Origin of the sequence: Hymenobacter sp. AT01-02 (genome assembly GCF_000961955.2) — a bacterium.
In the GTDB taxonomy this organism is placed as follows: Bacteria; Bacteroidota; Bacteroidia; order Cytophagales; family Hymenobacteraceae; genus Hymenobacter; species Hymenobacter mucosus.
Window position 1 is genome coordinate 1 of sequence record NZ_JZIR02000030.1, and the last position, 113355, is coordinate 113355.

The following is a 113355-nucleotide window of genomic DNA, read 5'->3' on the forward strand; positions in this document are numbered from 1 at the left end:
ATTGCTTATGGGTTCTACTCTTGCTACGCCTGACGACCACCCTGGCGGTAAGGCACCCCGAACAGCCAGGAGGTGAGTAGTGGTACGGCAAACACAGCTACGGTAAGCACAGTAAGGCCTGCATCGGCGGCTTCGCTGCTAAGGAAGTGGCTGAAGGGGTGGTGGGGCTGGAAATGCTCAAAGAGGGAAAGTAGCAGCTTCAGGCCTAGAATACCAATAACCACGAAGGCAGCCGTTTCCAAAAACGGGTACTTGCCCATCAGCAGCACGAAGGCTTGCGCCACCAGGCGCATGGCCAGAATGCCAATGAATACGCCCCCACAAATCAGGATCAGGTTGTCGGTGAAGGCCACCACGGCAAACACATTGTCGATGGAAAAGGCCAGGTCCATCAGCTCAATCAGCGCCACCGTGGCCCAAAACGGACCGAGCAGCCCGAGGGTACTGCGGTAGAGCCAGCTTTTCTGCTTGTCTACGTCTTCCTCTCCGTCGCTGCTGCGGTTAGCAAACTGGCTGTACGCTAGGTAAAGCAAATACAGGCCGCCCAGGGGCTTCAAAAACCAGAACTGAATAAGGTAGGAAGCAAATAGGATGCAGAGCCCCCGAAATACGTAGGCTCCAATGATGCCGTAGCGCAGGGCTTTGTGGCGTTGCTCCTTAGGGAGGTCCGATACCATCGTTGCCAGCACGGCCGCATTGTCTACGGAGAGCAGGCTTTCAATGATGATGAGGTTGCCCACAATGGCCAGCGCGGCCAGGGGGTTGTCGAGGATTTGCTGTAGGTGAACGTTCATGCGTGGGGCGCAAGATACTCTTTGCAGCAAATACACGCACAGCCGTTGGCTTTGGTTCAGCACCTGGAAAATAGCTGGGGCTGGAGGCACCTTGCCCCCTGTAGGCAGTAGGATGACGGGCAGTCGGGCCAGCGGCCATATTTTTTCGGGCGGCATCTGGCTGGGCTTTCTACCTTTGTAGCAGCGACGGCCTAGTCTGGCTACCGTGTCAACTCCCGATGAAGACAATTCTGCGGCTACCCAACCAACGACGAATCTAGCGTAAGCTAAGGCGCAGAGCGCGGCTACTGGCACTCCGTAGTGAGGGTAGATGCCGCCGCTGGCTGGCCCATAGTTTACGCAGTGCCCCGTGGTTGTCAGTCCAAGAATGTATCTTCCAGAAGCCTAGTATACCGCTTCTCTTAAGCGTTTCGCTTTCCGTGCAACAACTCGAACAAACCCTCAAAGCGGCCCTCGGGGCTGCCATCAAGAACGTATTCGACGCCGAGGTAGCCTCGCCTCAACTCACCTTGCAGCCTACGCGCAAGGAGTTTGCGGGCTCGTTTACCCTCGTTACGTTCCCTTTTACGAAAACTCTAGGCAAAGGCCCCGAGCAAATTGGGCAAGGCATTGGCGACTGGCTGGTAGCCAATGAGCCGCTGGTAAGCGGCTACAACGTGGTGAAAGGCTTTCTGAACTTAGAAATTGCCGACTCGGCGTGGCTCGATGTCTTTGCCCAGTTGCGGCAGCAGCCTGCCACTACACCGGTAGAAACGGGTGGCCCGCAAAATGTGGTGGTGGAATATTCCTCCCCTAATACCAACAAGCCCCTGCACTTAGGGCACCTGCGCAACAACTTCCTCGGCTACTCAGTGGCCGAGATTCTGAAAGCTACTGGCGCTACCGTTACCAAAGCCAACCTCGTCAACGACCGGGGTATTCACATCTGCAAGTCCATGCTGGCCTACCAGCAGTACGGCCAAGGCGAAACACCCGAGCAGGCGGGCATCAAGGGCGACCACCTGGCCGGAAAGTACTATGTGCTGTTTGAGAAGCACTACCGCGAGCAGGTAAAGCAGCTGGAAGCCGAAGGCGTAGCCGCCGACGTAGCCAAGCGCCAAGCCCCCATGATGCTGGAAGCCCAGGACATGCTGCGCGCCTGGGAAGCCGGCGACGAAGCGGTGGTAAGCCTCTGGAAGCAAATGAATGGCTGGGTGTACGAAGGCTTCAACGAAACCTACCAGACCATCGGTGTCGATTTTGATAAGTACTATTACGAGTCGGGAACGTACCTGCTAGGTAAGGAGCGGGTAGAAGAGGGCCTGCAAAAGGGCGTCTTCTTTAAGAAGGACGACGGCTCGGTGTGGGTAGATCTGCAGGAAGAGGGCCTCGATGAGAAGCTCCTACTCCGTGCCGACGGTACCTCCGTGTACATCACCCAGGACTTGGGTACGGCCGAGTTAAAGTACCAGGACTTCCACTATGATCTGTCGGTGTACGTTATTGCCGACGAGCAGAACTACCACATGCAGGTGCTGAAGGCCGTGCTGAAGAAGCTGGGCAAGCCCTACGCCGATGCCATTTACCACCTCAGCTACGGTATGGTAGACCTGCCCTCGGGCAAGATGAAAAGCCGGGAGGGCACCGTGGTTGATGCCGACGAGTTGGTACGCGAAGTGGTGGAAGCTGCAAAGGCTGCTACCCTCGAGAAAGGCAAAACCGAAGGCTTGTCGGATGCCGAAGCTGAGCAGCTCTACCACATGCTGGGCTTGGGAGCCCTCAAATACTACCTGCTGAAAGTGGACCCTAAGAAGCGGATGCTCTTCAACCCCGAAGAGTCCGTGAGCTTGGAAGGTCACACTGGCCCGTTCATTCAGTACTCGCACGCCCGTATCTCCAGCATCCTGCGCAAGGCGGCCGAGCAAGGCGTAGCAGCCAACGCAAGCTTGGCTGGCCTCACAGAAATTCAGGCTACCGAGCGGGAAATGATTCAGGAGCTTGGCCGCTATGCGGCCGTGGTAACGGAAGCGGCGCGCACGCAGTCGCCGGCCGTTGTAGCTCAGTACGCCTACGACCTGGCCAAGGCCTACAACCGGTTCTACACCGAAGTTCCCATCTTTATTGAGCCCAATGCTGCCAAGAAGGCGTTCCGGGTAGCGCTGTCGGCCCAAACGGCTAAGGCCTTAAAAGTTAGCATGGGCCTGCTTGGTATTCAGGTGCCCGAGCGGATGTAATTTTCACGTATGGCCGAGCGCGCGGGCGCAGGAGGTAGCCAAAGCAGGTTAAGGGCCTGAGGCATCTAACTCAGCAACGCGAGTAAAAACTGCAAACGTGTTGCGGCTCTCCGTCTGCCGCTCTTTATCATCTCAGTAGCAATGCCAAAGCCTGGCGTTGCTACTGTTTTCTTTTTCAACCAATAATAGGCGAGGCCGTGCTTCGCCCTACAGTTTTATGAAAAGCGTAGCCGTGTATTGCGGTTCCAGTGCCGGAACCAACGAAATGTATACCCAACGAGCCCAGGAGATGGGCCGTGTGCTAGCCGAACGTGGCATGACGCTGGTGTACGGCGGGGGCCGCGTAGGCCTGATGGGAGCCGTAGCCGATAGTGTATTAGCGCATGGCGGCAAAGTTATCGGGGTCATTCCCGATTTTCTGGTGGCCAAGGAGGTGGAGCACCGGGGCGTAACGGAGCTCCATATCGTGAAAAGCATGCACGAGCGTAAGCTCCTGATGGCCGATTTAGCCGAAGGCTTCGTGCGATGCCGGGGGGGTATGGTACGTTGGAAGAGCTGTTTGAAGTGCTGACCTGGGGGCAGCTTGGCTTGCACAAAAAGCCCGTGGCGCTGCTCAACGTAGAGGGCTTCTACGACCATCTGTTGCGCGCCCTAGACCACATGGCCGATGAAGGCCTGTTGCGCCGTGAAAACCGCGACCAGTTGCTCAGCAACCCCGACCCCAATGGTATAATTGAAGAAATGCTGGCTTACCAGCCCGTGCTTCTGGAAAAGTGGCTGACGCCCCGCACTACCTAAGCCCGCTTATCACTACACAGACTGAGCCCTGGTGCTAGTAGCACGTCAAACACAAGCGCCCCGCCGGACACTGTCTGGCGGGGCGCTTGCGCGTTGGGGGGGCTGCTTAGCCTGGCATCCGGTACACTACGGCGTTGCAGTTCATACCGGCGCCTACAGAGGCAAACACGATGTTAGTACCTGGCTGAATATCATTGCCGGGCAGCTTATCTTTCAGTAGAAGGTCCAGCAGGGTAGGTAGGGTAGCCACCGAAGAGTTACCCAACCAGGAAATCGTCATCGGCATGACGCCTTCGGGCACGGTAGCTTCGTCGTACAAGCCGTACAGTCGCTTCAGAATGGCATCGTCCATTTTGCCATTGGCCTGGTGTAGCAGTAGTTTGTGCATGTCGGCCAGGGGCAGCTTGGCTTTTTCTAAGCAGTCTTTGATGGCTTGCGGTACGGTTTTGAGCGCGTACTCGTAGAGCTTGCGGCCTTCCATTTTCAAAAACAGGTCGCTCCCTGGGTAGTTGGGGTTGTAGGAGGCGCCCATGCGCAGCAAGTGAGCTGCCTGAACGGTATCGGAGCGAGTACCGTGGGCCAAGATACCCACGGGTACGTTGCTTTCCTGCGCTTCCAGTAGCACCGCCCCGGCGCCATCAGCATACAGCATACTGTCCCGGTCGTGCGGGTCGCACACGCGCGAGAGTACCTCCGCCCCAATCACCAGAACGCGCTTGGCGTCGCCCGAGCGCAAGTAGTAGTCGGCCTGAATCAGGCCCTGGAGCCAGCCCGGGCAGCCGAAGGGTAAGTCGTAGGCAATGGTCTGCGGATTTTCGATGCCCAGTTTGTGCTTGACGCGCGCTGCCAGGCTCGGCACAAAATCCGACCGCCGGTTATCGGCCTGTACATCCCCAAAGTTGTGAGCCACCAGAATATAATCTAGCGACTCGGGGTCCGTACCGCTGGATTGCAGGGCGTCTTGCGCCGCCAGAAAGGCAATGTCGGAGGTTACTTGGTCATCCGTAACGTAACGACGTTCGTGGATGTCCGTGATTTGCGCAAAGCGCGCAACGATTTCCGCACTCGGTTTGGTGAGAAGGTTACTATCAGCGTCATAAAAGGTAGATGCTGTGAAATCCTCATTCCTAACAATACGAGCGGGAAGGTAACTGCCCGTACCGGTAATGACAGAATAGAGAGTCGTACGCATGAGCAGATTAACCAGGGAAGAAATGTGCAAAAGGCAAAAGTACGGCTTTTTAATAGCCCGCTCGGATTCCCTTCAGCAAATGCCGCACAGTAAGCCTTGAGTTATGCTAAGATAGCACGGTGCCGTTGCCCTTTGCTGAGCCGCAAGAGCTGATACGGATAGTTTCGTGCGGAAGAGTTTCTTTACTTTGAGCTAACTGGTCATCGGCACCGAACAATGTGCCCGGCGGCTGGTTGGTCACTGACTTTTTCTCTCTCGTATGAAAGCTTTTGTACTACTAGGCACGCTGCTCGCTAGCGGCCTGTCTTTCTCCCACTCCCAGCCTGCCCCAACCATGACCACTACCACCGAAAGCACCGCCACCGGCACCGTCTACGACTTCACCGTGAAAAGCATTGATGGCAAGGACGTAAAGCTGAGCCAGTACAAAGGGAAAAAGCTGCTGATCGTGAATACCGCATCGGAATGCGGGTACACGCCTCAGTACAAAGAGCTGGAAGAACTCTACAAGAAGCACGGCGATAAAGTGGTAGTTCTAGCTTTCCGGCCAACAATTTCGGCGGCCAGGAGCCCGGTACTGAGGCGCAGATTGCTACTTTCTGCGAGAAAAACTTTGGCGTCACGTTCCCCCTGTTCAGCAAGGTTTCGGTAAAAGGCGACGATACGGCTCCGCTTTACAAGTTCTTGGCCGATAAGTCGAAGAACGGGGCCGTAGGAGATGCCCCTACCTGGAATTTCTGCAAGTATCTGGTAGACGAAACCGGCCACGTAGTAGCCTTCTATCCCTCCAAGGTAAAGCCCATGAGCGACGAGCTAGTAGCTGCCGTTCTGAAGTAACATTCTCCCTGTGAAATACGCGGCCTGCTTTGCTTGCGCTTTTCTGGCGCGGCAGGGCAGGCCGCCACTTGTTAGTCAAGAGCCCTGGGTTTCTCTACCTTCGCGCTCATAACCACTAGTTGCTGCATGATACGCACTGTTATTTTCGATATGGACGGCGTCATCGTCGATACGGAGCCGGTTCACCGCTACGCGTACTTCCGGCATTTCGACGAGCTCGGTATTGATGTAGCCGACGAGGAATACGCTCAGTTTACGGGCCGCTCCACGAAGAACACCTACCAGTACCTGAAAGAAAAGCACCAACTGTCGCAACCAGTGTTGGAACTGGTGCAGGCCAAGCGCGACTTTTTTAACCGGGCTTTCGATGAGAAACCCGATCTGGAACTGCTCGATGGCGTGCGCTCCCTTATCGAGGACCTGCATCAGCATAATATTGAGCTTATTCTGGCCTCGTCAGCATCGCACTCCACCATCGACCGGGTAATGGAGCGGTTTAAGCTGGCGCCTTATTTTTCCCACCTCATCAGCGGCGAAGATTTTCCGCGCTCCAAGCCCGATCCGGCCATCTTCGAGCACGCGGCCTCCCTTTCTCAGGCTCCTGCCTCCGAGTGCCTAGTAATTGAGGACTCAGCCAATGGTGTTACGGCAGCCAAAGCGGCCGGTTTGTACTGCATTGGCTACAACAGTGAGCATTCGCCCCTGCAAGACCTCCACCACGCCGACCTGGTAATAGGGCACTTTTCGGAGCTTTCGGCGGAAAAGATTGCCGCCATTGAAACGGCAGGGTAAGTACACTAGTCACAGGATGGCATTTTTCAACGTTTCCAGTCATGGTCTCTTCTTCCAGCAGCCCTACTGCTCCCACTAGCCTGCCAAAGCCTGGGTTTCCGCTTTTCGCCCTCGCACCTTGCCGCTCGCGCTGGCCAGTATTATGGCCGGCGGATTTCTGGCCGCCAGCCAGGGGCAGTTTCGGGCTGCGGTAGTGGGACTGGCGGCTCTCACTACCATTCTGCTACAGATCCTGAGTAACCTCGCCAATGACTATGGCGATTCCCAGAACGGCGCCGATAGTGTGCACCGCGAAGGACCCCAACGGGCCGTACAGAGCGGTGCCATCACACCCCAGCAAATGAAGAAGGGGATGCTGGTGTTCGGGGTGCTGTCCCTGCTAAGTGGCTTGCTGCTGCTGTGGGTGGCCCTGGGTACTGCCGGCGCCTGGATCTTTCTATCCTTCTTTGTGTTGGGCCTCTCGGCTATCTGGGCGGCCGTTAATTATACGGCCGGTTCCAAGCCGTATGGCTATGCCGGCCTGGGCGACGCGTCCGTGTTTATTTTTTTTGGGATGGTGGGGGTGTGCGGCACGTACTTTCTGCAAACGCGCACCTTGCCGCTACCCATACTACTGCCCGCGGCAGCCTTGGGCTGCTTTGCTACGGCAGTCCTCAACGTCAATAACATCCGGGACATCCGCTCCGACAAGTTGGCTGGCAAAATCACCATTCCAGTGCGGCTTGGCCCCGTGCACGCCCGCCGCTACCACTGGCTGCTGCTGCTAGTGGCTTTGCCTGCGCCATAGTATACGTGACCCTAACGTACCGCTCACCTTGGCAGTGGTTGTTTGTGCTTTCGGCCCCGTTGCTGTTTCGCAACGCCTTGATGGTTTGGCAGCGCAAGAGTCTATGCAACTTGACCCGCTACTCAAGCAAATGGCATTGACTACTCTCGTATTTACGCTTTTGTTTGGCTTAGGCCAAGTGCTGTAAAGCGTGGTTTCAAGCCCTTTTAAATCCCAGCTCCGGCTGGGTTTTCTTTTGGGTATTTGGTTTTAGCAACTATGTTGCATGTACTTAAGAGCTTAATTGTAATTAGGTCTACACAATAATGCATCATTGATGCATTATTGTGTAATTACCTATTAGTTAGTAAGTTGTGTTGAGTAAGATCAACCTGCTTATGTCATGTGCGAAGCCAAATCTACCGCGCCTGGCCACAAAGGCCACTGCTAGCGCATGAAAAAAGTATCGTGTGTCAATCAGCCATAGGAGCATGGAGGCTATGAAAAGGTAGTTCTACCTGTGGGTAGTAATAAGGTGTATGGGACGGTAGCGGCGCACCTATGAACCGAGACGGATATGGACACAAAAAAGCCCCGCTAGTAGTAGCGGGGCTTTTTTATTTATTCGGCGCTTGGTACGGCTGCGGTGGATTCAGCAGTGGGGGTGCTACCCTCGGGGCGAGGACTGCGGCCACTACGATTGCGGCCGCCCCGCTTCCTACGACGCTTAGCCTCTTCCCCCTCGGCGCGTGGCTCCGTGCGTGCTGGTTCGCCCTCTTGGCGCGGGGCCCGTGGCTCACGAGGCGGTCGAGCCTCTCCTTCTGGGCGCGGAGGCCGAGCTTCGCGCGCCGGACGCTGGTAGGGCTGGGCCGGTGCCTGGCCTGCATCGAGAGCTGCTAAAGCCGCTTGTGCTTTTGCAATACGTTCTTGCTGCTGAGCATCGGGTTTGCCGTTGGCATCGGGGCGTGAGCCGCGTCCGCTACCGTTGCGGCTACCTTCGCCCCGCGGGCCCCGTTCTCCTTCTGGGCGGGGGCCCCGGTCGCGGTTGCCACTGCCCGCGCGGTCCCCACGTTCAGGCCGTCCGCCTACTTTGCCCCGCAAGCCACTGAACCGCTTGGGGTCAAACTCAGGCGCCTCACCTAAGCCAAGTTCTTCGGTGATGTTCCTCTTCTCAATGTCCCGCTCAATCAGCTTCTCAATCTTCACTACGCGGTCCTGGTCTTGGTCGGAAATGAAGGTGATGGCCGTGCCTTTGGTGGCAGCGCGGGCCGTGCGGCCAATGCGATGCACGTAATCCTCAGCGGCACGCGGAATGTCGTAGTTTACTACGTGGCTGAGCGAGTCGATATCAATGCCCCGGCTGAGCACGTCAGTAGCCACCAGAATGGGAAACTGCTTGTTTTTAAACTCGCGCATGATCTGCTCGCGCTCCTCCTGCGTCCGGTCGGAGCTGATACCTTTCGCCTCGTAGCCCAGCTTGTTAATCGCCCGCACAATGCCCCCAACGGCGGCTTTCTGCGACGTGAACAATACCATGCTTTGCACTTCCTGGGTTTTGAGCAGGTGCTCCAACAAGTAGATCTTCTGACGGTCGAAGGCCATGTAAAACTGCTGGTCGATGCCCGCGGCAGGCTTCGACACGGCCAAACGGATTTCGTCGGGGTTGTGCAGAATCTGCTGCGAAAACTCCCGGATTTTATTGGGCATGGTTGCCGAGAACAAAAGCGTTTGGCGCTCCTTGGGCAGCTGCCGCACGATGTTCAAGATGTCATCGGAGAAGCCCATATCCATCATCTTATCGGCCTCGTCCAGCACCAGATATTTCAGGTGCTCAAACTTGACGTAGCCCATTTGCATGTGGGCAATGAGGCGGCCCGGCGTAGCAATGATAATGTCGGCGCCGGAGGTGAGGGCGCGCTTTTGCTGCTCCCAGCCTTCACTTTTGCCGCCCCCATAAATGGCAATGGAGCTGGCTTCTACGAAGTAACCGAATCCGGTCACTTGCTCGTCAATCTGAGTAGCTAGCTCCCGGGTGGGCACCAGCACCAGGGTGGAAGTAGTGCCGTGCTTGGCGTGCGAAATCTTATCGAGGAGGGGAAGCAGGTAGGCCGCTGTTTTGCCGGTGCCGGTTTGGGCGCAGGCTATCAGGTCTTTGCCTTCGATGATTTTAGGAATAGCCTGCTCTTGAATAGGCGTGGCATTCTGGTAATTCATGGCATCCACGCCGGCCAATAGGTCGTCGTGGAGATTAAAATCGTGAAACTTCAAGGTTCAGCGAATTAGGATGATGAAATGGCTGACCTCGTTGTCCGGTCAGCAAACCGCTTGTGTAATGATAACAAAGATAGGCGGATTTCGTGCCGTATAGTTGGGTTGCTATATGGCTGGCGCGGCGTAGTAGTCACAAACAGAGCCGCATGAGGCGTAGCGCCGCGCTAAGGGCTTTTCCTAGCCTTCTAAAACTGCTAACTGCCAGTGAAGTTCTGCCTCACGCACGGGGTAGGGCTGCCCGTGAACGAGCGTTTGGTACACGGCCTCAAACAAGTCCGGGTAATCACCGCGCGGCGAAGGCACCGTGCTAGTCTGCTTCTGACCATTGGGCAGCACCAGGGTGAGGATGCCCTCCTGACCGGCTGGCTCCAAGCCGTAGGCCGCATCTGTAGGCAGCATGCCCTGGTCGAGCTCAGACTCTTGCACGTCGGTGCGCTGCTTGCGGAACGACCCTTGGGTGCCGTGCAGCACGTAGGCCGGGCCGGCATCGGCCACCAGCAAGCTACCACTCACGAACACCTGGAGCCCGCCGGGGTAGGCGAGGTGGAAATGGAAGTAGTCGTTGACCTGGGAGCCCGGACGGTTGGTTGCTAAGGTCTTGTGGAACCGCTCGGGCTGCCCGAATAAGCTCAGCGCCTGGTCGAGCACGTGCGGGCCCAAGTCGTAGCTAAGGCCGCTGCCGGGAGTAGTTGGCTCTTCCTTGAATGCTTTCACGTTGAGGGCTGCTTTGTAGCGGTCGAAGCGGAAGTGCACTTCCGTAAGCTGACCCAACTGCCCACTTTCCACTACCTGGCGTACCGTTTGAAAGTCACTGTCCCAGCGCCGGTTCTGGTAGCCGAACACCTGCCGGCTGTGGCGGCGCGCCACGGCAAATAGCTCGGTAAGTTCGGCCGTGGTTGTAGTAACAGGTTTTTCAATGAGCACGTGTTTGCCGGCCTCCAGTGCCTGCTTTGCCAACTCGAAGTGCGTGTTGTTGGGCGTATTTACTACCACCAGCTCCAGCACGGGGTCGGCAAGCAATTCGCTTACACTGTCGTAACTAATGATGCCCGGGTAAAGCTCGGCGGCCTGCTTGCGACTGCGCTCCGCCACGGCCCGTAGGTGAAAGCCAGGATGTGCCGCTAGGAAGGGAGCGTGGAAAATGCGGCCCGACATGCCGTAAGCCAGTAGGCCGGTTTGGATGGGAGTAGGCATTGGTTTTGGTGAAGAGTTTTTCGTTTTCGCGGTGGCAATGGCCGTATACAAGCTGGGCGGCCGTGGCTGATAGCCTGCTAGCAGTTGCCAATAACCACAAATCAACCAGTAAACGCCAACTAATGCTCGACCGTTTCTCTTCCCAAGCCGACCTCTACGCCCAGTACCGCATCGACTACCCCGCCGAACTCTACGACTGGCTGCTACCCCAAGTGGACCACCACAACCAGGCCTGGGACTGCGCAACCGGCAACGGGCAAGTGGCGGCTGTGTTGGCCCAGCACTTCCGCCAGGTAGAGGCCACCGACATCAGCCAGGCCCAGCTAGACAAAGCCGCCGCCCACCCCAACATTCACTACCACATTACCCCAGCCGAACACACGCCCTTTGCACCAGCCAGCTTCGATCTGATTACGGTGGCGCAGGCGGTACACTGGTTTGAGCCCGATGCCTTCGTAGACGAGGTGCGTCGTGTAGCGCGGCCGGGGGGTACAGTGGCAGAGTGGGGGTATGGCCTGGTGCAGGTGAGCCCCGAAATAGACCCATTGATTCGGAAGTTTCACGACGAAACCATGGGCCCCTACTGGGACCCTAACCGCCAGCACATCACCAACGAGTACGCGCACTTGCCTTTCCCTTTTGCCAAGGTGCAGCACAAGCGGTTTGCAGTGCGGCGGCAGTGGTCTGCCGAGTGGATGCTGAACTACCTGCGTACTTGGTCGAGCGTAGCAAAGTATCAGAAGCAACACGACCAGGACCCCGTGGCTAAACTGGCCGCAGAGCTGTCGCAGCGGTGGGGCAGCGCAGAGCGGCCAGTGGTGTTTCCGGTGTTTTTACGGTTAGGGGTGGTAGAATAATCTGGTTATCGGGGCGTTGTGTGGCTAGCTCAATGCGCACTCCATGACGATACCTACGTACCTGCGGGCCCTAGGCCTGTTCTACCGCACCGTGGCCCCCTTTACCGTAGTGTTTTCGTTGCTGATCTTTGCGGCCGCCGCCGTCGGGCCATTTCCTACCTGGCCTCTCCCGCTCACAGCAGGGCTACTGCTGACGAAGCTGGGCACCTTTCTGGTTATCTGGTATCTGTCGGCGCAGTTGCGGCCCCACCAGTATTGGTTTTACCTAAACCTGCACATTGCGCCCTGGCAGCTGTGGGCGGGCGTACTAGTGGCTGATACGCTACTGTTCAGCGCCGCCGTTGGGCTGCTTCATGCTGTGCTGCAATGAGCAAGTCTTTCTCCTACGTATTAGAAGCGGATGGTATGCAGCTCGCGTTTGGGGAGCGGCGCATTCTCTCCGATGTGTACCTGCGGGTGGAGACCGGGCAAGTGGTAGGCCTGTTGGGGCGCAACGGCTGCGGTAAATCTACCTGCTGCAAACTGTCTTTGGTGGCCGCCACGTCGCCGACGCCTCCGTGCGGGTGAATGGGCAGCGTGTAGTGCCCGCCTATCGAAAGCCAGGCCTGCTGAACTACCTTCCCCAGGTGCCACTGCTGCCAGAGCACCTCACGCTGATGGAAGCAGCACGCATGCTTGGGGTTGATGCTGAACAGGCACTGGCTAACTTTCCAGATATACGGGCTCAGGTTTCCTGCCGCATCGGTGAGCTTTCGGGGGGTACTACCCGGCTAGTGCAGGTGCTACTGCTGCTACATGCCAAAACGCGGTTTTCGTTGTTTGATGAGCCTTTTTCGGGGGTGATGCCACTGCACGTAGAAACTTTGGGCGAGATGTTTCGGCAAGCTAAAGCACAGAAAGGCATCCTGCTCACCGACCACCGCTACACCGAAGTGCTACCCCTGTGCGACGTTGTGTACCTGCTGCACGGAGGGCGCTTGGAGCAACTTCCCGCTGACCCCGTGCTCGCACTCCGCGACCGGGGCTATCTTGCCAGCTGATGCCAACCCTCGCTCCATGCCCAGTACTGCTTCTAACCTCTCACTTCCCTTCACCGGACTAACAGTTATCGAGCTGGCTTCTGTGCTGGCTGGCCCGCAGGTAGGGCAGTTTTTTGCGGAACTGGGCGCACAGGTGCTGAAGATTGAAGCCCCCGGCGGCGACGTAACCCGCACCTGGCGCACTCCCGGCGAAGCCCCCGGTACCGACGTTACGGCTTACTTCGCCTGCGCCAACTGGGGCAAGCAGTCCATTGTGCTTGACCTTACTACTGCTACTGGCCGCGCGGCTGTGCACCGCTTAGCCACCCACGCCGACGTAGTACTAGCTAGTTACAAACCCGGTGACGCCACCAAGCTAGGAGTAGATTACGACACCCTGGCAGCGCTCAATCCGCGGCTGCTGTATGGCCTCATCACGGGCTACGGGGCCGCCGTTCCGCGGGCGGGCTACGATGCCGTGCTGCAAGCAGAAACGGGCTTCATGCATCTTAATGCGGCTGGTCCTGGCCAGGAACCCCTCAAAATGCCCGTAGCCCTGATTGACCTGTTGGCCGCGCACCAACTGAAAGAGGGCTTGCTTGCGGCCCTCTACCGGCGCACGCAAACGGGCCAGGGGGCAGTGGTGCACGTATCGTTGCAGGATAGTGCTTTGGCTTCCCTGGCGAATCAAGCCTCTACCTACCTGGTAACGGGGCAAGAGCCCCGCCCTATGGGGTCGGGCCACCCTAGTATTGTGCCCTACGGCACTGTGTACGAAGCCTCTGATGGGGTGCGCCTCTTGCTGGCAGTAGGTACCAACCGGCAGTTTGAACACCTATGTGCTGTGCTGGAGCGGCCCATCTGGGCGCAGGAGGCCCGATTTGCTTCCAATGCTGCTCGCGTAGCGCACCGTGCCGAGCTAGAGCAGCTCTTGCGCGAGCGGATACTACAACTCCCAAGCTCGCTTCTGCTAGCGGCTCTGGAAAGGCTTGCTGTACCCGCCGGGGCGGTGCGCACAGTAGGACAAGCCCTGGCGCAGGAGGCCGCGCACTCGATGCTGCTACCCGCTTCCCCGGAGTTTCCGCACCCGGGCTTGCGCACTGTGGCCTTCCATAGTTCAGCGTGGCCCCGGGCTACTCACTTGCCGCCGCCACCTCACCTAGGCGCCCACCTGCAGGCACTGGATGCATCCTCAGAAAATGAGATAGGAACGAATGTATAAGTAGTTGATGGACATATGTATATAGGTGTTTCCGAAACTGTTGGCGCCCTCCTTTGCGTAGATGAAGTAGGATTCTACCGCATTGCTGGTAATATTTCTCATTGCGCACTACCTACTCACGCGCCTTTGCTTCTGTTTGTATGGACGAATTACCTCAATCGGCACCAACGCCAGCTACGCTTGCGCATGTAAACGACGGAACGCCCGGTGCCCCGGCACCCACCACCGTTGCGGGCGTGCCCAATTCTGATAACACGGCTACCAACGCCCCCGGTGAGCCAGGCGCTACCCCCGCCGACCGCCTCAACCTAATTTTTGATGGACTCCGGCAGAAGTCCACGGCTAAGCAGGCCATCTACCGCAACACGCTGGCTACTTTCGATTTATTGCGGAAGGTGTCGCAGGAGTTGGTAGTAGAATTGAGCCGCCGCATTACGCCCGTCGATTCCACGGTTATTATCGAATACCGGCCCGTGAACGATATGGAGTTTCATATCCGCTTCTCCGGCGACCTGCTGGTCTTTGTGATGCACTCCAACATTGTCACCTTCCCCGACGACTACGGCCCCATGCCTACCAAATACGTGGAAGAAGACTTCCGGCGGCGGTTTTTCGGCCACATCATGGCCTACAACTTCATGGCCGACAGCATCAAGTACCAGCGCATGAGTGACCCCGGCTACCTAGTGGGCCGTTTGCTTATCAACATTGATAACCACTTTTTCCTGGAAGGGGTGCAGCAGCTAGAACTGCCCGACAATGACATGTCGGACAACGTAGTGACGCCCGATGGGCTTAAGCTGTTCGTGGAAAGCGCCATGATTGCCGCCGTAAACAACGACTTAATTGCCCCACCGCTGGATGATATCCAGAAAATATCGGTCAAGCAAAAGCTCGAAAATCAGCAGGTCAGCCGCGGGAGTAAAGTAGGGTTCAGCTTTTCTCACGAGCAACGACACTTCAACGTTGATGGCCTGCCATACTAGGCAGCTTGTATAAATAACGGGGCTACTGCGGTGCTCAGAAAAGCTACCTGCTGCATACTAAAATACCCGGTTCTCAACGCGGAGAACCGGGTATTTTTATGGCTGCGTTTCTGTGAACCTGTAGCGCGAATGAACCTCAGCGGCGCTGATAGCCCACTTTCTCGCGTACTTTATTTAGGACCTCTGAGCCATAGGCCTGGGCTTTGCGGGCCCCTTCGGCTAGCTTACGGTCTACTTCGGGTAGGTTGTTGATGTAGAAATTGAACTGTTCGCGCTCCGTTGCAAAGCGCCGCAGCACCAGCTCGTAGAGGGCCTGCTTGGCGTGGCCGTAGCCGTAGCCGCCGGCCAGGTAGCGGGCGCGCATGTCGGCCGTTTCCTCGGGCGTAGCCAGTAGCGAGAAAAGCTTGAAGGTGGTATCCGTGTCCGGGTTCTTAGGCGCTTCCAGCGGGGTGCTATCTGATACAATGCTCTTGATGGTTTTGAGCAGCGCCTTATCGTCAGCAAAGATGTCGATGATGTTGCCGTAGCTTTTGCTCATTTTCTGCCCATCGAGGCCCGGAATAGTCATGAGCTGTTCATCGGCGCGGGCTTGCGGCAACACAAAGGTGTCGCCATAGCGGTTGTTGAAGGCCGAGGCAATGTCGCGCGTGATTTCCAGGTGCTGAATCTGGTCTTTGCCCACGGGCACCACGTCAGCGTCGTAGAGCAGAATGTCCGCCGCCATCAGCACTGGGTAGGTAAACAGCCCAGCATTCACGTCCGACAAACGGTCCGACTTGTCCTTGAACGAGTGGGCGTTGGCCAGCATGGGGTAGGGGGTGAAGCACGACAGGTACCAAGCCAACTCCGCCACTTGCGGCACATCGGACTGGCGGTAGAACAGGTTTTTTTCCGTGTCGAACCCACAGGCCAGCCACGAGGCGGCCACGGCGTACGTGTTCTGGCGCAGTAGCTCCGCGTCGCGCACGGTCGTGAGTGAGTGCAAATCAGCAATGAAGTACAGCGACTCATTGGCCGCATTCTTGGACAGCTCAACGGCGGGCAGAATAGCCCCTAACAAGTTGCCTAAGTGGGGGCGCCCGGTGCTTTGGATGCCGGTAAGGATTCGGGACATGGAGAGAAAAACTAGTAAACAGTAGGCACAAGAGCGGGCGTAGCCCTCCTCGTGTGAAGAGCGTGAATCAGGGCCGCTAAGTTATTCGTTGGAATCCGCTTCTCCATTACTGGCCCTGCGAGGCTGGTGCCGGCCGCAACGTAGCCCAGTAGTGCTATGTGAAATTTCTAGTCCGCAAGGCTATTCACAAGCTAAGGAGTGGATACCCTTTAGTAGACTTAAGGTGTAGTAAGTACTACTTGCAGAAGCCCAAGCTATACGCTGATGTCTGCACTGGCTTCTTGTTGTAGCTCCCTGGTTTCTTCCGTGCCGAGGTAGCGGTCAATCAGAAAGTGCGCTAGGTAGAGTACCGGAGTAAGCAGAATAGCCGCGGCAAACTTGTACCAGTAGTTGGTATTTGCTACGTCTAGTACCTGGTCCAGCGTCCAGTTGCCGAACAGGTAGAACGCCACGTAGAGCACCACGAAGCTGTCTACGAGTTGGGATACCAACGTGGAGCCCGTAGCGCGCAGCCATACGTAGCGCCCCTTGGTGGCCCGACGCAGCAGTTGAAATACCGTAGCATCCAGCACCTGCCCAATGGCAAACGCCGTGAGGGACCCCGCAATAATGCCCATGCCCTGCCGAAAGATCATTTGGTAGGCAAAGTCTATGTTGATGGGGTGGCCCTGCGGATCTTGGTTGTTCACATCAAGCCAGAAGGCCGCCGGAGGCAGCTTGGTAGTGGCATAGATTACCAAGAAGGCAAACAAAATAAGGCCGGCCGTAAGGTAGCTCACACGTAGTACGCCTTGCTTGCCGAAGTATTCATTGATGATGTCCGTTGTCACGAATACCACCGGCCAAATGAGCACGCCTGCTGTCAGATTATCGGGGCGGCCAATTAGGGGCTCCAGGGAGAAAATCTTAACCCCAATAATTTCGGCCAGCAAGGCATTGACGATGAATATGCCGCTCAGAACTAGGTAAAGCTGCTGTTTTTTGTGCCCCATGGGGTATAAGCATTGGGCTGCACCTCCTACCGGCTACCCGGTGGGGCAAGCATCAAGGATGAAAGTAACGGAGCGCTAGAGGGCCGGAAGCGGATAATTACTCAGCCAGGCTCACCGTGAGGCCTTCTACTGCCAGTTCCGTCCACTCAAACATGGTTTTGGCTTCGGTTAGTAGGGGCTGTAAGTCGCGGTAGCGGCTGGAGAAGTGGCCGATGAGTAGGCGGTGTACCTCGGCGCGCCGGGCTAGCAGTCCCGCTTGGCGAGCCGTGGAGTGGTGGGTGGTAGCGGCCCGTTCGCGCATATCGTCCAGGAAAGTAGCTTCGTGGTAAAGCAAGTCTACCCCGTGCACTAGGTCAGCCAGGCTCTCCGTGTACATGGTATCGGAGCAGTAGGCGTAGCTGCGGCTGCGCTTGGGCGCGGCTGTCACATCGGCGTTGCGAACTAGCAGTTCGCCGTTGTCTGCTACTACGTCTTCGCCTGAAGTGAGGGCGGTAAGTTGGGTTGGCGTGAGGCCGTGGGGTAGGCGCTCGGCCAGCAGTCGGCGGCGCTTGGGTTTTTCCCGAAACAAGTACCCGCAACACGGTATGCGGTGGCGCATGGGCAAGGTGTGCACCGTGAGCTGCTTGTCTTCAAATATCAGCCGTGCTGGGTAGTGTCTACGGGCGTGAAATCAAGCTCGAAGCTTAATTGGGTGTGCGAATGCCGGAACTGGGTAGTCAGTACTTCATCTAACCCTGCCGGACCAAACAGCCGCAACGGCTCAGTGCGGCCGTTGAGGTGCATGGTGCCAAGCAGGCCGAAAAGCCCAAAAAAATGGTCGCCGTGAAGGTGGCTGATGAAAATGTTCTGGATGCGCTGGTGACGAATCTTATGCTCCAGCAGCCGGCGCTGCGTACCCTCACCGCAGTCAATAAGATACTGCGAATTGGCCACCGTGAGAACCTGCGCCGTGTGGTGGCGGTCCATGAACGGGGTGGCGGAGGCACTGCCCAGAATTTTCAGCTCAAACTCCAACGGAAGCTGCGCGCCAACGACGATGAGCCGTTAGCATTTTGTAAGATGAGACAATGAGAACACACTAGCGAGTATACGCCGCCGCTGGAAAAAGAAAAAACTGCTGGCTGGTAGCTGTCAGTACGAAACATAACAGCTAACAGCCAACAGCCAACGGCGTACTCAACGCTATTCTTTGCTGGTCAGGTCCCGCTCAATGGCGTGCAGGAAAATACGGTCGATGCCTTCCTCTACGGTGGGCAGAATGTGCAGTACCGACTCCAGCTTGGAAATGGTGATGAGCTTCATCACATGATCTTGCAGGCCAGTAAGCACGAGCAAGCCGCCGGTAGAATTGCACAAACGGTTTGCAATGAGGATAGAGCTCAACCCCGACGAATCGGTGTACTTGACGTTGCCAAGGTCCAAAATCAGGTTATTGATGCCCTCAGCATTCAACTTCACGAATTCCGACTTCAGATCCGGCGCGACGGTAGTGTCGAGCTTTTTCTCATCAATCGTGATAATCGTGTAGGTCTCTTTTTTATCTATCGAGTACTTCATACCGCAGGTCGTTCGGTGGTTATGGGAGTTGCGAAGGTAACAAAAAAACTGTTTGATCGAAGCGTGTTCGCTAAGGACCAGACAAGGAAGAAAAACTGCGCTACGGACTCATCTGTCGGGCTTGAAACCGAAACTAAGGGTAGACCAAGTACTTTGCCACTCAGCTTGCGGGTGGTTGAGGGCGGGCGTCATACGCACGGTGCTTACTAAGTAATCACCAGGCCCGGATAAGCGAAACAACACACGGCCATTTTGGTTACTGCGAAGTTGCAAAGGCGGGGCCGCCGGGAGAGAAGTGCGCTGCCACACCTGCACTACTTGGCCGGGTACGGGACGCCCGGCAGCCAACACTCTAAGAGTGAGGGACGCGCCAGCACGGAGTGCGTAAGGGTTTTGTTCGGGCACCAATTCGAGGGGCAAGCCTGTTGCCCGGCTCCAGGCCCGCGCCGTGTCGGCGGCTGAAACGGGGCCCGCTTGCACAAGGGTCTTGGCGCACCGCCGGTACGCTTCCCGGCCAGGCTTCTGCATTTCTTCCCGCTGCTGGCGCAGGGCTACTATATAGTCCAGCTTGGCCTCACGCAAGTAGTCGTTAAACTCGTTGGCCGCTAGGGTACTATAGGCATCGTTGGTAGCCAGTGCCAGCAGATGGGTACCAGGCTGGGCAATGGTAAGGGTGCTCTGCAAGGTGTCCGCGGCAGCCATGGTAGGTAGAAGATCAACGGGCAATTGGCCCGGCGCATAGTGCCGAAAAGTAGTTAGGCGGCTACTCCGGCCAGCCCACCGCTGCGGCTGCTGAAAGCCCCGCCCCATAAGCCGCCGCAGGTGCACGACCGCGCCGGGCGCTACTATAAAACGCACTGGCTCTAGCCAAAATTCTTGCGCTATTGCCGTGCCCCCGAGCAGCAGTAAAGAAACCAGCAGGTGGAGGCGGCGCGTCATTGGGCGAAGAAAAGAAGGCTAGTATTAAGATTTAGTGAAGCCTTGCAATAGACTACAACTACAGAGGACAACATAACAAAAGAGCCTAGCCAGGTACATCTCCTAACTAGGCTCTTTTTCCGCAAGGAAAATAGAGGCTTAGCTACGCTCCAGGGCTAAGGCATAGGCACGGTCGTAGTAAATACGCAGGTTTTTCCAGTCGAACATTTCTGAGGAGCTTTCTACGTTATTACGCTGCATGATTCGCTCGCGGCGGTTGAGCTGCACGAAATTCCAGAGCATATCCGTGAGTTCCTCAGCCGACTCCTCAAAGCTCTTTTCCTGGCGGCGCACCACAAAGATTCCTTTGTCTTCGTGGGCTGGCACGTGCTGCAAGGCGTAGTCGCCGAAGCCAGAAAGGTCGGAGGTAATAGCTGGTACGCCGCGGGCTACGCACTCCAGCGGGGTATACCCCCAGGGTTCGTAGTAGCTCGGGAACACCCCTAAGTGGCAGCCGCGCACAAACTGGCCGTACTCCATGCCAAACAGGGGCGAGGTAGGCGATACAAAATCAGGGTGATACACGATCTTCACTCGGTCGTGCTGGTTATTTACCAAGTTGGCCCGGCGCACAAAGTTTAGGATGTCGTCGTTCTGGTCGTCTACCAGGTTGTGGGTGATGACGGAGGGGAGGTGCTGGGTTTTCCAAGTTTGGAGCAGGCGGCGGTAGCGCAACTTCCAGTAGTCATCTACCATGCTGCTCAGGTCGGGTAGGCGGTGGTCGGTGCTGGCAGCAGCGGCGTAGAATAGCCGCTCGCCCACTTGGCGCTCAATTGCCTCGCAGGTGGCCTGCACTTCTTCCAGCACGGCCCGGTTTTGCAGCACCTGGGGGTTGATGCTATGAACGGGCCGCTTGGTGATGAAAAACATGACTACATCGCCCTCCAGGCCGCTCTGCTGCAGGCGGTAGTTGAGGCGGGCCAACGCCTCCAGGGTCAAGTCGAAGCCTTTGTTGTGGTACTCGTAGCGCCCACTCGTAAACAGGTACAAGGTCTTATCCAGATCGAAAGAGTACGACTGGAAGAAGTGTGCCATCACGAACTCGTGAATTTTGGACTTGTACTGCTGGTGCAGGTTTTGAAATTCGTGCAAGGCCACAAACCGCTCAATGTTCAAGCCATTGGGCAGCACCGCGTCCGGAATCCGGTCGAGCAAATAAATACATTCCCGTACCGTCAGTTCGCTCACGGTGGTGAAGACGTGGGAACCGTGGGCCGCTGCTCGTTCAATGGTTACGGCCGTTTCAATGTTGAAGTGCCGGGCCTCCGCCTGCCAATCCACCTGCATGAGGTGGTCGTAGAAATTGGGGTCGTTCATGGCCAGGTAGCGGCCTAGCAGGGTGGCGTGCGTGGTGAATACGATGTGCACGGGCACTTGCTCCCGCCGCAGATCGGGAATGGCAACGCCCGTCATCCACTCGTGGAAGTGGGCCAGTACGCGCTGCGGAGGAACTACCTCGGCCGTTAAGATCTGCAGGAACACCTTCGTTAGATAGCCAAAAGCTTCTACCTGGTGCAGCAGATCGTCGCTGTCGGGGGTAGGAATGTGGTGGTGGTGCCAGAGGTCAGACTTGATCTGGCCGAGCCGGTCGTACACCTGGTAGGGGTTGATGAGCACCACGCGTGGGCGGCCCGTCACAAGCCAAATCCCCAAATGCACATCATACCCCTGGCGCCGCATTTCGCGCACGGCACCCGCAAAAGGGTCGGAAAGCTTGGCTAGCTGGTAGTCGTCGTAGGGCTCAAACTCGCCCTGGGCCTGGTGGGCAAAGTAGGGGCCGAGCAGGCAGTACCGCTCATCCCAGGCCTGCACCGTGGCAGGTACTTTCGAGCGGATAACGGTGTAGATACCGCCCACCTGGTTGCAGACTTCCCAGGCTACTTCCACGAGCAGGGCATCCGGAGCAATGGGTTCGGGGGCGGGGAGGGGTACTTGCATAGAAAAGATGATTCGGTGGGAGCAGCGGCAAGATATGGTTCTCGACGTGTTTCGCAGTATAAAAACCAGATGGTTTTGGGTAAATCACGTCGTAGGTCCCTACGGCCCTAGCTGGGCTCAGTTTTATTAGGAGCGTTTGCTCAGGACAATTCACGCCTAGTAGCCCCGCACCAGGCAAGGCTACCACCTAGCGGCAGGTGCTCATAGTCAGGCCGTAGCCTAACTAGTACAACGCAAAACGCGGCGGGCAAGGACGGTACTGCTACCATCCCTACCCACCGCGTTTTGCGTTGGTAATTACCTACTAGCCTTATGCCGGCTCCTGCGAAATAATCAGGACGGAGTAAGGGGCCAGGCCGAAAGCGGCATGGAAGGGCTGGTCGTCGTACTCACCTTCTTCCGCTTGAGAATCTAGCTCACGAAGTTGCCAAACTCTTGGTCGTAGCCAGCCCAGTCGGAGTTGAATCGGACGCGCCAGTGGCCTCCTGCGGGTACGCCAATGGAATAGGCTTCATGAGCACGGTCGGCGAAGTTGCACACCACCAAGGTCATGTCGCCGGGGCCACCCTGGTCCCAGCGGGCGAAGGCAATTACCTTTTCCTCGTTGTTGACGTGCAGAATCTGCACCTGCTGACCCAGGAGGCCGCGGGTGTGGCCGGCCGTGTTGCGGCGCAGCTGAATCAAATCGTGGTAGAGACGAACAAGCCCGGCGTGCTGCTCGGCGCGGCTCCAGTCCAGGGGTTGGTCGTCGGAGAAAGAGCCGTCGGCCAGCATTGTCTGCCCCTGGAAAATCATGGGAATGCCGGGGGACGTGAATACCAGCGCCGCACCTAAGGTAGAGCGCTTTTTAGGAAACCAGGAAGTGGCGTTGCCCGGCATGATTTCCTCGGTCACGCGGGCTTTGCCGTTGGCTACCTCATCGTGCGACTCCGTGTAGATGACGCGCTGGAAGGCGTCGCCGTTGTACACCTTGCTGATGGCCGCGGCCACCTGCTCCATGTCACGGTCGGCATCCTCAGGGGTAGTCAGGGCGTCGCGGATGGGGTACACGAAAGCGGAATCCCATTGCGAGGAAAAGCCTTGGCCGCCATCTTCGGGAGCCTTAGTGATGTACTCATTGCCCAGCAAATCTTCCGCAATGGTGATTTTCCAAGGCATGTGAGCCCGCACTTCTTCGTTAATCCAAGTCATCAAGCTCCATCCCTCGGGCAGGTCGCGGGCTGGGTCACTGGAGCCGTCCACGTTGCGGATGTGCGAAATAGAGTCGCAACGTAGGCCGTCCACGCGGTAGTCTTCCAGCCACATCAGGGCGTTGTCGCGGATGTAGCGCGCACGGCGTCGCGGCCGTAGTCGGGGCGGTTGTGGCCCCAGGGGGTTTCGGCGCGCCAGTCGTTGTAGAAGTAGATGCCGCCGCCGTCATTTTCGCTCCAGCCGTCAAACTGCCACAGGTCCAAGTCGCCGGGCCCAAAGTGGTTGTACACTACGTCCAGAATAACGGCAATGCCGAGGCGGTGAGCCGCCTTTACAAGCTCACGGAAGGCTTTCGGTCCGCCATAATCCGTTTCGAGGGCGAAGGGGTGAGCTGGGTTGTAGCCCCAGCTGCGGCCACCCGGAAACTCCGTGGGCGGCATAATTTCAATGGCATTGATACCCAAATCCTGCAGGTAATCAAGCTTGTCAATAACGTCGAGAAAGGTGCCGGGCTTCTCCGGGTCGGGGGCGTTGAAGGTACCCACGTGCAGCTCGTAAATCACCAGCTCGTTCCAGGGGGGCATCTGGAAGTGGTCGTCTTCCCAGTCGAAGGTATGATCTGGAACAATGGAGTTGCCCGCTGAATGGGTTACCTCCCGAGCGTACGGGTCGTTGCGCGTTAGCTCACCCGAGGGTGTTTTCAGCCAAAACTTGTATTCAGTGCCGGGGCCAAGCGCATCGAAATCGGCCGACCAGTAGCCGTCGGTTTCGTGGGTTAGGGGGTGCGTCTTGGGGCTCCACTCGTTGAAAGGACCAACAAGAGAAACCGCCGTGGCGGCCGGGGCCCACACGCGGAACGTAGTGCCGTGTTCGTGCGGAAGAGCGCCCATGCCAGCTTGTAGCACGGGAGCAGTGGGGGAGTCAATTTCAGGCATTAGGTATAGGTGTAGTGCAGCGCAAAAGCTCAACAGATGTTGCTACATACTGCCTATCCCAAAAATTAGTTATAATCCTAGAAAATGCTCTCCTAAGGCTCTTCTGATAAAATTCTGCCTATGTTTTTAAGTAAATAGCGTTGAGGTAGAGGGTAAACTGCTGATGATGAGCTTGCAATGAAATAATGCTACGTTAGCCGACTACTGCTGGAAGCCATTGCTGGTGCTGGCAGTGGGGGCAGACTTGGTTGCTCGCCTGTTTGCTCGGGAGCACGTTGCCGCAGTGGGCGCAAGCCAGGGTATCCGGTGCTTTCTCCTGATCTGCCAAGAATTCCTCGTCCCAGTTGGGTAGCACCGTAAGGCCGGGCTGGGGGGGCTCCTGAGGCAGAATGGTGAAGTTGCCGTTGGCTTCCATATATACCCGCTTCACCTGGCCTAAGTGCGTAATACCTTCACTCCGCAACTTGGCAAACAGGCGCTCTTTGGGCAGCACCGAGCTTTCCATGGCGCTATACTGCAGGCAGCCATCTTCCAGCAGAATAGCAATGTCATCTTGCGAAGCTTGCTCAAATTTCTTGCTGCGCAGCGTCCAGGCCGCTATCAGGCGCTGGCCCACCACAATGATAACCGCAATGCACAAAGGAGGCATAAGGCCCCGGTCGGGAGCTTGCATGGGTACCCCCACGGCAGCAGCCATGGCTACCATGGCGGCCGTATCGTTGCGGCTGAGCTGGCCGCCCATGCGCTTGCCCATGAGCCGCATGGCCACCACGAGCAACACGTACAGAAAGGTAACGCGAATAACAGCCTCTATCAGAAAGCTCCACGGCACGTCGCCGAGTATGACACGCATGGTGTCGAACAGTTTGAATTCTTCTTGCTGCATACCTGCGAAAATGGGTGTGAAAGCCCACAGTGGCACCTCGTAGTGCCCGTTTGAGCACTAGGCCAGAAACCCGTGGTTGATAGTAAGTAAATTAGCGCACGGCTGGAGTCCAGTCGTCGTGGTGGCAGTTGGGGCACTGCGTGCCGGTGTGGCTTTGGGGTGTTGCTACGGTTCCGCAGTAGCGACAGGCCTTGGTGCTGTCCACGGTTTCCTGGCTACGCCGCAGGCGCTGGTCGAGGTCGGGTAGCACGCTAAGCCCAGGCACGGGAGGCTCTTGCTGGAAAATACTGAAGGTGCCGTCGGCTTCCATATAAGCCCGTTTCACTTGGCCTAGCTGGGTGATTTTCTGGTCGCGAAGCTGGGCGTAGAGTTGCTCGTGCGACACTCGCTCCTCCTTCAACTTATCCAGCAGCAACACGCCGTTTTTGGCAAGCAAAGTCACATTGCCTTGCAGTACCGCCTCCACTTTGCGTTGCTTAAAAGCCCACCAGTTGCTACCCCGCTGGAAAAACAGCACGCACAGCAGAAGCAGCACGGCCGGAATCATACCCCGGTTGGGCGTTTGCATCGGCACCGACACAATTGCCCCCAACGTGAGCATCACAGCCAGCTCCGTAATGGTGAGCTGAGCATTCATGCGCTTGCCGAGCAGGCGCATTACTACCAGAAAGATCAGGTAGATCAAAACTGTGCGAACAAGCACTTCCCAGGTGAACTCACCGGGCGTATCGCCAAACAGGATGCGCTGCCAGTCGCCTAAATAAATCTCTTCCTTCTTCATGGTACCCTGTTGTAAGGCAAGCAAAAGGCCGCACTCGCGAGCGGCCTCCCCCTGATGAACGAAGCCTAGCGGGGGTAGTTATACTGAAAAGCCGGAAATTGCGTCCGTAAAAATCACCATTCCGGCTTGCTGACCTGCGGCGCTGCTGTTACAAAGCAGGGCTGTCATTTTGCTGACTATCAAAGCTTTTTATCGTGCCTCGACCGAAACCTGTTATCTACGGCCTGTATTCCTGGACGCCTGACTACGGCTTCCGCTACATTCACCCCGCCAACCGCCGCAGCTTTGAATGGCTGGAGCCGTTGGGCAAAGTCTTTGAGAAAATAGATGAAACCGACGACTGGATTTTGCTGCGCTACGATGAGCAGCAGTTTAAAGTCAGCGGGGAGCTGTTCAAAGAACTCTACGACAAGCCCCCTTTCAGCTTTGGCGACTTAGTGGAAGAAACCAGCCCCGAGGATGGGCGGACGGCCCACCGGGGCCTCATCTCCGACGTGTATTGGGACGAAGCTACTAGCACCGCTACGTTTCAGATGGTGGAAAAAAAGCGCAAAGTGAAGCGCGTTTTTGAAGCCGAAGAACTGCGGTTCGCTTAGTGGGTTTTGTCTTTGAACCAAAAGCGGCCGCTCCGTTCGTCTGGCCAGATGAACGGAGCGGCCGCTCTTAGCGTGGGTAGGGGCCGCATCAGAACTGGCCAAACTGCAGCCCCAGGCGCACCCCAAAGCGTTGTGGTACTACCAGCGGGCTGTGCAGGGGCTCGTTGTTTAGCTGTACCCGCAACTCGGGGCTTGACAATGACACCGTGGCATTGCTGCGAAAGAAGCCTCTTTTTTCCTCCAGCAGTAATTCCTGCCGGGTGCGAGGCCGCACCCAATAGCTGGCTTCCAGCAATAGTTGGTACCGCGCATTAAGCTCTAGCTCGGCCCCCAAGTGAGGCTGAAAGCCAGTCGTAACGGTTTGCAGGCCCAGGGCAAGGCGGCTGGCATTCAGGCGGGTGCCGTCCACACGCAGGTTGGCGTCGGGGTTGGGCAGGCGACCCAAGCGCTGCCGTAGCTTGAGGGTGCTGTAGTCGAGGCCGGCGCGCACGTAGAACGGCCGGTGGCGCTGTGAAAGGTTGTAGCGGTAGAATAGTCCCCAACTGTTGAGCCCGCCGCGCACCTCGCCCCGTACCGTACCAAACCCATAGCGGGCTACCCACCGCTGGGCAAACCGGTACTGGTAGCTGCCCCCAGGCATGGCGCTAAGCTGGCGGGGGCGCACGGTGGCGGCTATAACGGGAGCAAATGACGAACCCGTCGGAGCATAGGAAACCAGTAAGCTTCCTGGCGTAACTAGCAAGGGCACAGCATTAATGCTGAGGTAGTAGCGAAGCTGCCCATACGTACGCTTGCCAGGCTTACGTGAAACAGAAATTGTATCGGGTGGGGACGTGCTGGCAGTGGTAAGAGCGACGGAATCCAGGGCCGGGAGGCGGGCGCCATGGCAGCCGAGTCGGAGAATAGCTGCTCGGCTTTGCGCTGGCGTTCTTCGTCTAGTAACTGCTGGGCTACCTGCTTGGGCAGCACCAAGGTGGTATAGTGCTGCCAGAATGTAGAGTCGTAGCGCACGGAGTTGCGCAAAAATACGTCCTCAAACTGTAGGCGGTCGGCGTAGGCTGGGCGCGCAGTGTGGGCCGTATCAATAGCCGTGGTGATGAACTCACTGGTATGCTGGTAGGGCGGGCTCGGCGTGGTGCGCACGGCCTGGTCCCACACGCGCTTCAGGTGCCAGCGGCCGGCGTAGCGTTGGTAGCTTACGTGGCGGGTGCGTGCAGTATAGGCCGAGGAAAACTGCACCCCAAACTGAGCCTGGTAGCGCCGCACTCCACCGGGCGTCAGGTGGTAGTCGGCCCCCAAAAAGGCGTACGTATCCAGGTCAATGTAAAGGCGTCCCTGGTAGTTGGCTTTGGTAGCGCCGCGCCGCGGAGTGAAGATGATAACGTACACTGGCCGGCCATTGAAGGTAGTAGGGTCGCCCATCTGGTAGTCGTACTCACTGAAATGCGCCTTATTGATGAAATCGGCGCGGCTATGCACAAAGTCGAACCGGTGCGGAATAAAGGGGCCGGCCTGCCACAGCATTTGAATGCGGCTAGAGTCGGCGGCTTCGTACTTGCGGGTTTGGGAGAGTTGCACATCGCCGGTTTCGCGGGGCGTGCGGTACGATACTTTGCGCACTTTCAGAATGCCCTCCGCCAAGTACTGGTAGCGCCCCCCCGGCACGTTGCTGGACTCGCGGTAGAAGCCCGTCAGCATGGCCGGGCGGGAGGGGTAGTTGCGCGGAATGCGGGCTACCGCGGCCCGCACAATGCCCAGCGCCGAGCCCGACACGGTGACGTTGGCCAGCTGGGTAGGCGCAGGCGCTAGCAATACTTGCACCTCCTGGCCGGCTGGCACAGGCAGCTGCACCGTGGCGCGACGGTAACCAATAAAGGTGATTTCTAGGGTCAGCTGCTGATACTCGGGGGGGATGCTTAAAGAGAAGCGGCCTTCTTCGTTGGCACTGGTGCCCAGCTGGTTGCCGCCTACCCCAATTTGGGCGTAGGATACCGGCTGGCGCGTTTGCGCGTCCAGCACCCGCCCTTTAATGGTAACGGGCCCCTGAGCCCCGGCAGTGAACGTGAGCAGCCCCAGCAGCCCCAGAAGCAGAAAACGTAGCATAAGCGCAAAGAAAAGAGAATCAGGGGTGTTGCAATCAGTACACCATAGCAAGCCCGCGCCTGACACTACCATGTGTAGTGCCCGCAAAGCCTATACTTGCTCAGATGGCAGCAACCGCACCGAGTAAATTCTTGGAAGCACCCTAAGCCGGGTTTACCTGTCAAACGACAAAAACGGCTGTGCCAACTCATTATAGCTCCGCTTTTGTTTAGCCCTGGCAGTACTACAGTCCGTCTCACGGGCACTATAGCACTGTCAGGGCTAAACAAAGGCCCCCGGGCGTGAGCGGTTTCAGGAGTGCTGCCTGCCCGATATGCGGTAGCCGTGGCACCAGCCTCGCGCGCACAAGAGAGAGCCTCACTGTTGGGCGCATTCCGTTGGGGAAGAGCCGCGGTGCTAGGAGTATTTTGCACGGTCAGGCAGCCCGCTACCCTGCTACTTTGCACTGGTAGGCAAGGGTTTTGGAGGTTGAGGACCTGGGGCTTCTGTATTAGTTGCCCCCAGGTTTATATTCCCAGTGCAATGCCTACTACCACGGCCACAATGCCTAGCAGCACCAGCAGCGCGTAGAGCGGCAGTACGAACTTCCACCACGCGTCAAATCGCACGCCGCACGCCGCCACAATGGCCATTAGGGCGCCGTTGGTGGGCGTAATTAGCTCACAAAGGCCGGCCCCGTACTGGTAAGCCAGCACCGTAACCTGGCGCGAAAGGCCAATGAGGTCGGAGAGCGGAACGAGCAGAGGCATGGTCAGCACGGCCTGCCCGCTCACGCTGGGTACTGGTAGGTGCAGGGCCGTGTGCACGCCCATCATACCCAAGGCCGAGAGCCAGGCGGGCAACCCTGCCAGCGGCGCCGACAGGGCATTGACCACAGTATCTACTATGTGGCCCTGCTCCAGCACAACGAAGATGGCGCGGGCAAACCCAATGAGAATAGCCGAGAAGGCAATGTCGCGGAAGCCGGCCAGAAAGCCTTCGGCCGTACCCGTTAGGCCTAGGCCGCCCACCAAGCCCGCCACAATGCCGAGCCCGAGAAACAAAGCCGCCATCTGCTCAAACTCCCAGCCTAGTTGCAGAACGCCATAGGCGAAAAAGCCAAAGGTGACAAACAGCAGTAGCAAAACGAAGCCGTGGTTTTGCCCAGTGTGAAGGGCGGCTGGGTCGGCTTCTTCGGTGGCAGCCGGGGCTACTCGGTGGCGCAGGGCGTAGCGCACGGTACCACTGATCCAGATAACCAAGGCCAAGCCCAGAAAGACCATCCGAAACCCACCGCCCGAAAGCAGGGGTAGCTGGGCCAGCTTCTGCGCCAACCCTACCTGAAACGGGTTCAGAGGCTAAACGCCGCCCCCACGGCCGCCGAGCCCAGGCTCACGGCGGCAGCGGTGAGGGGCGGGTAGCCAATGCGCCGCATCAAAATCAGGAGCACGGGCACCAAGGTACAATTTCCTCCTGCATGTTCTCCAGGGCACCCATAGTCGCAAACAGCACCGAGATAATGGGAATAACGATGGCCTCGCGCCCCCGAAACCGCGCCAACAGCCAGTCTACCCCCTGGCGGAGCGCCCCGGTCTGGTCCACCACGGTAAAGGCGCCGCCGGCTAGAAACACCAGGAAAATCACGGAAGCAGAATCAACCAGTCCTTTCGGAATGCTCACCAGGGCCTGCAAGGGGGTAACCGGAGTAGCCGGTACGCGGTGGTAAGAGCCCGCCACTACCACGTCGCGGCCGGTGGCAGCATCGGCTTGGCGTTCAAATACCCCAGCGGGCAGCACGTAACTCAACAGGCAAGCCAGCAACACAAACCCCGTCAGCAGCACCAGCGGGTGCGGAAAGCGAATCGTCTTCATTCCGCGAAGATGGTGAAATAGTGCGCGTGCCGTTTCCCCTGTTGCGGCTTAAGAAGCCAAGCAAGGAGGACGGGGGCGCATTTTCGCGGGGGCGCTACCTCCCTACTGGAACCCAGCAGCAGTATCTTTGGGTTTTCAAGCGCTATGAAGTTCGCTGAGTTTAAACAACTGCACATGTACCGCCAAGCCGAGCACCTGCGCGGCCACGGCCATTTGTTGGCCGAGCGGCGGCAGGATAGTTTCCGTCTGCGCTTGTTTGCCGTGGGCGACTTTTACGCGGAAGAGTGGTGCCAGTGGGGAGAAGAGCGAATTTTGTTTATCCACCTCTTTCAGCACTCGGCCGGCCTGCACGATTATCTGGAAGGCATCCGCCTGCCGAAGGAGCTGTAGCCGGCCTACTAATTCAGCGGCAGCAACAGGCTGCATGAGCGTAGCGAGAAGAACAAGCGAGTAGCTCTCGTGTATTAGGTGGGTGCTATATTGTTGGCATGAAGCTTCCCGCCTGCTCCCGTTGCTCTTGGCTGTCCTCAAGTTTGCGTCTGGCTTTTTGCTCGCTAGTCGGGCCTACGAACTGCACCGCGACGAATATCTCTACCTCAATTACGGACAGCACCTAGCCTGGGGCTACATTGAGGTGCCTCCGCTGACGGCCCTGCAAAGCTGGGTTACCCTGCAGCTCGGGGGCGGCTACTTCTGGGTGAAGTTCTGGCCCTTCCTGTGGGGTAGCCTCACGGTGTACTTGGTGGCGCGAGCTGCCCAGCGCCTGGGCGGTAGCGGGTGGGCGGTAGGGCTAGCGGGCCTGTGCTACCTCCTGGGTGGTTTTGCGCGGCTCAACTTCCTGTTTCAACCCAATTCCTTCGAGGTACTTGCCTTTACTCTAGTCAGCTACTTACTAATCTGCTACCGGCAAAAGGAGCGGGCTGGCCTATTGTTAGGCATGGGGGCCGTGCTGGGGCTAGGGTTACTGAACAAGTACTCGGCCCTATTCTTTATCGGAGCCCTGATGGTTAGCTTGCTGCTCACAGACCTGCGTCGGCTGCTGCTGACGCGAGCTTTGTGGATGGGAGCAGGCGTAGCGGCGCTAGTGTGGCTGCCCAATGTGCTGTGGCAATTGCAGCATGGTATTCCTTTTTTGCATCACATGCAGGAGCTGCATGATACTCAGCTCGTGAACGTGTCGGGGGCCGATTTCTGGAAGGACCAGCTGCTCATGTGCTTGCCAGCGCTGTGGGTGTGGGTGCCGGGATTGGTGGCGTTGCTAGTGTACCGGCCGCTGCTGCCTACCGGGTACTAGGCCTCATCTACTGCCTGGGCCTACTGCTGCTAACGGTGCTGCACGGCAAGAGCTACTACGCGCTGGGCTATTATCCTGTGTTGTTTGCGGCCGGAGCAGTGTGGTGGGAGCGACAGTTGGAGGGGTGGCCACGGGGCCAGCAGTGGCTGCGGCCGGCTCTGCTGCTGCTGCCCGTGCTGCTGCTAGTGCCCCTGTTACCAATGACTTTCACGCTGTTTGCGCCCGCCCGTATGCAGCAGGTGGGCGAGGCCTACCGAGGTAGCGGGGCCTTGCGCTGGGAAGATGGCCGCGACCATTCCCTGCCCCAAGACTTTGCCGATATGCTGGGCTGGCAGGAACTGGCCGGCAAAACTTGGTGGGTGTATCAGCAGCTACCTCCCGAAACCAGAAACCAAACCCTCATTTTAACTGCCAACTACGGGCAGGCGGGCGCCATCAATTATTATAACCGAAGCCGCCCCATGCCGTCGGCGCATAGCTTCAATGGGAGCTACCTGTTGTGGTTTCCGAAGCGACCCGCCCGGCCCTGGTCCTACCTCCTGATCATTGATGATGAGGTTCCTGACGCCGACTTGTTCCCGCACTTTCGTACGCTTCGGCAGGTAGCCCAGGTGCAAAATGCTTACGCCCGGGAGCAGGGCGCGGCTATCTACCTCGGTACTGCCCCCGATGCGGCAATCCTGGCCCGCATTTACCGGGAGCACGCGGCCGCAAAAGCCCTGTGGGAGAGCAAGCGGCCTTAAACCCAACTGCCCACCCGTAGCAGCGTGTGCGCTTGCTAGGGTGGGCAGCGGCGTAAGGCGGCAATAGTGCTATGGGCGCTCTACCGCTACTATTTCCTTTTTTGCCAGCATAATATTGAGGTCGTAGCGGGTTAGCTCAACGGGCTCGGAGGCGTAGTTTTCGGGTTTGTTGAGTTCCGCTACTTTGGTTTCCTGGTCAATTTCGTAGCTATTGGCCAGCAGCTTCACACTGTTGCCCGCCACGGCCGCCACTTTCAGTAAGGAGTAGTGACCATTGTCGGTCTTGATGTGGTACATATCGCCTTTGTGAGGCGCCGCAATAAAGACTTGGTTGGCTTTCTGATTGGTGCTGTACACTACCGTACTCCACGCCAGCCCCAGCACCACAAGCAGCAACCCAGCGAAGTGCCAGGCGGGTACTCGCACGTTTTTGCGCAAGGTGATAAATGCCTGTTTAAGGACGGGCTCCATGTGCTTAGCCGGTATCACCCGCTGACATTGCTGACATTCGGCGGCGCCTGATTTGCCGATGGAGAACAATGGAAGCCAATACACGTGCGCGTAATGCCCAACAATATGCAACTGCTGGCTGTCTACGGCAGCGCAGGCCGAGCACGAGCCCGGTAGAGGAGCCGTGTGCAGGGGAGAAGAAAGGTGGCCGTAGATAAACATGCAGTGAGCTGACAAAGCGGAAACTAACGGCTTGCCAGCATCAGTCGTACCTGAATCGTACTGTATTGCTCCTTGCCTCAGATGGCTAATAATCGGAATTATATTCCAGATTTACTTCACATTTTTCGTGGAATAATTCAGAAGCGCACACCGGTCTCTTACTGAGCCTGTCCGAATTGCCGCCCAAAGAAGTCGCCGGTATTCCAGGTGGGGCGCTTGGTTTCCTGCGCTATCAGGTAGCCAATGAGAAAGTTGAGTTGCACGTATTTGCGGCCCGCCTCGAAATCGAATACTCCGTTTGTGCCATCCTGCGGTTTGTGGTAGGTAGTAGCCCGCCACTTTTTCACCGTTTCGTCGAGGTTGTTCCGGCCATCGGCGGTGCGGTTGCCATACTTAATGTGCAGGGCTGGGATGCCTTGTAGCACAAAGCTGTACTGGTCGGAGCGAATAAAGCGGTTCTGGTCCGGCTCCGGGTCGTTTTCCACGCTAAGCCCGAGGTAGTGCGCCGCTTGGTTTACCGGCTGGCTGAGGCTAGAGTGCTGGGCTCCCAGTGGCACCACCGACAGTAGCGGCGCAATGATAGTGGGCATATCGGTGTTTACGTCGGCCACCAAGCTAGCCTTCGGTACCGTAGGGAAGGCTGCAAAGTAGCCCGAGCCCAGCAGGCCCAACTCCTCACCCGTTTGCAGCACAAAGAGCACCGAGCGGCGCGGCTTCTGCTTGATACGGGAATAGATGCGAGCAATTTCCAACACCGAAGCCACGCCCGAAGCGTTGTCGTGGGCTCCGTTATAAATCGAGTCGCCCTGCACGGATGTTCCCACGCCTAGGTGGTCGAGGTGGGCCGAGTGAACCACGTACTCATTGCGCAGGGTAGGGTCGGAGCCTTCCACTTTGCCCACCACGTTGTAGCTGTCGAAGTCGTGGTAGCTCGACTGGTAGCTGGCCCGCAGGGTGGTGGCTAGTGGCGCCGAGGCCGGCGTGCCCCGCCGTAAGGAGGGCAGCACCCGGCCAGTATCCAGCGACGCCGTGCGCAGCAAGTCGTTGAAGGCCGCGGCACCTACGTTGCCCACCACCTGCAAGGAGCTACCTGGGGCGTAGGTGCGCGAAGCCGCTACCCGCCCATCGGGACCCAGTACGCTATTAGTACTACGCCGAGCAGTAGCTGAGGGAGGTGTAGCGGGAGCTGCCGTAGCGGCCACCAGTACGCCTACCGCGCCGTGGCGCACTGCGTTTTGCAGGGTCATGCCTAGGTCTTGGCTGGCCGCGGCTACGGTGCTTGGAAAACGAGCCGGCGCACCGCGCACCACCACCACTAGCTTGCCTTTCGCGTCCAAGCCCGCGTAGTCATCATAGCCCAGCTCGGGGGCGCTAATGCCGTAGCCCGCAAACACCACGGGCGCTTCTACCGTTACGGCAGCTTGCTCGGGGTGGGGGTTTAGCAGAAAATCGGTGGCATAGGTGAAGGGCCGGGCCGTAGTGCTGCCTTGGTCCTGGTGCGTGAGGGTAGCCCCGAGCTGGGTGGTGGCGCGGCGCAAGCGCACACGCTGTACAAAGGTGCCTGCCTCACCGGCTGGCTGCACCCCCAGCTGGCGCAGCTGGGTAGTCACGTAGTCGACGGCCATCTGGTAGCCAGGCGTGCCGGGCTGGCGGCCGCGCAGCCGGTCATCGGCCAAGTACCAGATGTGCGCCTTTACATCCCCAGGCCGCACGCGGTCAAGGGCTTTGGTTACGGGTTTGGGAAGGGGGGCCTGCGCCGTGGCTGGGCTAGTCAGCCACGCACTGCCTAGGGCCGCCAGCAGCAAAAGAGGAGAGCATTTCATACGGCCAATAATACGCAGGCCCGCCGTTATATCGGCACAGGGCTACGCCAAGGCTGACTGCTCCAGCTCTTGTAGTAGCGCTTCGATGCGGGTAGCATGCGCATCAATTCGCTCCATGCCTGAGCGTGACTCTTCCAGTTGTCCGCGTTGCTGCTGTTGCACCAAGGCGCGGCCCGTGTCGAGCATGCGTTGCACTTCCTGCTCTAGGCGCAGTACGGCAGGTAAAGACCCATAGCGGGGTTTTACCACGGTGTACAGCCATTCGCCCAGCGGGCTTTGGCGGATAGCAAACAAGTTAGGATCAGCCTCGCGTACTCCGTAAAGTGTAGAGCGCAGCCGGGATTTAAACAGCACTTGCTTGATACGCGCCTGCTGAAAATCCAGGGTGGTCATGTCCATAGAAGGGGGGATAGTTGCCCGAAAGCAAAGTGGGAAACCATCTTATTGAACACCAGCACCTGGGTTTTCAAGGGCCTGCCGAGCCTGCACTAAGTCGGTAACATCGAAGGCAAACACCGTGATGCCGGCTTTCTGGCCCTGCTCACGGAAAAGCTGATAGGTGAAATTGAGGTAGCGCCGTTGGGGCTCCTCGTCCTGCGGGTGAACCATAACTACTATTTCAGTACCTATGAAGGTTTCGCCGGTAGAGTACACCCCGTCAAGCAAGTCAATGAAGCCTTGTTCCGCTATCTCCGGCAAGGCCTCCGCTACAGTAAGCCCCACTAGTTTCCGGCTGGGAAAGAAGCGTTGGTACTCGGGGTTCACAAACTCATAGCGGTGCTCAGCCCCACGCAGGATGCAGATAAGCGCGGGCGTTTGCATAAACAGGTTGTAGAACGTTTCGCGCTGGGCCTGCATTTCCTGGTAAGCCTGGTAGGCCTGGTCGGAAAGGGTGGCTTGCTGCTCGTTTTGCTCTAGCAACTCCTGCACCATTTGCTTCTGGTCGTGAATATCGGTGCCGCCACCAACCCACATCGTAATGGTATCGTCGGCGTCGCGGTGGGCGTGGCCGCGCACCAGCATCCAGCGGTACTGGCCATCGGCGCGGCGCAGGCGGTACTCAGCTTGGTAGGGCTGCCCGGTCCGCAGACATTCCTGCCAAATCTTCAACACTCGGTCCCGGTCATCGGGGTGCAAGCGGTTCAGCCATTGCATGCCTACTTCTTCTTCCAACGGGTGGCCCGTAAACTGCAGCCAGCGGGTGTTAAAGAAGTCTCGGTTGCCATCGGGCTGGGCCGTCCAGATCATCACCGGCAACGATTCCAGGATAAACCGGGTGCGCTCCTGCTCGTCGTTGAGGGCTTTGCGGGTAGCTTCGGCCAGTTGGGCCGCTCGCATCTTTTCCGTCACATCCTGGGTGCGCTGCAGGATGTACTGCAGCTGGCCTTGGGCATCCAAAACGGGGTAGTGGGTAGCTTCCCAGTACAACTCCTCTAGGCCACCACCCTCGGCCTCCGGCCGTGCTAGGTCGTACCGAATCAGGGGCATAGTATGCGGCTCCAAGTGGCGGCGTACGTGCTCGTGCGACTCCCGAATAATAGCAGCCGACTCCTCATCGGTAGCGGGATAGGCCTCAAAGAAGGGCCTGCCCACGGCCGCCTCCCGGCTTTTCAACGACACGCCTACGTGGCGGTCGGTGTTATCCAGAATCGTGGCGTCTTCGTCCGGCGCAATCAGCAAAAAGTTATCGGGGAGAGAACGGAAAAGCTGTTGATAATCAACCGGCACGAGTGGAGTGGTCATGGGGATAGTAGGCAAAAGGACAAAAATAGCTGCACCTGGGGCGCAGCTATCCAACGAGTAAAGATACCATCCAGTTAGGCGGATTAAAAGAGCAACCCGAAAATCAACACCTCCGCTTGGCGACACCGTTTTGCGCCGCCGGTCGCTTACGCCCGAATCATGTGGATGTGGGGAATGCCATCTTCCAAGTAGCCCTCTCCCTGCTGCTGAAAGCCGAAGCTCTCGTAGAATTCCTTGAGGTATAGCTGCGCCCCAATCTGGATGGGTTGAGCACCAAACAGCGCTTCTATCGCCCCAATCGACTCGTGCAGCAGCTCCCGGCCCAGCCCATAGCGGCGGTATTTGGGGCTTACTACTACCCGCCCAATGCTGGCCTCGGGGTAGCTAATGCCCGCCCCAAACAACCGGGTGTACGCCGCCAGCTCACCGGTTTCACTGTGCCCCAGTAAATGATACGCCGCCTGGTCTTGGCCGTCGATATCCTGAAAAGCGCAGGTTTGCTCGACCACAAATACCTCGGAGCGTAGCTGCAGCAGGGCGTATAGTTCCGATAGGGTGAGAGCGTCGAAGGGTTTAGTGGTCCAAGTGAGGGTCATGAGGGGGGAGCGAGAAGGCAAAACGTGTTGGGGGAGCGGGAGCAAGATTCTTCTGGCCGGTTCTGGGCTGAGGCAGAGCAGAAATTTGAGGCGAGCTAGGTGCGTGCCGCGTGTACATGCAGCGCAAAGGTATGGCAGGGGGCGGAAACGGGCGTATAGTCACTGAGTATAGATAGGGGTTAGTTGTACGGTTGGGCTTGGGTGGCAAACGCGAAAAGCGTTGGGGGAAACAAGCGCGAGTATAGCTCCACCGGCATAGATAAAATTATGATACTAACGCAGCTGGCTTAGAGCAAAGGCAAGGGAAAGGCGTATAACAACCGACGTGCAACTAGCCGCTGTGTGCAGCTGGCTTTCCTCAACTAAACCAACCCATATGGACTATATCCGCTTGGGGGCCACTGGCCTCAGAGTTTCTCGTATTTGCCTGGGCACCATGACCTATGGCACGCCCACTGAACGCTGGCCCTGGGCCTTGGACGAAGAGCAAAGCCGGCCCTTCATTCAAAAAGCGCTGGAACTGGGTATCAACTTCTTTGACACGGCCGACGTGTATTCCAACGGAGCCAGTGAAGAAGTAGTGGGCCGCGCCCTGCGCGACTTTGCCAAGCGCGACGAGGTAGTGCTGGCAACCAAGGTGTACAACCCCATGGGGCCGGGCCCCAACCAACGGGGGCTGTCGCGCAAGCACATTATGAGCGCCATTGACGCCAGCCTCCAGCGCCTCGGCACCGACTATGTGGACCTCTATCAGATTCACCGTTGGGACTACGACACGCCCATTGAGGAAACCTTGGAAGCCCTGCACGACGTGGTAAAGGCCGGCAAGGCCCGCTACATTGGTGCGTCGTCGATGTTTGCGTGGCAGTTTGCCCAGTCTCTGTACCTGGCCGATAAGCACAACTGGACGCGCTTCGTGAGCATGCAGCCCCACTACAACCTCGTGTACCGGGAGGAAGAGCGCGAAATGCTACCCCTCTGCCAAGACCAAAACATTGGTGTTATTCCTTGGTCGCCGCTGGCGCGGGGGCTGCTCACGGGTGGGCGCGGCAAGGAGCGCAACGAAACCGAGCGGGCCAAAACCGACGCTTCGGGAAAAGCCTCTACGGCCGCGACGACGACTTTGTCGTGGCTGACCGCGTAACTGAAATTGCCCAGGAGCGGGGCCTGCCCAACGCCCAAATAGCCCTAGCCTGGATGCTCTCGAAGTCGGTCATCACGGCGCCTATTGTGGGGGCCAGCAAGCCCGGCCACCTCGAAGACGCCGTGGCAGCCGTTTCAGTGAAGCTATCCGATGAGGAGATTAAGCGTCTGGAGGAGCCCTACCAGCCCCACCCAGTGCTGGGCTTCTCCTAAATCTGGGCCACTTGTGTTTGGCTGGGCGGGTACGCACTCGCCCGGCCCCTGTTCATCTTTCCCTTCCTGTGCTATGAAAATTGTTCTGCTATCTGCGTTGCTCCTCGCCGGAGCCGCCTGCTCGCCCGTGCGGTAGAATCGACTACCCAGGCGCCCGGCGTCAACTTCTCCGCGTACAAAACCTACAACTTTATGGACGTGACAGCTCGCAACGAAGCTGCTTTTGCGGGCGGCGCTGTAGGTATTGAGGAGTTGAAGCAGGCCGTGGGGCGGGAGATGGAACGCCGGGGCTACCAGCGCGCCGAGTCGCCGGACCTGTGGGTAAACATTGGGGTAGTGACGGAGCAGAAGGTGCAAACCCGGGAAAGCACGATTTGGGAGGCCCCACGCTACATTGGTCAGCGCCGCTACCACTGGGAAGCGCAGCAAGTGCCGGCCGGTACCTACCGCGAAGGCACAGCCACCGTGGATGTGGTAGACGCGGCGCGCAATGAGCAAGTATGGCAGGGAATAGCAGCCAGCGCGCTCAGCAAAAACCCAGAAAAGCTGGCCGCCCGCATTGATGAAGGCATTGCTACCATGTTTAAGAAGTACCCCGTGCCGCCGCGGTAAAGCAAAATAGTAACGGTTCAGTCACAAAAAACGACGAGTTACCGTACTAAGCAAGAACCCGGCGGCGCATCTAGCCTCGCCGCAGTACTCCTGCATTCAACGTACTCTTATCATGTCGAAGAAGTCCAATACCACCGCCCTCGTAGGGGCCGCACTAGCTGCTGTTGCGGCTGGTGCCTATGTTAGCTACACGCAAGGCAGCTGGCCTTTCAACGCAAAAAAGGCTACTCCCTCACCAGCCGGTAGCTCCCAGCCTGCGGGTGCTGCTGCCGATGTTGACGTAGCTCTGACCAACGAAGTAGCTAGCTACACGGAGCACAACCCTAACAACGCCGCTGACTTTACCGACGACGGCGCTACAGGCAATGCCGACTAAACGCCCACGGTGCACGCGCACCTGGTAAAACGGCCCCGACGAACAACGTCGGGGCCGTTTTGCGTTCGGGGTAGATGGAAAAATGGAAGTTGCTACCGCAAACGATTGGATAGTTTTTCTTCGGCAAAAGGGCCATTTCGCGTGTATTAGCTGGCAAAGGAGGGGTCTATATTTGGCAGCAGCCAGCAGGCTAGCTCCCGCGCCAATCCCGCAACTACCTCCGTGAGTAGCGGCCGCTAGCTGGCCAAGCAATGCGCCGCCGTTGGTTTGCGTGCTCTATTTTTCACCTTCTAAAACTCCCACAAAGTGCCTGTTTCCTTGCTACCTCGTCTCCACCCGTCTGCGCTGGTGTTGCTGCTGCCACTTGCTCTTGGCAGTGCCTGCCAAAGCAACACCGCCAGCGAAAATACTGCCGCTACTCCCGAAGCTGCTGCTCCTACCGCCACGGCTGACACAACCGGCAAGAAATACCTTAGTAAGCCCCTACTCAAGGATATCTATACCGCCGACCCCTCGGCCCACATGTTCAACGGGAAGATCTACATTTATCCTTCCCACGACATTGAAACGGGGATGCCGGAAAATGACAATGGCGACCATTTTGCCATGCGCGACTACCACATCCTGTCCATGGATAGCGTAGGCGGAGCTGTAACCGACCACGGCGTGGCCCTCGACATTAAGGATATTCCTTGGGCTGGTCGGCAGCTGTGGGCGCCCGATGCGGCCTTCAAGAACGGCACATACTACCTCTATTTCCCGGTGAAGGACAAGCAGGACGTCTTTCGCATTGGGGTAGCCACCAGCACCTCGCCTACGGGCCCCTTTAAGGCCCAGCCCAAGCCCATTGAGGGCAGCCTTAGCATCGACCCAGCCGTGTTTACGGACGCCGATGGTAGCACCTACATGTACATGGGTGGCATTTGGGGCGGGCAATTGCAGCGCTGGCGCACAGGCTCCTACAATGCCAATGACAAAAGCCAGGAGCCAGCACCCACCGAACAGGCCTTGGGGCCACGCGTAGCAAAGCTAAACGGTAACATGCTCAGCTTTGCCGAGCCAGTGAGGGAAGTGAAGATTCTGGATAAAGAGGGTAAGCCCCTGCTGTCTAGCGACACGAAGCGGCGCTTCTTTGAAGGCGGCTGGCTGCACAAGTACAACGGCAAATACTACTTCAGCTACTCCACCGGCGATACGCACTTGCTGGTGTATGCCACTGGCACCTCGCCCTACGGCCCCTTCACCTACCAGGGCGTCATCATGAACCCCGTACAAGGATGGACTACCCACCATTCCATCGTTGAGAAGAACGGCAAGTGGTACATCTTCTACCATGATACTGAACTATCCAACAAAACCTGGCTGCGCAACGTGAAGGTGACCGAGCTAAAGCGTACTCCCGACGGCGGCTTCGAAACTATTAACCCGTAAGCAATAGCCTGCGCCTAGAAAGCAGCCCGAAACACCACGGGTCCCACACCTGAATATTGGTGTGGGGCCCGTGGTGTTTCGGGCGGTAGCGCTCTTACTAGCGGGCTGGGTTTCTAACCCGTAATGATTTTCATTGCCCAATCTTAGCGGCTGTTGGTTTTGTCTAGCACGGCTACTACGTCTTTGGTTGAAACCTTCTGGCCAGTGGCAGCTGCTCGGTAGATGGCTTGTAGAATTTGCACGTCGCGTAAGCCCATTTCGCCGGGTACGCGGGTGGGCTTGTTGTTGAGAATGCAGTCGGCGAAGTCGTCCATCTGGCGGGCCTGCTGAGGCACGTTCTGAATGTTCATGGGTCCCTGACTGGTTCGGCCTTCAATGCCGCCGTAGCCAAAGGCTGGTTGCAATTCCAGAAAGCCTTTGTCGGTTTCGGCCCGCAGGCGGCTGTTCAGATTCTCGGCGTAGCTAGTGCGGCAGTCGGCTACCGAGCCATCGGCAAACTGCATCTGCCAGTTTATGCCCGCTTCCACTTCCTTGAACAGCCCCTTCGGGTCAGGGTTGGGCGCCAGCTTGGCCGTTACGGATGTGGGCAGCTGGCCCTTGGTGTACACCACACCTTGCACGCAGTAAATGCCCATGTCCATGAGCGGGCCGCCGCCGGCCAGCTCCTTATCCACGCGCCAGGGGGTGTCATTGTTGAAGCGGAAGCCATTGTCAGCTACTAGGCGCTTAATGGGGCCCAGCGTTTGTTTTTGACCCAGGCGCATCATTTCCTGGTGGTGGGGCTCGAAATGCAGGCGGTAGCCAATGCTGAACTTCTTGCCCGCTTTCTGCATGGCGGCAATCATGCGCTGGCATTCCGCCGCCGTAGGAGCCATAGGCTTTTCGCAAATTACGTGCTTGCCCGCCCGGGCGGCCCGCTCCACGTACTCGGCATGCATGCCCACCGGCAGCACAATGTAGATAATGTCGATGTCGGGGTTGTCGACGATGCGGTCAAAGGTTTTGTAGTCGTACACGTTCTTGGCTGGCACCTGGTACCGCTGTTGCCACTGGGCGGCCTTGGAAGGAGTACCCGTGACGATGCCCGCCAACTTGCAGAGCTTGGTTTGCTGCAAGGCTGGCGCCAACTGACCCGTGCTGTACTTGCCCAGTCCTACCAGCGCTACGCCCAGCCGGCGCCCGGTTTGCAGGGCTTCCAAGCTAGCCGGCCCGTAGCTGATTTCCTCCAGCCACGACAAAGGGCCGCCAACGGCTGAGGTGCCTACCAGTGTGGCGCCCAGGCCCAAGGAAAGCATGCGCATAAACTCCCGGCGGGAGGCGGGATGAGCGTCAAAGGATTGCATAACACGAGCAATTGGTGAATACTCTTGATACCGCTTTCATAACCTGGGGGTTGCGAAAGCGACCAGAGCAAAATTGTGGCCTCACTCCTCAAGCTACTACTGCCAGAAAGACTGAAGGCAAAAGCCTGCGACCAGAGAAGCACTTGTGGTGAAGTAGGCGGAGTCCGCTAGCCCGAAGTAGGCCGTAGCCAAGCCAGTAGAGCCGTAGAAGCGGCGGAGTAATACCGGTGCTTGGGGAGAAGTTTCCGCGGCCTTCTCGGCGTTGGTAGTTCGCTCTTGCCATATTAGCCACGCTGCCGTACCAATACTGGTAGCCGCGGTTGAGCGTACCATATCTTCTCCCTGGCCAATATCGGTGGGTACCGCCAAAGCGTGCCCATCCTGACTATTGATTTGTGAGCCAGTTACCGCATAGCGTCGGCGTTGCGAGCGGCTAGTACCACGTTGACGACCATCGTAATAATAGTCGGTTGGTGAAGCGGTGTAAGCTTGAGGTGCATGCTGTGCATGGCGGCAGGAAAAAGAGGGCGGAAAAGATGAGTGGGCCCGGCCTCTTTCCCGAAGTCCTACCAGAAAGGATGTTCCTGCAAAGCAAAAAGCTAGTTACTATATACGTGCGAAAACCTACCCACAGCTTACCCCTGCATCGGGCCTGTTTTCGCCCTCGTTTGACTTACAAAGTGCGTACGTAAGCGGCCATTTTTTCGCGGGTAGCGACATCCGGCAACGGGCCCGCGGCGGCGCCTAGGTTATCGGCTAGGTGGGTTGGGCTGCTCGTGCCGGGTATCACGCACGTGACGGCAGGGTGCGAGAGAATAAACTTGAGCAGGAACTGCGGCCAGCTGCTTATACCCAGTTCCGTGGCCCAGGGAGGTAAGGCCCGGCCCTGCACGTGGGCAAGCAGGCCACCCTCCGTGAAAGGACGGTTGATGAGCGTAGCTACGCCCAGGTCGGCAGCGGCGGGTAGGAGGCGTTGCTCGGCGTGGCGGTCGAGGATGGAGTAATTGAACTGCACGAAATCCAGCTTTTCCTGGCGCAGCACCCGCTCCAGTTCACCGTGCATGGAATCGGTGTAGTGGGTGATGCCGAGGTAGCGCACTTTTCCGGCCGCCTGCCACGCCCGTAGCGTCGGCAGGTGAGTTTGCCAGTCCACCAGATTGTGAATTTGCAGCAGGTCGATGCTAGAGCGGCACAGCTTGCGCAGGGAGTCTTGCATTTGCCGAACGCCCGCTTCCCGCCCTTGGGTCCAGACTTTGGTAGCGTAGAAAAAGGCATCGCGCGTGGGTAGGGCCGCCGTCAGCTCGCCTACTACCTCCTCAGCCCGCCCATACATCGGCGACGAATCAATAACGCTGCCCCCGGCCACTTGTAGGGTTTCCAGCGTTTGGCGCAGTGGTGGGTATGCCCCGGCGCCGCGCACATCAAAGGTTTGCCAAGTGCCAAGGCCAATGGCGGGCAGGGCCTCTTGGCTGGCTGGAATAAGACGTGTGAGCATACACCAGGTAAGGGGAAAACGAAGCGTGACTACTAATCAATCAACAACCAACCCGCCGACGAAGCCCGCTGATTTTACTGCTGACGCAGGGCTACCAACAGGGCAGGTGCGCTGCGCTGGGCGCGGGTCTTTTCTTCCGCCGTCATTTCTGGCTTTAGAAACAAGTCGAAAACGGGCTGCTGGGCGGCTGGCAGCCCGGCCCGCTTCACGCGCCGGTCTTTCGGCTTGAGCGATTTTACCAGGGACATCGTGGTCTGGAAGGCTTTTTCCGGGGTCATGGTGCTGCTACCTTGAGTTGGGGTAGTAGCGGTACCGCCGCTCACATAGGTAAACTCAAGCAGGCAGCCTTGGCAAGCCGTGCCTTTGGGGGCTTCTTCGGAGGGCCCGGAGGTAATGGAGGCGCTGTCGGTGGCGAGGTAGAGCTTGGTGCCATCGGGCGAAAAGGCTAGGTCGCGGTAGCGCACGGGGCCTTTAAAGTACATCAGCGTATCGGAGGCCACGCCCGAGCCGTTGGCCGTCAGCTTCAACCGAATCAGCTTGCCCTTCTTCAGCGTCGGAATCAGCAGGGAGTTTTGCCAGCCGGGAATGGCCGTGGCCGTGTACACCGCCAAGCTGCTAGGTGCCTCCGAGTTCCAGGTGGGGTCGTCGGGGGTGTGGGACCGAATGCGGGTGAGCACGGTAGTCAGAAACGCATTGCTGAGCGGATACAGCGAGGCAATAGGGTCGCGGTAGTTAGCCCCCAGCAGGGTCGCATTAGCTTTCTCGCTGCTAATGGTGGGGTAGGTGGTGTGCCAGCGCCCCGGGAGGCTGGCCTGGTCGGAAGCGGCGGCGGCCAAGCCGTTGTAGTTGCCATCAGTCAGGCCAATTACTAGCGGGTGGCCGTAGTTTTTGCCGCGCTCAATCAGGTTGATTTCATCGTCGGAAAAGGGGCCGTGCTCGGAGGCATATAGCGCCCGGTTCCGCCCACTACGGCGTACGCCAAGCCCTGGGCGTTGCGGTGGCCCAGGCTCCAAACGGCGTTCTGCACGCCCGCATTAAATGGGTTGTCGTTGGGAATCCACTGGTCGGTCGGCTTCTCGTCGGTATCCGGCTCCAGGCTAAAGCGCAGCACCTTGCCTTCGTAGAAGCGGGCATTTTGGGCATGGTTGGGGCGGCCCCCGTTTTCAAACTGTCCCGCCCCCAGGTCCCCGACGGAATAGAACAGGTAGTCGCGGCCCGCTACGGGGGCAATCAATAGGCGGCCAGCGTTGTGGTCGTTGCTACCCGGAATGGTGTCGCAAAGGATTACGGGGCGCGTAAGCTGCTGCTGGGCGGCATTGTACTCGTAGCGCACCAAGCGAGTGGTGAAGTAGTTGCCCCCGTGGTTGGGCCGGCTACCCTTGTCGGGCTGCTTGGCGCCCTCAAATTGGTAGATGTAAGCCAAGTATACGTAGGGCTTGCCCGTAAGCAGTTGGGGGTGAAGGGCCAGGCCCATTAGCCCGCCCTGGGGCCAGGGCTTGCCCCCATCCAGCGAGTCGGGCACCTTATCGTAGCGCGGAAACTCACGGTTTTTGCTCAGGTCCAGTACCACCTGCCGGGCGCCCGTGGACGGATTGATGCGGCTGACGCGGTAGCCCCGGGCCTCCGTCACCCACAGAAAATTATCGGGGCCGTAGGCTACCTCCCACGGGTCGCTAAGCTTCTCGGTGATGACGCGCCGCGTAAACTGCTCGCCCTGGGGGCCAGTTACCGTCTGAGCTGCCCCCCGCACTACCATGGCCCCCCACAGGACCCATATCAAGCTAAACCGTAACCGCATCCAAGTAAAATTTCAAGGTAAAACCTCTTGTTATAGGCGGTTTACCTTACTTCCAGACGAGAACTTAGGTTATGCTTGACCTTGCGGATTTCTGATGAAAGGGGGCAAGCGGCGTAAGCCGCAGTAGTAGGTTTAGGTTACAGAGGCTGTTGCCAGCTGCGGGTTTATTCATCCTCGGGAAACGTGCCCATGCCACCGCTTTCAAAGTCGGCAATGGCCTGTACTAGCTCCCGGTTGGTGTTCATCACGAAGGGGCCGTAGGTGGCTAGGGGTTCTTCAATGGGCTCCCCGGCCAGCACGACCAGCACGGTGTCTTCGGTGGCGGTGAGGTGCAGCTCGGGAGCGTCCCAGCCAAATACTACCAGCTGTTTGGTGGCCGCCGAGCGGTTTCCGTGTAGTGTAATGCTGCCTTTCACCACATAGATGCCCACGTTGTAGTCGGCGGGTAGGTGCAGGGTGGTGGCGGTGCCGGCGGGCAGGTGCACGTCGAGCAGGTTGATGGGAGAGAAGGTAGCCGCTGGGCCTGCTACCCCCTCGTAGCTACCCGACACTACCCGAATGCGGCCCCGGCCATCGGCCGTGAGTACCTCCGGAATGGCTTCGGCGCGAATGTTCTGGTAGCGGGGCGGGGCCAGTTTGTCGCGGGCGGGCACGTTTACCCACAGCTGCAACAGTTCCAGAGTGCCGCCCCGGCGGGCAAATTCTCGCTCGTGGCGTTCCTCGTGGAGCAGGCCCGCGCCGGCCGTCATCCACTGCACGTCGCCGGGTCCCAGGGCACCGGTATGGCCGGCCGTGTCGCGGTGGGCCAGGTAGCCCTCGTACACGACCGTCACGGTTTCGAAGCCGCGGTGGGGGTGGGGCGGAGTACCCAGCGGCGCCTCGGTGGGCGCTACTGGCATGGGGCCCGTGTGGTCGATGAGCAGGAAGGGGCTAAGCTGGCGGATGCGCGGCCCTGGCATGGGGCTGGTCACGTCAAAGCCGTCGCCAACAAACTTCTTATTGCCATCAATAACCTGGAATATTCTTCTGCCGGTGGTTGCCATCGTTGGGAGGGGAGTAGAAGTGGAATACGGCAGTAATAAGCGGATTACTGGCAAATGGTTGCGCATCCTACTGCATGCACCAGAAAATGTGCTGGCCTTACCCGCCTGGCCGTGCGTAAGCCTTACAGGTAGCAGAGGAAAGAGCCGGGCTCAGCGGAGTAGAATTTTGTTTTTTCCAACTCACCAGTGCTACTACCCGTTGAACGAGGGTATCCCTTTCCTGCAGAAGGGTGTTTGCTTACGTTAAAAACAGTCAGACAATGAGAACTTTACGTTTTGCTTTCGTGGCTGCGGCCTGCTTCTTCTTCACCGATTGTAGCACTAGCAAAGGCACCGGAGCCGCCATTGGCGGAGCGGGTGGCGCCGTACTTGGTGGCGCCGTGGGCGGTACCGGCGGCGCCATTTTAGGTGGCACGGCTGGGGCCGTGGGCGGGGCCGTAATTGGCAACCAGCGCGACAAGAAAAAAGCGGAGCGCGAGGAGCGCCGCCGCAACCAATAGAACACTCTTAGGAGCACATGCTTCAACGCACCACCCGGTTTGCTCAGCGCGCGTGCATTGAGCAGACCAGGGTGGTGTGTTGTGTGGGGTAAGCAGGCGGCAGCACCAATAGGCAGCCTAATCTCCTGCTACAGCAGATTCTGCATGAACGAGTCAGTGAAATCGGGGGCGAAGTGCAGCACGTTGGGTAAGTGGGCAAACTCAGCGGGCGTGTGAGTAGTGGTAAGAATTACCGTGTTCATGCCGGCGTTTTGGGCGGCTTCGGCACCCTTGGTACGTCCTCAAACACCAGGCAGTCGGTAGGGGCCACGCCCAGCTTTTCAGCTGCTTTCAGAAAGGTTTCGGGGTGAGGCTTGCTGAGCTTCACATCGTCGGCACTGACGATGGCCGAGAAGTAGCGCCGAATATCGAGCCCGTCCAGCACGAAGTCGATATTGAAGGGAATGGCCGCCGAGCCAATGGCCAAGGCGATACCGCGCTGGTGGGCCTGCACCAGAAAATCTAGCAGCCCCGGCAGCAACTGCAGGTGGGGCCGAAACTCATCCTGGTAGCGCTGCTCCTTGCGCAAGGAAAGCTCGTCCATCTCCTGGGTGGTAAAGCGGTCGGGGCCAAACATGCGCACTAGTACCTCCTGGTTTTTGCCGTACATCTGCGGCTTCACTTCCTCCCAGCTAAAATTGCCGCCTAGCTCGTTGTTGAACACGTGCTGCCAGGCGCTGGTGTGGTAGTCCATGTCGTGAATCATGGTGCCGTTGAGGTCGAAAAGAAAGGCTTTCATGCGGAAGGGGTCAGGGTTGACAAAGGCGTCAGGTGCCGTTGTGGCGGCTGCAAATTGGGCTTTTTCGGGCTTACTCGAAGAAAATAACCACTCGCTTGCCCAATGGTTATTGGTAGCAACGGCCCCGCCAGGACCCGCGCCGCCACTGGCCTACACAATTTCCCGACCTCACAACTTCCCCTTGCGTACCTTCGCGCCCGTTGATTTCAACGAATTCATCCGCTGACTATGAACCAATACGACGTTACCGTCATCGGCTCCGGCCCGGGCGGTTATGTAGCGGCCATCCGCTGCTCCCAGCTCGGCCTCAAAACGGCCCTCATCGAGAAGTACGACACCCTGGGCGGCACCTGCCTCAACGTGGGCTGCATTCCCAGCAAGGCCCTGCTCGATTCTACGGAGCATTACCACAATGCCCACACCACCTTCAAGGAGCACGGCATTGAGCTGAGCGACTTGCAGATCAACATGAACCAGCTCATCGACCGTAAAAACGGGGTGGTGAAGGCCAATACCGACGGCATTCAGTTCCTGATGAAGAAGAACAAAATCGACGTCTTGCATGGCGTGGGTTCGTTCGTGGATAAGAATCACATCAGCATCGCGCCCACGGCGGGCGGCGAGGCCCAGCAGATTGAAACCAAAAACGTCATCATTGCTACCGGCTCCAAGCCCACGGTGTTGCCCTTCATTGCCCAAGACAAGGAGCGCATCATCACCAGCACTGAGGCCCTGAACATCCGGGAGGTGCCTAAGCACATGATTGTGATTGGCGGCGGCGTTATCGGGCTGGAAATGGCTTCCGTGTACGCCCGCCTCGGCGCAAAAGTGTCCGTAATTGAGTTCCTAGACTCCCTCATTCCAACCATGGACCGCGCCCTCGGCAAGGAGTTGAAGCGTATCCTGGGTAAAATCGGCATTGAGTTCTTCCTGAGCCACAAAGTAACCGGCGCTACCCGCGAGGGCGACGCCGTGACCGTAACCGCTACCAACCCGAAAGGTGAGGAAGTGAAGTTTGAAGGTGACTACTGCCTGGTAGCCGTGGGCCGCGTGCCCTACACCGCGGGCCTGAACCTGGAAGCGGCCGGCGTAGAAATGGAGGAGCGCGGCCGCATCAAGGTAGATGAGCACCTGCAAACCAACGTGCCCGGCATCTACGCCATCGGCGACGTGATTCGCGGGGCTATGCTGGCCCACAAGGCCGAGGAAGAAGGCGTATTTGTGGCCGAAACCATTGTAGGCCAGAAGCCGCACGTAAACTACCTGCTCATCCCCGGCGTGGTATACACCTGGCCAGAAGTGGCCGGTGTGGGCTACACCGAAGAGCAGTTGAAGGAGCAGGGTAAGGCCTACAAAACCGGCTCGTTCCCCTTCCGTGCCTCGGGCCGCGCCCGCGCCTCCATGGACCTCGACGGCTTCGTGAAAGTGCTGGCCGACAAGGAAACCGACGAAATTCTGGGGGTGCACATGATCGGCCCCCGCATCGCCGACCTCATTGCCGAAGCCGTAACGGCCATGGAGTTCCGCGCCTCCGCCGAGGACGTAGCCCGCATGAGCCACGCCCACCCCACCTACGCCGAAGCCATGAAGGAAGCCTGCCTAGCCGCCACCGAGAACCGCGCGATTCATATGTAATTCTAGTGCCGAAAGGTAAAAGAGGCTGCAGCTCCGGAAGTTGCAGCCTCTTTTTATTTTATACTCATACCGTTCTATGAGGTTTTGCTTATCTTCTCCCTTTTCAAGCTTCTGGTAATGGCAGCTTGCAGTTGTTTAATTAGTAAATCTAAATTCTCTAAAGTGCAGATAAAAAACTGTGAATAATATTTCAATAAAGTATAATGAGATGTTTGCTCTAAATCTTCTACTTCCCTTATAGGCGAGTTGTGAGTCTCTATTCCTTTCAGTCTGAATGATCTTTGTTTCCTCTCAAATAATTCTATATTGTAGCTGTTTTTAATTTTGTTAAATTTTTTAAAAATTAGTTTGTGATGGTTGGCAAAATCGGGTCCGATGCCGCCGCCAAAAATGATATATGGAATTTTTGGCGGCAATATCTTCAATGCTATTAGTGTCTTTGATAGTTTCAATAGCAAGATTTTTGTCGAATATATATAGGTCTGCATTAGTGATTAATATTGGTGCAATGAAGAACGGAGTGGCCTCCTCTATATGATTATATACCTGAAATTCTATATTATCTTTTAAAACGTAAGGTAGACCATATTTCAGTTGTGAAATACCATGTCTTAAATCTTTATCAAATACTTCGCCAGTAGTAATTCCTATTTCTGTTCCTTTTGAGGAGTATTCAAATTGGCTTTCGAATTCATAAATGGGACTCATGTTGAGTCTTTTCATTGAGAATGAATCAATGCACTTAACTGTGTTTCCTAATGTGAAATCAGAATAATCAGGACTATTTACATCAGGTAGGAAAGCCCATATCTTACCTTCTTCTCGAAATTTGCATTCGCTTAATATAGTTAAGGTTGCATTTATTTTATTTGGGTCTGAAAAGGGCTCAAACGCAGTGGCATGTATATCAATAGAAAATTCCTTCTGAGCTTCTCCTTCCTGCCTTGAATAACTAAAATCAAAAGAGGTAGTAAAATTGTATCTAGATAAAATCTTCGATACTTCATATTCTAAAGGTAGGCTAGATGAGAGTAGCCTCGCCTTCCATTTTTTGGATGAGTCATTCATGGTTGTGTGTTGTTGTAACTATAAGTTTATGAGAAGTTATTAATTCATCTTAAGTCTTTTGCACCAGCTTAAAACCGTCCTTTGTTACTTGGTATTGCTGACCCTGGATGGTGATGGTTTCGCCTTCCAGCAGCTTGCTTAGGTTTTCAATGTCGCCCTCAATAGTGTGGAGGGTGAAGCCGTGCTTACGGGCCAGGGCGAGGTACTTGGGGTTGCTATAGTCTCGGACACTGCAGAGGATAATGCGGAACGTGGGTCGTGGTGTTTTTGAGGAGCTTGGTGTCGCGGGGAAGGTGTAGTTGTCGGCAATTAGGATGAGGTCGGGCGCGTCGCCGCCCCCGCCAGCTTCATGGTTTCGATGAGCTTGTTCTTAATGGCCTCGTAGCTGTCGGTGCGGACGTGGTAGAGGCGCCCGCCCTTCTACCTTGCTGCTTACCACAAGCCTAGGAAGCCCTTCTTCTTCGCCACGTTGGGGCGAGTGATATCCAGCACGTCGGAAATGCCCTGCTCATCAAACTTCTCTAGCAGGGCCTCCACACCTTTGTTCATCTTCAGGTGCATTTCCTCCTTGTAAATGGCGTAGAGGGAGTAGAAGTAAATGGTTTTCTCCTCGCTTATTTTCAGCTCGTGAAACTCACCGGGCAGGCTCAGAGACGGTAGCAGGAGCATGCAGCCCAGCTTGGTGTTGGAGGCGAAGGCTCAGCGTTTTCGCCATTGGGGATGGTGTGGCCGGAGCCCAGCCAGGTGCGATACTCGTGCGGAAACCGGGCAATAAATTTCATCCAGCTAATGGGCCAGTAGGCGTCCTCATTCTCGAAGGTGCTACCAAGTTGTCCAATGTCCGGCATAGGCCAAGTGCTGGGTAGTAGCACGCACAGCTCGGCATAGCGGACATCCTCTGCGCCTTCCGGTACCATCATGGCCAAGTCGCTCATGCCCGACGTAACCAGGGTGTAGAAGGGGAAGTCCTTGTTGGGCGCTACAATGTGTACATCTATGTGTACCTTATCAGAAACGATTTCGTGAAATACTGAGCTGATTGGGCCCACGTGCTGCTCAATGTGGGCGGAAATAGCCGCAATGGCTTCCTCGTCGCCGGCGGCCAAGCTGAATGGTTCTGGCTCTACGTCTTCGTAGCGGTAAATAGGCGCTCCGCTGCCCGTTGTTTCAAATTCTGGGTCTTGCTCCGACATAAGTATTGAAATAGAATACATGAAGCCTCAAGCTAGCATTTTCTTCTGCTGCCATTCTGCTGATGTTAGTTTTAGCGTCGTGTTTTAGTAAGTATCTACGGTAGGGTGCCTAGTGCTTTCACGCCGTTTCGTGCTACTACCCGCGTTTCAAGACTTTGCTTTCCGGGGGCTGGCTGCTAGCGCCTCTGCCGGCTATGCTTCGCCCCAAGCCAGGGGGTAGGAACAGCAGGAGCCGCCCTGCTTATCCTGATCTGTGGTTCATAGCCAAGTAGTGTAGCTGGGCTGAAGGGTAGGTGGGGTGTCTGCCTCTCCGTAAGCTGTACAGTAGGCTGAACATCATGGATTTATGGAAACCTTGAGGGCGGGCGTTGCGAATACCTAGTCCGCGGGCTACGGTGGCAGCACTTCTGTTGGCCGGTTTGGCCCGCTGTTTCCCGCCCTACTACCTGCTTCTGCACTCCTATGGCCAAGCACAAAAAGAAAAAGCACAAGAAGAAAGGCAAGGATGCCGTGTCGGAAGATGTTCTGGATGCCGCAGTCCTGTCCATCAAGAAATTTCGGAAGGTGACCAACGAAATTGCTAAGCTGAGCACTGGGCAAAAGCTAGTGGGCGGCCTGACGTTGTTGGCGGCCGGCCTCATTTACCTGGATCAGCGCCGAGATGACGATGAATCGTCCCGCTCCGCCCCTGCGTTTGACTTGGCCCGCTTGCTAGAAGCCAAGAATACGTCGGCTACCGAAGCGGAGGAGCCCGAGGCGGCGCCCGCACCGGAAGACGCGCCCCGGAAAAGCCACGGCCACAAGCATCATCCAAAAACCGCCAAGGCCCGGAGCACCGCCAGCAAAAAAGCTGCACCAAGTACCGATGAGCTTACGTAATACTTCTGCTGCCTAGTAGACTATGCCTCGGCAGTAACCTGCCCAACTTCCCACTCCCTCATTCTCACCTTTTAAGATGCGTCATGAAAAAGAATAAAATCAAGGACAAGAAAAAGAAGACTGGTAAGAACACCCTGCTGGGTGGCGCTTCCAAGTCGCTGAAAAAAATAGGTAAGGGTACTGGCTTAGCCAAGCTTACTACTGCCCAGAAAGTGCTGGGTGGTGCCGCGCTAGTGGCCGTGGGCCTTGGCTACCTGGGACAGCGCCGGAAAAGCACTATCGCAACGCCTCCCAAGGCCACTACCGATGCTACCGCCGCCGAAGAAAGCTTGGCTTCCATGGAAGGCGCTGGTACTCTCTAGTCTGTTTAGCTAGTCCACAACGTATTTGCAGTGCCTGATGACCTAAAGGCCCGGAGCAGCATGCTAGCTCGGGGCCTTTTTCTCTTACTGTGATGAAGCATCTGACCAAGGGTATTCTGACGACCGTAGGGCTGCTCTGGCCGATGGTGACCTACGCGGGGGAACGGGAAGACAAGTATACCCTGCTCCAAATAGGTGGCATTGGGGGGATGATAGCCGGCGTGGGCCTGTACGTGCTGCTCATGCTGCTAACGGCCGTTTTTGTGCGCACGAAAAAGCTGGCCGTGGCTGCCGGCGTGTTCTGCTGGGTACTGCTGGCCTACACCCAATTTCTTTCGGTGCGCACGCTGCGGCTGGCAGCGGGCCTGTTGCAAACCACAAGCGCGGTGCCGACGCTGGCTCCCCTGCCCGGCTACCTGCTGGCAGCACTAGTAAGCATTGCCCTGTTTGCCCTGGCCGTGCTGGTCGTTGCCCGCCGCATCTGGAAGGAGCGCCACCGGCCCCGGCGCCCGCCCGGTTTCGGCGAGGCCTCCTCCGAGTACCGGTAAGCCTGCAGTACAAACTTCTGGCTGCGGCATTGCACTTACCCACTGTAGCCGGTGGGGCTGGCACGGCTTGGTAGGTACGGCACCAGCCGGCAAACAATCGGGGGTGGCCTGCTGTTGAGCCAACTACTCATCTGAGTTGTGTGATGGCTACCTGACCTCGCCTCGCAATAGCTTCACAGCTCAAAAGCTACGTACTTGCTAGCTATGCTTTCCGAACCTACCTATCTGGCGGCGCGCGTGGTAGCGCCCATGATTGCCAAACACTTTGCCCGGCACCGCGCCGACGCCCGCCCCGAAGATGTAGAGCAGCTAGCCCCAATACCACCGGCCGGGTTGGTAGAAGTCATGATTGACGCGGCCTTCTGGGCCAGTTTGCGCCGGGAGGAAGGGCACCCGCCCCGGATTTCTTTGGCCCTGCTCGAGCCTGCCCAAACTACCTTGCCCGTGGTGTTTGGGCAGCGCCGCCGCCTCATGCCCTACAATTTGCTGAAGCTGGCTCCGGCCGTGGAGCAGCCCGGTATTCACTTGGGCGTGTGGTACGACGAAGACGGCCTGTATGTGTGGGGCACTGCCACCAGCATTCCGCCTTTGTGCTTTGTGCTGGAAGTAGTAGAGCCGGGCCTGCTGGTAGTTAAGCACCGCCGCGCCGATGGGTTTGGCAAGTTTGTGAACGTAGCCATCCTGCGCGGCGACCAGCTGCAACTAGTAGACGAAGACAATGTGGCCGTGGCCGACTGCCCGGCTTTGCAAGGTTTCCTGCCTGATCAGGGCCTACCCACTACCCGCGGCGAAATCGACAATGTGATGGTAGAGCTGGCCGCCGTCATGCGAGCCCACGGTCGGGGAGGGTTGGTGCTGATTGTGCCCAACCAGTCTACGGCCTGGCAAGAGTCCATTGTGCAGCCCATTACCTACCCCGTAGTGCCTGCCTACGGCGGCATTGCCGAAGACCGGGGCGCCGACCAAACCCGCTGGAAGTGGCAGGAGGAAGTACGCCGCGCTATCGGAATTGTGGGGGGCTTCACGGCCGTTGATGGCGCTACCATTATCACCCAGGACTACCACCTGCTGGCCTTTGGTGCCAAGGTGGCCCGGGCCGAAACCAGCGTGCCCGTGGATAAAATGGTGCTCACGGAGCCCGTCATTGATAGCCAGGCCCGTTTCCTGCACCCGGCGCAAAACGGAGGAACCCGCCACCTGGCCGCCGCCCAGTTCGTGCACGACCAGCGCGACTCCGTGGCGCTGGTTGCCTCCCAGGATGGTTCTTCACCGTATTTGCCTGGTCAGAAACCTTGCAGATGGTGCACGGCCACCGCATTGATGTGCTGCTGCTGTAACCTAGCTCCCCATCAGTACCTACCAAAAAGCCACGCGGCGGCCCCAAGAGTTGAGGCCGCCGCGTGGCGTATGTAGGCAAAAGTAGAAACCTTACTTATCCAGCTTCACCCCGAAGGCGCTGGGGCCCTTCTGGCCCATTTCTACTTCAAAGATTACTTTGTTGTTTTCCTTGATCTGGTCTATCAACCCGTTGGCGTGCACAAAAATGCTTTCTTGGGTTTGAGAGTCCTTGATAAAGCCGTAGCCCTTCGACTCATTGAAGAAGGAAACGATACCCTTGCGGATGGGGTCAACCTGCTCCATATCTTCCTGGCGCATAGCCCCGATACGGATGTCTTCCACCTTGATTTCCTTTTTCTTCTTGGTCGGATCGGGAGGGGTCGACGTGATGTTGCCATTTTCGTCAACGTAGGCGAGCATGTCTTCCAGACCTTGGCCTTTCTTGGCGTTAGCCTGCCGCTCCTCTTTCTTCTCCTCCTTGTCTTGGCGCTTCTTTAGTCTCTTCTTTTCATTTTCCTTTTTTCCAAAGGTCGCTTGCGATTTGGCCATTCTATTTTCGTGAGTGATATGTTTATTCCGCAGAGCGGAGTGTGAATACGTGTGCGTGTCGCTAAGTAAAAACAGGTAGTAGAAAAGTATAGTTCAGGCTAGGATACAAGACCGCCAGCCAGAACTGTAGGGCCAGGGTAAGCAGATATCGGATAGTGGGGCAGTAGATTATATATAACTGTTTTGGCCTGCCCAGGTACAAATATCGGGAATACTTTATTAGTTCATCTGAATTTCCTAATTGCAGACCCTTGGCACCCGGCCAAAGCATGCCAATAGCTTCTCTTGCGAGCTACAGGCCGCCGATGCTGTAAATAGATTTACAGGGGCGCGGCAAAGACACAATGGGGTTACGCCGCGGTTGGTGCCCAGAAAATACAAAACCGCAGTATGTTCCTGACACTAGGCTAGAATTGCGGCCGGCTACCCCAACTCGTTTAGCTCGCGTACCTCGCCGGGCTGCAAGTCAGCCAGCTCAATGTTGCCCACACGCACGCGTACCAGGCGCAACGTGGGAAAGCCAGCGGCGGCCGTCATTTTGCGTACCTGCCGGAACTTACCTTCCGTGACGATAATAGACACCCAACTGGTAGGCCCGTGACGGTCGGAGCGAATACTGCGGCCCCGGGGCGGTAGGGTAGGAGGCTCGTCCAGGCGGCGTACCTGCGAAGGCAGGGTTTGGTAGCGTACGTCGCGCAAGCCTATTTCCACTCCTTGCTGCAATTGGGTCAGGGCGTCGTCGGTGATGAGGCCATCTACCTGGGCGTAGTACTCCTTCTCCACGTGCTTGCTGCGAATTTGCTCGCTTACGCGCCCATCCGTTGTGAGCAGGAGCAGGCCTTCACTGTGCTCATCGAGGCGGCCAATGGCCATTGTGCCCGCCGGGAAGGGGTGTAGCTCGCCCAAAAAACGTTTCTTGCGCTGCTCCCGCTCAAACTCGCTGGTGAATTGGCTGAGGTAGCCGTAGGGTTTGTACAGCAAAAAATGACGGTGCGGCATGAGCGAAAGCCACGGCCGGAAACAAGAAAAGGCAGCCGTGGGCCAGCAAAGCTACGCTCTTTCACGCGCTAAGTAGTTTTGTAGAGGTACCAGCCGTTGCCCAGAGGCTTCATAACAATAATGCGGTTGGGGCTCATGGGGGGCACTTTGGCCGCTACGGGCTGGTAGAGCAGGCCCACAGTATTATCAGTGACGCCGCCAATCAGGAACTCCAGGCAGTTGGCGCAGCCCAAGTTGCGGCGGGTAACGCGGCTAATGTAGAGGGGACGCAGTGCGGCCAGCACGTCGGCATCGGCATTGGCGGCCTGCTCGGTACGCACTAGGGCCGTATCGGGGAGAGTAGGGGTAAAGTAGCGGCTTTGCACTAAGTCCGCGGCCCGCTGAAACTCGGGCTGGTGACGGGCGAAGTGCTCGGCAATGTTGGCGTCGGACCCAATCCAGAGCTGAATGTTGCCAAGCATGAAGTCACGGCTGGCGTCGGGGTGCTTCTGGTTGTACTGGGCTGCTTCGGCGGGAGGCATTTCGGCCAGGAGCTTGAGCATGGGCGGGCCAAGCTGCGTCATGCCCAAGCTGCGAATGGCGGCTAGCTTCCAGGGTATGGTCGCGCTGGCAGAGTCGCGGCGGAAATGCAGATAGAAGTCGTTGCGACTCACGGAGTCGCGCAGTTCCACGGCTACCACGGCCGTGTGCTCCCGCTGCTCCAGTAGCTCGCAATGCCGTTGCAGGGTAGTAGGAATCTGCTGCCCCAGGCTCTGGCGCCGAGCTTGGCCCGCCGCCTCTCCGCTCAAGTAGCTTTTCATCTCGGGCCAGCCCGTGGGAGCCACAAATTGCTTGGCAATCTGCAAAGGCTCCAGCGGAGGCTCGGCCAGCAACACCAGCGGCAACAGCCACCCCCAAACAAACAGCAAGTACTTCATCAAAAAGTCCAAACAAGCTAGAGTGCCCACTTAGGCACATCACTTGAACCTCCAAGATACGCAGAAAGCTCCTGGCAGCGGTACAATTTCCGCTGCCAGAGAGAAGACCATGCAAATGGGGAAGCGACTTCGCCAGCTACTCTAGCGTGAAGAGAAAAGAGCCTCCACCTTGCTTGAGCAACATTTCGTGGCGGCTGGGCGCAAACTCCAGCCGAATGCCCGCCGCATCATAGGAAAACACATCCTTGGTAACCGGGGTGAGGGGCAGAACGGGCTGGCCCGTAGCCTGAGCCTGGAGCGTAGCCCCCACTGCCGATACCGTGATTTTCAGCGGAATACTAGTGCTGGCGTAGGTGCCCACATAGGGAACCAGGTCGGTAGCGGCTAGGGTAGGAGCTTTGGCATCGAAGTCGGGTAAGCGGTAGGGTTGCTGGAAGTAGATGGAAAGAACGCCCAGCATGACGTCGTTGAGGGGGTAAGACTGCCCATTGGAGATGTACGCTACTGCCAGCTTTTCCTCGGGGAAGTAACCCAGGGAGGTGCCAAAGCCATCAATGCTACCGCCGTGCCCATAGGCGCGCTTCGCCCCAAATTGCATGCGCATCAATCCCATGCCAAAGCCGTTGTCGGTGATGGTTTGCATGCGGGCCAGACTTTTCTCGGAAACCAGCTTGCCCGCAAACAGCGCCTCAGCAAACCGGTTCAGGTCGGTGGTGGTTGAAACGATGGCTCCCGCCCCGCCCGGAATGCTCATGTCGGTTTCGGGCATAGCCTGCCAGCTGCTGGCTAGGCGGTAGGAATAGCTTTCGTGGCGCTTAGGATCGGTTTTGCCGCCGTAGTACGTGTCCTTGAGGCCGATTTTGTTGGTTATGCGTTTTTGCAAAGCTTGGGCGTACGGCTGCTTTGTAATTTTCTCCACCACGTAGCCCAGTACTACATATCCCGCATTGCTGTACGAAAACTTAGCGCCCGGCTCAAAGTCGGGCTTGCCTTGCCCAATCATGGCCAGCATTTCGGCCTGGGTTTTCGGCTGGGTGAAGTAGGTGCTATAGGTGGCGTCGTTGGTGAAGCTGTGCAGGCCGCTGTGGTGGCTGAGCAACTGCCCAATGGTGATGCGCTGGGCATTGGGAAGCTGGGGGAAGTACGTAGCCAGGGGGGTGTCCAGGGTTAGCTTTCCTTCGTCGATGAGCTGAAAAATGAGGGTCGCCGTGAATACCTTGGTCACGGAGCCAATACGGTAGTGGGTGCTGGGTGTAGCGGGTGTTTTCGTGGTGCCGTTGAGGCTCTCGTACCCAATGGCTCTGCTGTACACCACGGCCCCGTTCTGCGAGATGGTGAGGCTGCCCATGGCCTTGTCGTGGCTGGCGAGGGTAGTCAGGAGGCTATCGAGCTTGGCTTTGTTGAATGATTGGGCGTGGCTCAGAAGGCTCAGGCCGCTGAGGGCTAGCAGGGATACATAGTGTTTGATAAGCATAAGTCAAGGAAGAAGGAATGAGGTGCTGAGTTACTGAGAATATGGCACAACTACGCCATAGCAGTTGGCTTTTTGTGTGAGTGCTAGGCGCTTATCCTGAACGGATTACTTTTTGAAGAAAGCCAGCAGATCGGCCTTGTAGGAGTTGCCAATGGGGATGAGGGTATTGTCCTGCAACAGCACTTGGTCGGGCTGGAGAAGCTTGATATGAGCGGCCGCCACAATGAAGGAACGGTGTGCCCGCAGGTAGCTAGGCCCCAGAATTTCTACCATTTCCTTCATGGTTTGGTGAAGGAGGTAGGTTTTGGTGGCCGTCATCAGCTTCACATAGTCCTTACAGCCTTCCACATAGATGATGTCGCGGTGGGGGACTTTCAGCAAGCCCTGGCGCTCCTTCACCAGCAGGTATTTCTCGGCCGTATCGTCGGTGGGGGGTAGGGGCTGCAAGGCAGGAAGGCGAGATACGGCCTTTAGGAACCGCTCGTAGGAAAAAGGCTTCAGCAGGTAGTCGAGCACGTCTAGCTCGTAGCCCTCATAGGCGTATTCCCGGTAGGCCGTGGTGAGCACCGTTTTGGGCGGGTAGCGCAGGTTGCGCAAAAAGTCCAGCCCCGTCATCAAGGGCATCTCAATATCCAGAAACAATAGGTCCACGGGTTGCTGCGCCAGGTGCTCGTAGGCCTCCATGGCATTGCGGCATTTCCCCGTGAGGGTGAGGCCCGGCGTTTGGCCTATGAACTGGGTGAGCACTTGGTGGGCCAAGGGCTCATCGTCCACAATCAGGCACCGAACAGGGGCGGGGGTAGTCGTCATTGGGAAAGGGAGGTGGTAGGAAGTGGAAGAGGTCTAGTAGTAGCCAGCATGGGAGCCGGATAAGTGTGTGCGGGAGCAGGCAAGGCAACGGCGCCGGTTGGGTGGGCGGCGCTGCCTGGAGCAAGTTGGCAGATTTGCGCGGGTGATGCTGCGCCCCGGCGGTGCTATTTCGACTAAGCCGGGTGTTTTTTCGACTAAAAAAAGGGGTTGCTGCATTGGTCGGAACTAAGCCCGGCTTGGTCTAATAAAGCTTCCTTTCGGCCTCCAGGGCCTATTCCTTTGTGTCGTTGCTAGTCGCTGAACGACTGGCCTTTCCCCGGCTCCAACTACCCTCCGTACCCATGAAAACTACCTTCCGCTCCCTGCTCGCTACGGCCCTGCTTGCTACCGCTTCCCTGGTAGCCACGGCCCAGCCTAGTGCCCCCGCCGCTACTACCCCCGATACGGCCCGCCTCGTTCTGCCAGCCAGCCTAATCAACCCCATCAACACCCAGAGCTTCGAGTCTTTCCGGGCAGCGGTGCTACCCTTGGTGAAGCAGATGGCCGACAAGCAAGTGGTAGCCATGGGCGAAGGCACGCACGGCACGGCCGAGTTCTACCGGCTGCGGTTCTGGCTGACGCGGATTCTGATGGAGGAGTACGGCTTCAAGCAGGTAGCCCTGGAAAACGATTATACCGACACCTACCAGCTCAACGAAGGCCTGCGCAAGCCAAAAGCCGCCGTGGCTCCCCTCATGAAGGCCCACCTGTACAGCATCTGGCAAAACCAGGAAACAGCTGAGCTGCTTACCTGGCTGCAAGGCTACAACCGCCAGCACCGTCGTCAGTTGCAGGTGCGGGGGATTGATGCGGCCTACGTGCTGCCCGAGGCCCACGAGCTGAGCGCCTTGGCCGCCCGCTACCCCCAGAGCGGCCTGCAGGACCTCACCAGCCAGCTTACGAAAGCCGCGCAATTGCAAGACTCGGTGTGGGCAGGCCTCAACACCAAGGGCTATAAGTTTCCGCGGCAGCGCTGGCTGTCCAGCGGCCTGGAAGGCTACTATGTGGCCGACAAAATCCAGAAAGCCCTGCCTGCTGCTCGTCTGCCCCGTAAGCAGCGGGAAAAAGCCCAGGCCTTTGCGCTGGATGCCAAAATGGGCTTCGACGTGTTCTACCAGTTTACCGTCTTGAAGCGCGACGTTTCTCGCGACAGCCTGATGGCCGAAATGACTCGCTCCCTGGTGCCTGGCCAAAACGATAAAGTAATTGTGTGGGCCCACGATGCGCACGTGTCTCGCAAGATTGCCATGGCCGATGATCCTAACAACGGGGGCGGTACGGGAGCCTTTATTGAGCGCATGCTGCCTGGTAAGTACTTCGTGCTGGGTACGAGCACAGCCACCGGCACTTTTGCCGCTACCACCGACCGCCACATTACCCGCACCAGCCCCATGGCTAGCTACTCCTTGGAAGCTCCACTGGCCGGCTCCTGGGAGCAAACGCTAGGCGCTGTGGCGGCCCCCGTCTTCTACCTGCAAACCCAAGCCCTAGGCGCCCAAAACCTCAAGCGCCCCCACCGTTTCGTGGGGTACGCCCCTTCCAGTGGCAAAAATGACTATGCCAACTTCAAGCTCTCGGAAGCCTACGATGCCCTGCTCTTTGTGCGCCAAACCACAGCCGCTACTCCCTTGCGCTAGCCCAAGCTTCTATCCAAGGTGGTGTATTAAGGTAACGTATCGTAAGTGCATGATTGAATAAAAGGGGCGGCCATTCTCAGAATGGCCGCCCCTTTTGCTAGGTGCATACTCCGGCCGGAAAGCCTTTGCGCAACTAGCCTGCTCATCTGGCTGCTAGCCGGGTCAGCTTAAGCGGGCTAAGGCGAGGCGGTTACTTCGAGGTGCGGCCCGCGTTGTGAATGTCGCTGGCGCCGGAAGCGTGGGAGGATAGCTCCCCATCTACAAACACGTAGGCGTCGCTGGAGCCGGAGGCTTGCACGTTGGCTTTGTGGCTTTTCAGGTTGGTAGCTTGGTAGTCGCTGCTGCCGCTGATTTGAACTTGCTGGCGCTCCACACGGCCCGCCAACCGAATGTCGCTGGCCCCGGAAGCTTGCACGTTTAGGGTGGTAGCGTTGAGCTGCAAGTTGATGTCGCAAGCTCCGCTGGCTTTGATGGTGAAGGCCTCGGCCGCGAAAGTAGATTTGCTTACTACGTCGCAGGCGCCGCTGGCTTCTATGCTAGTAAGGCGGGGGCAGGTCACGTACACCACCGCTTTTTTGTTGTTGAAGACGTTGCGCGGCGCATTGGGGTCCCGGAAAATCATGAGTGCCCCATTCTGCACCTCCGTCTTGATATACTGCTCCGCGCCGCCCTCGGCCTGCACTTTTACTTCGGTGGTGGCGCCCTGGGTTAGCTGCACATCACACGCCCCACTAGTTTTGATGCGCTCAAAAGAGCCCACCGGGCGCAGCTGCTGGGCCGATACGGTGAGCACGGACGTAGCGCCGCACAGGGCTGCTACTGCGAACGTCTTGCGGAGGAGAGAAGCATTCATCGGGAAGTAGAAGTAAGAAGGTGGAGTCAAGGGCATTATACCTCCTCAGATGCTGCCGCTGCCGCTACCGTTGCCCGGCTCGCCGGAATTTTTTCGGGCGCTTCCTCATCCGGGTTGGGCAGCAACCGCACCAGCAGCACCAGCACTGCGCCCAGCACCGCCACCAGCCCAAACGACCACCGTAGGCTGGCCGCCTCCGCAACAAACCCTACTAAGGGCGGCACCACCAGAAATCCGAAGTAGCCGATGGTCGAAATACCTGCAATGGCTGTCCCGGAGTTTAAGGTAGTTGTACGCCCTACCAGCCCAAATACCAGCGGTACCACGCACGATACGCCCAGCCCCACCAGCACAAACCCCGCGCCCGCCCCCAGGGCCGTGGGCACTAGGGCCGCTAGGCTCATTCCCACCGTAATCAGAAGGCCACTGTAGTGTAGCATAGGCTTCACCCCAAAGCGGCTTACCAGCCAGTCGCCCCCGAAGCGCCCGGTAGTTATGGCTACCATGTAGGCCGCAAAGCCTAGGGTAGCCGTTTCCTTGGGCACGTGTGCTGCTTTCTGAAAGTAGATAGCACTCCAGTCGTACATGGTGCCCTCGCAGGCCATGCAGGCAAAGGAAATGACTCCAAACTTCAGCAGCGACTTATCGGGCAGAGAAAATCCCGACTTGCGTTCCTCCTGGGCCGGTGGCAGCGGAAGGGTATTAGGAAAGAAGTACACCGCCACGGCCGTAAGCACTACAGCCACCCCCACAAAGTGGTAGTTGGGCAGCACCCCCATCTGCACCAGCCCCGACCCCACGGCGGCGGCCGCAAAACCCGCCACGCTCCACACCCCGTGGAAGGTAGTGATGATGGAATGCGGGTAAAGCCGCTGCACCCCCACCGATTGCGCATTCACTGAAATGTTGAGCAGGTTGCGCGACGAGCCAAAGCAAAATAGCAGTGCTACAAGCTGCCACGTGTGCTGGGCAAACCCCAGCAGGGCCAGCGCGGCATTATAAAGCACGGCGCCTACCATCATCACCTGTCGGCTGCTGAAGCGCTGCAGCAGCCAGCCCGTAATAGGAAGCGTGAGCATTAGCCCCAGCGGCAGAGCAAATAACACGCCGCCCAATTGGGCTTCGTCCAATCCTAGGCGCTGCTGAATAGTGGGAATCCGCGAGGCCCAGGTGGCAAACCCGAACCCCGATACAAAAAAGAACAGCGCAATGGCCACCCGGGCCCGTTGCGCTGCCGCATCTACTATCCTGTCGCTCATCATGCTTGGCCGTTAGCAGCCCTCGCAAAGCTACCATCCAAACCTAGGCAAACCCATAGTGGGGCTTCATTTTGGTAGCAGCCTAGTAGCCTCAAGGGGAGGAGCACAACCCTAGCGCTATCGTCACCGTATCAGCGCAATCATAGCTTCCGGGCTATATCCAATTCTGACTTTTCTCTCATGAAAAAGACCTTGCTTTTCCTTTCGTGCGCGGCCAGCGTTGCAATAGCATCCTGCAGCCAAAACAAGCCCGCCGCCGAAGATGCAGCTACTACCCCCTCGGCCGACACGGCCGTGGTAGTAAACGACGCTGTGCCCGCCACCAGCACCGACTCAACGGCTTACCGCACCGAGGCCGACCAACTGGCTTCTCGCATTGCCGATGACCTGAAGCTGACGGATACGGTAGTGGTAACGCGCATCCAGAAAACGTACTATACCCGTGGCCGCCGCCTCAACGAAGTGGACAGCCAGTACACCAGCGATACTACGGGCCGTTACGCCGCACTGCGTAGCATCAACGACGAGACTGACCGCTCGGTGAAAAGCATCGTGACGGAGCCTCAGTACACTACCTACGCCGCCAACCGCGGGGCCTACTACGATGGTACGCCCTACACGGCTTCTACTGCTACCACTACTACCACCACTACCCAGACGGCAGCACCCGCCCGTCGTCGGGGCCCAGCCATTGTGAAGTATGAGCGTGATGGTGGCGACGTGAAAATTGAGTACGCCAACGGTACCAAGGTGAAAATAGATAAAGACGGCGAGCGGAAAACCAAATATGCCAGCGGCCGCAAAGTAAAAGTTGACGATGACGGTGAGCGGAAAGTAAAAGACTAACTAGCCACCCATAGGCACCAAGAAAAGCCCTGGGAGCTGGCTCCAACCAAGATGGTTGGAGCCAGCTCCCAGGGCTTTCTGCTGACAGACGATAGGGGGTAGCTTGACCGCTAGCGTTATTTCACACCGTACTGGCGCAGTTCCGCGTCGATGCGGTGGTTCCAGCGTTCCTGCGCTGCTACATCGGTGCCGCCGTGGGTTTCGGCGTCGTACTGATCTTGTAAGTGGTTCATTTCGGTGAAAGACTTGAGGTATTGCAGTTGCAGAATGCTGTTATAGTCTTCCACCGTCAGGCTGTCGGGGGTGGCTTTGCGCCGGAACCGCTCGGCTACCAGCCGCACCAGGTCAAAGTGGCGCTGCTCATGGTTGAGGTTGAAATCGGTTTGCTGGCCGGGTGCTACCCAGGAGGAGCTGCGCACCACAAAAATACTCAGCTGCAAGTCGAGCTGCACCACGCCATTTACTACCCGCGGGCGGCCTTGGTAGGCAAAGCCGGGAAATACCGCCGCGGCGTACTGACCGCGCGGCCGGGGCTGACCAGTAAAATCCGACCAGACCAGGGGGCGTTTCACGTCGTAGAATAAGGTGTCGGGCTCGGTCCGCCGAGTTTCGTAGCGGAAGGTAGGATGGACGGCCGTAGCCAGGCGCACGTCGCGGGTAGCAGCTTGGCTAATCCAGGCTTGGAGGTAGGAGAGGCCCCCCGCCAATGATTGACGCAAAGCAGGCTCTACGGGTGCCAAGTCGGTGGCGGAGCGCATGTAGCGGGCCCCCCCGCGGTATTCCGTCAGAAACACGGCCCGGTCGGGCGTTTGGTAGTCGAAAGCCATAACCACTGCAATGCGTCCTTCCACCAAGCCACCGGGGGCGGGCGTTTCCTGCACCCGGCACTCCCGCACCCGAATTTGAACAGGCCGAAGGGCGGGGTTGCGGGGTAGACTTTGCCGCACAAACTGCTGAATGGCGGGCAAGGCTCCCCCTTGCAGGTCCACGGGCCGAGCTGGCGCAAGTGGGGTGCCCGCCTTACTAGTAGTTGGCACTAGCCACGCCACGGCGCTACGGTTGGGCCGCTCGTCGCGAATGGTAGCTATGTAGAAGTGGGTGGGCGTGAAGGGAAGCTTAGCGGCTTGCAGCGCCAAGGTGGGAACCTGTGGCCCTGGCCCCCCGGCTCCTACCAGCACAAGCAGTAGCGAAACCAACAACCCACACCAAACAGCCCGGGCCGCCGAAAAAGCAGTCATAGATGAAAACAGAAATTTTCTGCCTAACACCCAAACGACTAGCAGACGTTCAGCCAGTGCGTAGTACTACTTCAACAAACCTAGCGGCTGCTAAAACCGCAGAATAGGGAGTCCCAACCGAATGCGTTGATGCTTGTTTTTCGATTCGCCCGCGCGAGTTGATGTTTCCGTGCGCTTACTGAGCCAGCCGCTGGCGGCGGTATTCCGTAGGACTTTGATTGGTATGGCGTCGGAATGTCTTATTGAAGTGCGACACGTTGTTGAAACCCGTGGCGTAGCACACCTCCGTTACCGAAAGTTCTTCTTCTTCCAGCAGCAAACGGCAAGCGTGACTTACCCGAAAGTCCTGCAGGAAGTCGGTGAGGGTAAGGCGGGTCATCTGACGAAAGTAGCGACAGAAGGCTGGCACCGAGAGGTAGGCTACTTCCGCTACCTCCTGCACCGACAAGGAGGCGCGGTGGTAGTGCTGCTCAATGTACTGGTACACGCGGCTCAGGCGCTGCTGCTCCTTTCCCTGGCGCCCCAGCCGGCGTGGCCCGCGTGCAGGGGCGTGCAATCGGTGGCGGGCGCTTGGGCCAGGGTTTGCATCACGCGCAGCAGCGTGAGCAGGCGCGCAAAGGGCGGCTCGTGCAAGAGCTGGCGCAAATCTTGGCCGATGGCTGCCCGCGTGCTGCCCCCAAACGACAAGCCCTCGTGGGAGCGCGCCAGCAGGTGGCGAATGTCGGCCAGCTCGGGGCGCTGCCAAAACGATTCGCCCAGAAAATCGGCCCGCAGTTGCACCACAATTTCTTCAAAAGGCACTCCAGCCGGCTTACCGTAGCTAAAGGTCAGATGGGGCAAATCAGGGCCAATCAGCACGAGCTCACCATCCTCGAAGCGGGAGATGTGCTGCCCAATGTGGCGGCGCCCGGTGCCCTTGGGGATGTACACCAACTCGTACTCGGGGTGATAATGCCACAAAAGCCCACCTTGTTGAACCTCAGTGTAGTGTAACAGCGTAAAGGAGCTGTCAATAGTGGGCTGGATGGGTTCGAATTGGAGCTTCATGCGGGGTGGTAGTGCCAGACTTACAAGCAAGATACGCACAGATAATATGAATAGTCAACACAGCACCGGAACAAGCCAATCAAGTGGTGGTAGCGCCCCCTGGTTCTTCCGACCTTGCACTACCATTTTGCATGCCCTTATGACTTTGTTACGCACGTACTCCCAAGCCTTCGTCCTGCTGCTTATTCTGCTTGCCGGGGCACCCATGGGGCGGAGTACGGCCCGCCCCGCGCGGCCGGTGGCCACCGAAACCGTAACCGAGCGCAGCACGCACATGAGCGCCTACCTGACGCATGCCCTAAGCTTGCGCCGCAACCAGCGCGCCGCCGTGCGGCAGTGCACCCAGCAGTACCTACAGCAGCTTGATTCGCTGGCTGCGGCGCCCGAAATGCTGGCCGCCCACGTAGATGGTGCACTAGCTGCGCGTCCGGCCCGGGTCCAGGTAGAAGAGCGCTACACTGAAAATATGGCCCGTATTTTGACAGCAGGGCAGTTTAACGCATTTAGCTGGCTGCAAAAAAGCCAGTCGGCTGCTCGCCCCTAGGGGTTGGTAGCATATATATCCAGCGGCTTTGGGTGGGAATTTAAGCCGCTGGCCGTTTCCCGGATGCTTCTGGCGCCCGGTAAACGCTAAAAGAGGTTGAGGCTGTGGGAGCTTCAGCCTCTTTTTTTTGTGCCTAGGCCACCCTTGTTTTTGCGTCGGTGAACCAGCCGTGTCCCGGGCTGGTTTGAGAAAAATAGGAGCGCCAAAATGGGCAGTAGTACAGCTAACTCGGAAAAAGTCGTTATTGCCTGATAGTAAGTAGCTTTTTTATAAAATCCTGCGTTGAGTAGCGCGCAGATGAAGCTGAACAGCGCAGCTTCCCCTCTGGTTAGCCATATCAATTCGGTCTGATAGCCGTACAACTCCGACCTTTTCCCTAACATTAAGGGTTCAAGTAGTTAATGATGCGTCATCTCTTATTCTGCTACCTGCTGCTATTTGGGCTTAGTGCCTATGCGCAGCAGCCCACTCCTACTAACCCCGAGCCCGCCCGCCAGGTGGATCTCAGCAACGTGGATATTGCCCCCAATGCGGTAGATACCAAAGGCTGGCTGCTGCTCGACAAGGATATTCAAACGGAGCTGGAGGGCGCTATTCAAAACCTCTACAACTTCAAGTACGACAAGTCGGAGAAGCAATTCCGTTCTCTGCGACGGCGCTACCCCAACCACCCCATGCCGTACTTTTTGCTGGGGCTGAATACGTGGTGGAAGATTATGCCCACTAACATCACCACCGAGCAGTACGATAAGACTTTCTTCGCCTACATGGATACGGCCATTACCAAGGCCGAGCGCCAGTACGGGCAAGATTCCAGAAACTACGAGGCCTGCTTTTTCCTCTCGGCCGCCTATGGCTTTGATGCGCGCCTCAACGCAGAGCGCCACAATTGGCGCAAGGCTACCCTGTCTAGCAAGCGCGCCCTCGACTACCTAGAGAAAAGCCAGGAGCCAACGGCCTCAGCCCCGAGTTTATGTTTGGGCAGGCGCTCATCAACTACTACGCCGTTTGGATTTCGGATAACTATCCGCTACTCAAACCTGTGCTGCTGTTTTTCCCGAAGGGTAACCGCCAGCTGGGCTTACAACAGTTGCGTAGCGTAGCCCAGAACGGTTTCTACACCGCCAACGAGTCGAAGGTGTTTCTGATGAAAATTCTGCAAAATCAGGAAAACAAGCCCGACGAAGCGTTTCCGGTGGCCCGCCAAATGGCGCTTACCTACCCCGATAACGGTTACTTCCAGCGCTTCTATGCCCTCATGTGTTACCAGAAGGGCGAGTTGGCAGAGTGCGAGCGGGTAAGCCTCGATATACTCGACAAGCTAAACCGCGGCATGCCCGGCTACGAGGGCATTAGCGGGCGCTATGCTACCTACTTCCTCGGCAGCATTATGCAGATTCAGCGGGCCGACTTGGTGAAAGCCCAAGACTACTACCAGCGTTGCGTGGTATTCTCGGAAAGCACCGGCGACACCAAGCAGGGTTTCTATCTGTATTCTTTGCTGAATTTGGCTCGTATTGCGCAGAAGCAGAAGGACCCGGAACGCGCCGTCCGTTACTATAAAGAGGTGCAAACCAAGGCCGAGCGCAAATCGGACGCGTACAATGAGGCCACGGCCTACCTCAAGAAGCAGAAGAGCGGCAGCAAAAAGAAAACCAAAGTGAGCAATCAGCGCCAAGCAGCTAAGGCTAGCTAATAGTTCGTGCTACTCCTCCAACGAAACGACCCGAGCTCAGCAGGTGGCTGCTGAGCTCGGGTCGTTTCGTTGGAGGGACGAAGCTAGAGGGGCTACTTGCTATTCAGGGCAGTACGGGTCTGGGGGTTGCTACCGGGCCGAAGCAGCCGAAGCGTGTGCGTAAACAGCTCGGGGCCCCGGGGCGCCATTGCCGGGCACTACCACCTGCGCCTTGGGGTAGTGGGTTGCTACCTTGCGCACGGCCGCTGGCCACTGCTTCAAGTCGGCGTCGGCAATGTTGCCGAGGGTGGTGGCAGTAACATCCTTGAGCAGCTACCGCCAAACAACACCCGCTGGCGCGGAAGCCACACCACTACATTGTCGGGAGCATGACCCGGACCGGGGAAGAACACTTCCAACCGGGTGCGGCCCGCCCGAATAAGCGTGTAAGGCTGAATGGATGGGGTAGGAGCATCAAGCTGCTGCGCCAAGGCAAGCTTGGCCGTAAGCGGACTCCCTAGCACGCGGATGTGATTGGCCCGCAGCGCCGCAATACCACCCAGGCGGTCTTCATGGGCGTGGGTAACAACGGCCATGCGCACGTGCTGGTGCAAACTATCGGCTACCCAGCGCAGAATTTGCAGAGTTTGGTCGGAGTTCCAGCCGGTATCCACGAGCAGGGCCCCCGTGCTGGTCCGCACAATGAGGCCGTTAGCCGCTACGGGTGCGGTAGTACCCGCAGACTTGTGGTAGGAGGTGTGAACAAACACATCGGGAGCTACTTGCCGAAACCGCACGGGCGGGGCCAACTTCTGGGCCTGGGCACTGCCACCAGCAACAAGAAAAACACTCAGTAAACACAACAACCGGGCTGCGCGTCCGCGCCGGGCACTAGAAATCGAGAAGGTACTACGCATCAGAAAGCAAAACACAAGCTTCCTAAACGCAATTCAGCCTTGAAATAGTGCCGCCCTGGGCTCAACTTTTCTGCCTGCTAAGAACTATCCTACTTTGCTGCGGTAAGTTACTGGTTTAAACCCGGCTCAGAATGTGCTGAATGTGGTGCTCCATATGCACGGCGTAATCTTCCGCCAGCCACTGCAATGATACGCCGTAGCCGTTGTCGAACTCGCAGCGGTGCGAGGCGGCGGCAGCGGGCAGGTTCTCAAGCAGGCGAGCTAGCTGCTGGTTGTAGAGCTGCCAGAGGTGAAGCAAATCGGCGGAAGGCGTGTGCTGGTACCGAGACAAACGCACCCATTGTTCCTGGGGATAGGGCACCACGAGCAAGGGCTCTGGCATGGTCTGGCTTTGCACAAACCGCAGGTGGTTGTTCGTGGCCGAGTCAATAAGGTGGCCCAAGGTCTCTTTTCGGGACCATTTGCCGGGCGCTGGCGTATACTCCAATTCCATTTCTGAAAAAGCAGGCCAGTGGGTAGCTAGCAACTCTAGCAGCTCTCGGATTCGCTGACTGACATGATGCATAGTTCGTTGCGTCTGCTTAGAGACTTCGGCCGTTTCCGATAACCAAACAGGCTGGGGGGGCTTCGGCACTGTAAAGATGGGGCATCTGAGTAGAAATGGGTTAGATAATATTAAAATTAGCGAATGGTATTTCACCCTGCCTCTATGAACCCCACCACTTCCGCTTCCACATCTACCAACGACGCCACGTTCATCGGCCAAGTGTTTGCCCGGCAGCAGGCGCGTGCCGAGGCCCTACGCAAGGAAGGGTGGGAGCCGCGGGCTGCCCGTCTGCGCAAACTCAGCCACTGGCTGGAGGAAAACCGCGCGGCCATTCAGCAGGCCCTCTATGCCGACTTCCGCAAGCCCGCCGCCGAAACCGACGTAACCGAAATATGGTCGTCGCAGATGGAGATTAAGCACACCCTGCGCCACCTAAAGCAGTGGACCCAGCCCACTAAGGTGGGCACGCCCATGTCGTTGGTGGGTACCCGGGGCTGGGTGCAGTACGAGCCCAAGGGGGTGTGCTTGCTAATTGCGCCCTGGAATTATCCCTTCTACTTGGCCATTGACCCACTGATTTCGGCGCTGGCGGCGGGCAATGCCTGCATCATCAAGCCCTCGGAGATGACGCCCACGGTAGCCGCCTTGCTAGCCCGAATGTGTCAGGAAATCTTCGATCCCGCCGAAGTAACCGTAGTGGAAGGCGACAAGGAAACGGCCACGCACCTGCTGGCTTTGCCGTTCAACCACATCTTCTTTACAGGTAGCCCCCAAGTGGGGAAGATTGTAATGCGAGCCGCCGCCGAGCACCTGACCAGCGTAACCCTGGAACTCGGGGGTAAAAGCCCTGCTTTAGTAGATGAAACTGCCGACTTGCGGGATGCCGCCGAGAAAATAGTGTGGGGCAAGGGCATTAATGCCGGCCAAACCTGCGTGGCGCCCGACTATCTGCTAGTGCACGAAGCGGTGCAGGAACAGCTACTGAAAGAAATTCAGGCTGTCATAACTCGCTTCTATGACCCTGCCGGGGAAGGCGTGGCTGCCTCAGCGTCCTACGCTCGCATTGTAAACCAGGGACATTTTCGGAGAGTAGCCGGCCTGCTGGAAGACGCCCAGGTGCACGGGGCCACTATTGCCTTGGGCGGCCTAGTAGATGCGGAGCAGCAATTTATTGAGCCCACTGTGCTAACGGACGTAGCTCCCACCAGCCGCATTATGCAGGAGGAGATTTTTGGGCCTCTGCTACCCGTGCGCACCTTCCGCACGCTCATGGGTGCCGTTGATGAGGTGAATGCCCGGCCGCGCCCGTTGGCTTTGTACGTTTTCTCCCAAAGCGCCGACAACCAGCGCTACCTACTTCAGAACATTCCGGCGGGTGGCGCCTGCGTCAACGAAACCATCCTGCACCTCGCCCACCCCGACTTGCCCTTCGGAGGGCTTGGCAATAGCGGCCTGGGCCGGGCGCACGGGCACGCGGGCTTTCTTAGCTTCAGCAATGAGAAATCGGTGCTGAAGCAGCGTGTGGGGCGCACGGCCATGAAAGCGCTGTACCCGCCCTACACCGCCCAGGTAAAGAAAATGGTGGGGTGGCTGCTGCGGTTTTTCTAGGAGGCCTAGTAGTAACCAGCGCCGAGGCATTGGTGAAGGGCGTGCGTTTTCACCCGGTGCGAAATGGTCTGTTTAAAGCGGTGCCAGTGGTGCTGCTGAGGTGGTGTAGCGCCGCGGAAGCACTTCATCTACCTTATTCGACACTTCAGTAAGAACAAGTTTCAGGCGCCTTAGTCGCGAGCCACTTTTGGCTTGTCACTACGCCGCTACTTCCATGAAACGTCTGTTCCTCCTGTGCCTCCTGCTGTTGGTTTCAACCGTAAGCCTGCTGGCCCAATCTACACTCTTGCTCACTGGCACCGTCCGTGATAAGGCGGGGCAGCCTCTGCCCGGAGTCAACGTCTTCCTGAAAGCAACCTTCGACGGTGCCAGCACGGATTCTCTGGGCCGATTTCGCATAGAAACTCAGCAAGCGGCTGGCAACTACGTGCTCCAAGCCAGCTTACTTGGCTTCCTGACCGTTGAGCGCCCCATAACCCTGGGTGGCGCACCTGCCCGCCTAGAGCTAGTGCTACAGAGCACTCCGCACGCTTTGGGGTCGGTGGTGGTTACGGCAGGTGCCTTCGAGGCCAGCGACGAGCACCGCTCGGCCGCGCTTAACACCCGCGACATCCAAACCACCGCGGGCGCCTGGCTGATGTGGCTGCCGCATTCAACACGTTGCCCGGCACCACCCGGGTAGGAGAAGATGGAATGCTGTTTGTGCGGGGAGGGGCCGCTACCGAAACTAAAGTGTACATGGATGGGCTGCCGGTGCAAAACCCTTACAATGCCACGGTGGCCGCCGTACCAGCCAGGGGGCGGTTTTCGCCCAGCTTGTTTCGGGGTACTGTGTTTAGCACGGGCGGCTACTCGGCCCTGTACGGGCAGGCGCTGTCGGGGGTGCTGCTGCTGAACTCCACGGACCTGGCCCCCGAAATGCAAACGGGCTTGTCGGTTAGCTCCTTGTTTCTCGGTGCCTCGCGGACTCAGCGCTGGAAACGGACGTCTCTAGCTGCCACCCTCGACTACACCAACCTCGCGCCATACCAGCGCCTCGTGCCGCAAAATGTGACGTGGCTGCAGGCGCCGCGCGGATTAAGTACTTCCCTGAGTTTGCGCCACCAAACCGGACAAGTGGGCATGCTAAAGGTGTATGGCACCTGGAGCCAGCAGCAATTCACCATTGGGCAGCCCAGCCCCGAGCCCGCGGGCCGGCAAACGGTAGCCATGCGCAACGGCAATGGCTTCCTCAATACTACGTTTCGCAGCCCCTTGCGCCGGGGGTGGAGCCTGCAAACGGGGGTAGCATCAGCCAAGACCACCAGCACGTGGCCCCCGACACCGTGCGCCTGCACACCCTAGAGCAAGCCCTCGTAGGCCGCGTAGTGCTTATCAACGACTCGGCGGCGACCCGCTGGAATGTGAAAGTAGGAGCCGAAGGCCTCGCACAACACGTAACCCAGCAAGTGCAGCCGCATGCCGCACAAGCACCAGTGTATACCGCCGATTTTCTGGAGAAACGAACCGCCGTTTTTGCCGAATCAGACTTTCAGCTCAGCGACCGGCTGGCGGGGCGGGTAGGTGGTCGGGCCGAGTATTCGGCGCTGCTGAACCGCTGGAATGCGGCCCCTCGCGTGGCGCTAGCCTACCAAACCACAGAGCGCAGTTCTCTGTCGGGCGCTTATGGCCGCTTCTACCAAACCCCCGACAATGCTTTGCTGCTGGTGCAACCCGCCCTGCGCTTCGAGCAGGCTACCCACTCGGTGCTCACCTACCAATACACCCACGACCAGCAACTGCTGCAAGTAGAAGCCTACTACAAAACGTACGCTCACCTTACCCGCTACGATGGCCAGCACCCTCGCAAGGCTGCTGCTTACAACAACGGCGGCACCGGCTACGCCCGCGGCCTGGATGTGCTCTGGCGCGACCGTAAAAGCATCAAAAACCTGGAATATTACTTCAGCTACGGCTTTCTGGACACCAAGCGTCAGTATCGCCAAGACCCAGTAGCAGCCGTGCCTACGTTTGCTGCCCGCCACAATATGTCGGTAGTAGGGAAATACTGGGTAGGGCGCCTGCATACGCTGCTGGGCGCTACCTACAGCTACGGCAGCCCCCGTCGCTATAACGACCTGAACGGCCCCGAGCACGGCTACAACCAGGGTATGCTACCCACCTACCAGGACCTGAGCCTGAATGCGAGCTACATCACCAGCTTATTTGGGCAGTACACCATTGTGCACGTAGCCGCTACCAATGTGCTGGGCCGCCAGAACATCTATGGCTACCGCTACGCATCCCAGCCTAATGAGGTAGGCAGCTACAACCGCGTAGCCGTAACTCCTACTGCGCCTCGCATGCTGTTCGTGGCTCTGTTCATCTCAATCAATAAAAACCGCGCCGCCGATGTGAACGAGCGGCCGGAGTAGAGACCTGCATTATTCTAACTCCGGTTCTTGTAGTCAGTAGGAGCGTGCGGTAGAAAGTAGGGGCGTAAGTTGCCGCTGTATTTACTTTACTCATGCGTTGGAAAACATTCTGGGATAGTCAGCACCCCAAGCCCGGCCGCCTGCTTCTATGGGTGACCGGGCTCGGGGTTTTAGGTATGGCGCAGTGCGGAAAAAGCAGTTCATCTTCTGCTCCTGCCACCGACCACTACATTAGTTACCAAGTAAACCCACGCCAACTGACAGTACGCCTATATTGGCAAGATGAGCGGGGTGAAAAGTTTCGTAGCATTCGGCGGCTCCGAGAGTGGCTGGCGGCCCATGGGCAGCGGCTCCTGTTTGCAACTAATGGCGGCATGTACAAGACCGGGAATATTCCGCTGGGGTTGCTGCTAGAGCAAGGGGTAGTGCGCACCCCTTTGGATGCGGCCCAGGGGGTGGGTAACTTTTACCTGAAGCCAAACGGCGTGTTCTATCTGACGGCCGACGGGCAGCCCGGCATTGTTTCCACCACAGCATTTTCCAAGGTGCCACAGGTGCACTATGCCACGCAGTCGGGGCCGCTGCTGGTACTGAATGGGCGAGTGCACCCGGCCTTCAAGCCGCACTCCGCCAACCTGCATATCCGCAGTGGGGTAGGGCTACTGCCCAATGGCGATGCGCTGTTTGCCATGTCGAAGGAGAAAGTCAGCTTCTACGATTTCGCCATGTATTTCCAGCGGCAGGGCTGCCAGACGGCTCTTTACCTCGATGGGTTTGTGTCGCGCACCTACCTGCCTGAGAAGCAATGGACCCAGACAGACGGAGACTTCGGCGTCATCATCGGCATAACGGAACCAACTCGTTAGTACCCGCTTGCCTCGGCCCGGTTGAGGCTAGCCAGAGGGTAGGGAAAACAGCACGCGCCACCGCTACGCAGCGGTGGCGCGTGCTGTTTTCGGTTGGGTAAAGGCGGCGAGGAAAGGGAATAAGGGGTAGTAATTTTCGTCTGGTAGCTGCCGGCTACGCTTCATCCAGTAAATCCGACGGTTCGGTAACGGCAAATTTCTTTCGGGGCAGGAGGGGGCCACCTTTGAATCATCAACCACCACAAACCTTTCCTCGTCATGAAAAAAGCCCTGTTCACCCTCGCCCTGGTAGCTGCCTCCTTCTCCTCCTTCGCCGCAGTAGCGCAGCAGCGCGTTGCTACCCCCGCGTCCACTACCCAAGCCGAAGCCTACACCAGCATGATGGCCGCTACCATTCAGGACCTGATGAGCACCGGCGACCCAGCTAAGTTAAAGCAGGCCGATGCCAAGTTGGAGCGCGCGGCTACGGTAGCCCCCCAAGACTGGTTGCCCCGCTATTACCAGGCCTATGCCCGCGTTATTACAGCCTTTGTAAGCAAGGAAGAGGACGATGTGAAGGACAAGTACCTCGATCAGGCCGAAGCTGCTTTGGCCCAGGCCCGCAAGCTGGGCGGGGAAGAATCGGAACTCCTGGTGGTACAGGCCTACATCTACCAGGCTCGCCTAAGCATTTCGCCCATGCTGCGCTCCATGAAATACTCGAAAATGGTGACCGAAACGCTGGCTCAGGCCAAGAAAATCAACGTCGCCAACCCCCGCATTTACTTGGTGCAAGCCAACAACGTGTACTACACGCCTTCCATGTTCGGCGGTGGGGCCGACGTAGCCAAGCCACTTTTTCAGGAAGCCAAAACCCGCTTTACTGCCTTCAAGCCAGCTTCGGTGCTGGCACCCAACTGGGGCGAGCGGCAAGTAAACGGCCGTCTGAAAAGCTACGAAACGGCTTCGGCTAACTAGCCGGGGCGGCCGGGAAGTACCACGGCAGCCGGCGGGCCCAGCCGAAACTACCCGCCTGGTTTTCGGCTGAGTGCCGCCGGCTGCCGCAGCGCATCATGTAAGTCGTGCACCTGCCGTAAGCGTGCCTTCTTGGCTGCCCGGCGTCTTTTGCGAAGTAGTAGTTGAGTTGATATCTTTTCGCTTGATTTACCTGCCCGTTGGCGGCTCCTTTTATGCTTGAATCAGCCCTTTCCTCGCAGCGCCCGGCTCTCACCTCAGACGATGAGCTGAGCGCCCGGAAAAAGTCCCTTACCACCCTAGGGCGGCACTACCCCCACCGCAAGTGGGTGTTCATGCTGGGCCTGATGCTGGCTTTGTCGGTGGTGATGAGCTTTGTGTTCTGCCGGGGCTGCTCCGTGATGAGCGAGGATTTTCTAGTCACCTTCGGGTACAACTTCTTCTACACTACTGGCTTGTGGCTGGCCAACGGCTTTCCGAGCGAATGGCTGAACCGCCGCGTCGACTGGACCATTCAGCCTATCAAGCGCTTTCTGATTACGCTTTCCATGTCGTTGGTACTGTCGCTCATTGTAATTCTCATCGTCACGACGGGCTTTAATGTATGGTACCACCATCGGCCCCTAAGCTCCATTACCTGGCGGCCCTTCGTCATGCCCCTGCTGATTACCGTAGTAGTGTCGTTGTTTCTGCACAGCCGCTCATTTTTACTGAGCTGGCGCGATGCCACTACCCAGGCCGAGCGCCTGCAAAAGGAAAATGCCCAGGCCCAGGCCGACTCCCTGCGCCGCCAGCTAGACCCGCACTTCCTCTTCAACGCTCTGAATGCCCTGACCTCGCTGGTGGAGGAAAATGACCCGGCGCGCGCGTCACGCTTTATTCGGCAGCTTAGTCAGGTGTACCGCTACGTGCTCGATAGCCAGGAGCAGGAAGTGGTGCCGCTTGGGGAGGAAATACGGTTTGCCGAAGCCTACCTCTACCTGCAACAAACCCGCCTTGGTGAGGGCGTGCAGGTAGAAATGAGCCTTCCGGCTGCCGCACTGGAAACCCTGCTGGTGCCACCGCTGGCCGTGCAGCTGCTCCTAGAAAATGCGATCAAGCACAATGCCACCTCCCAGCGCGACCCACTTCGTATCCGCGTTGAGCTGGACCAGGATGCCCGCACACTTACAGTGCGCAACAACCGCCGCCCCCGGCGCTTACCCGAAGGAGAATCCACGGGGCTGGGCCTTAAGAATCTACAAGCCCGCTACGCCTTTCTTACCAGCCAACCCGTGCGCGTAGAACAGACCGAAACGGATTTTTGGGTGGTGCTACCCGTGCTAGAACTGCACTAGTAAGCTGGCTACATCCCTGGGTTTTCAATGCAAGAGAAACATACTACATTTTCGTCTATGGCCTTCACCTCTACTGCTCCACTGCGCGCCCTGCTTATTGAAGACGAGCCCCTGGCCGTCCGTCGCCTGACGGAGCTCCTGCGCAAGCAGCCCCAGCCGGTGGACGTGGTTGGCACGGCAGAGTCGGTGGCGGAAGCGGAGGCCTTGCTGCGAGGCCTTCGCCCCGCGCCCGATGTGCTGTTTCTGGACATTCACCTGGCAGATGGGTTAAGCTTCGAGCTGTTCGAACGCCTAGAAATTACCAGTCCTGTCATCTTCACCACGGCCTACGACAAGTACGCCCTGCGCGCTTTTAAGGTCAACAGCGTCGACTACTTGCTCAAGCCCATCGACCCCGAAGAACTCGCGGCGGCCCTGGCTAAGCTGGAGCGCCAGCGCCGAGCTGCTACCCCCGCCTTCGATGCCAACCTGCTGGCCCAGGTGCTACGCCAGGCCCAGCCGACTAAAGAGTACAAGTCGCGCTTTGTGGTGCGGGTGGGGGAGCACCTGAAGGCCATCCCGGTGGAGCAGATTGCCTACTTCGCCAGCCTCGAAAAAGTGACCCTGCTGCACACCCATGAGGGCCGCAAGTTTGTGGTTGATTACACCCTGGAGCAATTGGAAGGCATGCTCGACCCCACCGAGTTCTTCCGCCTCAACCGCGCCTACCTGGCTCACGCCGAAGCCATCCACGACATCATCTACTACACCAACTCCCGCCTCCAAACCATCCTCAAACCCACCGCCCCCGACAACGATACCGTGCTGGTGAGCCGCGAGAAAGTGTCGGCGTTCAAGGCCTGGCTGGATCGGTAAAGCTACTGCTGTTCAGGTTTTACGCGCACCAGGGTGCCCTGTAAGCCCATTTTGTCAATTTCTTGTAGGGTATCACCCCTCAAAGCATAGTCAAAACGAAAGCGTTGTGTCTCGATGAACACATTAGGCTCTTGGTTGAGAGCTACATATTTCACCCGAATAGGTGATTCATAAAGCCAGTGCCTAGGTATTCGGGCGTCTTTCCCAGTCTTCTTTTCCCGATCTATGTAGCCGGTATATGTGCCAGTCGAGTCAGAATCAATCTTAAGAAGCGTAAAGCCACTTTCTGTGTGCCCAACCCAAGTGCCTTCTAATACCTTAAGGCTTCCTGCTTTAGTAACTGGTATTGAGGTAGCCGGAGAAGTAGCATTTGACTGACAACCCCCTAGCAAGCACGAAACAGTAACAGAAAACCAAGCCCGGGAAGATTTCATAGCCGTATGATATTACCCTTCCAGCCAGCTTTTCACCGCTGCGGCCTTCTCGCGGCTTACCAGCACTTCCTCACTGGGGGCGGGGTGCAGGTCCAGCAGCAGCTTGCCGTTGAAGTGCGGGTGCAGGCGCTGCACGGCGGGTAGCTGGGCAATGAACTGGCGGTTGAGCCGGAAGAACTGTGCGGGGTCCAGCAGGTTTTCAAGCTGCTCTAGGGTGTAGTCTACCACGAAACGACGGTTGTCGGCGGTGGCGAGGGTAGTGGTTTCGTGGCGGCTCTGAAACCAGGCTACCTGGTTAGCCGCTACGGGTAGTAGCTGCTCGCCGCTACGCACCAGAAAACGAGTCTTGTATTGGCGGTCGGGGCGGGGCAGAGCATCCAGCAGGCGCTCCAAGCGCTCAGCCGATTCGGCCGCCGGTGGCGTGCTGGCCGCCTCCGGTACGGCGCGCCACTCGCGCAGCTTGGCGAGGGCCGCTTGTAGCTCGGCCAGTTTCACGGGTTTCAGCAGGTAGTCCACGCTATTAGCTTTAAAGGCCCGAATGGCGTAAGCGTCGTAGGCGGTAGTGAAGATGACAGGACTGCGCACGATGAGCTGATCGAAGATTTCCAGGCTCAACCCATCGGCTAGCTGAATGTCGGAGAGGATCAGGTCGGGGGCCGGGTTAGTGCTCAGCCAGTACACGGCACTGCTTACGCTGTCGAGCACCGCTAGCACGCGGGCCTCGGGTGCGGCTTGCAGGAGCAGGCGTTGGAGCCGCTCGGCGGCCGGGTATTCATCTTCGAGCAGCAGAACGGTCATCAGATGGAGAACGGGTGAAAAGCGAGATGGTGGAGTATGGGCGCGCTACCGTGTCTGCTGACAGCAGCGGTTGATGTGCTGAGCAAATTGGTGAGCGGCCTCCGTGGGAAACGGCAGTTTTGAGGAGTGGTACAAGCTGCCTTCAAAGTGCATATCGAAGTACTCGGCCGTGCGCCGAAATGGCTCCTCAAATCCCTCGGGCCACTCCTCATCGGAGCCCGTCGCCAGCAGGAAGGCATGCTTGCCGGCCAACTGTCGGCCTAGTTGCTTGTGTGGCTCTTCCACCAGGTCGGTGAGCCGGTCAAAAAAGTTCTTCATTCTCCCGCTCATGCTGTACCAATAAACTGGCGTAGCAAATACCACAACCGGATGCTGAAGCATGAGGTCGGTGAGGCGCAGGAAAGTGTCTTCGGTGGGATAGTCGTGGGGGTAACTGTAGGGCGCTATGGGCCACTTCAGTAAATCTACTACGGTATGCGGAACGTCGGCAAGCACCTTCGCAACCCATTGCTGTGTGTCGCCGTCGGAGCGGGCACTACCAAGAATAACCAGTGGAACGTGGACAGACTGTATGGACATAAAAGCAATGTGTAAAGGAAAAACACCGTTTTTCCGAACTCGGGAAAACTATACTACGGGCAGGTACCAGCCAAAGTACCACGCCCAGGCCATGAAGAACAACTGGAGCGGAACCCGAAACCAGAGGTAAGCAGGGCCGGGGCCATCAGTAGCGCCAGTCTGATAGTTAAGGTTTCGGCGGGCAGCCAAGATATTGGCTGGCAGAATTAGGAGGAAGAAGACAAGCAGGCAGCCCGCAGTTCCTACGCGGAGTGCGGGCACCAATAGGCCAATAGCCGCCGCAATTTCTAGCACTCCAGTCACGTATACCCACGCCCTTTTAGCTGGCAGGAACTCCGGCAACATCCGCATCATGCCCTGGGTGAAAGCGAAATGCCCTATTGCGGTGAAAGCTAACATGGCCGCCATGGCACCATTGCCCGCCAGTATAAAATCGGCTTGTCCTTGGAAAAGATGCGTGCCGCCCACTAGCACGCCAAACGATACCAGGAGTACGAGAAGAGGTTTCATAGGGCAAAGAATAAAGGGATACGTATTCTAAGACGGCGGCAGCAACGGCAACTGCACCCGAAACCAGCCGTTGCCTTCGCTGACTTCTACTGGCTGGGGTGCTTGCAGTAAATGGTAGCGGTGGCGCACGTTGCGGAGGCCGGTGCCAGTGCCAGGGGCCAAGCCCGCTGTGCGCGGGCGCAACGTATTTTCCACGGCAACATAGCCACCCGCCAGGTCGGCGGTAAGGCGTAGTTCGAGCGGATGCTGTTGGGAGGCTACGTTGTGCTTGAGGGCATTTTCTACGAGCAGCTGTACGCTCAGAGGAGCTACTCGCAAGGGTAGTGCCGCCGTTGGCACGGCCCGTACCACCCGCAGATTGTCGCGAAACCGCGCCTTGTGCAAGGCCAGAAACGTATCTACGAAGGCCAGTTCCTCGGCCAGCGAAACGGTGGTCTTGTCGCGGGTGAGAAGCACGTAGCGGTACACATCGGAGAGCTGCTCTACAAACTGCTGCGCTGGCTCATTCTCCGGCTCAATGAGGGCCGAAAGGGTATTCAGGTTATTGAACAGGAAGTGCGGATCAAGCTGGCTCTGCAAAGCCTCGAGCTGACTTTGAACCCCGGCACTTTGGAGTTGCTCGGCCCGGCGTACGTTTTCTGCCCACTGCCGGAAATAGTTGGAGCTTTCGTACACCAGCTGAACAATGACGGTTGGGATGAGGTTGAGGCCAAATTCGCGCAGCAAATCCGGAAAGGGTAGCTCTCCACTACCGCCCATCAGCTTGTTGGTTGTTATGAGGAGTACGGCCGTGGCACCCATAGTAATCACAAGGCTACCGAGCCCCAGCAGCCATAGGCGCTTGTGGGTTTGGCTCATGCTGGGGAAGCGCCGGAATAGCTGCAGCCACAGCGTGCGGCCCAGAACCCAGAACACGGTAGTAAATACTAGCGAAATCAGCCACGCTACCACCACCTGCCACGCCGATGTTATGCTCAGCAGCCCCCGGGGCAACAGTGCCAGCAAGGCCATAACCGGAATGCCAACCAGCAGAAACAGCCGGTCGTTCAGGCGGATGGGGCGCGGGGGCTCGGGTGGGGTAGATGCGGGCATGAGGCAGGACGGCTAGCGGGAAAGCGTTTGCACGAAGCTACTGACCACTTGCTGAAACCGAGCGGGTTGCTCCAGAAAGGAGTAGTGCTTGCCGGGTAGCACTACCACCTGCTGCCGAGGAAACCGGAACGACTGGGGCGTGGTGCCCGTCGTGCGGTCGTCCTGTCCGAGGATAACCAGCGCAGGCATGGACAGCTGAGCGGTAGCAGGACCGTAGTCCTGGCCGTAATCGGGTAGCTGCCCGCTGAATACTTGGGTAGCAAAGTCCTGGTTGGCGGGCACGGCGCGGACTACGCGGCTGGCGCGGGCCGCCAACGAGTCGGTGGAATACTGAAGCTGGTAGGCCACTTGCCGCCGCTGCAAGGCTCCCATTACCATACCAAAGCGCTGCATCATGGGGATACTAGCGTTGGGCTGCTCCGCAGTAGGTAGCAGGGAGGTGCCATAGTGCAGCATGCTTTCCAGGCTTGCGGGCGGGTTAAGCACACTGTTCACCAGTACCAGCGCCTGCACCCGCGCGGGGTGCTGGGTAGCGTAGGCCGTGGCAATGGTGCCGCCAAAGGAGTGCGACATCACTACCCACCTTTCTAAGCCAAGGTGCTGGCGCAGCTCCTCTAGGTCCTGCACCATGCGGGCCACGGAGTAATCTTTTCGTGGCGAGCTAGCTGAGCGTCCACTGCCGCGCTGGTCAATGTATATCATGCGCAGCTGTGCTTCCAGCCGGTTGCCGCCCAGCTTCTCAAAAGAGTAGCTGCCTGCCCCAGGCCCTCCGTGCACAAACACGCACGGCGTGCCTTGCCCCGCTACCCGCACAAACAGCCGCACCGAGTCGGAAGTGAGCAGGTGGTAGACGTAGGTGGCGCCAGCTTGTGTTGGGCAGACGCCGACGCAGCCCCAGTCAGAAGCAAAAAGCAAACGAATAGGACGCGTAGGGAAAAGTAGCGGAAGGCAGTCATGACACAGTAGGGATACGGTAGGACGAGCAAGTAACTGCGTCAAACATCTGAAATAGGTCCCTCTGGTTCTAGTCAAAGCCGGGTGAAGCGTAGGCGCGGCCGGGTGAAGCGGTAAGACCAGGGCGGTGTAATGCCCGCAAGAAGAAAGCCCAGGCCGCCGGCATTAGGCCGACTACCTGGGCTAACGTACCCCTCTCCGGTACTTTCTCTTAAATAATGGTGCTCATGCCCAGCTTGATGTTGTTGCGGTGCACCTCACAATCAGCAATGTCCAGCACGCTATAGGCAATGAAGTTGCCTACTTGCTCGGTGCTGTACAGGGTGGAGGAGTTTAGTTCGGGCGTTACTACCTCCTGGTCGAGAGCGTGCTGTACGGCGTCGCGCACGCAGTCGGCCTCTTCTTGCAAGTCGAAGTGGTCGAGCAGCATGGCGGCCGAAAGAATGGTTGCAATGGGGTTGGCAATGCCTTTACCCTTAGCCTGGGGGTAAGAGCCGTGGATGGGCTCGAACAGCGCTGCTCCATCGCCAACCGAAGCGGAGGGCAGCAGCCCTAGGGAGCCCGCAATAACCGAAGCCTCGTCGGAAATAATATCACCGAACATATTTTCCGTCAGGATAACATCGAACTGACGCGGGTTCAGAATGATCTGCATGGCCGCATTATCCACGAACAGGTAATCCAGGGCTACGCTGGGATACTCGGGGGCAATGCTTTGCACGGTTTCACGCCACAGGCGCGACGTTTCCAGTACGTTAGCCTTGTCTACCAGCGTGAGCTTATGACGGCGCGTTTCGGCCGCTTTAAAGGCGCGGTGCGCAATACGCACAATTTCGTCGCGGTGGTAGGTGCAGTGGTCATAGGCCCAGGCGCGGTCCTCGGAGCGCCCTTTCTCTCCAAAGTACATTCCCCCCGTCAGCTCCCGGAAAATGAGAATATCAGCTCCCTGAATGCGTTCAGCTTTGAGGGGTGAGTGTTCCAGCAGTTGGTCGTAGGCCGTAATGGGGCGGATATTGGCATAGAGGCCCAGGGACTTGCGCAGACCCAGCAGACCCTGCTCGGGGCGCACTTTGGCCGTGGGGTCGTTGTCGTACTTCGGGTCGCCGATGGCGCCGAGCAGCACAGCATCGGCTTGGCGGCAGGCGGTAAGGGTTTCCTCGGGCAGGGGAGAGCCGGTGGCGTCAATGGCGCAGGCGCCCATCAGCTGATAGTCGAAGGTGAACTCATGGCCGAACCGGTCGCCCACGGCTTTCAACACGCGCACAGCTTCGCCGCACACTTCCGGACCAATCCCATCGCCCGACAACACCACAATTCGTTTGCTTAGAATACCCATGACCGTTGCTGTTCGTAGGCCGTAATGGCCGCCTGTTGGCTGATGAGAAAATCAATATCGTCGTACCCGTTGATCAGGCACTCTTTTTTGTAAGGGTCCAGCTCGAAGTGAATAGCCTCGGCCCAGCCCGGTACGGTTAGCGTTTGGGCCTGTAAATCCACCGCCAGGGTAGCCCGCGGATCGGCAGCTACTACCGCAAACAAGCCCTGTAGCACCTCATCAGAAACCTGCAGCGGCAGCAAGCCCGTGTTCAGGGCATTGCCCCGGAAGATGTCGGCGAAGTAGCTGCTGATGACTACCCGAAATCCAGCATCGTAAAGGGCCCAGGCGGCGTGCTCCCGGCTAGAGCCGCACCCAAAATTTTTGCCCGCCAGCAAAATCTGGTGGCCTTGGTAGCGGCTGTCGTTCAGCACGAAATCGACCTTGGGCCGCCCATCGGCGGCGTAGCGCCAATCGGCAAACAGGTTGGCACCAAATCCTTCGCGGGTAGTCGCTTTCAGGAAACGTGCCGGAATAATCTGGTCGGTGTCAACATTTTCTATCGGTAGGGGCACTACACCGGAGCGCAGTGTTTGGAATTTTTCCATGGGGGTGGGAGATGTGAGAGACTACTTCTAGCCCCCCTCCTCAGATGAGAAGGGGGGCTTAGTTCTAGTTCAAATACTGGGTGATGTCTACTAGGCGGCCTTCTACAGCGGTAATGGCCGCTACGAGTGGGCTAGCCAGCAGGGTGCGGGCGCCGGGGCCCTGGCGGCCTTCGAAATTGCGGTTGGAGGTTGAAACGCAGTAGGCACCAGCCGGAATTTTGTCGTCGTTCATGGCTAGGCAGGCGCTGCAGCCCGGCTCGCGCAGTTCAAAGCCTGCTTCGGCTAATACCTTATCGATGCCCTCGGCAATGGCTTGCTGCTCTACCTGCTTAGAGCCGGGCACAATGATGGCCTCCACGTGCGCGGCTTTCTGCTTACCCTTCACGTAGGCCGCTACCGTACGCAAGTCCTCAATGCGCGAGTTGGTGCAGCTGCCAATGAACACGTAATTGATTTCCTTGCCCAGCAGCGACTCGCCGGGCTGGAAACCCATGTACTGCAACGACTTATCGAAGCTCGTAGCCTCGCTGCCACCCGTCAGCACCGGAATGCTGGTGGCCAGCGGAATGCCCATACCCGGGTTGGTGCCATACGTAATCATGGGCTGAATGGCCGAGGCATCGAAATGCTGCTCGGCATCGAATATGGCATCTTCGTCTGAGTACAGCGTCTGCCAGTAAGCCACGGCCCGGTTCCAGTTTTCGCCCTGGGGGGCAAAACGGCGGCCCTTCACGTAGTCGAAGGTGGTAGCATCGGGGGCGATGAGGCCCCCGCGGGCGCCCATCTCAATGCTCATGTTGCAGATGGTCATGCGGCCTTCCATGCTCAGGGCCCGAATGGCGCTGCCCGCGTACTCTACAAAGTAGCCAGTGGCCCCGCCGGTGCCCAGCTGAGAAATCACGTATAGAATCAGGTCTTTGGCCGTTACGCCGGGTCGCAAGTCGCCATCCAACGTAATGCGCATGCGCTTGGGTTTATCCAGCAGCAGGCATTGGGAGGCCATTACTTGAGTCACTTGGCTGGTGCCAATGCCGAAAGCAATAGTACCGAAGGCGCCGTGGGTGGAAGTATGGCTGTCGCCGCATACCATGGTCAGGCCCGGTTGGGTAATGCCCAGCTCCGGCCCAATTACGTGCACAATGCCCTGGTACTGGTGGCCCAAGCCGTACAGCTCTACCCCAAACTTAGCGCAGTTTTCCGTCAGCTTATCTACTTGCGAGCGAGACAAGGGGTCCTGAATGGGCTGATCTTGGTAGCGCGTTGGCACGTTGTGGTCGGCCGTGGCTACAATCTGCTCGGGGCGGTGCAGGGTCAGGCCGCGGGCCGTCAGCTCGTCAAAGGCTTGGGGGCTCGTCACTTCATGAATCAGATGGCGGTCGATGTAAAACACCGTGAGGCCGCCGGCTACTTCACGCACCACGTGCGCGTCCCAGATTTTATCAAATAAGGTCTTAGCCATGAGAGAGGGGTGGGGCAGAGGCTAGGGTAGGCTTCTGCTTATTATGGGGGTAAATGCTGCTGGGCCTAGGCGCCGGCACCTGAGCCTGGGGGCGGTAAAATGCCTACTCCTAGCATGTTGTATGCAATGGGCTAGGGAGTAGGCAAGGGGAGGGTTATTCGACGATAATGAGGTTTTCCTGTTCCACCATCACATGCAAATCCTCATCCACGACTTCCTTTTGGCGGTCGGCCAAGACCAGAAATGAGGCGTAGGCTTTATTGAGGGCGTTGCGGTCAAAGTCGTAGCCAATCTTCTGGAGACGGTACGCCAACGCGGCGCGGCCAGAGCGGGCCGTGAGCACAATGGCAGAATCAGGCATGCCCACTTCGCGTGGGTCAATAATCTCGTAGGTTTCGCGGTGCTTGATGACCCCATCTTGGTGGATGCCGCTAGAGTGCGAAAACGCGTTGGCGCCCACAATCGCCTTGTTGGGCTGCACCGGCATCGACATGAGGTGCGACACCATGGCCGACGTTTCGGCGAGCAATTTGGTATTGATGCCCGTCTCGAAGTTGAGGTAGGGGTGCTGGCGGAGTACCATCACGGCTTCTTCCAAGGCCGTGTTGCCAGCCCGCTCGCCCACCCCGTTGATGGTGCACTCTACTTGCTGAGCTCCGTTGAGTACGCCCGCAATGGAGTTGGCCGTCGCCATGCCCAAATCGTTGTGACAGTGGGTAGAAAGGCGCACGTGCTCAATGCCGCGCACATTGTCGGCCAGGTACTTAATCTTGGCGCCGTACTCACTGGGGAGGCAGTAACCAGTGGTGTCAGGAATATTGAGCACGGTAGCGCCGGCTTTAATAGCCGCTTCGCAAACCCGGGCCAGAAACTCATTATCGGTCCGGCCCGCGTCTTCGGCGTAAAACTCCACGTCTTCCACGAAGGACTTGGCCAGCTTCACGGCCGCCACGGCCCGCTCCACTATTTTCTCCGGCGTGGTGCACAGCTTAAACTTGATGTGCGACTCCGAGGTGCCGATGCCTGTATGAATGCGCGGGTACCGGGCCGATTTGAGCGCTTCGGCCGCCGTAATAATATCGTTTTCTACCGCCCGCGAAAGGCCGCAGACGGTAGCATGGCGCGTTTGCGCCGCAATGGCCGCCACCGCCGCAAAGTCGCCGGGGCTTGACACCGGAAAACCTGCCTCAATCACGTCGACGCCGAGTAGCTCTAGCTGTCGGGCAATCAGCAGTTTCTCGTCCCGGTTCAGCTTGCAGCCCGGCACCTGTTCCCCGTCGCGCAGGTCGTGTCGAAGATGTGGATTTTCTGAGTTGCCATGTCGTAAGGTTCTATCAGCTAAAATGCTACCCGCAAGTACATGGCCTAAACGTGGCCGTGAAAACAGTCTGTCGGCACGCCTACTATTTCTAAAACTTGATTACTTGTTTGTAATTAGTTGATATACAACGGGTAAACATTTGTGTGGATACGACGGCCAACAAGCAAAAGAACCGCGGGCTACGGATACCGGGCAGGCTGGAGTAGCAAACGACAGAAAACCACGCTTCCCTACTTGAATGAGAAGAGCCAAGATTCAGTAACGCACTAGAGCCAAGGCTGTACTCGCTCGATAGGACATACGGAAAGCTGTTCTCCGTACCACCTACACACCCGAGTACCTCTGCCATCCAGATAAGAAGACAGTGCTATGCATTAACCCCAGTGCTCTACACCAGCAGACTCAGGAAATCTTGCTTGCCGTTCAAATATTCGTAGCCGAAACCCTCGGCGGCCATGCGTTGCTGAATGCCTTCTACGTCGTGGGGGCGTTGCACTTCAATGCCGATGAAGACCGGACCTTTCTCCTTATTATTCTTTTTGATGTACTGAAACTGGATGATGTCGTCGCCCTCTTGCAGCACGTTGTTGACGAAGCGGCGCAGGGCCCCGGGCTTTTGGTTGAAGGTGACCAAGAAGTAATGCTTGCGGCCCTGGTGGCGCATGGCCCGCTCCTTGATATCCTCCATGCGCGTAATGTCGTTGTTGGAGCCACTAAGCACGCATACCACCGTCTTACCCCGAATTTGGTCGGCGTACTGGTGCAGGGCTGAGACGCTGAGCGTGCCGGCTGGCTCCAGCACAATGCCCTCCTCGTTGTACATCTTCAGCAGGTCTTCGCACACCTGACCTTCCGGCACTAGGGCTACCTCGTCCAGTAGCTCCCGGCACAGTTCAAACGTCAGCTCCCCGGGGCACTTCACGGCCGCCCCATCTACAAAGCTCTCAATGTGCTCTAGGGCTTGACGCTGGCCTTTTTGCAGGGCCTGTTGCATAGAGGGCGCCCCTAGGGGCTGCACGCCAATGAGCTTAGTACCCGGACTGAGCTGCCGAAATACGCTGCTTACGCCGGAAGCCAGTCCCCCGCCGCCAATGGGCATAAATACGAAGTCAATAGCGTTGGGCGCGTCGCGCAGAACCTCCAAGCCCACAGTGGCCTGACCTTCCACAATGGCCATATCATCGAAGGGATGCACGAAGCTGCTGCCTCGCTCGTCGCAGAAAGCCTTGGCCGCGTGGTAGGTGTCATCGAACGTAGCCCCAATGAGGACTACTTCCACTTGCTCTTTACCAAACAGGCGCACCTTGCTCACTTTCTGCGCCGGCGTGTTGGCAGGCATGAAGATGTGGCCGCGAATACCCAGCAGCTGGCAAGCGTAGGCAACGCCCTGGGCGTGGTTCCCGGCACTAGCGCATACTACGTCGCGCGACACCTGCTCTGGGCTAAGGCCGGCAATCTTGTTGTAGGCCCCGCGAATTTTGTAGGAACGAACCACCTGCAAGTCTTCGCGCTTTAAGTACACCTGCGCGCCATACGCATCCGACAAGCCAGATTGTGCTGCAGCAGCGTTTTGTAGATGACGCCATCCAGGGTGCGCGCGGCGCGTTCCACGTTTTCTAGGCGTACCGCCAGGGCGGAGGTGAGGGTATCTTGTTCCATAGGGTAAACTGAAGTAAGGCCGGAAGGGCTGGCTGAGTTAGCGCTGCGTCTCGGCCACAATGCGCAGGCGTTTGTAGTCCGCAACCCACTGCCCCTCTCGGAATAACGTGGGCCGTAATTCGGCCTCGGTTGCGGCTAGGATTGCCGCCGTATCGGCGGGCTGTACACCCCGAAAAAAGTTGTCGCCGAATTGCTCAATCCAGTCGAGCAGGCCCCTTTTGGGGTCGGCTAGGGGCGTGTCCCGGTCGTAGTGCTGGGCCAGCCGCACCCGGAAGCCTGCTGTTCGAGCAAGGCAGTGTACTCACCTACCGTGGGAAAATACCACCAATCAGCTTGAGCCTGGGGGTAGCCGTGGCGGTGTAACTGCGCCAGCAAAGTTTGTACGATGCGGCCTACGTTGCCCTGACCACCAAACTCGGCCACAAACCGGCCGCCTGGTTTCAGGTGGTGGTGCACATGCCGAATAACTGCCGCGGCCTGGGGCACCCAGTGCAGCACGGCGTTGGAAAATACGGCGTCGAAGCGGCTTGGTAGCTCAAACGAGGTAGCGTCGGCCAACTGAAAATCGAGACCAGGAAACTGCTGTTGGGCTTTCGTAAGCATAGTGGCTGAGGCATCCAAGCCCACTACGGCTGCCCCGCGGCTGGCTATTTCCTGCGTCAGCTCGCCCGACCCGCACCCCAGATCCAGAACCACTTCCCCAGGCTGGGGTGCTAGTACATCAACCAAACCTGCACCATAGTGAAAGACAAAGGCGTGCTTCTGGGTGTATGAGTTGGCGTTCCACTGCATAGTAAGGGGTGGAGGTTGAAAAGCCGGAAGGCTGGCGTTGCGGCCAGCCTTCACGGATATTCGTCGTTGATTAGCTAAGTTCTTCTACCTTTTCGGTCGCCTTCGAGCGAAGCTCGCGCACTGTGGCGCCCGTCTGCCACAGCTCCGAGTCGCGCACTTCTTTCAGCTCAGCTTCCAGCTCTTGGCGGTAGCCGGGAGTAGAGCCCCGCTGGATGGTGCGCGCCGCCTCAGCACCCGACGCTACGCTGTCGTACAGTTCATTTAGCACGGGCAGAGTTGCCTCGCGGAACTTGCCTTTCCAGTCGAGGGCGCCGCGCTGGGCCGTTACGGAGCAGTTGCTGAACATCCAGTCCATGCCGTTTTCGCCTACCAGCGGCACGAGGCTTTGGGTAAGCTCTTCCACGGTTTCGTTGAACGCCTCCGAAGGGGAGTGGCCCCGCTGGCGAAGCACTTGGTACTGGGCTTCGATGATGCCAGCCAAGGCACCCATGAGCACGCCCCGCTCGCCGGTGAGGTCAGAGTACACTTCTTTTTTGAAGTCGGTTTCGAACAGGTAGCCTGAGCCTACGCCAATGCCCAGGCTACCGCCTTCTCGTACGCCTGACCAGTAGCATCCTGGTACACCGCAAACGACGAGTTGAGGCCGCCACCAGCCACAAACAGACGGCGCAGGCTGGTGCCGCTACCCTTAGGAGCTACCAGAACTACGTCCACATCTGCCGGCGGAATGATATTCGTTTGGTCGTTGAAGGTGATACCGAAGCCGTGGGAGAAGTATAAGGTCTTACCTGCTGTCAGCTTAGCCTTCAGGGTGGGCCACACCGCAATCTGACCAGCATCGGAAAGCAGGTTAGCGATGATAGTGCCCCGCTCAGCGGCTTCTTCAATGTCGAAAAGGGTTTCGCCTTCTACCCACCCATCGGCTTCGGCTTTCTGCCAGGAGGCCGAGTCACGGCGCTGCCCAATGATGACGTTAAAGCCGTTGTCGCGTAGATTTAGTGCTTGGCCGGGGCCCTGCACACCATAGCCAATTACGGCAATGGTTTCATCTTTCAGAATCGCGCGGGCTTTCTCCAAGGGAAATTCGTCGCGGGTAACTACGTGCTCTTCTACGCCGCCAAAGTTGATGGTTGCCATGATGTTGGGTATTGGGTTGGAAGATGAAAATGTGTCGTTGTTGTTCACTGGCTCAGGGTTTAAACCCTGGGCTATTAAGTGGTTGTTTTTGCCGCTTTCGTGCATCATGCCGAGCTTGTCGAGACATCTCGCGTGCTGATGGGGTGTTGCAATCCAATGGTGCAGGCCAGATGTCCTATCAAGCTCGGTAGGGTAGGCGGTTGAAGTGGTAAAACTGCTTCGGCAGGCTCAGCAGGACCGTTCTGTAGGTACTGAGTGTCCTACATCGTAAACACCTTATCTCGGCTGTTGAGGTAGTCATTTTCGCTTACTTCCTGGCCGGGCTCTATGCGTTCAAACTCGCGGAGCTTGTGGTGGAACCCCTCGCTGCCTTTGATGATGGCAATGCGGGCTGAGCGCACAAACTCAATGAGGCCATAGGGTTGCAGCACCGTCAGCAGCTTGTCGGTTTCCTCGCGGTGGCCAGTGGTTTCAAACACCGTGTAATCCTTGCGAATCACTACGGCCCGGGCCCCGTGCTCCCGTAGCAGCCGCTCTACCAGGGCCCGCTCAGCAATGATATCGGTAGGTACTTTATAGAGCGCCATTTCCTGCCAGATGACGTCCTCATTGGGGTTGAAGTACACCTTTAGGACTTCCACCTGCTTCTCAATCTGGCGGGCAATCTTGCGCACTACCTCCTCCGTTTCCACCACCACAATGTTGAAGCGGTGAATACCCTCAATTTCCGAAGGAGAGGTGTTCAGGCTTTCGATGTTGATTTTGCGCCGGGAGAAGATGATGGCAATACGGTTCAGCAGCCCCACCTGATTCTCGGTGTAGGCCGTGATGTTGTACTCCTGCCGGTCGATGGGTTGCTGGGTCATATTATTGACTAAATAGTCCGTCATGCTTCGGCAAGCGCAGTATGACGTTCTGCTAGGCTTTCAAAGCGTTCTACTTCAACCTGATCTCTCCAACCCCGCAGCCTTGTGGCACCATGGGGAAGATGTTGTTCTCGCGGGTTACCATTACTTCCAGCAGGAAAGAGCCGGAGTGTTCCAGCATTTGCTGGAGAGCGGCATGTAGCTCAGCACGGGTGTCCACGCGGCGGCCGGCAATGCTGTAGCCCTTGGCTACGGTCACATAGTCGGGGCTGGCAATGTCCACGAAGGAATAGCGCCGGTCGTGGAACATCTCCTGCCACTGGCGCACCATGCCCAGAAACTGGTTGTTGAGCAGGAGGATTTTTACATTCACGCCCGTTTGCATGATGGTGCCCAGCTCCTGAATTGTCATCTGAATGCCGCCGTCGCCAATGACGGCTACCACGGTGCGGTCGGGCCGGCCGTACTTGGCCCCAATAGCGGCTGGTAACGCAAAGCCCATAGTGCCCAAGCCCCCGCTGGTGATGTTGCTGCGCGTGTGGTTGAGCTTGGCGTAGCGGCAGGCTACCATTTGGTGCTGGCCCACATCGGTTACAATGATGGCATTGCCCTGGGTTAGCTCATTCAGGTGCTGAATTACCTCGCCCATGGTCAGCTCGTCAGACGTCGGAAACAGCTCCTCCTGAATAACGGCGGCTATTTCCTCGGCGTCGTGGTCTAGGAAGCGCTGCCGCCACTCGGGGTAGGTGCGGGCCTCCACTAGCTGAGTAAGTAGGGGGAGGGTTTCCCTACAGTCGCCCCACACGGGCACCGTTGCCTTCACGTTCTTGTCGATTTCCGTGGGGTCGATGTCGAGGTGAATAATCTGCGCCTGCTTGGCGTATTTGTCGAGGCGGCCCGTCACCCGGTCGTCGAAGCGCATGCCAATGGCAATGAGCACGTCGCACTCGTTGGTCAGCACGTTGGGGCCGTAGTTGCCGTGCATGCCCAGCATGCCCACGTTTAGCGGGTGCCCCGTGGGTAGCGCGCCAGCCCCCAGAATGGTCCAGGCGGCCGGGATACCGCTTTTCTCAATGAACTGCGCAAATTCCTGCTCCGCTTTGCCTAGTAGCACACCCTGCCCCCAGAGCACTAGCGGCCGTTTGGCTTTGTTGATGAGCTCAGCCGCTTGCGCTATATACTCCGGGCGCACCAGTGGCCGCGGCCGGTAGCTGCGGATGTGGTTGCAAGGCTGGTAGGCTCAAAGTCGGCTTTCTGAATCTGCGCGTTCTTGGTAATGTCGATGAGCACCGGGCCGGGGCGGCCACTGCGGGCAATGTAGAAGGCCTTGGCCAGCGCCGCCGGAATTTCACTGGCGTCCGTTACCTGGTGGTTCCACTTCGTAACGGGCGTGGTAATGTTCAGAATATCGGTTTCCTGGAAGGCATCGGTACCCAGCAAGTGCGCGAATACTTGCCCGGTGATGCACACCAGCGGGGTGCTGTCAATCTGCGCATCGGCCAAGCCGGTGACAAGGTTGGTAGCACCGGGGCCACTGGTAGCAAATACAACGCCCACCTTCCCCGACGACCGAGCGTAACCCTGCGCCGCGTGAATACCGCCCTGCTCGTGGCGCACCAGCACGTGGTTTAGCTGCTCCTTGAAGTCGTAGAGGGCATCATAAATTGGAATGATGGCGCCGCCGGGGTAGCCAAATACGGTGTCCACGCCTTCCGCCAGCAGGGCCAGCAGGGTGGCCTCAGCGCCCGACAAGGTACGGGTGGCCGATTCCGTAGCGGCTACGGCTATTTCAGGCGAGGTTGGCACGGGCTGGGGTTGCTGGTTCGTGTACATAGTCTTCCTGATAATCGGTGATACAGCCGCGGCTTGCGTCGCTAACCGTGCGGATATACTTCAGCAGCACGCCTTGTAGCACGTTGGGCCGGGGCCGCTGCCACTGCTGGCGGCGTAGCTCCAGCAAGGCGTCATCTACCTGCACATCCATGGTATTGGTGCTGGCGTCCAGCACAATCCAGTCGCCATCTTCTACCAGCGCAATGGTACCACCGTCGTAGGCCTCCGGGCACACGTGCCCAATAACGAAGCCATGGGTGCCGCCAGAAAAGCGCCCGTCTGTAATCAAGGCTACTTTGTCGCCCAGGCCCGCCCCAATAATGGCTGAGGTAGGCTTGAGCATTTCCGGCATGCCGGGTCCGCCCTTGGGCCCTACGTAGCGAATCACGACCACGTGGCCGGGCTGGATTTTATTCTGGGTGATGCCTTCGTTTAGTTCCTCTTCGGAGTTGAACACGATGGCCGGCCCCGCAAAGCGAAGGCCTTCCTTGCCAGTGATTTTGGCTACCGCGCCCTTGGAGGCCAAATTGCCATACAGGATTTGGATGTGGCCATCAGCTTTGATGGGATTATCCAGGGGGCGTAGCAAATCCTGCTCAGCGCCCAGGGGCTGCACATCAGCGAGGTTCTCGGCCAGGGTTTGGCCCGTCACAGTCAGTAGGTCGCCATGCAGAAGCCCTTGGTTTAGCAGGGTTTTCATCACGGCCGGCACCCCGCCCAGGCCGATAGGTCCTCCATTAGGTACTTGCCGCTGGGCTTGAGGTCGGCCAACACCGGAGTACGGTTGCTAACGGCTTGAAAGTCCTCCATGGACAGCGGCACGCCGGCCGCATGAGCAATAGCAATGAGGTGAAGCACCGCGTTGGTAGAGCCTCCGAGCACGGTGGTCATCACGAGGGCGTTTTCGAAGGCCTCGCGCACCAGAATATCGCGGGGCTTGAGGTCGAGTTCGAGCAGGCGGCGCAGGTAGGCACCAGCCGTGAGGCACTCCTGCTGCTTCTCGGCGCTGACGGCCGGGGAGGACGAGGAAAACGGGACGCTCATGCCCAGCGTTTCAATGGCCGCCGCCATAGTATTCGCCGTGTACATGCCCCCACACGCTCCCGGACCCGGGCAGGCGTTGTGGATGATGCCTCGGTAATCCTCGTCCGATATCTGCCCCTGCAGCTTCTTGCCGTAGGCCTCAAAGCACGATACAATGTTGAGCTGCTGCCCCTTGAAGGTGCCGCCTTTGATAGTGCCCCCGTACACCATCAGAGCTGGCCGGTTCAGGCGCGCCATGGCAATAAGGGCGCCCGGCATGTTTTTGTCGCAGCCCATCACGCAGGCTAAGGCATCGTAGTTGTGTGCCCCAGCCATGGCCTCAATGGAGTCGGCAATGATTTCCCGGGAAACCAGGGAGTAGCGCATGCCGGCCGTGCCGTTGGTAATACCATCCGAAACGCCAATGGTGTTAAACCGCAGCCCCACCAGGCCCTGCTCCTGCACGCCTACCTTCACTTGGTCGGCCAGGCCGTTGAGGTGCATGTTGCAGGTGTTGCCTTCAAAACCGGTGGAGCAAATGCCCACAAAGGGTTTGTGCAGATCAGCATCTGAAAGGCCCGAGCCAATGAGCATGGCTTGGGACGCCGGCAGGCTGTCGTCCTGGGTGTAAATGCGGCTATATTTATTCAGGGCCATTAGAAAGAGTTGGGGGGTTCTGGAGGTACTAGTAGGGGTTCTGCCACGCACGCGTCGACGCCGGGTGCGCCACCTACTGCTGCTTGGCGAAGCTGGCGGCGCGGGTGGCCGTTTGGCCGGTCACGAGGGCGTGGTAGTGGCTGGCCAACATGCCCCCAATGGTTTGCTGGAAGGGCGTATCAAAGGTCACGTCGTCTACCGAAGCAACACCGATAACCTCCGCCGCCGTGCCCGTCATGAAGGCTGCCGAGGCCGTGCGCAGCTCATCTGGCGTGAAGAACTGCTCGTGCACCGTAATACCGGCTTCGCGGGCCAAATCAATGATGGTGTTGCGGGTGATGCCGCGCAGGATGCTGCCAGCCGGGGCCGTGAACAGCTCCCCATTGCGCTCGAAAAAGAAGTTGGCGCCGGGGCCCTCCGCTACGTAGCCGTTCATGTCGAGCAGCAGCGCCTCATCATAGCCGCGGCCCTTGGCTTCGGAGCTGGCAATGATGGAGTTGACGTAGTGGCCCGATACCTTCGCCTCAATAGGCACTGCTTTGGGGTTGGGGCGCTGGTAGGGCGAAACGGAAAGGCGCAGAAGCTGGTCGCCGAGGTACTTACCCCATTCCCACACTGCAATCAGTACGTTGCTGGTGGTCGCCACCTTGAGGCTCATGTTGGGGGTAGCGGCGTATACCAGGGGGCGGATGTAGGCGTCAGTCAGATTGTTGCGATCCAGTACTTCGTAGCTGATGCGCGTTAGTTCCTCCACCGAGTACTCCAGGGGCAGCCCCACAGATTTGCACGAGTAATGCAGCCGCTCATAGTGCTCCTCGGCCTTGAAAATCTGCGCTCCGTTGGGTGTGTTGTAGGACCGAATACCTTCAAACACGGCATACCCGTAATGTAACGATTGGGCGTAGACCCCGCAGGCGGCCTGCTCGGCTGGCACAAACTCGCCATCCAGAAAAGCGACGGTGTTACTGGTGAAGTACATTGTGATTTGGGAGAAGGGAGAAATGAAAAAGGGGTACTAAAAAGCCTTTCTGCGCTTAGGGCTTGGAAAGGCTGATTTGTAGAGGAAACAAAACGGTAGCTCTCAGCCCAGGAGCGGCGGAATAATGACGAGCACGACGGGTAGCAGAATCGGCTGCATAAGCTAGGTGAGCGGGTAAAAGCGCAAAAAGAAGGTGAGAACTTTCGTTTCAGATGATCAGTGGATAAAAGCTCGGCGCTACGAAAGAAATTATTCGGTAAGCAGAGCGTTTTAAACAGTCGTGCATGGCATATTTACACCGGCTAACTGAGTGCAAGTACAGCGGCAGTACTAGGCTATGAAAACTTTTTTCCAGCTTATCTACTATTTCTAATTTAGAAACTATTGTCTGTAATATGCTTACATTCAAACACTTGCCTTTTGGTAAACTACAATGCCCAGCGAAAGTAGCGACCCGGTTTTTCAACTAATTAAGTCCCTGACCCGCACCGAAAAGCGGCACTTCCGGTTATTCGCCAACCGGCAGGGCTCCACCGATGGCTTAAAGTTTCTACAGCTTTTCGACGCCCTCGACGATATGGAGCGCTACGACGAGGAACGGGTACTAGCGCGAGTGCCTGCCATTAAGAAAGTACAAGTCGCTAACCTCAAGGCTAACCTGTATCGGCAGCTCTTAGCCAGCTTGCGCATGTACCACGCGGGGCAGAACCTGGATATTCAACTGCACGAGCAGCTAGACTACGCCCGTGTACTCTACAACCGCGGCCTCTACCAGCAGAGCCTGCGGATGCTGGAGAAAGTGAAAGCCGCCGCCCACCAAGCGGGCATGCCGCACATTGTGCTACTGGTGCTTGACTTCGAAAAAATGATTGAAGGTCAGTACATTACACGTAGTTTGCGCGACCGGGCTAAGGAGCTTTCAGAGGAAGCAACTGTCACGGTAAGCCACGTAGCCCGGGAGCACGAACTATCGAACCTGGCGCTGCGCATGTACGGGCTGTACCTCAAAATAGGGCACACCCGCAATCAGCAGGATTATGAGCGGGCCACGGCCTTTTTCCACAAGGAGCTACCCCCGCTGGACCTCAGACAGGCCAGCTTCTTTGAGCAGCTGTACTACTACCAAGCGCACGTGTGGTACTATACCATCACACAGGATTTTCGACTGTGTTTCCGCTACGCTCAAAAGTGGGTCGATCTGTTTGAGCACCATCCCATCATGCGAGAGCAGCAGAATATGCTCTACCTCAAGGGGCTGCACAACTTGCTAATAACTTCGCACAACTTACTGTACTATAGTAAGTTTGCTCAGGTATTGGCGCAATTAGAAGCTTTTTCGGCTGACCCCGACCGGCGTACCAGCCCCAACGTGGAGATGCTGCTGTTTCTGTACATCTACACCAACCGGCTGAACGGCTACTTCATGCGCGGGCAGTTTACGGAGGGCCTAACTATTGTACCCGACTTGCTGGCCGGGCTCGACCACTTCCGGCTGCAGCTAGACTCGCACCGCCGCTTGGTATTTTACTATAAGATTGCCAGCCTCTACTTCGGTAGCGGACAGCCCGACAAAGCTATTGAGTACCTCAATAAGGTAATCTACTTCAAGGATATCAGTCTGCGCGAGGATATTCAGTGCTTTGCTCGCATCCTCAACCTCATTGCGCACTACGAAGCCGGCCGCGACGAAGCCTTGGAGTACCAAGTGCGCTCCGTATACCGCTTCCTGGGCAAGATGAACGACCAGCAGCAGATGCAGGTGGCCATTTTCCAGTTTCTTCGCAACCTCGGCGACGTAGCGCCTTCCCAGCTCAAGGATGCATTCATTCAGCTCAAAGACAAGCTTATTCGCATTGCAGAAAATCCTTTTGAGCGGCGTCCCTTCCTGTACCTAGACATCATTTCTTGGCTGGAAAGCAAAATTGAGAATGTGCCCGTGCAGGAGATAATTCGGCGTAAGTTTAGCAAGCTGAAGTAGCCAACCTACCGGGCCGTGTGAGCCCTAGCACATCGACGCTTATTCAAAAGCCCAGGGGAGCTGCCAGGTACACAACTGGCAGCTCCCCTGGGCTTTTGAATAAACTACACTCAGTTTTTGGCTGGCTTACCATCGTATAAAGGGTATGCCGTGCATAGCTTGCGCAAACAGCAGCCCTACTGCCGTAGTGTACAAGGCGGCTCCCACCCACGTGAGCAAAACAGCGCGTTGGGGTTGCAACTGGCGGCGACCTAAAACCCACCCCAACAGGGGTATAGCTTGTAAGGCGTGCAAGCCCAGAAAGTGGGCAATGCGCAGGTCGCCGGCGCGGGTGCTCCAACCCAGGCCAGGCAGGCCCGCGCCTCCGTCGGGGGCGCCCACGGTGTGTTGGTTGAGGTGAACCATCATGCCACCCACCACACTACCTACCAGAAATAAGGCTAGCCCCAGCCGTACGCCCCACACGTAGGCCTCGGAGCCGTGGAGCCGATGCTGCCATACCAAGAACACCGCCCAAATGATAACTACCGTGTTGACCATGATGAACAACCCCATCAGGCTGAAGATCATGCCGTCGGTAGCGGTAGCGCCATTGAAGTGGGACGTAGTGCCGCGCCCCGCTTGCACAACTATGCACAGGATTTCTACTCCCATACTCACGGCCACGGCCCAACTAATGCGCCGAACCGTGCGCTGAGCCGGAGCAGGCAAGTCGGCCAGGAGCCACGCTAGCGTCCAGATATACAGCAGGTCTGAAAGTACAAACTTGGCTGGCTTCACCCACACAGGTAGGCCCGTAACCATTCGGTGGTCGAAGGGGAGTAGTGCAATACATACCAGCAGGAGTGCGACGTGCGCCCAACCCGCCCAAGACAATACTGGGTTAACCCGATGCAGCACCCGTAGGTAATCGGCTACTACGGCTAGGGCGGAGGCTGTGCGCGGCTTGCTCGATGTGCCGGCAAGAGTAGCTGGTGTTTTCAGCGGCAGACTGGTAGACATACTACTGCTTGGTTAAAGGGGAAGGGATAGAGCTGAATCTGTAGCGTGGCGGCCACGGAGGCGCCGCACAATGCTGTATACAAGCAGCCTACGGGGCCAAGGAGGAAGGTCAGGAGCAGGCACGGCACCAGCAGCCAGTGCGCTACGCCGCGCCGTTGAGCGTCAAGGCTTTCCCAAATGCCGAGGCACAAATCGAAGCACAGGTAGTGCACCCAGCCAGCCAGCAGGGCCCACGGGTCGTGGAATAGCTTGGCTACCTCAGCCAGCGAGGCAAACCCACCTTCGCTTGCCTGGGCACTGAGGTAATGAAAGCCAATAAGCAAGGCGTAACCCAACGCCAACAGCAGAGGCAGCACCCCGCTGTGTACCAACCGGCGCGTGCCCGACCAGCGGGGGGCTACTACCAGCAATACCCAGCCTACCATAGCAAGCGGGTTAGCTAGAGAAAATAAAAAGTTGGGAGTGACGGACATGGGGCTAGGGCTAGGTGACACGCAAACATGCACGGAAATCCAGCACTAAGCAGTAAGAACCAGGGTGAAGCGCCAAGAGCAAGTGGCCAACCGCCGAAGTGGGTGGGGTGAGCCGCGTGGGTGGCTAGTACATTCCGCACTCCACAGTTGTACCTTCGCGCCGTGGAAATTACTAGTACCCTTCGTTTGCCTGTGCTCTTACTGCCGCCGCTGCTGGCTGCCTTGCCCGTGTGGGCCACTGAACCCTCCGCTGCACCCGCCTACGATTCTACTTTTGTGCGGCAGAGTCACCGCCGGGCAGTATTTCAGTTCGACCAGCGGTTTTCTATTCTGAATGGCAAAGTAGTCGGCATCAACGGGCTCAAGGGCGGCATCGAGTGGCGGGGCCGCTGGCGGGCCGGGCTGGGGTTCTACCGCCTCTCTGGGGGCGTGCCTACGCGCATTCCGCTACCCGAAGGCATGCCCGCGGGCACCCGCGACGACGTTCGGTTTCGCTACATGGTAGCGTACGGCGAGTACGTATTTATTGGGAACCCACGGTGGGAAGTAAGTGCCCCTTTGCAACTGGGGGTGGGGAGTTACTATACCAAGTTTTACCTGCCCAACAACAGTGTGCAACGCAGCAGCTCGCGGGTGCTCTACATCCTAGAACCCTCCGTAGCGGCGCACTACCGCATTTTCCGGTGGGTAGGGGTAGGAGCAGGGACCGGCTACCGGCAAATTGCCTTCACCGGAAAACGCCCTGATGACCAGCTTAGTGGTATCATTTTCTCGGGGCGCGTCAAGCTGTTTCTGGGAGACTTCATCAAAGTCGTGCGCGGACACGAACGCCTATTTTCGCAACAAGGCTTGATGCCGGCAAAGTAAGGCCTACAAAACCCCAGCTTCAAGCTTTCTAAAAACATGAAGCTGGGGGTGCGTAAGAGTCTTGCGCCTTGGGCTAGCGGGGCACGGCTACTGCCTTGGCCGTTAAGAGGCGGCGTAGCATGTAGCGGCGCACGTAGCGGCCCGCATCGTTGCTGCCCGGGGTGGTAGGCGTCTCCATAATCTGCACAATCTCCCACCCCAGGCTGCCCATGTAGTTTACGGCACTGATGGGGGTAGCAAATACATCCATCTTGCCGGCCTCCCGCTTCATCTGCTCCGATCCTCCTAGTTTTTCATAGCCATAGCCGAAGTCCACGTAAATGTCATCGGTCTTGGTCTTTTCGGGTTTGCCTTTGCTTAGCGCCCCCGTGTGCATCAGCTCACAGTACTCATAACGTACGGGTTCGTTTTGTAGCGGCCGTACGGAGGGCGCCTGCTGAGCGAAGGCAGAGTGCTGGGAAGCTACCATGGCACCGGCCAGTAATAGAGAGGTAAGGAGGTGTTTCATGCACAAAAGCAAGGGAGAGTGAAAAGCATCTAACAATCTTATAGCATTCTGGGCAGAATATAGAATTCAACGGCTATGCATGGGTAGGCGCAGGCAGCAATTGTCCACACGCCTACCCATACATAGCCACCTAAAGTCTTGCCGCCGTTGCGCTAGAGTGGTGCCGCTGTTAAGCTGCGAATGGTAGAAAGGCGGTCTAATTTACCCGAGGCAGTAGTGCTGAAGGCCGGAACAGCTACGTATTCCCGTGGTACTTCGTACTTATCGAGGCGCTGGCTAAGAAGCTCTTGTAGTTGCTGCTGCTGCGTAGTGGAGAGAGCCTTCCCTTCCAAATAGGCCGTCACCTGCTCGCCTAGGCGTTTGTCGGGCCGGCCAGCCACGAAGGCTCGACGTCCAAGGTTGAGCTCAGTAAGAGCTACCTCCAGTACTAGTTCTACCTTCTCAGCCTGCACCTTCACCCCACCACTATTGATGACAAAATCGGCGCGGCCTAACCATTCAAACGTGTGCGCATCTACCAGTTGAATTCGGTCGTTGGTGGTGATGAGCTGGTCTTGGGTTACGTCGGCGCGCACGGTGAGGCACCCGCGCTGATCTTGGGCCACGTGAATGCCGGGCAGAACGTGGTAGTAGGGAGTGGGCGCGGAACCATTGAGGCGGCGCAGAGCAATGTGCGAGGCCGTTTCCGTCATGCCGTAGGTTACGTACACGGGCACTCGCAGCTGTTGCACTTCGCGTTCCAAACTCTTCTCTACTGCTGCCCCGCCCACCAAAATACCTTTCATGCGGTTTAGCCGGGAGGTATGACCAGCCGCTAGCACCGCCCGCAATTGCAGGGGTACAAAAGATGTGAAATCGAACTCTGCTTTGGGGGGCACAAGTGCCAACGGGTCGGCCTGTGGTTCGACAATGGTTAGGTGCATGCGGCGCTCGAAAGCGCGAACCAGCATCATCAGTCCGCCCACAAACTCACAGTTTAAGCATACCAGCATTCGGTCGCCGGGGCCCAGGTCAAAGTAGTCGCCCGTGCGGCGGGCCGAAGCTTCCAGTTGCCGCCGCGACATTGTAATGGACTGCGGTTGGCCGGTAGAGCCGAGGTGCGCAGCCCGAACTCCTGGGCTCCATTCAGCCATTGCCGGCAGAAGTCGAGTACGCGGGCTTCGTAGCCGTTCAGGTCGGTAGGAGAGTTGGCGGGATATTGCTGGATGTCGGCGTAGAAGAATTCGCGGCCGTTAAGAAGTAAGGAAACAGGTAGGAGGTCGGAGTCGGCAGTCATGGAAAACAAATAGAGAAGGCAGCAAATCAAACCAAGCACAGAAGCGGGCTTCTAGCGAAGCAGCCAGCGTTGGTACTCTTTGGCTGTAGGAACCGTTGCCAAGCACATTCCCAACAGCAGCGCACCACAGGCTAGCAGCTCTAGCACCTCCCGCGTGAGGAAGTAGGAAGCCAGCAGCGGCAAGCCAAGCAAACTAAGTAAGCTGTTGCGAAGGAAGATTCGGCTTTGGTAAATACGCATATTTTCCTCGGCTAGCCGTCGTATGTTGGGTCGTAGGCGCCGAGAAATGATGTAGAGCAGCATACTTACTACGGGCACCAAGGCCGCCAGCAGCACCAGCGCAGGCCACGAGGCCAAGTGCGTTTGGCTCCCAGAGCCTACGCCGACCTGGCTACTAGCGCCCAGCACCACGCCCAGCATGACAAGCGCCTGCACGGGAAAATGCATCCAGTGAAGACGCCGAATGCGCCCAATGGCCAAGTGAAATTCCGCGTTTGTCATGGCTGGTAGACTAAGAAGAATAGATAGGAAATAGCGTTGGCGGCGCTGCTGCACCTATATAACTGCGTAGCTTGGCAAAGCTCCCTAGCAAAGCACATAATCAGGTTGTCCTTGACTTTTAGTGAGATAAAGTTGTATCTTAAAAGAGTCATCAACCTCCAAACGCCATGCACCCCACCGCACCGAGTCCGTTTGCCCTGGTCCGTACGTTTGTATTTCGGCGCTACCTCACGCTCCGCAACCACGTAGCCGCTCCAACTGCGTCTCCCGTTAAGGAGGCCGCCCGCAAGGCCCGTAAGCTGCTAAAGAAGCGCATCAAGAACGAGCGGCTACGCAACTTCTTTGGCTGGTGCGAAGGCTGTGCCGCCTATGGGTCGATATTTTAACGAGTAAGCACCTAGCTATAGTCAGAAAGCCCCACGCCTCCATTTCTAGTAGAAAAGGAGCGTGGGGCTTTTTGTAGCTGTGCAAAATAGTAGTAGTGGGACTTCAGTCTGCCTCAATAGTACACCTGTAGGACATCTACGTCCCCGAGAGGAAGGTCAACGGTGACCTTATTGCCACTTTGCTGAAAGCGTAACGGACCCCGCTCCGCCGATTGTACCCGGCGCACAGGACGGTCTGCGGCCACGGTTACCCGTACTTCTTGCGCCGTTCCCCGCCAGTTTAAGAGGGTTACGGCTACTCCAGTGGAACTATAGAGTGCGGGCGCTTCAACCAGGGGCTTGCTAACGTGAACGGGTAGCTCTGCTCCCGCATCCCGAACGGGCTGGACAATCAGCTGGCGCCAGCCTTCTGAGAAGCCACTGGGCAGTCCATTTGTATTTTCGGTTGCGGAATGACGATAGGAAAGACCTGGATAACAGGCAAAACGCAGAATCCGCCCCTTGCCTACTTTCGTTTCCGTGAGGGCAGGAGTGCCATCCGTGAAGCGAAGCGCCAGCCGGGCCTGGTTGGCTCCGCGGGGTAATAATTCAAGCTTTTCTCTCTCCCCAAACACGGGCAAAGCAGTAGTGGAGGTAAGCTGCCCAGTTACTTTCGCGTCGGCATACTGAAAAGCAGGCATCCGAATGGGGGCTGCCGGCCGTACGCCCGCTGCTTGCTCTAGGGTTTGCAGGGGTTGGTGGTACCGGTCAAAGCCTGCTGTTCCGGCAGCCATAACCAAGGTGCCACCCTTCTGCACCCATTGAAGCACACCTTCTGCCGCCTCGGCAGGTAGATCGGGGGCGGTTACGTATAACACTTTCGTGGATTGAAAATCAGACTCCGTAAGCTTCTGCTCATCCACGAAACGAACGGGAATGGCGCTGTGCTGTAAGGCCAGAAAAAGGCCGTGCATCTCCACCATATACCCCATGCGGCCAGCATCCATGTACGGGTTGGTGCCATCAATAATCCGGGGCGGATTCTTATATTCCTCTAAATCCCATAAAGGCGAACTTTGGGGGGTTAGGATGGCAACCGGCGAAGTCTTCATTTTCCCCGGAAACAGGAGGTCTTCTGCTTTAGCAACCAGTCGCATGCCAGTAGCAAGAGGTTTGAAAACGGCTAGGTTCTCTGAATAGCAGTTTCCCGGAAAGGCATACTCGGGCCCATAAGTGAAAAACTGGATGGTTTTGGCTCCGTGGCCTACTAGGCTAGCAGTTTCTGCGCCATCCCAGCCGGGCGCTGGCCCGAGACTCGGGGGATTACCAAGGCTCCCATCCCTACTTGTCCTAGCTCAGAAGCCGCTCTCAGGCGAGAGGCATAGAACGACCATTGCGGGGCCATGTCATCCCCAAACCAGTCTTCCGTAGCAATGGCCGTTGTTCCCCGTTCCCGGCCAAACTCAAGCCAGTCGTGCTGGCCCATTGCTGCATTGGGGTTGCTGCCTTGATTGTTGTTTCCTACGGGACCTGGCTGATACGCCAAGCCCATGAAGTTATTGAAGTTGACCAGCACGGGCACCTTAGGCCTGATTACTTCCTCGTAAGCTTTGGCCACCTCCCCAAAAAAGCGAGCGGATGCCCAAGGTAGAAAGCGGTTTGACCAGTAGAACAGGCGGCGCGAAGGCAGGTCGCGGTACTGCTGCCGGCCAATGAGTTCAACTTGGTTCCAATCCGATTTGCCCAGGGCAGCAGGGGTAAGGCCCCGCGCCCGCAAGTAGCTATGAAATGCCGCTAGGGCCGCTGGATCTTTGTTGAACTCATCGTACCTGGCTGGATAGTACCAACCAGGCTCATCACTGGTGACCCAAAAGCCAATCTCTTCCTTTGTCCAACCCGAAGCCAGTTGAGGCGCGATTTGGTCCTGAACAAACTTCACGAACTCCGTGTGTCGTTGTGGAGTGAAGTTGAACGCGTACCCAGGTGGATTATAAACGGCCCCCCATATTTTCCGGATGCCTGCAGCCCGCACAGTGGAAGTAAGCGCTGCCGGTACCGGATGCAAGGTGTTAAACCCGATACCACACAGCCGCTTTATTCCTTCATGCCAGCTTAGTACATCATTATCTGAGCCGATGTACCGCTCTCCGAACAGAATCTTCTTGGGGCGTTGGTTTTCGGGAAGAAAAGCCGCTTTCAGCGCTTGGTCGTACACGCGCCGGCCATGCCCGGTGTAGGTGTCAATATGAATTTTCTTGTCTGCGCTCTGCCACAAAATAAGGCCCACGGTGGGGCCAAACAGCTCCGCGGGCGTAGTGCTAACCTCTCCACCCTCTATGGCAGACTGTACTTGGAGCTTAACGGATGGAAAGGGCGCAACTGCTACCGGCGTTACTGATAAGCCGGTGGTTACCTGCCAGAACGGGTTATTGGCGTTGTTGTACGTTGCCAGAATCTGGTCAATACCGGCTCGGGTAGAGGGTATCCAGTTGCTCCAAGCCGGACCAGAAAAGCGCGCGCCCTGGGGATTACCCGTCAGTGAGAAATCAAATTGCTGGGTTGGAGCGGGTGCTTTGCCTTGCACACTAAGTATGCGCACCCGCACGCGATAGTTGGGTACATCTTTGGCGGCTGGGGCAGCAGGTAGTAGCGCTGGGCGCAAAAGAAACCAGAGAACGAGTGTCCAGCCGCTTCTTTTAAGAGAAAAGTGTAAAGGCACTAGTGGAAAGTATGAACCGCATGTAGCGCAAAGCACAGATACGGATGTTCGACGAAGTACTTAATGTGTCACGGCTAAACGATGATAGTTGCAACTTGTATTGCCAGACGCGGCCATAAAAATTAGCACCTACTCGTAAGTAACCCATATTCAAACCAACCAGGGAATAGCTAGTACGAAGCTTGCGCGGTGTACGGGTGGATGGTTTATTCTTAAAAACCAACGCGCAGCGCTACCCAACTTGGGTGGCACTGCGCGTTGGTTTTATTCGAACATTGGCCCCAAGGGGGCTGTTGGAGGCCCAATAGCTGACGTAAGTAGCCTGTGAGGTGAATAGCGCAGGAGTAGCGCTTCATAGGCTGCAAGAGGTAAAGGGTTCTGGCTGCCTACTTGCTTTTGGTGGTCTCTGGCACCAACTTGAAATAGGTTGCCTTGAAGCGGTTGTCTACTATTTCTCCTTGCACTTGCGCCGTACGAATGGCGCTGCAGAAGCCATCTTGAGCGTGCGCGTCGCCGTGGGAATCAATGGTTGTGCCATCCACGAAATAAGCTTTCCCGTTCATGCGCACGGCTAAGTCGCATCCCTTGCCTGGGAGGCCCAGCCGGCACTGACCGCACGCGGCTTCTACCAACTGCACCTGCTTTGGGGCGCTAGGAGCAGCCGGCTGGCTTTGGACCGCTTGGGCGTGTCCCACCGACACCGCGGCAGTACTCATAACCAGGGCAAACAGCAGTGCTTTCATACCGGAGAAAAAGGTGATCAGTCCAATTGATAGGCTCGAATATACGGCCCAAGTATTTGCTTCGTTCTGCTTATGAAGAAGCCGTGGCCCCCAGTGCGCACTCGCCGGAAAGGATGGTATGGGGTGGCGTGGCCTCCTGGTAAAGCTTACATAGTAGCAATCATAGCCGATGCAAGCATCATGGACATATAGTAATTGGTGCAGTGGATGGCTACTAGCAGGAGAATGTTCTTCACCTCCAGGGTTTCGAAAATCTCGGTGCTGGTTACCGTGTAATCATAGTTGGCTTTGTTCCATTTAAGAGTAGGCCGGATGGTGAGCAACTCGTGGCCTTCTTTATCAACCAGCACGAAGTCGTTTTTGAGCACTCCCCGGTTCTGAACTACGAATGCTTTGTTTGTGCCGCCTAGCCTGGATTTTAGTACGATGTTACCGTTCCAGTGCATGTTGAAGCTGAGCACTACTGCTGTCTGGTCCTTTACCTCAACAGTGGTGCCCCAGAAGCCCTTGGGCTCAATGCGAAGTGAGGTGCCATCGGTCAGCGTCAAAACGGATTCGAAGGAAAACCACTCTGCGTACTTCAAGGTGCCCAGCACGGTAGCATTCGCTAGCACCGTGAAGGTTCGGGCATCGGTAGAGTTTACTAGGTACTCGGCCATTAACTTCTGGTAAAATAGGAGTAGCACTCTCGTGCGCAGATGCTGAACTGTCGTTGATACGCCCGCTCTAGTGCCGACGTAATATAGGCTTAGATTCCGTAGCGTAGACCAAAAAAAATAGCTGCTAAGCAGTTAGGGTTTACACAAAAAAGAGGCCCACACTATGCTGTGTGGGCCTCTTTGGGGAATATGTCTGCGCTTATGGGAACTTAGGGTACTTCGAGAAGTCGGGCTTGCGCTTCTCTAGGAAGGCGTTCTTGCCTTCTTTGGCTTCCTCAGAGAGGTAGTATAGCAGGGTAGCATTGCCGGCTAGCTCCTGAATGCCAGCCTGCCCGTCAAGCTCCGCGTTGAAGCTCGATTTCAGCATCCGCAAAGCCAAGGGGCTCTTTTCCAGAATTTTGTTGCACCACGCCACGGTGGTTTCTTCCAGCTTGTCGAGGGGTACTACCTTGTTCACGAGGCCCATATCAAGGGCCTCCTGGGCATCGTACTGGTCGCAGAGAAACCAAATCTCGCGCGCCTTCTTCTGTCCCACCACGCGTGCCAAGTAGCTAGCTCCAAAGCCCCCGTCAAAGGAGCCTACGTTGGGGCCCGTCTGGCCGAAGCGGGCGTTGTCAGCGGCAATGCTCAGGTCGCAGACTACGTGCAGAACGTGGCCGCCGCCAATGGCCCAGCCTGCTACCATGGCTACCACGGGCTTGGGAATGGAGCGGATAAGCTTTTGCAGATCCAGCACGTTAAGGCGAGGCATGGCATCGTCGCCCACGTAGCCGCCGTGGCCACGTACGCTCTGGTCGCCGCCCGAGCAGAAAGCCTTGCCACCCTCACCCGTGAGGATAACCACGCCAATGTCGGTTCGGTCGCGGCAGATGTGCATGGCCTCAATCATCTCCTGCACCGTGAGGGGCGTGAAGGCGTTGTGAACCTGCGGACGATTGATGCTGATCTTGCGATACCGCCAGACTGTGTGAAAAGGATTTCGCGGAACTCCTTGATGGGGGTCCAGGTGAGTTGTTCGGCCATATTAGGTAGAGTAAGAAAAACGTCCGCTACTGTCCGTCATCCCGCATAAGCGCCAGACGACGGGCGTAAGCCATTAAGCAAAAGATGACTTTACCGCCGCGCGGTATTGTTCAAAGAAGGCAGCGTTGGTAGGACTATGGGTGGTAATTTCAAGTAGGCTCGCGCCAGATTCTGGTGCAAAGAAAGTGGGTAGCGCCGACTCTAGCTCGGCGAAGGATGAAACGGCAACGTAGCGCAGGTTGAAGTCGCGGGCGGTATTTTCGGCCGTGAGAACCTGGCGCGTTTCGAAAAACTCTTCTAGTTCGGGCTGCTGGCGAGGGCCGTCAATGAGGCGGAAAATGCCGCCCGCATGATTGTTCAGCAGCACCACGCGCAGGTTCGGGGTAGCGTAGTTGTGCCAAAAGGCATTCCGGTCGTAGAAAAAAGCCACGTCGCCAGTGAGCAGCACTACCGGCCGATCTGGTCGGGCCAGGGCCGCGCCAATGGCTGTACTGGTACAGCCATCAATACCGCTGGTCCCTCGGTTGGCGAATACTTCGATCATACGACCCGCTGGTACCCCCAAAATGTTGGCATAGCGCACAGCCATGCTGTTTGCCAGATGCAAAGCAGCGCGGTCGGGTACCTGGTGCAGCGTTTGGTAGATGGCCGTAAACTCATTAAACGGCTGGTTGGGTTGCTGCATAAACTGCTGCAAGAAATCCGTGGCCCAGTTTTCAGCGGCTAGCCAAGGTTTGAGATAAGCCGCTTTAGCTAGGGTATCGGCAGCGCTGAGGTGGCGGGCACTGGCAGGCCAGGTCAAACGTACCGGCTCAGCTAGGGTAGGAGCCGGTGCCACCCGGGTTGCGTCCTGAGCAACCGGGTTGCTGGGCTCGAAGCCCGATCCCTCGGCCCGGGCGGCAGCTACCGAAAGCGTATCGGCTGAGACGGGGGTGGCACTAGGAATTGCGCCTGGCTCGAGTGCTTCGGTGACGCCTGTGCTACCGGCGGGGCTTGACTGCTCTTCGGCTAGTACCGCAGCAAAGAAATCGGCAGGTTCCATCCGTACTACCTTCGTCAGCGACTGAAACGTATCGGCCACTGCCCCCGCCGCCTGCACGTGCCAATGCTGGGCCGGCTTGGCCTGTCGCAGGTAAAGCTTGAGGGCTTTGGAAATAAGCGACTGCCCGAAGGTGATGAGCAGTTCTGGTTTTAGCGCTTCCTTGAGGCCCGGTTCTGGAACAGCCATAAACACATCTTGGCGTCCCAAAAAGCGCACGCGCTGGTCGAAATCAGACGCAGCTGGCAAGTGCAGGTTCGCAATCAGGTCGCCCACCACAGGCACTTGGTACGCCGCCGAAAACTGGCGTAGCGCACGCAGCAAATCGGGAGCAGCGGGGTGCTGGCCGGCTACTACTAGCACGCGGCTCGTCGTGCGAATAGCGTCGCGTAGCTCAGCCAGTACCGAGGCGGGTAGCTGAGAGCGGCCGGGCAGCTCGCGGGTTACCTTTACAGGCTCGAAGCGCAGTTCCTCCCCAGCCTTAGGGTAGAACGGCTCCCGCAGGGGTACATTCACCTGCACTGGTCCGGCCGGATACTGTTCCGCCAAGCCAATAGCTTCCGACACAAGGCGGGTGGCGTGCCACTGCGCATCGGGGTGTGAAGCGTCGGCGGGGAAGCTGAACGTTCCTTTGGCGTGGGCACCGTACAAATCGGCCTGGCGAATCGTCTGGCCATCGAGCTGGTCTATCCACTCCGGGGGGCGGTCGGCAGTGAAAACTACCAATGGGATTTGCTGAAAATACGCTTCCGCAACGGCCGGAGCATAGTTTAGGCCAGCCGTACCAGAGGTGCAGACCAAGGCTACTGCGCGGCGCTGGGTTTGGGCCAACCCCAAGCCAATGAATGCTGCCGCTCGCTCATCGGGCACCGTTCGTACCGTAATGTCTGGGTGACGGGCAAAGGCAATTGTGAGGGGCGCGCAACGGGAGCCCGGCGAAAGCACCACGTCCGTAACGCCCAGCTGGGCACAAATTTCAGGAATGTTATGAACAGCTTGGAGAGAAGACATGGGTAGCGAAATAGGGAGTCAAGAGTGAGGTGCCGAGCAGTCTACGGTAAAGCAGGGGCTGAGCTGCTACGTGGGTTCAACCAATCAACTCATTCGTGTAAGATGGCTCCTACGGTACGTAGCTTCAATTCGGTTTCTTGCCATTCGCGGGCGGGGTCGGAGTCAATGGTTAGACCCGTACCAGCATACAAAATGGCTTCCTGAGGCCGGAGCTGCAAACAGCGCAGATTTACGTACAGGCGGGCCACTCCAACATCTGGCAGATTCACCGGCCCGAGAAAACCGGCGTAATAGGCCCGGTCGTAGCCCTCATGACGCCGCAGAAAATCCAGGGCCGGCTGCTTGGGCACGCCGCCCACGGCAGGAGTGGGGTGCAACAGCCGCAGCATATCGGTGCCCAGCGTAGGAAACGGCACTTGGTCTAGGTGCACGGCAAAGTCGGTGCGCAAGTGCAGGAGCTGACCGGCTACCACGGTGCGCGGCCCCCGTTCATCATACTCGCGCAGGCGCAACTGTTTAAAGCAGTTTACAATGTAGCGGGCTACCATGGCGTGTTCCTCCAGGTCCTTATGCGCCCAAGCCGCCGTAGCTGGCGTGAGGTTTGGCAGCAGGGGCTGAGTGCCAGCCAGGGCCATGGTGCGGAACACATGGTCTTCGGTAATTTCGGCCAGCACCTCTGGGGTAGCGCCCAGCCAGGTTCCTACCCCCGGCGCACTCACAAGTGACACGAACGCATTGGGGTAGCGCTCCTGTAGTTCCTCAAAGGCTTCTAGCGCATCAAAGTTGCTCGGGAGTTGCCTCCGCACAGCCCGGCTCGATACCACTTTTTGTACGGTGCCGCTTGCAATAGCGTCTACTCCGGCGGCTACCAGCGCTTCGTACTGGGCCTGGGAGGCAGGGATAGGAATGGGCTGCTGGCTTACATGCCAGGGCAGCTCAGTAGCCGTCGGCAGTGCCGCGAAGCGCTGGCGCAGCTCGGGTAAGCGCGCCGCTGCCGAAGGGCTCACTAAGATTTCTTCCGGCCGAGCCAAGTCGAAGAACAAATCGGCCGGGAAGAAGAGCGGTGGGTTGTGGTCGGAGTCGCGGAAAGGGAAAAAGGCAAACCCAGCCGGTGCCGTAGACTCCAGGGCCGGGGGCAAGCCTACGTACGCAGCGTCGACCTTAAGGCTTAAGCACAGCCTAGGGTGTTGGGCGCCGGGCAGCCGCCACAGCGCCACCGGTCGGCCGCTCGTCAGAGCCAACGCGACTAGTCGGCGTAAGCGGTCCGCAACTGGCAGTTGGGGCCGCCAGGCAATGCGCTGTAAGCTGCTCATGCCTGTTGAGGCTTGGCGGCAGGCAAATCAATAACGGCCATGGTAATGCGGCTGATGCACACTAGGGCCCCCGTTTCTTCGTGCGTAATCCGAATTTCCCACACCTGAGTGCTGCGCCCTACGTGCAAGGCGGTGGCGCGGCCCAGCACGTAGCCGTCGCGCACGCCCTTGAGGTGGTTGGCATTGATTTCGAGGCCCACGCAAGCCTGCTTGGTCGGGTCTATTTTGGTGGCGGCGGCCACGCTGCCTAGTGTTTCTGCCAAGGCCACGGAAGCGCCGCCGTGTAACAGGCCCATGGTTGGTGGGTGCGCCCATCCACGGGCATCCGGCCTTCCAAGTATTCGTCGGTGAGGGCGGTGAGTTCAATACCGAGGGCGTCGGCTAGGGTAGGGCGGTTGCTCACCCACTGGTTAAGTTGCTCCAGTGTCATAAGGGAGGGCGGTAAGGGCAATAAGTAGCCGTAATGCACATGGGCGCCGGCCACCTCAATTGGATAGTAACAAGATCGGGGCAGGATGTTCCGACGTCCTTACCAGGTAGAAGCAAGGGCAGAATGAAAAACTATAGTAGTAAGCACGCGTCCGCACGTGCAAAAAGACCGTACTTTACTGGCAGGAACAGCAAAACTAGCGGGAAAGTGAGCGTCAAAAAAATCTACCTTATCCGCCACGGGCAAACCGATTTTAACGTGCGCGGCATCGTGCAGGGCAGCGGCGTCGATTCTTCGCTAAACGAAACGGGCCAGCGGCAGGCAGCGCGCTTTTTTGCGGCGTATCGCCACGTCCCCTTCGATAAAGTCTACACCTCCCTGTTACAGCGCACCCACCAGTCGGTGCGGGGGTTCTTGGACCTGGGGTTGCCGCACGAGCAGCATGTTGGCTTCAATGAAATTTGCTGGGGCACCCGCGAGGGCACACGCATCACGCCGGAGGAAGACGAGGAGTACCACAACGTGCTGCAGGACTGGCGGGCGGGCCGTACCCACGCGCGCATGGAAGGGGGCGAAAGCCCCGACGATGTAGCCGCCCGCCAACGACCCGCAATAGAACTGCTTACCTCTCGTCCCGAGGAAGAAACAGTGCTAGTGTGCATGCACGGCCGGGCGATGCGAGTACTGCTCTGCCAATTGCTGGGCTACCCCCTCAGCCAAATGGATTCTTTTGAGCATCATAATCTGTGTCTATACCAGCTCGACTATACCGGCTCCATGTTCACCGTGCGCAGCTTCCTGGATACGCGCCACTTGCAAGAAGCTCGTTAAAGGCAGCGCAATGGCTAACTGCAGCTGAACGAGGTAGGGAGTAGGTTAGCCCCTAGAGGTACAAGGGTAGCTTTGGTTAATCGCCAAGAGGACAGAGACGTAGCACACAGCCCCCAGCGGGCTGCAAGGGATTGGCCGAGCGGGTAACTTTCAAGTGAATAGGATAGTATTGGCTGTAACTCTTCCCTAAAGAGGTATAGGCTAAACTAGTGGGCGCTTACTCAGGCGAAGATTCGCTGTTTTGCGCTCAGTAGTAGAAGATGGGGTTTAGTTTGCACCCCCAAAAATTCGGGCTAATTTTGGCCCCACTCAACCCAACGAAGACGCAGATGGCCGAACTCATAAAAATGCCCAAAATGAGCGACACGATGACTGAAGGGGTCATCGCCTCGTGGCTCAAAAAAGTAGGCGACAAAGTAAAATCCGGGGATATCCTGGCCGAAGTTGAAACCGACAAGGCTACGATGGAACTCGAAAACTACGAGGACGGCACCCTGCTTCACATCGGCCCGAAGGAAGGCGATGCTGTGCCCGTAGACGGTTTGCTGGCTATTGTGGGCAAAGAGGGCGAAGATATTTCGGCCCTGCTCAACGGCGGTGGAGCCGCTCCGGCACCTGCCCCAGCCGAAGCTCCTAAGCAAGAAGCAGCCCCCGCTCCGGCTCCCACACCTGCCCCCCGCCGCCCCGCACCCAGCAGCTCAGGGCTCCCGGGCCGGCTGCACCGGCT

At 57.7% G+C, this 113355-nt stretch carries 111 protein-coding genes and 11 pseudogenes; 43 read left to right on the forward strand and 79 right to left on the reverse strand.

The genetic code is table 11. The annotated features are described in order from the left end of the window. Window positions 1-23 precede the first annotated feature (23 nt). Window positions 24-794 carry a TerC family protein gene (locus VI25_RS11835; RefSeq protein WP_045690371.1) on the reverse strand — a complete coding sequence of 257 codons (771 nt, stop codon included), beginning with the start codon at window positions 792-794 and terminating at the stop codon, window positions 24-26. Between the two features lie 419 nt (window positions 795-1213). Here VI25_RS11835 and argS point away from each other — a divergent pair, with 419 nt between their 5' ends. Beyond that, window positions 1214-3007: an arginine--tRNA ligase gene (gene argS, locus VI25_RS11840; protein ID WP_045690367.1), complete on the forward strand. Its 1794-nt coding sequence runs from the start codon at window positions 1214-1216 to the stop codon at window positions 3005-3007. A 217-nt stretch (window positions 3008-3224) separates the two neighbouring features. Beyond that, window positions 3225-3805, forward strand: a pseudogene (locus VI25_RS11845) (TIGR00730 family Rossman fold protein). A gap of 106 nt (window positions 3806-3911) precedes the next feature. Here VI25_RS11845 and VI25_RS11850 read toward each other — a convergent pair. After that, window positions 3912-4997, reverse strand: coding sequence for a 3-oxoacyl-ACP synthase III family protein (locus VI25_RS11850; protein WP_045690368.1), 1086 nt, complete (start codon window positions 4995-4997; stop codon window positions 3912-3914). 334 nt (window positions 4998-5331) lie between these two features. Between VI25_RS11850 and VI25_RS28495 the strand changes: the two are divergent. The 4 genes and pseudogenes from VI25_RS28495 to menA form a co-directional block, all read left to right on the forward strand. Continuing rightward, window positions 5332-5624: pseudogene (locus VI25_RS28495) on the forward strand (glutathione peroxidase); the annotation flags it as partial. A 57-nt stretch (window positions 5625-5681) separates the two neighbouring features. Beyond that, window positions 5682-5834 carry a hypothetical protein gene (locus VI25_RS28500; protein ID WP_316934324.1) on the forward strand — a complete coding sequence of 51 codons (153 nt, stop codon included), beginning with the start codon at window positions 5682-5684 and terminating at the stop codon, window positions 5832-5834. Between the two features lie 126 nt (window positions 5835-5960). Next, window positions 5961-6626, forward strand: a complete 666-nt coding sequence (locus VI25_RS11860) for an HAD family hydrolase (protein WP_045690370.1) — start codon at window positions 5961-5963, stop codon at window positions 6624-6626. Between the two features lie 142 nt (window positions 6627-6768). Beyond that, window positions 6769-7600: pseudogene (gene menA, locus VI25_RS11865) on the forward strand (1,4-dihydroxy-2-naphthoate octaprenyltransferase). 413 nt (window positions 7601-8013) lie between these two features. Here menA and VI25_RS11870 read toward each other — a convergent pair. Further along, window positions 8014-9606, reverse strand: coding sequence for a DEAD/DEAH box helicase (locus VI25_RS11870; protein WP_052694982.1), 1593 nt, complete (start codon window positions 9604-9606; stop codon window positions 8014-8016). A gap of 234 nt (window positions 9607-9840) precedes the next feature. Continuing rightward, window positions 9841-10857: a Gfo/Idh/MocA family oxidoreductase gene (locus VI25_RS11875; RefSeq protein WP_055562523.1), complete on the reverse strand. Its 1017-nt coding sequence runs from the start codon at window positions 10855-10857 to the stop codon at window positions 9841-9843. Window positions 10858-10979: 122 nt separating this feature from the next. On the opposite strand from VI25_RS11875, the gene VI25_RS11880 reads away from it, so the two are divergent. The 6 genes from VI25_RS11880 to VI25_RS11905 all read left to right on the forward strand — a co-directional run bounded on the left by VI25_RS11880 (window position 10980) and on the right by VI25_RS11905 (window position 14941). Beyond that, window positions 10980-11714 carry a class I SAM-dependent methyltransferase gene (locus tag VI25_RS11880; protein ID WP_045687333.1) on the forward strand — a complete coding sequence of 245 codons (735 nt, stop codon included), beginning with the start codon at window positions 10980-10982 and terminating at the stop codon, window positions 11712-11714. A 43-nt stretch (window positions 11715-11757) separates the two neighbouring features. Next, window positions 11758-12084, forward strand: coding sequence for a hypothetical protein (locus tag VI25_RS11885; RefSeq protein WP_045687334.1), 327 nt, complete (start codon window positions 11758-11760; stop codon window positions 12082-12084). Next, window positions 12081-12281, forward strand: a complete 201-nt coding sequence (locus VI25_RS24060; protein ID WP_052694971.1) for an ATP-binding cassette domain-containing protein — start codon at window positions 12081-12083, stop codon at window positions 12279-12281. The genes VI25_RS11885 and VI25_RS24060 overlap by 4 nt, the downstream gene beginning before the upstream one ends. Then, complete coding sequence (locus VI25_RS11895) at window positions 12272-12754, forward strand: hypothetical protein (RefSeq protein ID WP_052694972.1); 483 nt, start codon at window positions 12272-12274, stop codon at window positions 12752-12754. The genes VI25_RS24060 and VI25_RS11895 overlap by 10 nt, the downstream gene beginning before the upstream one ends. Window positions 12755-12770: 16 nt before the next feature. Next, window positions 12771-13955 carry a CaiB/BaiF CoA transferase family protein gene (locus tag VI25_RS11900; RefSeq protein WP_045687335.1) on the forward strand — a complete coding sequence of 395 codons (1185 nt, stop codon included), beginning with the start codon at window positions 12771-12773 and terminating at the stop codon, window positions 13953-13955. Between the two features lie 140 nt (window positions 13956-14095). Continuing rightward, window positions 14096-14941 carry a hypothetical protein gene (locus tag VI25_RS11905; protein WP_236705025.1) on the forward strand — a complete coding sequence of 282 codons (846 nt, stop codon included), beginning with the start codon at window positions 14096-14098 and terminating at the stop codon, window positions 14939-14941. A 136-nt stretch (window positions 14942-15077) separates the two neighbouring features. Here the strand turns inward: VI25_RS11905 and trpS are convergent, their stop codons facing one another. The 11 genes from trpS to VI25_RS11950 form a co-directional block, all read right to left on the reverse strand. Continuing rightward, window positions 15078-16055 (reverse strand): tryptophan--tRNA ligase, encoded by a 978-nt coding sequence (gene trpS, locus VI25_RS11910; protein WP_045687336.1) that lies wholly within the window; start codon window positions 16053-16055, stop codon window positions 15078-15080. Window positions 16056-16309: 254 nt separating this feature from the next. Beyond that, window positions 16310-17047, reverse strand: coding sequence for a queuosine precursor transporter (locus VI25_RS11915; protein ID WP_045687337.1), 738 nt, complete (start codon window positions 17045-17047; stop codon window positions 16310-16312). 97 nt (window positions 17048-17144) lie between these two features. Next, window positions 17145-17645: an MBL fold metallo-hydrolase gene (locus VI25_RS28510; protein ID WP_316934319.1), complete on the reverse strand. Its 501-nt coding sequence runs from the start codon at window positions 17643-17645 to the stop codon at window positions 17145-17147. Window positions 17646-17683: 38 nt separating this feature from the next. Beyond that, entirely contained in the window at window positions 17684-18013 is a 330-nt protein-coding gene (locus tag VI25_RS28515; RefSeq protein WP_316934320.1) for an MBL fold metallo-hydrolase, read from the reverse strand. Window positions 18014-18229: 216 nt separating this feature from the next. Then, window positions 18230-18604 (reverse strand): STAS domain-containing protein, encoded by a 375-nt coding sequence (locus VI25_RS11925; RefSeq protein ID WP_045687338.1) that lies wholly within the window; start codon window positions 18602-18604, stop codon window positions 18230-18232. A gap of 108 nt (window positions 18605-18712) precedes the next feature. Further along, a complete protein-coding gene (locus tag VI25_RS11930) occupies window positions 18713-19543 on the reverse strand; it encodes a DUF4198 domain-containing protein (protein ID WP_045687339.1) in 831 nt (276 codons plus the stop codon). A 138-nt stretch (window positions 19544-19681) separates the two neighbouring features. Further along, window positions 19682-21520, reverse strand: a complete 1839-nt coding sequence (locus VI25_RS11935) for a glycosyltransferase (RefSeq protein WP_045687340.1) — start codon at window positions 21518-21520, stop codon at window positions 19682-19684. A gap of 411 nt (window positions 21521-21931) precedes the next feature. Beyond that, window positions 21932-22825, reverse strand: a complete 894-nt coding sequence (locus VI25_RS26845; protein ID WP_236705026.1) for an alpha amylase C-terminal domain-containing protein — start codon at window positions 22823-22825, stop codon at window positions 21932-21934. Further along, window positions 22825-23646 (reverse strand): alpha-amylase family glycosyl hydrolase, encoded by an 822-nt coding sequence (locus VI25_RS26850; RefSeq protein ID WP_236705027.1) that lies wholly within the window; start codon window positions 23644-23646, stop codon window positions 22825-22827. Before VI25_RS26850 ends, VI25_RS26845 begins: the two co-directional genes overlap by 1 nt. A 193-nt stretch (window positions 23647-23839) precedes the next feature. Beyond that, a complete protein-coding gene (locus tag VI25_RS11945; RefSeq protein WP_161806931.1) occupies window positions 23840-24499 on the reverse strand; it encodes a DUF421 domain-containing protein in 660 nt (219 codons plus the stop codon). 124 nt (window positions 24500-24623) lie between these two features. Continuing rightward, on the reverse strand, window positions 24624-25313 hold the full coding sequence (locus VI25_RS11950; protein WP_045687341.1) for a DUF421 domain-containing protein: 690 nt from the start codon (window positions 25311-25313) through the stop codon (window positions 24624-24626). Window positions 25314-25507: 194 nt separating this feature from the next. Here VI25_RS11950 and VI25_RS11955 point away from each other — a divergent pair, with 194 nt between their 5' ends. Continuing rightward, window positions 25508-25909: a DUF6960 family protein gene (locus tag VI25_RS11955; protein ID WP_045687342.1), complete on the forward strand. Its 402-nt coding sequence runs from the start codon at window positions 25508-25510 to the stop codon at window positions 25907-25909. Window positions 25910-25997: 88 nt separating this feature from the next. Here VI25_RS11955 and VI25_RS11960 read toward each other — a convergent pair whose 3' ends face one another. The 4 genes from VI25_RS11960 to VI25_RS27775 all read right to left on the reverse strand — a co-directional run bounded on the left by VI25_RS11960 (window position 25998) and on the right by VI25_RS27775 (window position 29863). Next, window positions 25998-26657, reverse strand: a complete 660-nt coding sequence (locus tag VI25_RS11960; protein ID WP_045687343.1) for a hypothetical protein — start codon at window positions 26655-26657, stop codon at window positions 25998-26000. Then, the gene (locus VI25_RS11965) at window positions 26645-28012 is read right to left on the reverse strand and encodes a carboxypeptidase-like regulatory domain-containing protein (protein ID WP_045687344.1); all 1368 of its coding nucleotides are present in this window, start codon (window positions 28010-28012) and stop codon (window positions 26645-26647) included. The genes VI25_RS11960 and VI25_RS11965 overlap by 13 nt, the downstream gene beginning before the upstream one ends. Before the next feature lie 506 nt (window positions 28013-28518). Next, window positions 28519-29325, reverse strand: a complete 807-nt coding sequence (locus VI25_RS27770; RefSeq protein ID WP_052694974.1) for a hypothetical protein — start codon at window positions 29323-29325, stop codon at window positions 28519-28521. Between the two features lie 106 nt (window positions 29326-29431). Beyond that, window positions 29432-29863 (reverse strand): hypothetical protein, encoded by a 432-nt coding sequence (locus VI25_RS27775; RefSeq protein ID WP_055562526.1) that lies wholly within the window; start codon window positions 29861-29863, stop codon window positions 29432-29434. 144 nt (window positions 29864-30007) lie between these two features. Between VI25_RS27775 and VI25_RS11980 the strand changes: the two genes are divergently transcribed. The 3 genes from VI25_RS11980 to VI25_RS11990 all read left to right on the forward strand — a co-directional run bounded on the left by VI25_RS11980 (window position 30008) and on the right by VI25_RS11990 (window position 31900). Beyond that, window positions 30008-30253 carry a hypothetical protein gene (locus tag VI25_RS11980; protein WP_045687345.1) on the forward strand — a complete coding sequence of 82 codons (246 nt, stop codon included), beginning with the start codon at window positions 30008-30010 and terminating at the stop codon, window positions 30251-30253. 127 nt (window positions 30254-30380) lie between these two features. After that, window positions 30381-31157, forward strand: coding sequence for an ArnT family glycosyltransferase (locus VI25_RS11985; protein ID WP_161806932.1), 777 nt, complete (start codon window positions 30381-30383; stop codon window positions 31155-31157). Further along, window positions 31097-31900 (forward strand): hypothetical protein, encoded by an 804-nt coding sequence (locus VI25_RS11990; protein ID WP_052694977.1) that lies wholly within the window; start codon window positions 31097-31099, stop codon window positions 31898-31900. The genes VI25_RS11985 and VI25_RS11990 overlap by 61 nt, the downstream gene beginning before the upstream one ends. Window positions 31901-31969: 69 nt before the next feature. Here VI25_RS11990 and VI25_RS11995 read toward each other — a convergent pair whose 3' ends face one another. The 5 genes from VI25_RS11995 to VI25_RS12015 all read right to left on the reverse strand — a co-directional run bounded on the left by VI25_RS11995 (window position 31970) and on the right by VI25_RS12015 (window position 36734). Continuing rightward, window positions 31970-32572 carry a hypothetical protein gene (locus tag VI25_RS11995; RefSeq protein ID WP_045687346.1) on the reverse strand — a complete coding sequence of 201 codons (603 nt, stop codon included), beginning with the start codon at window positions 32570-32572 and terminating at the stop codon, window positions 31970-31972. A gap of 158 nt (window positions 32573-32730) precedes the next feature. After that, the gene (locus VI25_RS12000) at window positions 32731-34395 is read right to left on the reverse strand and encodes a M28 family peptidase (protein ID WP_045687347.1); all 1665 of its coding nucleotides are present in this window, start codon (window positions 34393-34395) and stop codon (window positions 32731-32733) included. 42 nt (window positions 34396-34437) lie between these two features. Beyond that, complete coding sequence (locus tag VI25_RS12005; RefSeq protein ID WP_143437128.1) at window positions 34438-34794, reverse strand: CZB domain-containing protein; 357 nt, start codon at window positions 34792-34794, stop codon at window positions 34438-34440. Between the two features lie 42 nt (window positions 34795-34836). Then, on the reverse strand, window positions 34837-36138 hold the full coding sequence (locus VI25_RS12010; RefSeq protein WP_052694979.1) for a PAS domain-containing protein: 1302 nt from the start codon (window positions 36136-36138) through the stop codon (window positions 34837-34839). A 146-nt stretch (window positions 36139-36284) separates the two neighbouring features. Further along, the gene (locus VI25_RS12015; RefSeq protein WP_045687348.1) at window positions 36285-36734 is read right to left on the reverse strand and encodes a GNAT family N-acetyltransferase; all 450 of its coding nucleotides are present in this window, start codon (window positions 36732-36734) and stop codon (window positions 36285-36287) included. Window positions 36735-37170: 436 nt separating this feature from the next. On the opposite strand from VI25_RS12015, the pseudogene VI25_RS12020 reads away from it, so the two are divergent. From VI25_RS12020 to VI25_RS12035, 4 genes and pseudogenes are all read left to right on the forward strand, one after another. After that, a pseudogene (locus tag VI25_RS12020) lies at window positions 37171-38090 on the forward strand (aldo/keto reductase). Between the two features lie 117 nt (window positions 38091-38207). Further along, window positions 38208-38702, forward strand: coding sequence for a DUF4136 domain-containing protein (locus VI25_RS12025; protein ID WP_045687350.1), 495 nt, complete (start codon window positions 38208-38210; stop codon window positions 38700-38702). A 112-nt stretch (window positions 38703-38814) separates the two neighbouring features. Beyond that, window positions 38815-39078 (forward strand): hypothetical protein, encoded by a 264-nt coding sequence (locus VI25_RS12030; protein ID WP_045687351.1) that lies wholly within the window; start codon window positions 38815-38817, stop codon window positions 39076-39078. 306 nt (window positions 39079-39384) lie between these two features. After that, the gene (locus VI25_RS12035) at window positions 39385-40509 is read left to right on the forward strand and encodes a glycoside hydrolase family 43 protein (RefSeq protein WP_045687352.1); all 1125 of its coding nucleotides are present in this window, start codon (window positions 39385-39387) and stop codon (window positions 40507-40509) included. Between the two features lie 143 nt (window positions 40510-40652). Here VI25_RS12035 and VI25_RS12040 read toward each other — a convergent pair whose 3' ends face one another. The 6 genes from VI25_RS12040 to VI25_RS12065 form a co-directional block, all read right to left on the reverse strand. After that, a complete protein-coding gene (locus VI25_RS12040; protein WP_045687353.1) occupies window positions 40653-41852 on the reverse strand; it encodes a Gfo/Idh/MocA family protein in 1200 nt (399 codons plus the stop codon). A gap of 96 nt (window positions 41853-41948) precedes the next feature. Next, window positions 41949-42185: a hypothetical protein gene (locus VI25_RS12045; RefSeq protein ID WP_152981593.1), complete on the reverse strand. Its 237-nt coding sequence runs from the start codon at window positions 42183-42185 to the stop codon at window positions 41949-41951. Between the two features lie 340 nt (window positions 42186-42525). After that, window positions 42526-43347, reverse strand: coding sequence for an aldo/keto reductase (locus VI25_RS12050; protein ID WP_045687355.1), 822 nt, complete (start codon window positions 43345-43347; stop codon window positions 42526-42528). 74 nt (window positions 43348-43421) lie between these two features. After that, window positions 43422-44360 carry a PQQ-dependent sugar dehydrogenase gene (locus tag VI25_RS12055; protein ID WP_072144809.1) on the reverse strand — a complete coding sequence of 313 codons (939 nt, stop codon included), beginning with the start codon at window positions 44358-44360 and terminating at the stop codon, window positions 43422-43424. Further along, a complete protein-coding gene (locus tag VI25_RS12060; RefSeq protein WP_072144810.1) occupies window positions 44249-45145 on the reverse strand; it encodes a PQQ-dependent sugar dehydrogenase in 897 nt (298 codons plus the stop codon). Before VI25_RS12060 ends, VI25_RS12055 begins: the two co-directional genes overlap by 112 nt. 164 nt (window positions 45146-45309) lie before the next feature. Then, a complete protein-coding gene (locus VI25_RS12065) occupies window positions 45310-46188 on the reverse strand; it encodes a pirin family protein (RefSeq protein ID WP_045687358.1) in 879 nt (292 codons plus the stop codon). 260 nt (window positions 46189-46448) lie between these two features. Between VI25_RS12065 and VI25_RS12070 the strand changes: the two genes are divergently transcribed. After that, window positions 46449-46688: a glycine zipper domain-containing protein gene (locus tag VI25_RS12070; protein ID WP_045687359.1), complete on the forward strand. Its 240-nt coding sequence runs from the start codon at window positions 46449-46451 to the stop codon at window positions 46686-46688. 128 nt (window positions 46689-46816) lie between these two features. Here VI25_RS12070 and VI25_RS12075 read toward each other — a convergent pair. After that, window positions 46817-47466, reverse strand: a pseudogene (locus VI25_RS12075) (HAD family hydrolase). Window positions 47467-47694: 228 nt separating this feature from the next. Between VI25_RS12075 and lpdA the strand changes: the two are divergent. Further along, window positions 47695-49101, forward strand: a complete 1407-nt coding sequence (gene lpdA, locus VI25_RS12080; protein ID WP_045687360.1) for a dihydrolipoyl dehydrogenase — start codon at window positions 47695-47697, stop codon at window positions 49099-49101. A 336-nt stretch (window positions 49102-49437) separates the two neighbouring features. Here the strand turns inward: lpdA and VI25_RS24705 are convergent, their stop codons facing one another. Both VI25_RS24705 and VI25_RS12095 read right to left on the reverse strand, forming a co-directional pair. Beyond that, window positions 49438-50169, reverse strand: a complete 732-nt coding sequence (locus VI25_RS24705; protein WP_152981594.1) for a hypothetical protein — start codon at window positions 50167-50169, stop codon at window positions 49438-49440. A 432-nt stretch (window positions 50170-50601) separates the two neighbouring features. Continuing rightward, window positions 50602-51383: pseudogene (locus tag VI25_RS12095) on the reverse strand (suppressor of fused domain protein). Window positions 51384-51824: 441 nt separating this feature from the next. Between VI25_RS12095 and VI25_RS12100 the strand changes: the two are divergent. The 4 genes from VI25_RS12100 to VI25_RS12115 all read left to right on the forward strand — a co-directional run bounded on the left by VI25_RS12100 (window position 51825) and on the right by VI25_RS12115 (window position 54564). Beyond that, window positions 51825-52241, forward strand: a complete 417-nt coding sequence (locus tag VI25_RS12100) for a hypothetical protein (RefSeq protein WP_045689506.1) — start codon at window positions 51825-51827, stop codon at window positions 52239-52241. An 83-nt stretch (window positions 52242-52324) separates the two neighbouring features. Continuing rightward, window positions 52325-52603 carry a hypothetical protein gene (locus tag VI25_RS12105; protein ID WP_045689507.1) on the forward strand — a complete coding sequence of 93 codons (279 nt, stop codon included), beginning with the start codon at window positions 52325-52327 and terminating at the stop codon, window positions 52601-52603. A 92-nt stretch (window positions 52604-52695) separates the two neighbouring features. Beyond that, window positions 52696-53151: a hypothetical protein gene (locus VI25_RS12110; RefSeq protein WP_045689508.1), complete on the forward strand. Its 456-nt coding sequence runs from the start codon at window positions 52696-52698 to the stop codon at window positions 53149-53151. A 204-nt stretch (window positions 53152-53355) separates the two neighbouring features. Continuing rightward, window positions 53356-54564, forward strand: a complete 1209-nt coding sequence (locus tag VI25_RS12115) for a putative sensor domain DACNV-containing protein (protein WP_236705028.1) — start codon at window positions 53356-53358, stop codon at window positions 54562-54564. Between the two features lie 15 nt (window positions 54565-54579). Here the strand turns inward: VI25_RS12115 and VI25_RS12120 are convergent, their stop codons facing one another. The 5 genes from VI25_RS12120 to VI25_RS12140 all read right to left on the reverse strand — a co-directional run bounded on the left by VI25_RS12120 (window position 54580) and on the right by VI25_RS12140 (window position 59238). Continuing rightward, a complete protein-coding gene (locus tag VI25_RS12120) occupies window positions 54580-55038 on the reverse strand; it encodes a cold-shock protein (protein ID WP_045689509.1) in 459 nt (152 codons plus the stop codon). A 423-nt stretch (window positions 55039-55461) separates the two neighbouring features. Next, a complete protein-coding gene (locus tag VI25_RS12125) occupies window positions 55462-56037 on the reverse strand; it encodes a pseudouridine synthase (protein ID WP_045689510.1) in 576 nt (191 codons plus the stop codon). Between the two features lie 68 nt (window positions 56038-56105). Then, window positions 56106-56954 (reverse strand): hypothetical protein, encoded by an 849-nt coding sequence (locus VI25_RS12130; protein ID WP_045689511.1) that lies wholly within the window; start codon window positions 56952-56954, stop codon window positions 56106-56108. Window positions 56955-57090: 136 nt separating this feature from the next. Further along, window positions 57091-58428 carry a serine hydrolase domain-containing protein gene (locus VI25_RS12135; RefSeq protein WP_045689512.1) on the reverse strand — a complete coding sequence of 446 codons (1338 nt, stop codon included), beginning with the start codon at window positions 58426-58428 and terminating at the stop codon, window positions 57091-57093. Window positions 58429-58533: 105 nt separating this feature from the next. After that, a complete protein-coding gene (locus tag VI25_RS12140) occupies window positions 58534-59238 on the reverse strand; it encodes a LytR/AlgR family response regulator transcription factor (protein WP_045689513.1) in 705 nt (234 codons plus the stop codon). A gap of 341 nt (window positions 59239-59579) precedes the next feature. Between VI25_RS12140 and VI25_RS12145 the strand changes: the two genes are divergently transcribed. Then, complete coding sequence (locus VI25_RS12145) at window positions 59580-60914, forward strand: erythromycin esterase family protein (protein WP_045689514.1); 1335 nt, start codon at window positions 59580-59582, stop codon at window positions 60912-60914. Between the two features lie 190 nt (window positions 60915-61104). Here the strand turns inward: VI25_RS12145 and VI25_RS12150 are convergent, their stop codons facing one another. Together VI25_RS12150 and VI25_RS12155 are read right to left on the reverse strand one after the other, a co-directional pair. Then, a complete protein-coding gene (locus VI25_RS12150; protein WP_045689515.1) occupies window positions 61105-61767 on the reverse strand; it encodes a head GIN domain-containing protein in 663 nt (220 codons plus the stop codon). A 35-nt stretch (window positions 61768-61802) separates the two neighbouring features. Then, window positions 61803-63029: an MFS transporter gene (locus VI25_RS12155; RefSeq protein ID WP_072144811.1), complete on the reverse strand. Its 1227-nt coding sequence runs from the start codon at window positions 63027-63029 to the stop codon at window positions 61803-61805. Between the two features lie 177 nt (window positions 63030-63206). Here VI25_RS12155 and VI25_RS12160 point away from each other — a divergent pair, with 177 nt between their 5' ends. After that, a complete protein-coding gene (locus VI25_RS12160) occupies window positions 63207-63872 on the forward strand; it encodes a T-complex 10 C-terminal domain-containing protein (protein WP_045689516.1) in 666 nt (221 codons plus the stop codon). Window positions 63873-63988: 116 nt separating this feature from the next. Here VI25_RS12160 and VI25_RS12165 read toward each other — a convergent pair whose 3' ends face one another. The 3 genes from VI25_RS12165 to VI25_RS26865 all read right to left on the reverse strand — a co-directional run bounded on the left by VI25_RS12165 (window position 63989) and on the right by VI25_RS26865 (window position 66157). After that, window positions 63989-65110, reverse strand: coding sequence for a hypothetical protein (locus tag VI25_RS12165; protein ID WP_052695381.1), 1122 nt, complete (start codon window positions 65108-65110; stop codon window positions 63989-63991). 175 nt (window positions 65111-65285) lie between these two features. Then, window positions 65286-65666, reverse strand: a complete 381-nt coding sequence (locus VI25_RS26860; RefSeq protein ID WP_236705029.1) for a helix-turn-helix domain-containing protein — start codon at window positions 65664-65666, stop codon at window positions 65286-65288. Further along, a complete protein-coding gene (locus VI25_RS26865) occupies window positions 65603-66157 on the reverse strand; it encodes an AraC family ligand binding domain-containing protein (protein WP_236705030.1) in 555 nt (184 codons plus the stop codon). Before VI25_RS26865 ends, VI25_RS26860 begins: the two co-directional genes overlap by 64 nt. Before the next feature lie 139 nt (window positions 66158-66296). Here VI25_RS26865 and VI25_RS12175 point away from each other — a divergent pair, with 139 nt between their 5' ends. Beyond that, window positions 66297-66701 carry a hypothetical protein gene (locus VI25_RS12175; protein ID WP_045689518.1) on the forward strand — a complete coding sequence of 135 codons (405 nt, stop codon included), beginning with the start codon at window positions 66297-66299 and terminating at the stop codon, window positions 66699-66701. Between the two features lie 973 nt (window positions 66702-67674). After that, complete coding sequence (locus VI25_RS26870) at window positions 67675-68397, forward strand: tetratricopeptide repeat protein (RefSeq protein WP_236705031.1); 723 nt, start codon at window positions 67675-67677, stop codon at window positions 68395-68397. Window positions 68398-68526: 129 nt separating this feature from the next. Here VI25_RS26870 and VI25_RS27785 read toward each other — a convergent pair whose 3' ends face one another. From VI25_RS27785 to VI25_RS12195, 3 genes are all read right to left on the reverse strand, one after another. Then, entirely contained in the window at window positions 68527-68658 is a 132-nt protein-coding gene (locus VI25_RS27785; RefSeq protein ID WP_262489949.1) for a hypothetical protein, read from the reverse strand. Beyond that, window positions 68655-69293: a metallo-beta-lactamase gene (gene bla, locus VI25_RS12190; RefSeq protein ID WP_055562529.1), complete on the reverse strand. Its 639-nt coding sequence runs from the start codon at window positions 69291-69293 to the stop codon at window positions 68655-68657. The genes VI25_RS27785 and bla overlap by 4 nt, the downstream gene beginning before the upstream one ends. A gap of 115 nt (window positions 69294-69408) precedes the next feature. After that, window positions 69409-69858 (reverse strand): DinB family protein, encoded by a 450-nt coding sequence (locus tag VI25_RS12195; protein ID WP_052695459.1) that lies wholly within the window; start codon window positions 69856-69858, stop codon window positions 69409-69411. Window positions 69859-70002: 144 nt separating this feature from the next. Here VI25_RS12195 and VI25_RS12200 point away from each other — a divergent pair, with 144 nt between their 5' ends. From VI25_RS12200 to VI25_RS12235, 8 genes are all read left to right on the forward strand, one after another. Beyond that, the gene (locus tag VI25_RS12200) at window positions 70003-71448 is read left to right on the forward strand and encodes an aldehyde dehydrogenase family protein (protein WP_045689850.1); all 1446 of its coding nucleotides are present in this window, start codon (window positions 70003-70005) and stop codon (window positions 71446-71448) included. Window positions 71449-71662: 214 nt separating this feature from the next. Then, on the forward strand, window positions 71663-72130 hold the full coding sequence (locus VI25_RS12205) for a carboxypeptidase-like regulatory domain-containing protein (protein ID WP_052695453.1): 468 nt from the start codon (window positions 71663-71665) through the stop codon (window positions 72128-72130). After that, a complete protein-coding gene (locus VI25_RS12210; protein ID WP_072144814.1) occupies window positions 72088-72792 on the forward strand; it encodes a Plug domain-containing protein in 705 nt (234 codons plus the stop codon). The genes VI25_RS12205 and VI25_RS12210 overlap by 43 nt, the downstream gene beginning before the upstream one ends. Continuing rightward, on the forward strand, window positions 72714-73862 hold the full coding sequence (locus VI25_RS12215) for a TonB-dependent receptor (RefSeq protein ID WP_152981595.1): 1149 nt from the start codon (window positions 72714-72716) through the stop codon (window positions 73860-73862). The genes VI25_RS12210 and VI25_RS12215 overlap by 79 nt, the downstream gene beginning before the upstream one ends. A 92-nt stretch (window positions 73863-73954) precedes the next feature. Then, window positions 73955-74728: a phosphodiester glycosidase family protein gene (locus VI25_RS12220; protein ID WP_072144815.1), complete on the forward strand. Its 774-nt coding sequence runs from the start codon at window positions 73955-73957 to the stop codon at window positions 74726-74728. A 258-nt stretch (window positions 74729-74986) separates the two neighbouring features. Continuing rightward, window positions 74987-75685: a hypothetical protein gene (locus tag VI25_RS12225; RefSeq protein ID WP_052695456.1), complete on the forward strand. Its 699-nt coding sequence runs from the start codon at window positions 74987-74989 to the stop codon at window positions 75683-75685. 212 nt (window positions 75686-75897) lie between these two features. After that, window positions 75898-77019, forward strand: coding sequence for a sensor histidine kinase (locus VI25_RS12230; RefSeq protein ID WP_045689851.1), 1122 nt, complete (start codon window positions 75898-75900; stop codon window positions 77017-77019). Between the two features lie 57 nt (window positions 77020-77076). Next, the gene (locus tag VI25_RS12235) at window positions 77077-77874 is read left to right on the forward strand and encodes a LytR/AlgR family response regulator transcription factor (protein WP_045689852.1); all 798 of its coding nucleotides are present in this window, start codon (window positions 77077-77079) and stop codon (window positions 77872-77874) included. A gap of 2 nt (window positions 77875-77876) precedes the next feature. Here the strand turns inward: VI25_RS12235 and VI25_RS12240 are convergent, their stop codons facing one another. The 19 genes and pseudogenes from VI25_RS12240 to VI25_RS12320 form a co-directional block, all read right to left on the reverse strand. Then, window positions 77877-78308: a hypothetical protein gene (locus tag VI25_RS12240; RefSeq protein ID WP_152981596.1), complete on the reverse strand. Its 432-nt coding sequence runs from the start codon at window positions 78306-78308 to the stop codon at window positions 77877-77879. A gap of 12 nt (window positions 78309-78320) precedes the next feature. Further along, window positions 78321-79106, reverse strand: coding sequence for a LytR/AlgR family response regulator transcription factor (locus tag VI25_RS12245; RefSeq protein WP_045689854.1), 786 nt, complete (start codon window positions 79104-79106; stop codon window positions 78321-78323). Window positions 79107-79151: 45 nt separating this feature from the next. Further along, a complete protein-coding gene (locus tag VI25_RS12250) occupies window positions 79152-79685 on the reverse strand; it encodes a flavodoxin family protein (RefSeq protein WP_045689855.1) in 534 nt (177 codons plus the stop codon). A 48-nt stretch (window positions 79686-79733) separates the two neighbouring features. Further along, window positions 79734-80195 carry a DoxX family protein gene (locus tag VI25_RS12255; RefSeq protein WP_045689856.1) on the reverse strand — a complete coding sequence of 154 codons (462 nt, stop codon included), beginning with the start codon at window positions 80193-80195 and terminating at the stop codon, window positions 79734-79736. Between the two features lie 27 nt (window positions 80196-80222). Then, window positions 80223-81287 carry a sensor histidine kinase gene (locus tag VI25_RS12260; protein WP_045689857.1) on the reverse strand — a complete coding sequence of 355 codons (1065 nt, stop codon included), beginning with the start codon at window positions 81285-81287 and terminating at the stop codon, window positions 80223-80225. A gap of 12 nt (window positions 81288-81299) precedes the next feature. Beyond that, window positions 81300-82202, reverse strand: a complete 903-nt coding sequence (locus VI25_RS12265) for an alpha/beta fold hydrolase (RefSeq protein ID WP_052695457.1) — start codon at window positions 82200-82202, stop codon at window positions 81300-81302. A gap of 250 nt (window positions 82203-82452) precedes the next feature. Further along, on the reverse strand, window positions 82453-83577 hold the full coding sequence (gene leuB, locus VI25_RS12270) for a 3-isopropylmalate dehydrogenase (RefSeq protein WP_055562532.1): 1125 nt from the start codon (window positions 83575-83577) through the stop codon (window positions 82453-82455). Continuing rightward, window positions 83565-84164 (reverse strand): 3-isopropylmalate dehydratase small subunit, encoded by a 600-nt coding sequence (leuD, locus tag VI25_RS12275; RefSeq protein WP_045689858.1) that lies wholly within the window; start codon window positions 84162-84164, stop codon window positions 83565-83567. Before leuD ends, leuB begins: the two co-directional genes overlap by 13 nt. A 64-nt stretch (window positions 84165-84228) precedes the next feature. Beyond that, window positions 84229-85623, reverse strand: coding sequence for a 3-isopropylmalate dehydratase large subunit (leuC, locus tag VI25_RS12280; RefSeq protein ID WP_045689859.1), 1395 nt, complete (start codon window positions 85621-85623; stop codon window positions 84229-84231). A gap of 154 nt (window positions 85624-85777) precedes the next feature. Then, window positions 85778-86890 carry a 2-isopropylmalate synthase gene (locus VI25_RS12285; protein ID WP_052695458.1) on the reverse strand — a complete coding sequence of 371 codons (1113 nt, stop codon included), beginning with the start codon at window positions 86888-86890 and terminating at the stop codon, window positions 85778-85780. A 442-nt stretch (window positions 86891-87332) separates the two neighbouring features. Further along, window positions 87333-88490 (reverse strand): threonine ammonia-lyase IlvA, encoded by a 1158-nt coding sequence (ilvA, locus tag VI25_RS12290; protein WP_316934321.1) that lies wholly within the window; start codon window positions 88488-88490, stop codon window positions 87333-87335. Beyond that, window positions 88457-88603, reverse strand: coding sequence for a hypothetical protein (locus VI25_RS28520; RefSeq protein WP_316934322.1), 147 nt, complete (start codon window positions 88601-88603; stop codon window positions 88457-88459). Before VI25_RS28520 ends, ilvA begins: the two co-directional genes overlap by 34 nt. A gap of 37 nt (window positions 88604-88640) precedes the next feature. After that, the gene (locus VI25_RS26875) at window positions 88641-88871 is read right to left on the reverse strand and encodes a hypothetical protein (RefSeq protein WP_236705032.1); all 231 of its coding nucleotides are present in this window, start codon (window positions 88869-88871) and stop codon (window positions 88641-88643) included. Then, window positions 88832-89395 (reverse strand): class I SAM-dependent methyltransferase, encoded by a 564-nt coding sequence (locus VI25_RS12295; RefSeq protein WP_236705033.1) that lies wholly within the window; start codon window positions 89393-89395, stop codon window positions 88832-88834. Before VI25_RS12295 ends, VI25_RS26875 begins: the two co-directional genes overlap by 40 nt. Window positions 89396-89465: 70 nt before the next feature. Beyond that, window positions 89466-90532 (reverse strand): annotated as a pseudogene (gene ilvC, locus VI25_RS12300) (ketol-acid reductoisomerase). Window positions 90533-90792: 260 nt separating this feature from the next. Continuing rightward, a complete protein-coding gene (gene ilvN, locus VI25_RS12305) occupies window positions 90793-91422 on the reverse strand; it encodes an acetolactate synthase small subunit (protein ID WP_236705034.1) in 630 nt (209 codons plus the stop codon). Window positions 91423-91468: 46 nt separating this feature from the next. Beyond that, window positions 91469-93231, reverse strand: a pseudogene (ilvB, locus tag VI25_RS12310) (biosynthetic-type acetolactate synthase large subunit). Then, a pseudogene (gene ilvD, locus VI25_RS12315) lies at window positions 93188-94911 on the reverse strand (dihydroxy-acid dehydratase). Before ilvD ends, ilvB begins: the two co-directional pseudogenes overlap by 44 nt. A gap of 73 nt (window positions 94912-94984) precedes the next feature. Continuing rightward, window positions 94985-95890 carry a branched-chain amino acid transaminase gene (locus VI25_RS12320; protein WP_045689862.1) on the reverse strand — a complete coding sequence of 302 codons (906 nt, stop codon included), beginning with the start codon at window positions 95888-95890 and terminating at the stop codon, window positions 94985-94987. A 433-nt stretch (window positions 95891-96323) separates the two neighbouring features. Here VI25_RS12320 and VI25_RS12325 point away from each other — a divergent pair, with 433 nt between their 5' ends. After that, complete coding sequence (locus VI25_RS12325) at window positions 96324-97868, forward strand: hypothetical protein (RefSeq protein ID WP_045689863.1); 1545 nt, start codon at window positions 96324-96326, stop codon at window positions 97866-97868. Window positions 97869-97994: 126 nt separating this feature from the next. On the opposite strand, the gene VI25_RS12330 is transcribed toward VI25_RS12325, so the two are convergent. Beyond that, window positions 97995-98870 (reverse strand): hypothetical protein, encoded by an 876-nt coding sequence (locus VI25_RS12330; protein ID WP_052695218.1) that lies wholly within the window; start codon window positions 98868-98870, stop codon window positions 97995-97997. Then, the gene (locus VI25_RS12335) at window positions 98849-99343 is read right to left on the reverse strand and encodes an ABA4-like family protein (RefSeq protein ID WP_082455523.1); all 495 of its coding nucleotides are present in this window, start codon (window positions 99341-99343) and stop codon (window positions 98849-98851) included. Before VI25_RS12335 ends, VI25_RS12330 begins: the two co-directional genes overlap by 22 nt. Before the next feature lie 186 nt (window positions 99344-99529). On the opposite strand from VI25_RS12335, the gene VI25_RS12340 reads away from it, so the two are divergent. Continuing rightward, window positions 99530-100210 carry a hypothetical protein gene (locus VI25_RS12340; RefSeq protein WP_143437125.1) on the forward strand — a complete coding sequence of 227 codons (681 nt, stop codon included), beginning with the start codon at window positions 99530-99532 and terminating at the stop codon, window positions 100208-100210. Between the two features lie 73 nt (window positions 100211-100283). Here VI25_RS12340 and VI25_RS12345 read toward each other — a convergent pair whose 3' ends face one another. The 4 genes from VI25_RS12345 to VI25_RS12355 form a co-directional block, all read right to left on the reverse strand. Next, window positions 100284-100718, reverse strand: coding sequence for a hypothetical protein (locus VI25_RS12345; protein ID WP_045688670.1), 435 nt, complete (start codon window positions 100716-100718; stop codon window positions 100284-100286). Between the two features lie 152 nt (window positions 100719-100870). Continuing rightward, window positions 100871-101782 (reverse strand): AMP-binding protein, encoded by a 912-nt coding sequence (locus tag VI25_RS12350; RefSeq protein ID WP_055562534.1) that lies wholly within the window; start codon window positions 101780-101782, stop codon window positions 100871-100873. After that, complete coding sequence (locus tag VI25_RS26880) at window positions 101695-101994, reverse strand: hypothetical protein (protein WP_236705035.1); 300 nt, start codon at window positions 101992-101994, stop codon at window positions 101695-101697. Before VI25_RS26880 ends, VI25_RS12350 begins: the two co-directional genes overlap by 88 nt. 51 nt (window positions 101995-102045) lie before the next feature. Continuing rightward, window positions 102046-102495: a hypothetical protein gene (locus tag VI25_RS12355; RefSeq protein WP_055562535.1), complete on the reverse strand. Its 450-nt coding sequence runs from the start codon at window positions 102493-102495 to the stop codon at window positions 102046-102048. 167 nt (window positions 102496-102662) lie between these two features. Between VI25_RS12355 and VI25_RS12360 the strand changes: the two genes are divergently transcribed. After that, a complete protein-coding gene (locus VI25_RS12360; protein WP_045688668.1) occupies window positions 102663-102881 on the forward strand; it encodes a hypothetical protein in 219 nt (72 codons plus the stop codon). Window positions 102882-102994: 113 nt separating this feature from the next. Here VI25_RS12360 and VI25_RS12365 read toward each other — a convergent pair whose 3' ends face one another. The 8 genes and pseudogenes from VI25_RS12365 to VI25_RS12400 form a co-directional block, all read right to left on the reverse strand. Further along, entirely contained in the window at window positions 102995-103972 is a 978-nt protein-coding gene (locus VI25_RS12365) for a hypothetical protein (RefSeq protein ID WP_161806934.1), read from the reverse strand. A gap of 155 nt (window positions 103973-104127) precedes the next feature. Further along, on the reverse strand, window positions 104128-105522 hold the full coding sequence (locus VI25_RS12370) for a hypothetical protein (protein WP_045688243.1): 1395 nt from the start codon (window positions 105520-105522) through the stop codon (window positions 104128-104130). A 443-nt stretch (window positions 105523-105965) separates the two neighbouring features. After that, on the reverse strand, window positions 105966-106322 hold the full coding sequence (locus tag VI25_RS12375; RefSeq protein ID WP_201783290.1) for a DUF6370 family protein: 357 nt from the start codon (window positions 106320-106322) through the stop codon (window positions 105966-105968). A 146-nt stretch (window positions 106323-106468) separates the two neighbouring features. After that, complete coding sequence (locus VI25_RS12380; protein ID WP_045688244.1) at window positions 106469-106981, reverse strand: hypothetical protein; 513 nt, start codon at window positions 106979-106981, stop codon at window positions 106469-106471. 199 nt (window positions 106982-107180) lie between these two features. Continuing rightward, window positions 107181-108004: pseudogene (gene menB, locus VI25_RS12385) on the reverse strand (1,4-dihydroxy-2-naphthoyl-CoA synthase). A 73-nt stretch (window positions 108005-108077) separates the two neighbouring features. Further along, on the reverse strand, window positions 108078-110054 hold the full coding sequence (gene menD, locus VI25_RS12390) for a 2-succinyl-5-enolpyruvyl-6-hydroxy-3-cyclohexene-1-carboxylic-acid synthase (protein ID WP_045688245.1): 1977 nt from the start codon (window positions 110052-110054) through the stop codon (window positions 108078-108080). Between the two features lie 89 nt (window positions 110055-110143). Beyond that, window positions 110144-111367: a chorismate-binding protein gene (locus tag VI25_RS12395; protein ID WP_045688246.1), complete on the reverse strand. Its 1224-nt coding sequence runs from the start codon at window positions 111365-111367 to the stop codon at window positions 110144-110146. Then, window positions 111364-111797, reverse strand: a pseudogene (locus VI25_RS12400) (hotdog fold thioesterase). Before VI25_RS12400 ends, VI25_RS12395 begins: the two are co-directional and overlap by 4 nt. Before the next feature lie 207 nt (window positions 111798-112004). Between VI25_RS12400 and VI25_RS12405 the strand changes: the two are divergent. Both VI25_RS12405 and VI25_RS23400 read left to right on the forward strand, forming a co-directional pair. Then, a complete protein-coding gene (locus tag VI25_RS12405; protein WP_045688248.1) occupies window positions 112005-112628 on the forward strand; it encodes a histidine phosphatase family protein in 624 nt (207 codons plus the stop codon). Window positions 112629-112957: 329 nt separating this feature from the next. Further along, window positions 112958-113355 (forward strand): biotin/lipoyl-containing protein (locus VI25_RS23400; protein ID WP_316934323.1); only part of this gene is annotated, 398 nt, incomplete at its 3' end.

Coding starts and splice junctions, on each gene's coding strand:
- VI25_RS11835 (WP_045690371.1), bottom strand. CDS start 794: ATGAACGTTCACCTACAGCAAATCCTCGACAACCCCCTGGCCGCGCTG.
- VI25_RS11850 (WP_045690368.1), bottom strand. CDS start 4,997: ATGCGTACGACTCTCTATTCTGTCATTACCGGTACGGGCAGTTACCTT.
- VI25_RS11860 (WP_045690370.1), top strand. CDS start 5,961: ATGATACGCACTGTTATTTTCGATATGGACGGCGTCATCGTCGATACG.
- VI25_RS11870 (WP_052694982.1), bottom strand. CDS start 9,606: ATGAATTACCAGAATGCCACGCCTATTCAAGAGCAGGCTATTCCTAAA.
- VI25_RS11875 (WP_055562523.1), bottom strand. CDS start 10,857: ATGCCTACTCCCATCCAAACCGGCCTACTGGCTTACGGCATGTCGGGC.
- VI25_RS11880 (WP_045687333.1), top strand. CDS start 10,980: ATGCTCGACCGTTTCTCTTCCCAAGCCGACCTCTACGCCCAGTACCGC.
- VI25_RS11885 (WP_045687334.1), top strand. CDS start 11,758: ATGACGATACCTACGTACCTGCGGGCCCTAGGCCTGTTCTACCGCACC.
- VI25_RS24060 (WP_052694971.1), top strand. CDS start 12,081: ATGAGCAAGTCTTTCTCCTACGTATTAGAAGCGGATGGTATGCAGCTC.
- VI25_RS11900 (WP_045687335.1), top strand. CDS start 12,771: ATGCCCAGTACTGCTTCTAACCTCTCACTTCCCTTCACCGGACTAACA.
- VI25_RS11905 (WP_236705025.1), top strand. CDS start 14,096: ATGGACGAATTACCTCAATCGGCACCAACGCCAGCTACGCTTGCGCAT.
- trpS (WP_045687336.1), bottom strand. CDS start 16,055: ATGTCCCGAATCCTTACCGGCATCCAAAGCACCGGGCGCCCCCACTTA.
- VI25_RS11915 (WP_045687337.1), bottom strand. CDS start 17,047: ATGGGGCACAAAAAACAGCAGCTTTACCTAGTTCTGAGCGGCATATTC.
- VI25_RS28510 (WP_316934319.1), bottom strand. CDS start 17,645: ATGCGCCACCGCATACCGTGTTGCGGGTACTTGTTTCGGGAAAAACCC.
- VI25_RS28515 (WP_316934320.1), bottom strand. CDS start 18,013: ATGGACCGCCACCACACGGCGCAGGTTCTCACGGTGGCCAATTCGCAG.
- VI25_RS11925 (WP_045687338.1), bottom strand. CDS start 18,604: ATGAAGTACTCGATAGATAAAAAAGAGACCTACACGATTATCACGATT.
- VI25_RS11930 (WP_045687339.1), bottom strand. CDS start 19,543: ATGACGCGCCGCCTCCACCTGCTGGTTTCTTTACTGCTGCTCGGGGGC.
- VI25_RS11935 (WP_045687340.1), bottom strand. CDS start 21,520: ATGCAAGTACCCCTCCCCGCCCCCGAACCCATTGCTCCGGATGCCCTG.
- VI25_RS26845 (WP_236705026.1), bottom strand. CDS start 22,825: ATGTGGCTGGAAGACTACCGCGTGGACGGCCTACGTTGCGACTCTATT.
- VI25_RS26850 (WP_236705027.1), bottom strand. CDS start 23,646: ATGCCTGAAATTGACTCCCCCACTGCTCCCGTGCTACAAGCTGGCATG.
- VI25_RS11945 (WP_161806931.1), bottom strand. CDS start 24,499: ATGCGTGTCATACTCGGCGACGTGCCGTGGAGCTTTCTGATAGAGGCT.
- VI25_RS11950 (WP_045687341.1), bottom strand. CDS start 25,313: ATGAAGAAGGAAGAGATTTATTTAGGCGACTGGCAGCGCATCCTGTTT.
- VI25_RS11965 (WP_045687344.1), bottom strand. CDS start 28,012: ATGCTACGTTTTCTGCTTCTGGGGCTGCTGGGGCTGCTCACGTTCACT.
- VI25_RS27775 (WP_055562526.1), bottom strand. CDS start 29,863: ATGAAGACGATTCGCTTTCCGCACCCGCTGGTGCTGCTGACGGGGTTT.
- VI25_RS11980 (WP_045687345.1), top strand. CDS start 30,008: ATGAAGTTCGCTGAGTTTAAACAACTGCACATGTACCGCCAAGCCGAG.
- VI25_RS11995 (WP_045687346.1), bottom strand. CDS start 32,572: ATGTTTATCTACGGCCACCTTTCTTCTCCCCTGCACACGGCTCCTCTA.
- VI25_RS12000 (WP_045687347.1), bottom strand. CDS start 34,395: ATGAAATGCTCTCCTCTTTTGCTGCTGGCGGCCCTAGGCAGTGCGTGG.
- VI25_RS12005 (WP_143437128.1), bottom strand. CDS start 34,794: ATGGACATGACCACCCTGGATTTTCAGCAGGCGCGTATCAAGCAAGTG.
- VI25_RS12010 (WP_052694979.1), bottom strand. CDS start 36,138: ATGACCACTCCACTCGTGCCGGTTGATTATCAACAGCTTTTCCGTTCT.
- VI25_RS12015 (WP_045687348.1), bottom strand. CDS start 36,734: ATGACCCTCACTTGGACCACTAAACCCTTCGACGCTCTCACCCTATCG.
- VI25_RS12030 (WP_045687351.1), top strand. CDS start 38,815: ATGTCGAAGAAGTCCAATACCACCGCCCTCGTAGGGGCCGCACTAGCT.
- VI25_RS12040 (WP_045687353.1), bottom strand. CDS start 41,852: ATGCAATCCTTTGACGCTCATCCCGCCTCCCGCCGGGAGTTTATGCGC.
- VI25_RS12045 (WP_152981593.1), bottom strand. CDS start 42,185: ATGGTACGCTCAACCGCGGCTACCAGTATTGGTACGGCAGCGTGGCTA.
- VI25_RS12050 (WP_045687355.1), bottom strand. CDS start 43,347: ATGCTCACACGTCTTATTCCAGCCAGCCAAGAGGCCCTGCCCGCCATT.
- VI25_RS12060 (WP_072144810.1), bottom strand. CDS start 45,145: ATGCGGTTACGGTTTAGCTTGATATGGGTCCTGTGGGGGGCCATGGTA.
- VI25_RS12065 (WP_045687358.1), bottom strand. CDS start 46,188: ATGGCAACCACCGGCAGAAGAATATTCCAGGTTATTGATGGCAATAAG.
- VI25_RS12070 (WP_045687359.1), top strand. CDS start 46,449: ATGAGAACTTTACGTTTTGCTTTCGTGGCTGCGGCCTGCTTCTTCTTC.
- lpdA (WP_045687360.1), top strand. CDS start 47,695: ATGAACCAATACGACGTTACCGTCATCGGCTCCGGCCCGGGCGGTTAT.
- VI25_RS24705 (WP_152981594.1), bottom strand. CDS start 50,169: ATGAATGACTCATCCAAAAAATGGAAGGCGAGGCTACTCTCATCTAGC.
- VI25_RS12100 (WP_045689506.1), top strand. CDS start 51,825: ATGGCCAAGCACAAAAAGAAAAAGCACAAGAAGAAAGGCAAGGATGCC.
- VI25_RS12105 (WP_045689507.1), top strand. CDS start 52,325: ATGAAAAAGAATAAAATCAAGGACAAGAAAAAGAAGACTGGTAAGAAC.
- VI25_RS12110 (WP_045689508.1), top strand. CDS start 52,696: ATGAAGCATCTGACCAAGGGTATTCTGACGACCGTAGGGCTGCTCTGG.
- VI25_RS12115 (WP_236705028.1), top strand. CDS start 53,356: ATGCTTTCCGAACCTACCTATCTGGCGGCGCGCGTGGTAGCGCCCATG.
- VI25_RS12120 (WP_045689509.1), bottom strand. CDS start 55,038: ATGGCCAAATCGCAAGCGACCTTTGGAAAAAAGGAAAATGAAAAGAAG.
- VI25_RS12125 (WP_045689510.1), bottom strand. CDS start 56,037: ATGCCGCACCGTCATTTTTTGCTGTACAAACCCTACGGCTACCTCAGC.
- VI25_RS12130 (WP_045689511.1), bottom strand. CDS start 56,954: ATGAAGTACTTGCTGTTTGTTTGGGGGTGGCTGTTGCCGCTGGTGTTG.
- VI25_RS12135 (WP_045689512.1), bottom strand. CDS start 58,428: ATGCTTATCAAACACTATGTATCCCTGCTAGCCCTCAGCGGCCTGAGC.
- VI25_RS12140 (WP_045689513.1), bottom strand. CDS start 59,238: ATGACGACTACCCCCGCCCCTGTTCGGTGCCTGATTGTGGACGATGAG.
- VI25_RS12145 (WP_045689514.1), top strand. CDS start 59,580: ATGAAAACTACCTTCCGCTCCCTGCTCGCTACGGCCCTGCTTGCTACC.
- VI25_RS12150 (WP_045689515.1), bottom strand. CDS start 61,767: ATGAATGCTTCTCTCCTCCGCAAGACGTTCGCAGTAGCAGCCCTGTGC.
- VI25_RS12155 (WP_072144811.1), bottom strand. CDS start 63,029: ATGATGAGCGACAGGATAGTAGATGCGGCAGCGCAACGGGCCCGGGTG.
- VI25_RS12160 (WP_045689516.1), top strand. CDS start 63,207: ATGAAAAAGACCTTGCTTTTCCTTTCGTGCGCGGCCAGCGTTGCAATA.
- VI25_RS12165 (WP_052695381.1), bottom strand. CDS start 65,110: ATGACTGCTTTTTCGGCGGCCCGGGCTGTTTGGTGTGGGTTGTTGGTT.
- VI25_RS26865 (WP_236705030.1), bottom strand. CDS start 66,157: ATGAAGCTCCAATTCGAACCCATCCAGCCCACTATTGACAGCTCCTTT.
- VI25_RS12175 (WP_045689518.1), top strand. CDS start 66,297: ATGACTTTGTTACGCACGTACTCCCAAGCCTTCGTCCTGCTGCTTATT.
- VI25_RS26870 (WP_236705031.1), top strand. CDS start 67,675: ATGTTTGGGCAGGCGCTCATCAACTACTACGCCGTTTGGATTTCGGAT.
- bla (WP_055562529.1), bottom strand. CDS start 69,293: ATGCGTAGTACCTTCTCGATTTCTAGTGCCCGGCGCGGACGCGCAGCC.
- VI25_RS12195 (WP_052695459.1), bottom strand. CDS start 69,858: ATGCATCATGTCAGTCAGCGAATCCGAGAGCTGCTAGAGTTGCTAGCT.
- VI25_RS12200 (WP_045689850.1), top strand. CDS start 70,003: ATGAACCCCACCACTTCCGCTTCCACATCTACCAACGACGCCACGTTC.
- VI25_RS12205 (WP_052695453.1), top strand. CDS start 71,663: ATGAAACGTCTGTTCCTCCTGTGCCTCCTGCTGTTGGTTTCAACCGTA.
- VI25_RS12220 (WP_072144815.1), top strand. CDS start 73,955: ATGCGTTGGAAAACATTCTGGGATAGTCAGCACCCCAAGCCCGGCCGC.
- VI25_RS12225 (WP_052695456.1), top strand. CDS start 74,987: ATGAAAAAAGCCCTGTTCACCCTCGCCCTGGTAGCTGCCTCCTTCTCC.
- VI25_RS12230 (WP_045689851.1), top strand. CDS start 75,898: ATGCTTGAATCAGCCCTTTCCTCGCAGCGCCCGGCTCTCACCTCAGAC.
- VI25_RS12235 (WP_045689852.1), top strand. CDS start 77,077: ATGGCCTTCACCTCTACTGCTCCACTGCGCGCCCTGCTTATTGAAGAC.
- VI25_RS12240 (WP_152981596.1), bottom strand. CDS start 78,308: ATGAAATCTTCCCGGGCTTGGTTTTCTGTTACTGTTTCGTGCTTGCTA.
- VI25_RS12245 (WP_045689854.1), bottom strand. CDS start 79,106: ATGACCGTTCTGCTGCTCGAAGATGAATACCCGGCCGCCGAGCGGCTC.
- VI25_RS12250 (WP_045689855.1), bottom strand. CDS start 79,685: ATGTCCATACAGTCTGTCCACGTTCCACTGGTTATTCTTGGTAGTGCC.
- VI25_RS12255 (WP_045689856.1), bottom strand. CDS start 80,195: ATGAAACCTCTTCTCGTACTCCTGGTATCGTTTGGCGTGCTAGTGGGC.
- VI25_RS12260 (WP_045689857.1), bottom strand. CDS start 81,287: ATGCCCGCATCTACCCCACCCGAGCCCCCGCGCCCCATCCGCCTGAAC.
- leuB (WP_055562532.1), bottom strand. CDS start 83,577: ATGGGTATTCTAAGCAAACGAATTGTGGTGTTGTCGGGCGATGGGATT.
- leuD (WP_045689858.1), bottom strand. CDS start 84,164: ATGGAAAAATTCCAAACACTGCGCTCCGGTGTAGTGCCCCTACCGATA.
- leuC (WP_045689859.1), bottom strand. CDS start 85,623: ATGGCTAAGACCTTATTTGATAAAATCTGGGACGCGCACGTGGTGCGT.
- VI25_RS28520 (WP_316934322.1), bottom strand. CDS start 88,603: ATGGAACAAGATACCCTCACCTCCGCCCTGGCGGTACGCCTAGAAAAC.
- VI25_RS12295 (WP_236705033.1), bottom strand. CDS start 89,395: ATGCAGTGGAACGCCAACTCATACACCCAGAAGCACGCCTTTGTCTTT.
- ilvN (WP_236705034.1), bottom strand. CDS start 91,422: ATGACGGACTATTTAGTCAATAATATGACCCAGCAACCCATCGACCGG.
- VI25_RS12320 (WP_045689862.1), bottom strand. CDS start 95,890: ATGTACTTCACCAGTAACACCGTCGCTTTTCTGGATGGCGAGTTTGTG.
- VI25_RS12325 (WP_045689863.1), top strand. CDS start 96,324: ATGCCCAGCGAAAGTAGCGACCCGGTTTTTCAACTAATTAAGTCCCTG.
- VI25_RS12330 (WP_052695218.1), bottom strand. CDS start 98,870: ATGTCTACCAGTCTGCCGCTGAAAACACCAGCTACTCTTGCCGGCACA.
- VI25_RS12335 (WP_082455523.1), bottom strand. CDS start 99,343: ATGTCCGTCACTCCCAACTTTTTATTTTCTCTAGCTAACCCGCTTGCT.
- VI25_RS12345 (WP_045688670.1), bottom strand. CDS start 100,718: ATGAAACACCTCCTTACCTCTCTATTACTGGCCGGTGCCATGGTAGCT.
- VI25_RS12350 (WP_055562534.1), bottom strand. CDS start 101,782: ATGTCGCGGCGGCAACTGGAAGCTTCGGCCCGCCGCACGGGCGACTAC.
- VI25_RS26880 (WP_236705035.1), bottom strand. CDS start 101,994: ATGACTGCCGACTCCGACCTCCTACCTGTTTCCTTACTTCTTAACGGC.
- VI25_RS12355 (WP_055562535.1), bottom strand. CDS start 102,495: ATGACAAACGCGGAATTTCACTTGGCCATTGGGCGCATTCGGCGTCTT.
- VI25_RS12360 (WP_045688668.1), top strand. CDS start 102,663: ATGCACCCCACCGCACCGAGTCCGTTTGCCCTGGTCCGTACGTTTGTA.
- VI25_RS12365 (WP_161806934.1), bottom strand. CDS start 103,972: ATGAAGACTTCGCCGGTTGCCATCCTAACCCCCCAAAGTTCGCCTTTA.
- VI25_RS12375 (WP_201783290.1), bottom strand. CDS start 106,322: ATGAAAGCACTGCTGTTTGCCCTGGTTATGAGTACTGCCGCGGTGTCG.
- VI25_RS12380 (WP_045688244.1), bottom strand. CDS start 106,981: ATGGCCGAGTACCTAGTAAACTCTACCGATGCCCGAACCTTCACGGTG.
- menD (WP_045688245.1), bottom strand. CDS start 110,054: ATGTCTTCTCTCCAAGCTGTTCATAACATTCCTGAAATTTGTGCCCAG.
- VI25_RS12395 (WP_045688246.1), bottom strand. CDS start 111,367: ATGAGCAGCTTACAGCGCATTGCCTGGCGGCCCCAACTGCCAGTTGCG.